The 112866-nt window shown below is 67.1% G+C and carries 97 protein-coding genes (1 of these 97 only partly in view); 54 read left to right on the top strand and 43 right to left on the bottom strand.

Translation table 11 applies throughout. From position 1 onward, the window contains the following. The first annotated feature begins 562 nt into the window (after nucleotides 1-562). The gene (locus AC5P99_RS08370; protein WP_005411682.1) at nucleotides 563-1750 is read left to right on the top strand and encodes a benzoate/H(+) symporter BenE family transporter; all 1188 of its coding nucleotides are present in this window, start codon (nucleotides 563-565) and stop codon (nucleotides 1748-1750) included. A 6-nt stretch (nucleotides 1751-1756) separates the two neighbouring features. On the opposite strand, the gene AC5P99_RS08375 is transcribed toward AC5P99_RS08370, so the two are convergent. The 5 genes from AC5P99_RS08375 to egtB all read right to left on the bottom strand — a co-directional run bounded on the left by AC5P99_RS08375 (nucleotide 1757) and on the right by egtB (nucleotide 7084). Continuing rightward, complete coding sequence (locus tag AC5P99_RS08375; protein WP_495213032.1) at nucleotides 1757-2530, bottom strand: DUF2628 domain-containing protein; 774 nt, start codon at nucleotides 2528-2530, stop codon at nucleotides 1757-1759. A gap of 51 nt (nucleotides 2531-2581) precedes the next feature. Continuing rightward, nucleotides 2582-3448 (bottom strand): D-hexose-6-phosphate mutarotase, encoded by an 867-nt coding sequence (locus AC5P99_RS08380; RefSeq protein WP_049450012.1) that lies wholly within the window; start codon nucleotides 3446-3448, stop codon nucleotides 2582-2584. Nucleotides 3449-3488: 40 nt separating this feature from the next. Further along, complete coding sequence (locus AC5P99_RS08385) at nucleotides 3489-4757, bottom strand: lytic murein transglycosylase (protein WP_495213033.1); 1269 nt, start codon at nucleotides 4755-4757, stop codon at nucleotides 3489-3491. A gap of 84 nt (nucleotides 4758-4841) precedes the next feature. After that, the gene (gene egtD, locus AC5P99_RS08390; protein WP_495213034.1) at nucleotides 4842-5816 is read right to left on the bottom strand and encodes an L-histidine N(alpha)-methyltransferase; all 975 of its coding nucleotides are present in this window, start codon (nucleotides 5814-5816) and stop codon (nucleotides 4842-4844) included. Then, nucleotides 5813-7084, bottom strand: coding sequence for an ergothioneine biosynthesis protein EgtB (egtB, locus tag AC5P99_RS08395; protein ID WP_495213035.1), 1272 nt, complete (start codon nucleotides 7082-7084; stop codon nucleotides 5813-5815). Before egtB ends, egtD begins: the two co-directional genes overlap by 4 nt. Nucleotides 7085-7234: 150 nt before the next feature. On the opposite strand from egtB, the gene AC5P99_RS08400 reads away from it, so the two are divergent. Next, the gene (locus AC5P99_RS08400; RefSeq protein WP_495213036.1) at nucleotides 7235-8515 is read left to right on the top strand and encodes a GGDEF domain-containing protein; all 1281 of its coding nucleotides are present in this window, start codon (nucleotides 7235-7237) and stop codon (nucleotides 8513-8515) included. 3 nt (nucleotides 8516-8518) lie between these two features. On the opposite strand, the gene AC5P99_RS08405 is transcribed toward AC5P99_RS08400, so the two are convergent. After that, complete coding sequence (locus tag AC5P99_RS08405) at nucleotides 8519-8911, bottom strand: YchJ family protein (RefSeq protein WP_005414942.1); 393 nt, start codon at nucleotides 8909-8911, stop codon at nucleotides 8519-8521. Nucleotides 8912-9013: 102 nt separating this feature from the next. Here AC5P99_RS08405 and AC5P99_RS08410 point away from each other — a divergent pair, with 102 nt between their 5' ends. Further along, nucleotides 9014-9793: a sulfite exporter TauE/SafE family protein gene (locus AC5P99_RS08410; protein WP_061480655.1), complete on the top strand. Its 780-nt coding sequence runs from the start codon at nucleotides 9014-9016 to the stop codon at nucleotides 9791-9793. A gap of 105 nt (nucleotides 9794-9898) precedes the next feature. On the opposite strand, the gene AC5P99_RS08415 is transcribed toward AC5P99_RS08410, so the two are convergent. From AC5P99_RS08415 to folE, 4 genes are all read right to left on the bottom strand, one after another. Further along, nucleotides 9899-13279: an ATP-binding protein gene (locus AC5P99_RS08415; protein ID WP_005414943.1), complete on the bottom strand. Its 3381-nt coding sequence runs from the start codon at nucleotides 13277-13279 to the stop codon at nucleotides 9899-9901. Nucleotides 13280-13295: 16 nt separating this feature from the next. After that, nucleotides 13296-13997 carry a DUF4194 domain-containing protein gene (locus AC5P99_RS08420; protein ID WP_005411692.1) on the bottom strand — a complete coding sequence of 234 codons (702 nt, stop codon included), beginning with the start codon at nucleotides 13995-13997 and terminating at the stop codon, nucleotides 13296-13298. After that, nucleotides 13984-15453, bottom strand: coding sequence for a DUF3375 domain-containing protein (locus tag AC5P99_RS08425; RefSeq protein ID WP_005411693.1), 1470 nt, complete (start codon nucleotides 15451-15453; stop codon nucleotides 13984-13986). Before AC5P99_RS08425 ends, AC5P99_RS08420 begins: the two co-directional genes overlap by 14 nt. 112 nt (nucleotides 15454-15565) lie before the next feature. Next, nucleotides 15566-16177 carry a GTP cyclohydrolase I FolE gene (folE, locus tag AC5P99_RS08430; protein WP_004141296.1) on the bottom strand — a complete coding sequence of 204 codons (612 nt, stop codon included), beginning with the start codon at nucleotides 16175-16177 and terminating at the stop codon, nucleotides 15566-15568. A 720-nt stretch (nucleotides 16178-16897) separates the two neighbouring features. Here folE and AC5P99_RS08435 point away from each other — a divergent pair. The 6 genes from AC5P99_RS08435 to AC5P99_RS08460 all read left to right on the top strand — a co-directional run bounded on the left by AC5P99_RS08435 (nucleotide 16898) and on the right by AC5P99_RS08460 (nucleotide 22587). Continuing rightward, complete coding sequence (locus AC5P99_RS08435; protein WP_012481667.1) at nucleotides 16898-17353, top strand: MarR family winged helix-turn-helix transcriptional regulator; 456 nt, start codon at nucleotides 16898-16900, stop codon at nucleotides 17351-17353. Between the two features lie 108 nt (nucleotides 17354-17461). Continuing rightward, the gene (locus AC5P99_RS08440) at nucleotides 17462-17671 is read left to right on the top strand and encodes a DUF1656 domain-containing protein (RefSeq protein WP_010487502.1); all 210 of its coding nucleotides are present in this window, start codon (nucleotides 17462-17464) and stop codon (nucleotides 17669-17671) included. After that, entirely contained in the window at nucleotides 17668-18585 is a 918-nt protein-coding gene (locus AC5P99_RS08445; RefSeq protein WP_199122711.1) for an efflux RND transporter periplasmic adaptor subunit, read from the top strand. Before AC5P99_RS08440 ends, AC5P99_RS08445 begins: the two co-directional genes overlap by 4 nt. Beyond that, complete coding sequence (locus AC5P99_RS08450; RefSeq protein ID WP_005414948.1) at nucleotides 18582-20051, top strand: efflux transporter outer membrane subunit; 1470 nt, start codon at nucleotides 18582-18584, stop codon at nucleotides 20049-20051. Before AC5P99_RS08445 ends, AC5P99_RS08450 begins: the two co-directional genes overlap by 4 nt. A gap of 3 nt (nucleotides 20052-20054) precedes the next feature. Then, nucleotides 20055-22094 carry an FUSC family protein gene (locus AC5P99_RS08455; protein WP_495213037.1) on the top strand — a complete coding sequence of 680 codons (2040 nt, stop codon included), beginning with the start codon at nucleotides 20055-20057 and terminating at the stop codon, nucleotides 22092-22094. 94 nt (nucleotides 22095-22188) lie between these two features. Then, nucleotides 22189-22587, top strand: a complete 399-nt coding sequence (locus AC5P99_RS08460; protein ID WP_476470934.1) for a hypothetical protein — start codon at nucleotides 22189-22191, stop codon at nucleotides 22585-22587. A 338-nt stretch (nucleotides 22588-22925) separates the two neighbouring features. Here AC5P99_RS08460 and AC5P99_RS08465 read toward each other — a convergent pair whose 3' ends face one another. The 4 genes from AC5P99_RS08465 to recC form a co-directional block, all read right to left on the bottom strand. Continuing rightward, nucleotides 22926-23444 carry a hypothetical protein gene (locus AC5P99_RS08465; protein WP_495213038.1) on the bottom strand — a complete coding sequence of 173 codons (519 nt, stop codon included), beginning with the start codon at nucleotides 23442-23444 and terminating at the stop codon, nucleotides 22926-22928. Nucleotides 23445-23574: 130 nt separating this feature from the next. Beyond that, nucleotides 23575-25455, bottom strand: coding sequence for an exodeoxyribonuclease V subunit alpha (gene recD, locus AC5P99_RS08470; RefSeq protein WP_495213039.1), 1881 nt, complete (start codon nucleotides 25453-25455; stop codon nucleotides 23575-23577). Continuing rightward, nucleotides 25452-29132 carry an exodeoxyribonuclease V subunit beta gene (gene recB, locus AC5P99_RS08475; RefSeq protein ID WP_495213040.1) on the bottom strand — a complete coding sequence of 1227 codons (3681 nt, stop codon included), beginning with the start codon at nucleotides 29130-29132 and terminating at the stop codon, nucleotides 25452-25454. Before recB ends, recD begins: the two co-directional genes overlap by 4 nt. Beyond that, entirely contained in the window at nucleotides 29129-32476 is a 3348-nt protein-coding gene (gene recC / locus AC5P99_RS08480; protein WP_495213041.1) for an exodeoxyribonuclease V subunit gamma, read from the bottom strand. Before recC ends, recB begins: the two co-directional genes overlap by 4 nt. 189 nt (nucleotides 32477-32665) lie before the next feature. Here recC and AC5P99_RS08485 point away from each other — a divergent pair, with 189 nt between their 5' ends. The 6 genes from AC5P99_RS08485 to AC5P99_RS08510 are packed head-to-tail and all read left to right on the top strand — an operon-like array spanning nucleotide 32666 to nucleotide 36765. Continuing rightward, complete coding sequence (locus tag AC5P99_RS08485; RefSeq protein WP_005411704.1) at nucleotides 32666-33454, top strand: ABC transporter ATP-binding protein; 789 nt, start codon at nucleotides 32666-32668, stop codon at nucleotides 33452-33454. Continuing rightward, the gene (locus AC5P99_RS08490) at nucleotides 33454-34203 is read left to right on the top strand and encodes an MlaE family lipid ABC transporter permease subunit (RefSeq protein WP_005414955.1); all 750 of its coding nucleotides are present in this window, start codon (nucleotides 33454-33456) and stop codon (nucleotides 34201-34203) included. The genes AC5P99_RS08485 and AC5P99_RS08490 overlap by 1 nt, the downstream gene beginning before the upstream one ends. A 59-nt stretch (nucleotides 34204-34262) precedes the next feature. Continuing rightward, nucleotides 34263-34787, top strand: coding sequence for an outer membrane lipid asymmetry maintenance protein MlaD (mlaD, locus tag AC5P99_RS08495; RefSeq protein WP_005411706.1), 525 nt, complete (start codon nucleotides 34263-34265; stop codon nucleotides 34785-34787). Next, entirely contained in the window at nucleotides 34784-35446 is a 663-nt protein-coding gene (locus AC5P99_RS08500) for an MlaC/ttg2D family ABC transporter substrate-binding protein (RefSeq protein WP_005411707.1), read from the top strand. The genes mlaD and AC5P99_RS08500 overlap by 4 nt, the downstream gene beginning before the upstream one ends. Then, entirely contained in the window at nucleotides 35436-35747 is a 312-nt protein-coding gene (locus AC5P99_RS08505; RefSeq protein ID WP_005414956.1) for an STAS domain-containing protein, read from the top strand. The genes AC5P99_RS08500 and AC5P99_RS08505 overlap by 11 nt, the downstream gene beginning before the upstream one ends. 1 nt (nucleotide 35748) lies before the next feature. Next, a complete protein-coding gene (locus tag AC5P99_RS08510; RefSeq protein WP_088435715.1) occupies nucleotides 35749-36765 on the top strand; it encodes an MlaA family lipoprotein in 1017 nt (338 codons plus the stop codon). A 106-nt stretch (nucleotides 36766-36871) separates the two neighbouring features. Here AC5P99_RS08510 and AC5P99_RS08515 read toward each other — a convergent pair whose 3' ends face one another. From AC5P99_RS08515 to AC5P99_RS08525, 3 genes are all read right to left on the bottom strand, one after another. Then, nucleotides 36872-37417, bottom strand: a complete 546-nt coding sequence (locus AC5P99_RS08515; RefSeq protein WP_495213042.1) for a glutathione peroxidase — start codon at nucleotides 37415-37417, stop codon at nucleotides 36872-36874. A gap of 137 nt (nucleotides 37418-37554) precedes the next feature. Beyond that, on the bottom strand, nucleotides 37555-37953 hold the full coding sequence (locus AC5P99_RS08520) for a hypothetical protein (RefSeq protein ID WP_099605179.1): 399 nt from the start codon (nucleotides 37951-37953) through the stop codon (nucleotides 37555-37557). Between the two features lie 71 nt (nucleotides 37954-38024). Next, entirely contained in the window at nucleotides 38025-39584 is a 1560-nt protein-coding gene (locus AC5P99_RS08525) for a DNA recombination protein RmuC (RefSeq protein ID WP_005411712.1), read from the bottom strand. Nucleotides 39585-39629: 45 nt separating this feature from the next. Here AC5P99_RS08525 and AC5P99_RS08530 point away from each other — a divergent pair, with 45 nt between their 5' ends. Continuing rightward, nucleotides 39630-40235, top strand: a complete 606-nt coding sequence (locus AC5P99_RS08530) for a glutathione S-transferase family protein (protein WP_049450038.1) — start codon at nucleotides 39630-39632, stop codon at nucleotides 40233-40235. 66 nt (nucleotides 40236-40301) lie between these two features. On the opposite strand, the gene AC5P99_RS08535 is transcribed toward AC5P99_RS08530, so the two are convergent. Further along, nucleotides 40302-41309: a zinc-binding alcohol dehydrogenase family protein gene (locus AC5P99_RS08535; RefSeq protein ID WP_099605180.1), complete on the bottom strand. Its 1008-nt coding sequence runs from the start codon at nucleotides 41307-41309 to the stop codon at nucleotides 40302-40304. A 91-nt stretch (nucleotides 41310-41400) separates the two neighbouring features. Here AC5P99_RS08535 and AC5P99_RS08540 point away from each other — a divergent pair, with 91 nt between their 5' ends. From AC5P99_RS08540 to AC5P99_RS08560, 5 genes are all read left to right on the top strand, one after another. Beyond that, on the top strand, nucleotides 41401-42372 hold the full coding sequence (locus AC5P99_RS08540; protein WP_329753896.1) for a LysR family transcriptional regulator: 972 nt from the start codon (nucleotides 41401-41403) through the stop codon (nucleotides 42370-42372). 14 nt (nucleotides 42373-42386) lie between these two features. Next, nucleotides 42387-43016: a leucine efflux protein LeuE gene (gene leuE, locus AC5P99_RS08545; protein ID WP_285310030.1), complete on the top strand. Its 630-nt coding sequence runs from the start codon at nucleotides 42387-42389 to the stop codon at nucleotides 43014-43016. Beyond that, on the top strand, nucleotides 43013-43435 hold the full coding sequence (locus AC5P99_RS08550; protein ID WP_005411717.1) for a hypothetical protein: 423 nt from the start codon (nucleotides 43013-43015) through the stop codon (nucleotides 43433-43435). Before leuE ends, AC5P99_RS08550 begins: the two co-directional genes overlap by 4 nt. After that, nucleotides 43432-44130, top strand: a complete 699-nt coding sequence (locus AC5P99_RS08555) for a suppressor of fused domain protein (protein WP_495213043.1) — start codon at nucleotides 43432-43434, stop codon at nucleotides 44128-44130. Before AC5P99_RS08550 ends, AC5P99_RS08555 begins: the two co-directional genes overlap by 4 nt. A 166-nt stretch (nucleotides 44131-44296) precedes the next feature. Then, nucleotides 44297-45724, top strand: a complete 1428-nt coding sequence (locus tag AC5P99_RS08560) for an amino acid permease (protein WP_476470943.1) — start codon at nucleotides 44297-44299, stop codon at nucleotides 45722-45724. Nucleotides 45725-45773: 49 nt separating this feature from the next. Here AC5P99_RS08560 and AC5P99_RS08565 read toward each other — a convergent pair whose 3' ends face one another. Both AC5P99_RS08565 and AC5P99_RS08570 read right to left on the bottom strand, forming a co-directional pair. Next, nucleotides 45774-47015 (bottom strand): dipeptidase, encoded by a 1242-nt coding sequence (locus AC5P99_RS08565; protein ID WP_088435819.1) that lies wholly within the window; start codon nucleotides 47013-47015, stop codon nucleotides 45774-45776. Nucleotides 47016-47225: 210 nt separating this feature from the next. Next, nucleotides 47226-48395 carry a class I SAM-dependent rRNA methyltransferase gene (locus AC5P99_RS08570; RefSeq protein ID WP_495213044.1) on the bottom strand — a complete coding sequence of 390 codons (1170 nt, stop codon included), beginning with the start codon at nucleotides 48393-48395 and terminating at the stop codon, nucleotides 47226-47228. Nucleotides 48396-48743: 348 nt separating this feature from the next. Between AC5P99_RS08570 and AC5P99_RS08575 the strand changes: the two genes are divergently transcribed. Then, nucleotides 48744-49706, top strand: coding sequence for a TerC family protein (locus AC5P99_RS08575; RefSeq protein WP_005411722.1), 963 nt, complete (start codon nucleotides 48744-48746; stop codon nucleotides 49704-49706). Between the two features lie 106 nt (nucleotides 49707-49812). Next, a complete protein-coding gene (locus AC5P99_RS08580) occupies nucleotides 49813-50583 on the top strand; it encodes a rhomboid family intramembrane serine protease (protein ID WP_088435818.1) in 771 nt (256 codons plus the stop codon). A 110-nt stretch (nucleotides 50584-50693) separates the two neighbouring features. Here the strand turns inward: AC5P99_RS08580 and AC5P99_RS08585 are convergent, their stop codons facing one another. From AC5P99_RS08585 to rpmH, 6 genes are all read right to left on the bottom strand, one after another. Further along, nucleotides 50694-51809, bottom strand: a complete 1116-nt coding sequence (locus AC5P99_RS08585; RefSeq protein WP_495213045.1) for a glycerophosphodiester phosphodiesterase — start codon at nucleotides 51807-51809, stop codon at nucleotides 50694-50696. Between the two features lie 159 nt (nucleotides 51810-51968). Next, nucleotides 51969-53318, bottom strand: a complete 1350-nt coding sequence (gene mnmE / locus AC5P99_RS08590) for a tRNA uridine-5-carboxymethylaminomethyl(34) synthesis GTPase MnmE (RefSeq protein WP_108270690.1) — start codon at nucleotides 53316-53318, stop codon at nucleotides 51969-51971. Between the two features lie 3 nt (nucleotides 53319-53321). After that, on the bottom strand, nucleotides 53322-55994 hold the full coding sequence (locus AC5P99_RS08595) for a polysaccharide deacetylase family protein (protein WP_495213046.1): 2673 nt from the start codon (nucleotides 55992-55994) through the stop codon (nucleotides 53322-53324). Between the two features lie 163 nt (nucleotides 55995-56157). Continuing rightward, entirely contained in the window at nucleotides 56158-57873 is a 1716-nt protein-coding gene (gene yidC, locus AC5P99_RS08600; RefSeq protein WP_049450051.1) for a membrane protein insertase YidC, read from the bottom strand. Beyond that, nucleotides 57873-58367, bottom strand: a complete 495-nt coding sequence (rnpA, locus tag AC5P99_RS08605) for a ribonuclease P protein component (protein WP_005411728.1) — start codon at nucleotides 58365-58367, stop codon at nucleotides 57873-57875. The genes yidC and rnpA overlap by 1 nt, the downstream gene beginning before the upstream one ends. Before the next feature lie 5 nt (nucleotides 58368-58372). Next, the gene (gene rpmH / locus AC5P99_RS08610) at nucleotides 58373-58513 is read right to left on the bottom strand and encodes a 50S ribosomal protein L34 (protein WP_005411729.1); all 141 of its coding nucleotides are present in this window, start codon (nucleotides 58511-58513) and stop codon (nucleotides 58373-58375) included. A gap of 255 nt (nucleotides 58514-58768) precedes the next feature. On the opposite strand from rpmH, the gene dnaA reads away from it, so the two are divergent. From dnaA to AC5P99_RS08685, 15 genes are all read left to right on the top strand, one after another. Next, nucleotides 58769-60100, top strand: coding sequence for a chromosomal replication initiator protein DnaA (gene dnaA / locus AC5P99_RS08615; RefSeq protein ID WP_005411730.1), 1332 nt, complete (start codon nucleotides 58769-58771; stop codon nucleotides 60098-60100). A 275-nt stretch (nucleotides 60101-60375) separates the two neighbouring features. Continuing rightward, entirely contained in the window at nucleotides 60376-61476 is a 1101-nt protein-coding gene (gene dnaN / locus AC5P99_RS08620) for a DNA polymerase III subunit beta (RefSeq protein ID WP_005411731.1), read from the top strand. 994 nt (nucleotides 61477-62470) lie between these two features. Further along, nucleotides 62471-63565, top strand: a complete 1095-nt coding sequence (gene recF / locus AC5P99_RS08625) for a DNA replication/repair protein RecF (protein WP_099605183.1) — start codon at nucleotides 62471-62473, stop codon at nucleotides 63563-63565. 112 nt (nucleotides 63566-63677) lie between these two features. After that, nucleotides 63678-66137 (top strand): DNA topoisomerase (ATP-hydrolyzing) subunit B, encoded by a 2460-nt coding sequence (gyrB, locus tag AC5P99_RS08630; RefSeq protein ID WP_005411733.1) that lies wholly within the window; start codon nucleotides 63678-63680, stop codon nucleotides 66135-66137. A gap of 67 nt (nucleotides 66138-66204) precedes the next feature. Further along, nucleotides 66205-67050 (top strand): CPBP family intramembrane glutamic endopeptidase, encoded by an 846-nt coding sequence (locus AC5P99_RS08635; protein WP_033833516.1) that lies wholly within the window; start codon nucleotides 66205-66207, stop codon nucleotides 67048-67050. Between the two features lie 71 nt (nucleotides 67051-67121). Further along, the gene (locus AC5P99_RS08640; RefSeq protein ID WP_005411735.1) at nucleotides 67122-67928 is read left to right on the top strand and encodes a M48 family metallopeptidase; all 807 of its coding nucleotides are present in this window, start codon (nucleotides 67122-67124) and stop codon (nucleotides 67926-67928) included. Between the two features lie 132 nt (nucleotides 67929-68060). Further along, a complete protein-coding gene (locus AC5P99_RS08645; protein ID WP_005411736.1) occupies nucleotides 68061-69248 on the top strand; it encodes a tetratricopeptide repeat protein in 1188 nt (395 codons plus the stop codon). Between the two features lie 143 nt (nucleotides 69249-69391). Further along, the gene (locus AC5P99_RS08650) at nucleotides 69392-70060 is read left to right on the top strand and encodes an energy transducer TonB (RefSeq protein WP_005411737.1); all 669 of its coding nucleotides are present in this window, start codon (nucleotides 69392-69394) and stop codon (nucleotides 70058-70060) included. Between the two features lie 94 nt (nucleotides 70061-70154). After that, the gene (gene exbB, locus AC5P99_RS08655; RefSeq protein WP_005411738.1) at nucleotides 70155-70916 is read left to right on the top strand and encodes a TonB-system energizer ExbB; all 762 of its coding nucleotides are present in this window, start codon (nucleotides 70155-70157) and stop codon (nucleotides 70914-70916) included. 62 nt (nucleotides 70917-70978) lie between these two features. After that, on the top strand, nucleotides 70979-71404 hold the full coding sequence (locus AC5P99_RS08660) for an ExbD/TolR family protein (protein WP_005411739.1): 426 nt from the start codon (nucleotides 70979-70981) through the stop codon (nucleotides 71402-71404). A gap of 3 nt (nucleotides 71405-71407) precedes the next feature. Next, nucleotides 71408-71821: an ExbD/TolR family protein gene (locus tag AC5P99_RS08665; RefSeq protein WP_005411740.1), complete on the top strand. Its 414-nt coding sequence runs from the start codon at nucleotides 71408-71410 to the stop codon at nucleotides 71819-71821. 102 nt (nucleotides 71822-71923) lie between these two features. Next, a complete protein-coding gene (gene cls, locus AC5P99_RS08670; RefSeq protein ID WP_495213047.1) occupies nucleotides 71924-73384 on the top strand; it encodes a cardiolipin synthase in 1461 nt (486 codons plus the stop codon). A gap of 40 nt (nucleotides 73385-73424) precedes the next feature. Next, the gene (locus AC5P99_RS08675) at nucleotides 73425-73694 is read left to right on the top strand and encodes a hypothetical protein (RefSeq protein WP_049450053.1); all 270 of its coding nucleotides are present in this window, start codon (nucleotides 73425-73427) and stop codon (nucleotides 73692-73694) included. A 9-nt stretch (nucleotides 73695-73703) separates the two neighbouring features. After that, nucleotides 73704-74447, top strand: coding sequence for a pyridoxine 5'-phosphate synthase (locus AC5P99_RS08680; protein ID WP_005414976.1), 744 nt, complete (start codon nucleotides 73704-73706; stop codon nucleotides 74445-74447). Between the two features lie 101 nt (nucleotides 74448-74548). Beyond that, the gene (locus tag AC5P99_RS08685) at nucleotides 74549-75640 is read left to right on the top strand and encodes a PA0069 family radical SAM protein (protein WP_495213048.1); all 1092 of its coding nucleotides are present in this window, start codon (nucleotides 74549-74551) and stop codon (nucleotides 75638-75640) included. A gap of 579 nt (nucleotides 75641-76219) precedes the next feature. On the opposite strand, the gene AC5P99_RS08690 is transcribed toward AC5P99_RS08685, so the two are convergent. From AC5P99_RS08690 to AC5P99_RS08700, 3 genes are all read right to left on the bottom strand, one after another. Then, nucleotides 76220-76930 (bottom strand): 2OG-Fe(II) oxygenase, encoded by a 711-nt coding sequence (locus AC5P99_RS08690; RefSeq protein WP_138970111.1) that lies wholly within the window; start codon nucleotides 76928-76930, stop codon nucleotides 76220-76222. Between the two features lie 108 nt (nucleotides 76931-77038). Beyond that, nucleotides 77039-78055 carry a class 1 fructose-bisphosphatase gene (locus AC5P99_RS08695; protein WP_012478654.1) on the bottom strand — a complete coding sequence of 339 codons (1017 nt, stop codon included), beginning with the start codon at nucleotides 78053-78055 and terminating at the stop codon, nucleotides 77039-77041. A 421-nt stretch (nucleotides 78056-78476) separates the two neighbouring features. Then, nucleotides 78477-79679, bottom strand: coding sequence for an amino acid aminotransferase (locus AC5P99_RS08700; protein ID WP_005411793.1), 1203 nt, complete (start codon nucleotides 79677-79679; stop codon nucleotides 78477-78479). Between the two features lie 171 nt (nucleotides 79680-79850). Between AC5P99_RS08700 and AC5P99_RS08705 the strand changes: the two genes are divergently transcribed. Beyond that, nucleotides 79851-81944: a TonB-dependent receptor family protein gene (locus AC5P99_RS08705; RefSeq protein WP_495213049.1), complete on the top strand. Its 2094-nt coding sequence runs from the start codon at nucleotides 79851-79853 to the stop codon at nucleotides 81942-81944. A gap of 79 nt (nucleotides 81945-82023) precedes the next feature. On the opposite strand, the gene AC5P99_RS08710 is transcribed toward AC5P99_RS08705, so the two are convergent. After that, a complete protein-coding gene (locus tag AC5P99_RS08710; protein WP_005411772.1) occupies nucleotides 82024-82362 on the bottom strand; it encodes a hypothetical protein in 339 nt (112 codons plus the stop codon). Between the two features lie 147 nt (nucleotides 82363-82509). Here AC5P99_RS08710 and AC5P99_RS08715 point away from each other — a divergent pair, with 147 nt between their 5' ends. From AC5P99_RS08715 to ligD, 3 genes are all read left to right on the top strand, one after another. Then, nucleotides 82510-82908, top strand: a complete 399-nt coding sequence (locus AC5P99_RS08715) for a hypothetical protein (RefSeq protein ID WP_088435810.1) — start codon at nucleotides 82510-82512, stop codon at nucleotides 82906-82908. Nucleotides 82909-83072: 164 nt separating this feature from the next. Continuing rightward, complete coding sequence (gene ku / locus AC5P99_RS08720; RefSeq protein ID WP_005411774.1) at nucleotides 83073-83993, top strand: non-homologous end joining protein Ku; 921 nt, start codon at nucleotides 83073-83075, stop codon at nucleotides 83991-83993. 3 nt (nucleotides 83994-83996) lie between these two features. Further along, nucleotides 83997-86483, top strand: coding sequence for a DNA ligase D (ligD, locus tag AC5P99_RS08725; protein ID WP_495213050.1), 2487 nt, complete (start codon nucleotides 83997-83999; stop codon nucleotides 86481-86483). A gap of 71 nt (nucleotides 86484-86554) precedes the next feature. On the opposite strand, the gene AC5P99_RS08730 is transcribed toward ligD, so the two are convergent. The 4 genes from AC5P99_RS08730 to AC5P99_RS08745 form a co-directional block, all read right to left on the bottom strand. Continuing rightward, nucleotides 86555-86947 (bottom strand): hypothetical protein, encoded by a 393-nt coding sequence (locus AC5P99_RS08730; protein WP_005411776.1) that lies wholly within the window; start codon nucleotides 86945-86947, stop codon nucleotides 86555-86557. Between the two features lie 205 nt (nucleotides 86948-87152). Beyond that, nucleotides 87153-88181 carry an alcohol dehydrogenase AdhP gene (gene adhP, locus AC5P99_RS08735; RefSeq protein ID WP_461292380.1) on the bottom strand — a complete coding sequence of 343 codons (1029 nt, stop codon included), beginning with the start codon at nucleotides 88179-88181 and terminating at the stop codon, nucleotides 87153-87155. 96 nt (nucleotides 88182-88277) lie between these two features. Beyond that, nucleotides 88278-88916, bottom strand: coding sequence for a bifunctional 4-hydroxy-2-oxoglutarate aldolase/2-dehydro-3-deoxy-phosphogluconate aldolase (gene eda, locus AC5P99_RS08740; RefSeq protein ID WP_049450082.1), 639 nt, complete (start codon nucleotides 88914-88916; stop codon nucleotides 88278-88280). Nucleotides 88917-89029: 113 nt separating this feature from the next. Next, nucleotides 89030-89620 (bottom strand): cysteine dioxygenase family protein, encoded by a 591-nt coding sequence (locus AC5P99_RS08745; protein ID WP_005411799.1) that lies wholly within the window; start codon nucleotides 89618-89620, stop codon nucleotides 89030-89032. 238 nt (nucleotides 89621-89858) lie between these two features. Here AC5P99_RS08745 and AC5P99_RS08750 point away from each other — a divergent pair, with 238 nt between their 5' ends. Beyond that, nucleotides 89859-90914 carry a LacI family DNA-binding transcriptional regulator gene (locus tag AC5P99_RS08750; protein ID WP_231336669.1) on the top strand — a complete coding sequence of 352 codons (1056 nt, stop codon included), beginning with the start codon at nucleotides 89859-89861 and terminating at the stop codon, nucleotides 90912-90914. A 110-nt stretch (nucleotides 90915-91024) separates the two neighbouring features. Here the strand turns inward: AC5P99_RS08750 and phhA are convergent, their stop codons facing one another. After that, on the bottom strand, nucleotides 91025-91918 hold the full coding sequence (gene phhA / locus AC5P99_RS08755; protein ID WP_033833531.1) for a phenylalanine 4-monooxygenase: 894 nt from the start codon (nucleotides 91916-91918) through the stop codon (nucleotides 91025-91027). A 125-nt stretch (nucleotides 91919-92043) separates the two neighbouring features. On the opposite strand from phhA, the gene AC5P99_RS08760 reads away from it, so the two are divergent. Continuing rightward, complete coding sequence (locus AC5P99_RS08760; RefSeq protein WP_005411782.1) at nucleotides 92044-92529, top strand: Lrp/AsnC family transcriptional regulator; 486 nt, start codon at nucleotides 92044-92046, stop codon at nucleotides 92527-92529. Between the two features lie 39 nt (nucleotides 92530-92568). Here AC5P99_RS08760 and AC5P99_RS08765 read toward each other — a convergent pair whose 3' ends face one another. Together AC5P99_RS08765 and AC5P99_RS08770 are read right to left on the bottom strand one after the other, a co-directional pair. Then, the gene (locus AC5P99_RS08765; protein WP_495213051.1) at nucleotides 92569-93561 is read right to left on the bottom strand and encodes a patatin-like phospholipase family protein; all 993 of its coding nucleotides are present in this window, start codon (nucleotides 93559-93561) and stop codon (nucleotides 92569-92571) included. Between the two features lie 234 nt (nucleotides 93562-93795). After that, nucleotides 93796-94812: a TIGR00266 family protein gene (locus AC5P99_RS08770; RefSeq protein WP_049449735.1), complete on the bottom strand. Its 1017-nt coding sequence runs from the start codon at nucleotides 94810-94812 to the stop codon at nucleotides 93796-93798. A gap of 158 nt (nucleotides 94813-94970) precedes the next feature. Between AC5P99_RS08770 and AC5P99_RS08775 the strand changes: the two genes are divergently transcribed. After that, the gene (locus tag AC5P99_RS08775; protein WP_495213052.1) at nucleotides 94971-97241 is read left to right on the top strand and encodes a TonB-dependent receptor; all 2271 of its coding nucleotides are present in this window, start codon (nucleotides 94971-94973) and stop codon (nucleotides 97239-97241) included. Nucleotides 97242-97353: 112 nt separating this feature from the next. Here the strand turns inward: AC5P99_RS08775 and AC5P99_RS08780 are convergent, their stop codons facing one another. Continuing rightward, on the bottom strand, nucleotides 97354-98193 hold the full coding sequence (locus AC5P99_RS08780) for an acid phosphatase (protein WP_005411807.1): 840 nt from the start codon (nucleotides 98191-98193) through the stop codon (nucleotides 97354-97356). A gap of 262 nt (nucleotides 98194-98455) precedes the next feature. Between AC5P99_RS08780 and AC5P99_RS08785 the strand changes: the two genes are divergently transcribed. Further along, nucleotides 98456-99334 carry a lipase family protein gene (locus AC5P99_RS08785; RefSeq protein WP_005411808.1) on the top strand — a complete coding sequence of 293 codons (879 nt, stop codon included), beginning with the start codon at nucleotides 98456-98458 and terminating at the stop codon, nucleotides 99332-99334. 11 nt (nucleotides 99335-99345) lie between these two features. Beyond that, entirely contained in the window at nucleotides 99346-100548 is a 1203-nt protein-coding gene (locus AC5P99_RS08790; protein ID WP_495213053.1) for a DUF4785 domain-containing protein, read from the top strand. A gap of 269 nt (nucleotides 100549-100817) precedes the next feature. On the opposite strand, the gene AC5P99_RS08795 is transcribed toward AC5P99_RS08790, so the two are convergent. Next, a complete protein-coding gene (locus tag AC5P99_RS08795) occupies nucleotides 100818-101639 on the bottom strand; it encodes an ABC transporter ATP-binding protein (RefSeq protein ID WP_495213054.1) in 822 nt (273 codons plus the stop codon). Nucleotides 101640-101790: 151 nt separating this feature from the next. Between AC5P99_RS08795 and AC5P99_RS08800 the strand changes: the two genes are divergently transcribed. The 4 genes from AC5P99_RS08800 to AC5P99_RS08815 all read left to right on the top strand — a co-directional run bounded on the left by AC5P99_RS08800 (nucleotide 101791) and on the right by AC5P99_RS08815 (nucleotide 105865). Further along, nucleotides 101791-102993, top strand: a complete 1203-nt coding sequence (locus AC5P99_RS08800) for a DesA family fatty acid desaturase (protein ID WP_495213055.1) — start codon at nucleotides 101791-101793, stop codon at nucleotides 102991-102993. Continuing rightward, a complete protein-coding gene (locus tag AC5P99_RS08805; RefSeq protein ID WP_043035298.1) occupies nucleotides 102990-103322 on the top strand; it encodes an EF-hand domain-containing protein in 333 nt (110 codons plus the stop codon). The genes AC5P99_RS08800 and AC5P99_RS08805 overlap by 4 nt, the downstream gene beginning before the upstream one ends. A 19-nt stretch (nucleotides 103323-103341) precedes the next feature. Then, nucleotides 103342-104154 carry a bifunctional DNA-formamidopyrimidine glycosylase/DNA-(apurinic or apyrimidinic site) lyase gene (gene mutM, locus AC5P99_RS08810; protein WP_005407488.1) on the top strand — a complete coding sequence of 271 codons (813 nt, stop codon included), beginning with the start codon at nucleotides 103342-103344 and terminating at the stop codon, nucleotides 104152-104154. Nucleotides 104155-104260: 106 nt separating this feature from the next. Beyond that, complete coding sequence (locus AC5P99_RS08815; protein ID WP_012478684.1) at nucleotides 104261-105865, top strand: OpgD/OpgG family glucan biosynthesis protein; 1605 nt, start codon at nucleotides 104261-104263, stop codon at nucleotides 105863-105865. A 547-nt stretch (nucleotides 105866-106412) separates the two neighbouring features. On the opposite strand, the gene AC5P99_RS08820 is transcribed toward AC5P99_RS08815, so the two are convergent. From AC5P99_RS08820 to AC5P99_RS08830, 3 genes are read right to left on the bottom strand one after another with little or no spacing between them, the layout of a single operon-like run. Further along, complete coding sequence (locus tag AC5P99_RS08820) at nucleotides 106413-107033, bottom strand: thymidine kinase (RefSeq protein ID WP_005407490.1); 621 nt, start codon at nucleotides 107031-107033, stop codon at nucleotides 106413-106415. A 9-nt stretch (nucleotides 107034-107042) separates the two neighbouring features. Continuing rightward, the gene (locus AC5P99_RS08825) at nucleotides 107043-107774 is read right to left on the bottom strand and encodes a sel1 repeat family protein (protein WP_495213056.1); all 732 of its coding nucleotides are present in this window, start codon (nucleotides 107772-107774) and stop codon (nucleotides 107043-107045) included. Between the two features lie 39 nt (nucleotides 107775-107813). After that, on the bottom strand, nucleotides 107814-108542 hold the full coding sequence (locus tag AC5P99_RS08830) for an SEL1-like repeat protein (RefSeq protein WP_005411816.1): 729 nt from the start codon (nucleotides 108540-108542) through the stop codon (nucleotides 107814-107816). A gap of 99 nt (nucleotides 108543-108641) precedes the next feature. On the opposite strand from AC5P99_RS08830, the gene AC5P99_RS08835 reads away from it, so the two are divergent. Both AC5P99_RS08835 and AC5P99_RS08840 read left to right on the top strand, forming a co-directional pair. After that, complete coding sequence (locus AC5P99_RS08835) at nucleotides 108642-110618, top strand: UvrD-helicase domain-containing protein (RefSeq protein WP_049402880.1); 1977 nt, start codon at nucleotides 108642-108644, stop codon at nucleotides 110616-110618. 260 nt (nucleotides 110619-110878) lie between these two features. Continuing rightward, the gene (locus AC5P99_RS08840) at nucleotides 110879-111403 is read left to right on the top strand and encodes a GNAT family N-acetyltransferase (RefSeq protein ID WP_495213057.1); all 525 of its coding nucleotides are present in this window, start codon (nucleotides 110879-110881) and stop codon (nucleotides 111401-111403) included. A 78-nt stretch (nucleotides 111404-111481) separates the two neighbouring features. Here AC5P99_RS08840 and AC5P99_RS08845 read toward each other — a convergent pair whose 3' ends face one another. Continuing rightward, nucleotides 111482-112135 carry a YceH family protein gene (locus AC5P99_RS08845; RefSeq protein WP_495213058.1) on the bottom strand — a complete coding sequence of 218 codons (654 nt, stop codon included), beginning with the start codon at nucleotides 112133-112135 and terminating at the stop codon, nucleotides 111482-111484. Nucleotides 112136-112236: 101 nt separating this feature from the next. Between AC5P99_RS08845 and AC5P99_RS08850 the strand changes: the two genes are divergently transcribed. Beyond that, a protein-coding gene (locus AC5P99_RS08850; RefSeq protein WP_021202272.1) for a 5'-nucleotidase, lipoprotein e(P4) family crosses the window boundary here: on the top strand, nucleotides 112237-112866 show its 5' portion. 294 nt of this gene lie beyond the right edge of the window; only the first 630 of its 924 coding nucleotides appear in the window; the start codon lies at nucleotides 112237-112239; the stop codon falls past the right edge of the window.

The following is a 112866-nucleotide window of genomic DNA, read 5'->3' on the forward strand; positions in this document are numbered from 1 at the left end:
ATTAATAGTTGCTTGATCAAACGTCTGCAAGATGGACAATCATCCTTCCTGCAGGCGCCTTCACAAGATACCTGCGCATACTTTCAAAGATCCGGGGAAGTGGCCTCAGCGCCGTTCCCGTGTGCTGCGAAGTTTCCTTCGTAGCGAGCCGCCCATTATAGCCGGCTTTTCCGCTTCGTCAACACCTTTTTTCAAGGCCGTCTCACCGGGTGGACGTTGTTGCCGATGCCGCTTCGTCGTTGGACCCGAAGGTCTTTCGTCGTTGCGAGCCGCCTATTATGCCGGACTTTTCGAGTCCGTCAACACCTTCGTTCGATCATCTCGTTCGTCGGTGGTGGCGTTGCTGTTTGCGTGCCGTTTCCGAAGAAGCGGTGCGCTGCAGCAAGGGAGCGAATTCTAGAGATCCTGCAGATTTCGTCAAGCATTTTTTTGCAGGGTGATGACAGAACCAAGGCGACGTCACGCATGGCATACGCTCGAGATCACTGTGGCGTTGACCGCGCGTTGCGCGGTCAACGCCACAAGGGCTATCAATGCACGGATGCACAGTGGAGAGACGGCAATGAACATGCAGGTGCGGCAAGCGTGGTGGCGCGACCTTTCAGTACCAGCCCTCGTTGCCGGCTTCATTACTGTGCTGGTCGGCTTCGCCAGTTCGGCCGTCATCGTGTTCCAGGCTGCACAAGCTGTCGGTGCCAATCAGGCGCAGATCGCCTCATGGATGTGGGCACTGGGACTGGGCATGGGTGTCACCTGCATCGGGCTGTCACTACGCTATCGGGTACCGGTGGTGACCGCATGGTCGACACCGGGCGCGGCGATGCTGGTGGTCGGTGCCGGCGGCGCATCTCTTTCCGAGGCCACCGGCGCATTCCTGCTCGCTGCGGTTCTGGGCATGCTGGCTGGCTTCTCCGGCATCTTCGCCCGGTTGATGCAACGGGTACCGATGGCGCTGGCCGCCGGCATGCTGGCCGGGGTGCTGCTGCGCTTCGGTCTGGACGTGTTCGTGGCCATGAACACCCAGCTGGTACTGGCGCTGGCCATGTTCGCCACGTGGCTGGCCGGACGCCGCCTGTTCCCGCGCTATGCGGTCATCGCCACCCTGCTGGTCGGCATCGCGATTGCGGCCAGCCGTGGCCTGCTGCACGCACAGCAGGTGCAGCTGCAACTGGCGGTACCGCAATGGGTGACCCCATCCCTGTCCTGGACCGCGGTGGCCGGCATCGCCCTGCCCCTGTTCGTGGTCACCATGGCCTCGCAGAACATTCCGGGCGTGGCGGTGATGCGGGCATCCGGCTACGACGCCCCGGTGTCGCCGCTGATCGGCTGGATCGGTGTGGTCAATACACTACTGGCGCCGTTCGGTGCGTACGCGCTGAACCTGGCGGCAATCACCGCCGCGATCTGCATGGGCCGTGATGCCCATGAGGACCCGGCACGACGCTATACCGCCGCCATGGCGGCAGGTGCCTTCTACATCGTCATCGGGCTGTTCGGTGCCACCGTAGCCGCACTGTTCGCTGCCTTCCCCAAGGAGCTGGTGGCCTGCGTGGCCGGTATCGCGCTGTTCGGCACCATCGCCAACAGCCTGGCCAGTGCGCTGGCGGTAGAGCGGGACCGCGAGGCGGCACTGGTCACCTTCCTGGTCACCGCCTCGGGCGTCTCACTGGCCGGCATCGGCTCGGCGTTCTGGGGCCTGGTGGCCGGTGCGCTGTGCCTGCTGGTGCTGCGGCCCCGTCAGGACCGCTGACCCACCCTACCCGGCCAATGCGGCGCCGACGATGCTCAGCGCCACCGCGATGACGATGGCGATCAGTGTGGCGACCACGCTGGTGCCGCCACGCGCGGTCAGCTCGCTGCGCAGCCGTGCATCATCGTCGCCGGTGACGGCACGGGCCTGGGCGATCAGGCGCTGGCAGTGCGCCAGATACCAGCTGTTGCCAAAGATGCCTGTGGTGATGCTCAGCGCGAAGGTGATGACCAGCGACAGGCCATCCGGCACATCCAGCAAGGTCTCCACCACGCTGATCAGCAGCAGCAGGCCAGCCCACATCGCCGCCAGGCGGTACATCCTGCGGTACATCATCCAGATCAGGCCGAGCAGGAAGGCCGGCCAATGCCAGGTGCCACTGCCCGTGGCAATGCCCTGATCCAGCCGCCAGCGCTGGCGATAGATCGGGAAGTTGCCGCCGACCACGCTGGCGTACAAGGCCATCTCGCCCTCCAGCCCGGCAGCCGCAGCCCTGTCCGGTGCAGCGACCGGTGCACGATAGGGATCGGACGGGTCGCCGACATCCGGCGCGATGCCCTCAACCGCAGGGGCTGCGTCGATATCCAGGGCCGGAACCACCTCGACGGGGATGGAAGCCTGCTCCAGTTCCGCCAACGGCCGCCATGAGGGCATGCCTTCGCACCAGAGCAGGGTGCGCGCCGTAACCGTCCCTTCCTGCTGCAGCTGGCGAAGACCGGCCAGATCCACCGGCCCACTGCTCTGCCTGCCATTGGCGTACCACCATTGTGCTTCCTGCATGTTTTTCCGTCCTTGCTACCTGCATCGACAAACTGAAATCGCTGCCCGCGCCTACAGCGCGGTACTGCCCAGGGTCTGCACCAGTTGATGGCGCGCACCCGGCGCAAGCGTAATCTGCTCCGAGCCTGCGTTGGCCACTTCCAGGCATACGTAATCGCGCCAGCCCTCGCCGACATCGGCCATCCTGGCTGCCGCCTCGGCGCCCGGATTCCAGACCACCAGCGTCTGGCTGCCTTCGCTGCGGATCTCGATCCGCCGCTGCAGTACGGGATCATGCAGCACGTAATGGCCGCCGGCACCGGTATAGATGCGATCGCTGCGACCGGGATCACGTGGATCGCGCAATGACCACGGTCCCTGTTGCAGGCGCAGCTGTGCATAGTCCTCGTACTTGTCCAGGTACTGCAGGCCGTCAAGGCCTTCGACCTCGACCCGCTTGACATCGCCCACCCGGAAATAGCTGTGCAGGGCCTGGGTGAAGGTCACCGGCGAGGTTCCGGTGTTCTCGGTGACCAGCTGCTGACGCAGCTGGCGGCCGATGCGCAGCTGCATCTGCAGACGCAGGCCGCGATCGGCGCTGCGCGCAGGCGCCAACTGCAGCTCGACCTCGCCATCATCGCGCTGGCTGGCCTGCAGAAGCTCCCAGCGCGCGGTACGTACCAGGCCATGCGCCGGTACATCGGCGCTCTGGCCTTGGCGACCGAACCACGGCCAGCACACCGGGACGCCACCGCGGATGGGCGTGGGCAGCTCGGCGCGCGTGGGCGAAAGCCACAGCAGATCGGGCTGCCCATCAGGAATGAACGACAGCAGCTGGCCGCCGAACACGCTGACGACCGCCGTGGCGTTGGTGGTTCGCACCTGCCAGGCCTCCAGGCCGTGATACAGGCCGGTGCTGATGTCCGGATTCGACTGCATGCGATGACGCTCCTTGAAGACCGCGGCGATGATGTCGCGGTCAACGTGCTGCCGGCAAGGCTTTCTGCCCAGCGGGTGCGATGACGGCCGCCTCTTCCTGCAGCGTGCGCAGGATGCGCTGGCCTGCGCGGCCGTCCACCTCGCTCCAGCCCAGGCGCTGCTGCTCGGCCTGGATCGCGCGGCGCGTGGCGGTACCGATCATGCCGTCGGCGGCAACGATATCGTGGCCGCGGGCCAGCAGCAGGGTCTGCAGCTGGCGGCGCTCATCGCGCCCCAGGCCCGGGTCATCGGTCGGCCACGCGGTGGCCAACCCGTTGCCGCCACGCAATTGGTCAGCCAGCGTCGCGATCGCCAGCGCATAGCTTTCGGCGGCGTTGTAGCTGTAGATCGCGTCGTAGTTGCGGAACACCAGCAATGCCGGGCCCTTGTTGCCGGCCGGCAGCAGCAGCGCGGCGCGCGCATCCGCCGGCAGGTTGGCCGGAGCCAACACGCTGCCATCCAGCGCAGTCACGCCCTGCGTACGCCAGTCGGCCAGGGCGCGACGCTGGGTGCGGCCGGCCTGGCTGGCGTTGAAGCCCGCAGGAACGCGGACTTCCATGCCCCACGGCTCGCCGCTGCGCCAGCCGGCGCGCTTGAGGTAGTTGGCGGTGGAGGCCAGTGCATCGGGAATGCTGCCGACCAGATCGCGGCGGCCATCGCCATCACCGTCCACGGCGATGCGTGCATAGGTGCTGGGCATGAACTGCGTATGCCCGAAGGCACCGGCCCAGGAGCCGGTGAGCCCCTGGGCCTGCAGGTCGCCGCGGTCGATCAGCTTGAGCAGCGCCAGCAGTTCACCGCGGAAGAAGGGTTGGCGACGGCCGGCGCAGGACAGCGTGGCCAATGACTGCAGCAGCGGGCGCTTGCCGAACACGCGGCCGTAGTCGCTCTCCACGCCCCAGACCGCGACGATGGTGGCCGGATCGACGCCGTACTGCGCCGACACGCGATCGAGCAGGTCGCGGTGCTGCTGCAGCAGGGCGCGGCCATCAGCCACGCGCTGGCGATCGACCAGCGCGGCCAGGTAGTCCCAGATCGGCGTGGTGAATTCGGGCTGTGCATCGAGCAGGCCGAGCACGCTGGGGTCCGGGGTGAGGCCGGCGGTGATCGCGTTGAAACGGTCGGCACTGATGCCTTGTGTCGCAGCGGTGGCCTGCAGGCCCGACAGGCAGCGGCTGAACGCCGGATCCATGTCGCCGGCAGGCGCGGCGGGCGCTGTCGGCGCCGAGGCAAGAGCGGCCGCCAGGCCGAGCGTGGTCAGAATGGGCATGGCGTCCTCCGTGTTGCCGTTGCACGGCCATCTTAGGGGTAGCGGTGCTGCTGAACCTGAAGCGGTACCGGCTGGCCGTCCGCCCTAGATGGCACGCAACAGGCGCAGGCCATAGGCCGGGCCTTCAGCATCCCAGCGCTGCATGACCTGCAGGCCAGCCGGCTGCAGCAGCGCTTCGAAGCTCTCGTCGGTGTACTTGTGGCTGTATTCGACGCGGATCGGTTCGTCGGCCTCGAAATGGAAGGTCCGGCCATCCAGATGGACGTCCTGTGCCCGCTGGCTGACCAGATCGGTCTCGATGCGCAGCCGCGCGACGCTGTAGCGGGCACGATGACGGAAGCCCTGCAGATCGAAGTCGCTGCCGACCTCGCGGTTGAGGCGGGCCAGCAGGTTCAGGGTGAATGCGGCGGTGACGCCCTGCGCATCGTTGTAGGCCGCCTCGATCAGCGCCGGGTCCTTGTGCAGGTCGATGCCGACCAGGGCCAGGCCATCACGCCCCATGGTCTGGCGCATCGCGCGCAGCAGCGCGACCGCGTCCTCGCCTTCAAAGTTGCCCAGCGTGGAACCGGGGAAGAACAGCAGCCGTCGCGCGGGTTCGCGTTCGGGCATGGGTACGGCGACGGGACGGGTAAAGTCGGCACAGACCGGCAGCATCTCCACCTCGGGCAGCGCCGGGGCCAGATGGTCGATGCTGGACAGCAGCGCAGCACGCGAGATTTCAATCGGCGTGTAGGCCACTGGGTCGTGCAGGGCGGCCAGCAGCAATGCGGTCTTGCGGCCACTGCCGCTGCCCAGTTCCACCACGTGCAGGTGCGGCCCGACGCTTCGGGCGATGTCCGGCAGTACCCGTGAAAGCAGGGCCAGCTCGGTGCGCGTGGGGTAGTACTCGGGGGTCTGCGTGATCTGCTCGAACAGGCGCGAGCCGCGCGCATCGTAGAAGTACTTGGACGGCAGCTGGCGCGGCGTGCGCGACAACCCGGCCACCACGTCGTTGAGGATCTGCTGGCGGCCGGGGGTGAGATCGGTCAGCGCCTGCAGTGCGTCGTGCACCGTACTCATGCGAGGTCCCTGGCCAGGCGCAGCCCGGAGAACTGCCAACGCGCCGGGGGCATGAAGAAGTTGCGGTAGCTGGCACGCACGTGGCCACGCGGCGTGGCGCAGCTGCCACCGCGCAGCACCCATTGCCCGCACATGAACTTGCCGTTGTATTCACCGAGGTTGCCGGCGAAAGGGCGGAAGCCCGGGTAGGCGCCATACGCACTGTGGGTCCATTCCCATACATCGCCGAACAGCTGACGCAGTCCGATGCCCCCTGCAGCCTGCGGGTGCAGCCGATCGTCATCGGCAAAATGACCGCGAGGCGGCAGCGTTGCGGCGGCAGCCTCCCACTCGAACTCGCTGGGCAGGCGCGCACCGGCCCAGCGGGCGCAGGCATCGGCCTCGTAGTAGCTGAGGTGGCAGACCGGCGCATGCGGATCCAGGTCGCGCCAACCGCCCAGGGTGTACTCGCGCTGCAGGGCGCCATCCCAGTACAGCGGGTGCTGCCAGCCCTCGGCTTCGCGCAGCGCCCAGCCTTCGCTGAGCCACCAGCGCGGTTCGCGGTAGCCGCCGGCGTCGATGAAGGCGCGGTACTCGGCATTGCTGACGGGACGCTCGGCCAGTGCGTGCGCGGGGAGCAGCACGCGATGCGCCGGCGATTCGTTGTCGTAGGCGAAGGCGGTGTGCTGCGGCCAGGCTGCGGCGCCGATGGTGACGATGCGCTCGGGCGACTCGATCCAGCCCTGCGCACTGGCAGCGCTGGTTGCAGGCTGCAGGTCCTCGCGGTAGGCCGGCTGCAACGGATTGCACCAGAACGCGTGCTTGATGTCGGTGAGCAGCAGTTCCTGGTGCTGCTGTTCGTGCTGCAGGCCCAACTGCAGGTGCTGCAGTGCCTGCTCATCAAGGTCGCCTGCCGCCAGCCGCGATTGCACCTGTGCATCGACCTGCTGGCGGTAGTCGCGCACCTGCTGCAGCGATGGCCGCGATAGCAACCCACGCTGCGGCCGGGCATGCGCCGGGCCGAGGCTCTTGTAGTAGCTGTTGAACAGGTAGTCCCAGGCAGGGTCATGCGCCGGTGCAGGTGGGAAGCCGGCCAGCACGAAGCGTTCGAAGAACCAGGTGGTGTGGGCCAAGTGCCATTTGCTCGGGCTGGCATCGGCCATGCTCTGCAGCATGGCATCTTCGGCGCTGAGGGGGGCTGCCAGGCGCATGCTGCGGTTCCGCACACATGCGTACTGGCGGGCGAGATCGCGCTGCGAGGCAGCGACGGCGGTGGCTACGCTGTCCATCCGGGCAGCATCTGCGCAACAGGGTGAGTGCGATGTCATCGTTCGACGTCAACGCGTTCACATGCGTGACCATCCCGCATTCAAGAAGCCGGTGCGAACGCCGCTAACGGCAATGCTGCGGCCGCGTCGTCACCGCGCTGGAATTCCTGCTTGCCCCTGCATCCGCTCCGCCAGCCTGCGCATTACCTGTTCGTGCTGCCCGCCGTGCTGGTTGCCGTGGTGCTGTGGGCAGCACTGGGCAACGAAGACGTTGCCAGTCCGGCCCAACGCATCCTGCCCTGGCTGCTGGCCTGCCTCGGCGCCGGCCTTGCCCTGCTCTACCACCAGGTGCGTACGCTCTGCCTGCTGCTGGTGGTGGCGGTCATGTTCGCGCTGCTGCACCAGGACGTGGGCGACTACCTGCACAGCGGCCATGTCACGGCGCTGACCCCGCTGCGCTTCCATGCCATTTCGGCCTGGTTGCCCTTGCTGTTCGCGGGCCTGGCATTGTGGCCCGAGCGCGGGCGGCGCCGCCACGACCTGCTGTTGCGCTCCGTCGCCAGCGGCACGGCACTGCTGATCTTCCTGCTGCTGGCCACGCAGCAGCCGCGCGGCATGCACGATCTGCTGTCGAACCGTCACTGGGAGTGGATCCCGGTCGACTGGAACGCGCTGGCGCAGCTGCCAGCGCTGCTGTTCCTTCTGGCAACCGCCGCGCTGGGCTGGCAGGCCTGGCGGTATCCGCGCCCGTTGCACACGGCGATGCTGCTGGCCCTGCTGTGCCTGTGGTGGATGCTGCCACGGGTGTTCCTGCAGCCGGTGCTGCTGCCGGCACTGGCCAGTGCGGCCCTGCTGCTGATGCTGGGCGCGATGATGCAGGAGTCCTTCCATATGGCCTTCCGCGATGAGCTGACCGGCCTGCCGGGGCGCCGCGCCTTCAATGAGACCCTGCAGCGGGCGCGCGGCACCTACAGCATCGCGATGGTGGACGTGGACCACTTCAAGTCGTTCAACGACACCCACGGCCACGACACCGGCGACGATGTGCTGCGCCTGGTGGCCTCGCGCCTGGGCCGGGTGGGCGATGGTGGCCGGGCGTTCCGCTATGGCGGCGAGGAGTTCGCGGTGGTCTTCCTGGATCGTCCCGCAGCGGCCTGCGTGGATGCAGTCGAGGCGCTGCGGCAGACCATCGAGGACACCCGCATGCAGCTGCGCGACCGGAGCACACGCAGCCACGACGATGAAACGGGGCGCCGGCAACGAGGACGCGGCGGAAGCGGGCAGACGGTGCAGGTGACGGTGAGCATCGGGCTGGCAGACAGCCGCGTGGATGAGCGGCCAGCGGCAGTGATCAAGGCCGCCGACCAGGCGCTGTACGCAGCCAAGGACGGTGGCCGCAACCAGGTCCGCGCGCATGCCGGCCAGCGCGTGCTGGCGGCACGCGGCGGCTGAGGCTCACACCGCGTCGAGGTAGTACCAGCGGCCGTCGACGCGCAGGAAGCGGCTGTGCTCGGCCATCTTCACCGCGCTGCCGCCGCCCACGCGGTAGCGGGCGGTGAAGCGCACTTCGGCGCTGTCGGCGCCGGTGACGGTGTGCTCGTGCACGGTCAGGCCCAACCAATGCGTACGCTGGCCGGGCGCATCATCCAGCGACAACTCGGCCGGACGGGTATCCGGATGCCAGCTCTGGCGCAGATAGTCCGCCAGCCCCCGCACATAGGCGCTGTAACGTGATCGCATCAGGCGCTCGGCATCGGGGGCGGCCTCACCGGCATGGAAACGGCCACAGCAGGCGGCGTACTCGGCGGGAAGGCCGCAGGGGCAGGGATCGGTGGGTTTTCGGCTCATGCGGACATTGTCGCCGGGTTGTGCGGATGGATCCACGCGGGGCACCGGTCAACCAGTGCAGGACAGGCGTATGCTGTCGCGCCCCCATATCGATTGATCGCCGTGCTGGAACTGGTTCCCCCTGAGTTGTGGTGGCTGGTGGTCATCGCCTTCATCGCCGGGCTGGTCGATGCCGCCGTCGGTGGTGGTGGGCTGGTGCAGCTGCCTGGCCTGTTCACGGTGCTGCCGCAGCAGACGCCGGCGATGCTGTTTGGTACCAACAAGTTCAGTTCGATGTTCGGTACCGGTGCGGCCGCCTGGCGCTATGCGCGCAACGTGCGCTTCCCGTGGAAGCCGGTGTTGTTCGCGGCCGGCACGGCCTTCATCTTCTCCTTCGCCGGCGCCACCGCGGTAAGCCTGCTGCCCAAGGACGCGGTGCGCCCACTGGTGCTGGTGCTGCTGGTCGCGATGCTGGCCTACACGCTGTGGAAGAAGGACTTCGGCGCGCTGCACCGTCCGCAGGAGATCGGTCGCCGCGAACTGGTGATCGCGCTGGCGATCGGTGCGGCGATCGGCTTCTACGACGGCTTCTTCGGGCCGGGCACCGGCAGCTTCCTGATCTTCCTGTTCGTGCGCTTCTTCGGGCTGGATTTCCTGCGCGCCTCGGCGGCGTCGAAGGTGGTGAACCTGGCGACGAATGTGGCGGCGATCTCGTTCTTCGTGCCGACCGGCAACATCCTGTGGCTGTTCGCGCTGCCGATGGCGGCGGCCAACATCATCGGCTCGGTGGTGGGCACGCGCCTGGCGCTGAAGGGCGGTACGCCGTTCATCCGCAAGCTGTTCGTGGGGCTGGTGGTGGTGCTGATCGCGCGGATGGCGTGGGATACGTTCCGCGGTTCGTGAGGGACGTTATGAAATGGTAGGTGCCAACCTTGGTTGGCACATTGTTTCAGGTCGCGAAGAGCAGCCGAGCATGGCTCGGCCCTACAGGTGGATTGCCCGAGGCGCTCAGGCCTCGGCTTCTTCCGGTTCGTTGGCCTGCTGGCGGCTGCGCTCGGGCAGCTTCAGGCGCTTGCCTTCCTCGTCATACTCGATCAGCAGCACGCCGGAGTCGTGGCGGCCGCTGATTTCGACGAAGCAGGCGCCGCCGATGAACGGTTCCAGTGTCATCACCGACTTCAGCGGGGTGGCAACCACCATCTGGAAGCCAAAGTTGTCGAAGATGTTCATCGCCAGCGCGGTGAACTCGTTGTCGGCCTTGTCGAAGGCCTCGTCGAGCACCACTGCGGCGTAGCTGGGAAGCTGGCTGTCGGCACCGCCGAGCTGGTAGCGCAGTGCCGCGGCCAGGCAGGTGGTAGCCAGTTTCTGGCGCTGGCCACCGGACTTGCCGGCGCCGCTGCGGTAGATCTCGACCTGCTGGCGCGTTTCCGCATCCAGCTCGACGCCGATGAACTCCACGTGCATGCGCACGTCCAGCACCAGCTCCCGCCAACGCTTGTCCTCGCCTTCCTGCGAGCCCAGGCGGTTGACCAGCTGGCGCAGCACGGTGAACTGCGATTCGGCCAGCTCGCGCTGCTCGGTCTGCTGCTGCGACAGCACTTCGCGCAGCTGCAGGTGGAACTCGCCCACTTCCGGCAGGCGGCGGTCGCTCAGTTCGATGGTCAGCAACGTACCGCGGTTGAACGGCACCTGTTCCAGGCTGGCGTTCACTTCGTCCAGGCGCTGGCCGATCGACTTGCGGGCCTCGGCGCTGTGGCGCTGCAGGGCCAGCAGGTTGTTCTTGCTCTGGTTCTGCAGCAGATCGAAGAAGCGCTCTTCGTGCTGCGGCAGGCCATCGCGCTCCAGTCGTTCGAGGCGTGCGAGGAAGTCCTCGGCCGAGGCCACCGACACGGTGAAGTCGCCCGATTCCTCCGGCCACTGCTGGATGAAGCGACGGAAGCAGCCGATCAGCTGGTTCTCGATGCGGTTGAGGTCCTGCTGCGAGGACGACAGCTGCTCGTTCAGCGCGTTGCTGACCTGGCGCATGTGCGCTTCCAGCGTTTCCAGGCTGAGCGGACCCTGCTCCTGCAGGCGCTCGGCAAGGCCGGCTTCCTGCTCCTGGGCCAGGCTCGGCAGCACCAGCGCACGGCTCTGCTGGCGCGCGCGGTCCAGGCGATCACGTTCCTTGACCAGCTGCCCGCGCTCGACGCGGACGTCTTCATAGGTGCGGCGGGCCTGCTCGATGTCGGCGCGCACGGCGTCGATCTGCTTGGCCAGCTTGGCGAGGTCGGCATTGCCTTCGCGCAGGTCGCGCAGCGTGGCCTCGATGTCGCTCAGGCGCTGCTGCGGGGCGGCGATGTCGATCTCGTTCCAGCTGATGCTGACCAGCTCGTGGCAGGCCAGGCGGCGTTCGTTGTCGCGGTCACGCTGCCCACGCAGGCGCGCGATGTCGGTCTCGCAGCTGGCGATGCGCTTGGCCAGTTCCTGAGCTTCGCGCTCGAAGGCGCCCACCTTGTCGTGGTTGTTGAAGCCGAGGATCCAGCGACGGCGGTCGCCCACCGCACTGCGGTCATCCTTCTCGAAACGGTCGCCCGGATGCTTGACCTGGCCTTCGCGGGTGATGCCGCGGTCGACGTTGCGCAGCTGCTTGGCATCCACGCACTCGTAGTCGAATCGCTTGCCGAGCTCGCGGCGCAGCCAGCTTTCGAACACGTGTTCGCGCAGTTCCAGCTTGTGCAGCAGCGACTTCGCCGACGGCTCACGGGCGAACGCATCATCGTTGCGGCGCACGCGGTAGTAGGTGAAGCGCATGCCCAGGTGGGTACGGTTCACCCACTCGGCGACGTCGTTGTAATGCTTGTCGTCGACCAGCAGCGACAGCGCGAAGCCACCCAGCACGCGCTCGATGGCACCCTGCCAGCCCTGCTCTTCCGAGCGGACCTGGATCAGTTCGCCGACGAACGGCAGCGCCGCTTCAGCGATGCCGGTTTCCTCGGCCAGGCGCGCGCGCAGCTTCTGCATCGGCGCCGGGATGTTGGAGGGCGTGCGCTGCATCGCTTCGAGTTCCGCACGGACTTCGCCGAAGCGGCGCTCGTCATCGCGCTTGCCACCCAGGCGATCGCTGATCGCATCGTCCAGCGCCGAAGAGGCGCGCTGGCGGTCCTGCAGCTCGTTCTGTGCGCGCTCGACCAGTTCGGCGAAGCCGTGTGCGTCGTCCGGCAGTTCGGCCCCCAGCTGCTGCGCGGCCAGGCTTGCCTGCTCGCGCTTGGCCTGGCGGCGGTCGCGCTCGGCTTCGGCGCGGCCCTGCTCGCGTTCCAGTTCTTCGATGCGCTCACCGCCCTGCTGGCGGCGCTGCAGTTCCAGTTCGGCCAGGCGCTCGGTGTGATTGTCCAGTGCGGCACGGCGCTGGGCTTCTTCGCCAAGCAGGCCACGGTCACGCACGTCCATCTCGCGCAGGCGCGCTTCGATCAGCGCCTGGCGGCGGCTTTCACGGAAGCTGTCGACGCCGAGCTTGAGGGCTTCGTCGTCGCCGCGCCGGCGGTGCATTTCCTTCAGGTCGTTGTAGTAGGCGCGTGCCGGCAGCAGGGTCTCCACCTGGCGACGGGCGGTGACCACCGCCTGGTGCGCGCCATCGAGCTCGGCGAAGTCGCTGACCAGACGCTCGGCGGCGTCGAAGGTCTTCGGCGTGTCGAGCATGAAGTCGCGCAGGAAGACGTTGAGGTCACCCAGGTTCTTCGCCGACTGCGTCTTGTGCAGCAGGCGCAGCGCCATCTCGTTGTCGATGCCGAGCAGGTCGCGGAAGCGCTCGGCGTAGCCGGAGAAGGTGTCGAAGTGGTGCAGGTCGGACAGCTTCTGCTTGAGCTTGCGCAGGTCCAGGTCGAACCCACCAAGATCCTTGGCGATGTCGAACGGGCGCTCGGCAATCATGTAGTGCTTGCGCACGTCACCGGCCGAGGTGCCGTTGCCGGAGATCCACAGCAGGCGCACCAGGCTGACCACGCGGCCATCGCCGGCGCGGTATTCCAGCACCAGTGCGGTCCAGGTGGCGCCCTTGCGCAGGTACTGGGTGGCGATTTCGCCGGTGCCGCTGTCCTGCTGGTCAGCCCATGCGCCACGCACGTAGGACACCAGGTTGCGGTCGCGGCCACTGCGCTCGGCTTCACGCGCGGCGGCGTTGAAGTCGACGATGGCCGGCGGCGTCAGCAGCGCGGACATGGCATCGAGCAGTGTCGACTTGCCCGAGCCGGAACGTCCGACGAACAGGAAACCGCGCTCGGCGATCGGCACTTCGGTCAGGCCGTTGAAGGTGCCCCAGTTGTGCACCTGCAGGCGGCGCATGCGGAACTGCTGCAGGCGCGGGTCCGGCAGGCCTTCGTTGAACAGGGCGGGAGTGTGCTTGGAGATAGCCATGCGATGGTCGGGTCTCTCAGGCCTCGGCGGCCGGGGTTTCGCGCAGCTGGCGGTAGACCGCCGAGAGCTGGGACACGTCTTCGGCGGAGAACAGCAGCTTCAGCGCCGGCGAGACTTCGTGGCGGTCTTCCTGGCCGCTGAGGCGGGTCAGGATGTGGTTGTCCTTCATCTTCTGCACCGCCGAGGCGACGCGGCGGTTGAAGCCGGCGCGGTCGGTGGACAGGTTCTTTTCGTAGATGGCCAGTGCTTCGGCCATTTCGGCATCGGCGACCACCGCGCGGTTGCCGCGCGCATCGGCTTCGGCCAGCTGCTGGCGCAGGTACAGCAGCAGCACCGAGTCGATGAAGGTGAGCGGCGAGGTGCGCAGCAGCACCGGCGCGTCGACGTCTTCGGTATCGGCCTGGCGGGTGAACGCCACGCCGCTGTCACGGTCGAGCACCAGTTCCAGGAACAGGTCCGCCAGCGACGAGCGGATGGCCGCCTCGCTGCGGATCAGTGCCGGCCACAGCTTGGCGTGGCGCAGCTGGTCGATGCTGGGGCCGATCAGCAGCTGGCACAGCGCGCGGCGCGCATCCAGCGGCAGGCGCCCGGTGTCGCCGAGGTAATAGACGTCGTTGCCACGGCGGGGCTGCGCCACGGCCGCCACCGGTTCGGCCTCGTAGGCGTCTTCCGCCACGTCGGCCTGCGCTGCGTCGATGGGATCTTCATGCCAGCTCATGGCGTCTCTCCTGGGTGAACCAAACCAGCGGGATGCGGGCGCGACGGACCTGGCCGTCGCCACCACGCCATTGCGCAAGCTCCTGCTCGCCGGCGACCACGTTGCCGAAGCGCGTGCCCAGCGACAGATAGCCGATGACGCTGCCAAGACCCTGCGGCGCCTCGCGCTGCGACAGGGCCTGGGCGATGCTGAGCCGCGGCTGTGCATCGAGCAGGTCGTGCAGGTCGCGGCGCAGGGTGCGGAAGTCGATTTCGGACGAAGCGACCAGGTCGCCGACGCTCTCCAGGCTGATCGCGGCCGCGTCGTTGTACTCGACATTGCCGTCGACCTGGGCGCTGCGCGGATCATGCAGCTTCCACTGCGACCAAGAGCGCAGTCGGCTGGTGGTCAGCTGCAGGTCGCGGCCGATGCCGCGTTGTGCGGGGAATTCGTCGCGCAGGGCCAGCGCTTCGGACTGCGCCTGCTTCAACAACTGGTTGAGGCGGCGCTGTTCCAGGTAGCCACGGCTCTGCACGAAGCCGCGCAGGCTGCGCGCGAAGTTCTGCAGGACGTCGTGTACCTGGCCACCGCGCTCGAGCATGGTGCTGGTGAAGCTGCGCAGGAAGTTGCGTTCGTTGCGGTCCAGGCGGCGGGCGAAGCCGCGCGCCAGCACCGCTTCCAGCGCGGCATCGAGCTGGGCACTCTGTTCGGCGTCGTTGAGCAGGCGCCAGAAGGCCTGGAAACTGCGCCCGGCGTCACTTTCGCCAATGACATCCACACCTTCGAACAGCTGCGACAGCACATCGCCGCGCTCGCCCTCGTCGTCGATGATGCGTTCGCGGAAATCGCGGTTGAGCTGCTCGAAGTCATCGCGCACGCGGCGGAAGTCCTCGGTCAGCTCGTCGGCCAGGCCGATGATCTGGCGGGTGCGTTCCAGCGCGCGCTTGCCGTCCAGCGCAACCACGCGGCCGGTGCCGACCCGGGCGATTTCGGCATCGATGCGGTCGCGCTCGTCGTGCAGCGCGGACAGGCGCGCATCGGGATCGGCTTCGGTCTGCGCAGCCAGCGCCGAGAGCTGCTCAATGACCAACGCCAGGCGGCTTTCGGTGGCGGCCACGCGGGCCTGCTCGAGGCCGTCGGCGAAGCGGATCGCCTGCAGTGCCGCGGTCGCCAGCTCGTACTGCTCCTGGTCGGCGCCTTCGGGCAGACGGCGTTCCAGCCAGCCCTGGGCCAGCCAGTGCGCGATGTAGGCCTGCGCGGTGCGCGGCAGCTCGCGCGAGAGTTCATCGCCGGCCAGCTGGTCCAGCGCGCGCTGCAGTCGCTCGTTCAGTACCGAGGACGGCAACGTGCGCTCGCCGTCCATCAGCAGGCCCTGCAGCAGGCCGATGATTTCCGGAGCGTGGTCGGCGGCAAGCAGCTTCCACTGGGGCTGTTCGCGCAGGTGGCGGTAACGGGCAATGCGTTCGCGATGCTTCATGCAGCGAAAGAAGTCTGTAGGGCTGACAGGGACAAACCGCCATGCACAGCTGCCGCGTGGACAGCCGTGGGCATGCCGGCCCGCAGGAGCCGGCGTGGTGCGGGCAAGCGGCTCAGCGCTTGCCGCCCACTTCGATGAAGCGCAGGAACTCGGCGCGGGTACGCGCGTCGTCGCGGAAGCTGCCCAGCATCTTGGAGGTGACCATGCTGACGCCGCGCTTGTGGATGCCGCGGGTGGTCATGCACTCGTGGGCGCCTTCGACGACCACGCCGACGCCGATCGGCTGCAGCACATCCTGGATGCACTGGGCGATCTGCGCGGTCATCTTCTCCTGCACCTGGAAACGGCGGGCGTAGGCTTCGACGACACGGGCCAGCTTGCTGATGCCCACCACCTTGCCGGCCGGCAGGTAGCCGACGTGCACGCGGCCGATGATCGGGGCCATGTGGTGCTCGCAGTGGCTTTCGTACTCGATGTCGCGCAGGACGATCAGCTCGTCGTAGCCGGCCACTTCCTCGAAGGTCCGCTCCATGTAGGCGCGCGGGTCGTCGCGGTAACCGCTGAACCAGTCGCCATAGGCTTCGGCGACACGGCGGGGGGTATCCAGCAGGCCTTCACGGGACGGGTCCTCACCGGCCCAGCGCAGCAGGGTGCGCACGGCATCCTCGGCCTGGTCCTGGGTCACGTCGCCCTGCGGGGCGGCCTTTTCGTTGTTCTTGCTCATTGCGTACAGCGTCCCGAACGGGGGGCGAGCATCGTACCCGACCGGGGGGTGGGTCGTCCTGTTGGGACGGTTCATCGGGGGTCGTTGTTGGCGCGTCGTTGCTATCGGTTTGGAGTGGGAGAGGGGGCAGCGCAGGACACGCCGTAAACCCCCCTCCGGGGTCCGGCCCAGCCGCTGGCGGCTGTGCGTTCGGGCGCTTGCGAGGCATGCCTCGCAAGCAAAGCGCCCTCACCCATGGGGGCTCGATGGCGCCATCCATGGCGCCAACGGTCCTGCGCAGCCCCCTCTCCCACTCCCTGGCGGTGTCCCGCGGGCGCGGCCTGCCCCCCGAAAGCGGGGTCAAAAGCGGGGGTTCATGGCTTCGGAAGCGGCGCGCCGCTGCTGTGGTGTTTTGTGCTTTGGTGGGTGCGGACCGTTGGTCCGCACTGCTTCTGCTCTTGCTTCCAAGAGCCAACCCACCGCGCTCGCGGGGGGATGGGAAGGCAGCGGGGGCCGGGCGGGTCAGGACCGTCCGCGGCATGGATGCCTCGCAAGCGCCCGAACGCACAGCCGCCAGCGGCTGGGCCGGACCCCGGAGGGGGGTTCACGGCGCGTCCTGCACCGTCCGGCGCCCGCTGCCCCACCCGACACCAGGCAGGCGCAACGCTTTCCTCACTACACCCACCCATTCAGAAAAGCCTATTGATAGGAATGAAATTAGTAGTATCCTATCTATCTCTTATGGACCGACCCCTCGACGAGCGCACCGTGCTGCAGATGCAGCTCAGCTCCGGCCTGCTGTACGCAGGGCGGCAGTGGCAGCGCCTGGCCGACAGCCGGCTCGGCAGCTACGGCATCTCCACCGCCTGCACCATGCCGCTGCTGATGATCGGCCGCTCCGGCGGTGGCATCCGTCAGGTGGCGCTGGCGCAGCAGCTGGGCATGGAAGGTCCCTCGCTGGTGCGCCTGCTGGACAAGTTGTGCGCCAGCGACCTGGTCCGCCGCGAGAGCGACGCCAGCGACCGCCGCGCCAACCTGCTGTGGCTGACTGACGCAGGCCATGCGCTGGTCAGCGAGCTGGAAGACCAGTTGATCGGCCTGCGCCAGGACGTGTTCGGCGAGCTTTCCATGGATGAACTGCACGCCGTGCTGAAGGCATGGCGCCTGCTGGCCGAGGCCGCCGACCGCATCACGTAAGACCGCTGCCCCCGAACACCGCCGCTGCCGTGCACACGCCAGCGGCTTTTGCCCGTTGCCGTTGTTCTGTTGTCCCTCCCCTCCCCCTCCTCGCCCCCGCCCCTACCGATGCCCGGTGAATTCAGTCTCCACGGAGTGTTCGTCCCGACCCTGCTCGGGTTGATGTTGTTGGCCTACCTGGTCAACAGCGGCCTGCACGCGCTGCTGCAGCGTGCCGGCGCCTATCGCCATGTCTGGCACCCGGCGCTGTTCAACCTGGCGCTGTACGGGATCGTGCTTGGCCTGCTGTTCCACCTCCTGCGTTGGATGCAATCGTGAACAAGATCGTGAAGAAGACCCTGCCAGTGCTGCTCACCAGCGCAGCCGTGATCGTCGCCCTGCTGGTGCTGCGCCAGCTGTGGGTCTACTACATGGATGAGCCGTGGACCCGCGATGCGCATGTCGGTGCCGACGTGGTGCAGGTGGCGCCGGACGTGTCCGGACTGGTGGAAACGGTGCAGGTAGCCGACAACCAGGCGGTGAAGAAGGGCGACCTGCTGTTCGTGGTCGATCGCGCCCGCTACCGCATCGCGCTGGAGCAGGCCCGCGCCAACCTGGCCGAGCGCCAGGCATCGGTGGCGCAGCTGCGCCGCGAGATCGGCCGTGACCGCAGCCTGCAGGACCTGGTCGCCGCCGAGGACGCCGAAGTGCGCCGCGCCAAGCTGCAGGCCGCACAGGCGGCGCTGGCCACCGCACAGGCGGCGGTCGACCTGGCCGAGCTCAACCTGGGCCGCACCGAGGTGCGCGCGCCGGCCGATGGCCGGGTCAACGACCGCACCCTGCGCGTGGGCGACTACGTGGTGGCCGGCAAGCCGGTGCTGGCACTGCTGGATACCGGCTCGTTCCGCGTCGATGGCTATTTCGAGGAAACCCGCCTGCGCGGCGTAGCTCCGGGGCAGAGCGTGGACATCCGCCTGATGGGCGAGTCGGCCCCGCTGCGTGGCCACGTGGAAAGCATCGCCGCCGGCATCGAGGACCGCTACCGCAGCAACGGCAGCACCCTGCTGCCGAACGTGACCCCGGCCTTCGACTGGGTGCGGCTGGCACAGCGCATTCCGGTGCGCATCGCCATCGACGAAGTACCCCAGGGCGTGGAACTGATCGCCGGCCGCACCGCCACGGTGACCGTGGACACCGGCCGCCATCCGCACAACGACAAGGCCGGCACTGCGCCGACACAGGCGGGCCTGTGAACGCCGCCCTGCCCCGTCTCGGTCTGATCGTCGCGCTGGCCAGCCTGGCCGCGTGCAAAACCGTCGGCCCGGACTATGCACTGCCGGAAGGGTCGGCCTTCAAGCGCCCGGAGGCCAATGCAGCCTTCATCGACACGCAGAACCCGCAGGTGGCCGCCAACCAGGCGCTGCCCGACCGCTGGTGGTCGCTGTACAACGACCCGGTACTGGACGGCCTGATCACCCAGGCGCTGCGTGACAACGTGGAACTGAAGGCCGCCGATGCACACCTGCGTCGTGCCGCGGCGGTGTACGAACAGGCGCTGGACGCCGGTGGCTTCGAGTACGAGGCCGAGGCCGGCGTCAGCCGCGCGCAGCTGTCGGCCGAATCGTTCCTGCAGGAGCACGAGCTGCCGGTGATCAACCTGGCCGATGGCAAGTTCGCGGTCAGCTACCAGTTCGACCTGTTCGGCAAGCTCAAGCGCGGCGCCGAGGCAGCGCGTGCCGACGAGCAGTCGGTTGCTGCGGCGCGCGACCTGGCCCAGGTCAGCGTGGTCGCGCAGGTCGCCGACAGCTACCTGGAAATCTGCCACGCCAACCACGAACTGCACGTGGCCGAGCATTCGCTGCAGCTGCAGCAGCGCAGCCGCACGGTCACCGAGCGCCTGATCGCGGCCGGCCGCGGCACGCCGCCGGAACTGGCCCGCGCCAATGCGCAGGTAGCGTTGCTGGAGGCGGCACTGCCGCCGCTACGCGCGCAGCGTTCGGCGGCCGCCTATTCGCTGGCCGCGCTGCTTGGGAAAACCCCGGGCCAGCTGCCAGCCGGCGTGATCGACTGTGCGCACGCCCCCGGCCTGGCGCAGCCGCTGCCGGTCGGTGATGGCCGGGCGCTGCTGCAGCGCCGCCCGGACGTGCGCCAGGCCGAGCGCAAGCTGGCCTCGGCCACGGCGCGGATTGGGGTCGCCACCGCCGAGCTGTACCCGGACATCCGCCTGGGTGCCTCGGTGGGTGCCGCCGGCCTGCTGGAAGACTTCGGCACGCCGATGACCCAGCAGTGGTCGATCGGCCCGCTGATCTCGTGGACGCTGCCGTCGTCCGGCACGCACGCACGCATCCACGCCGCCGAGGCGGGTGCCGATGCCGCGCTGGCCGAGTTCGACCACACCGTGCTGCAGGCGCTGCGCGAGACCCAGACCGCGCTGGACCGCTATGCGCAGGACCTGCGCCGGCTGCAGTCGCTGCGCATCGCGCAGGAGCAGGCCGCACTGGCCGCCGAGCAGAACCGCCGGCTGTACCAGGGTGGCCGTACGCCGTACCTGTCCAGCCTGGATGCCGACCGCAGCCTGGCCACCAGCGACGCCACCCTGGCCGCCGCCGAAGCGCAGGTCTCGCGCGACCAGATCCATCTGTTCCTGGTGCTGGGTGGCGGCTGGCAGGCATCGGTTGCCCCGCCCGCGCCGTCCACCGCACAGGCCTCGGCGAAGTAAGCCATGAACGCGCTGACCGATCGCCAGGCCTGGCTGTTCTCGATCAAGACCTACCTGGCCGCGGTGGCCGCGCTGTACATCGCCATGGCCGGCAACCTGTCGCGCCCGTACTGGGCGATGGGCACGGTGTACATCGTCAGCCAGCCGCTGCTGGGCCCAACCCGCGCCAAGGGCGTGTACCGCATCGTTGGCACCCTGGTGGCCGGCCTGGCCACCCTGCTGGTGCTGCCGGCGCTGGTGGAAACGCCGCTGGTGCTGAGCGCGGCGATGTCGATCTGGCTGGCCGGGTGCCTGTTCATGGCCCTGCTCAACCGCGGCCCGCGCGGTTACGCGTTCCTGCTGGCCGGCTACACCACCGCCTTCATCGGCTTCCCGGCCGTGACCTCGCCGGAGACCATCTTCGACACCGTGGTGGCGCGCAGCGAGGAGATCATCCTCGGCACCGTGGTGGCAGTGCTGTTTGCTTCGCTGCTGTTCCCGGCCTCGGTACGCCCGATGCTGCGCGCCCGCATCGGCAACTGGATGGAGGACGCGGCGCAGTGGTGCCGGCAGATCCTCGAACGCGGCCGCGCGCACGCGCCGCGCAACCGGCTCGCCGCCGACCTGGTGCAGTTCGAGGCGCTGATCGAGTTCCTGCGCCGCGACGACCCGCGCCATGCCGGTTCGGCCGTGTCGATGGAGCGGCTGCGCGAACGCATGCTGCTGCTGTTGCCGGTGCTGTCCTCGATTGCCGATCGCTTGAGCGCACTGCGCAGCGATGGCCAGGCCCTGCCGGATGGCCTGCCGGCACTGGTCGATGACATCCACGACTGGCTGGATGGCCCGACCAACGCCAGCGAATACGCGCGCCTGCGCGCGCGCATCAGTGCGTTGAAGCCACAGGTGGACCGCGACCTGCAGCACCTGCAGCTGGCCAGCCTGCTGCTGCGCCTGGAGGAACTGGTGGACCTGTGGCAGGACTGCCGCACCCTGCAGCACGCGATCGACCAGGGCACTGCGCCGCTGGACCGTGCGCACTACCGCATCCGCACCGAACGCGTGGCCGCCGACAAGCACGTCGACTACGGCATGGCGCTGTTCTCCGCGCTCAGTGCCGGCGCGGCGCTGATGAGCTACTGCGTGCTGTGGATCGCGCTGGGGTGGGAAGGCGGCGGCAACGGCGCGATGATGGCCGCGGTGACCGCCGCATTTTTCGCCGCGCAGGACGATCCGGCACCGAGCATGGTGTCGTTCCTGGTGTGGGCGATGGTCGCCTCGGTGGTGGCCGGCGTGTACCTGTTCGGCGTGTTCCCGGCAGTGCACGACTTCGGCCTGCTGGCGCTGGTGCTGGCGGTGGCGTTCCTGCCGCTGGGGCTGATGCTGCACCACCCCAAGAGCGCGCTGTTCGCGCTGCCGCTGACGGTGAACCTGGCCGCGCTGCTGAGCCTGCAGAACACCTACAGCGCCAACATCCAGACCTTCCTCAACTCGTCCATCGCGATGTTCATCGGCATTGGCTTTGCGGTGGTGATGACCCGCCTGTTCCGTTCGGTGGGCGCCGAGTGGACCGCGCGCCGGCTGGTGCGGCAGGGCTGGACCACGCTGGCCGAAGCCGCCGAAGGTCGTGGCCAGCAGGACCGCCAGCGCTTCGCCGCGCGCATGCTTGACCTGCTGGGCCTGCTCGCGCCGCGCCTGGCGGCGACGCCGGAAGGCAGCGACATCGCCTCGGTGGACATGCTCAATGAAGCACGCATCGGCCTGAACATCCTGCAGCTGCGCCGCGCCCGGCTGGAACTGCCCGAGCGCAGCCGCGAGGCGGTCGAGCACATTCTGGAAGAGGTCGCTGTGCACTACCGACGGCAGATCGCCGCGCGCAAGCCGATTGTGGCGGCCGACGCGTTGCGCGAGCGGCTGGATACTTCGCTGGCCCGGGTCGGTAGCGTGGCCGCCTGCAAGGCCCGCGATGAAGCCCTGATGGGCCTGATCGGCCTGCGCTTCGCGCTGTTCCCGGAGGCGAAGGCGCTGGCGCCGGGCTTGGCGATGAGTGCAGCCGAACAGCCGTAGCGCGATACCCTGTGCAGCCACAGGACCCATTGCCGGGGTCGGACCCTTCGCCGCGGGCGAAGGCTCTGACCCCCGCTCCGCACAGGAAGCTCCAATGAGTTACGACATGATGGTGTTCGAGGCCAGCGCCGCGCCACGCGAGGCGGCGGCCTTCATCGCCTGGTTCGAGAAGCAGACGCAGTGGAACGAGCGCCACGAGTACGATGACCCGGTGGTCAGCAGTCCCGAGTTGCAGGCGTGGTTCGCCGAGATGGCGGAGGAATTCCCGCCGATGGACGGACCACTGAGCAACGACGATGACGACCGTGCTGAGGTGACCGAGTACAGCATCGGCCGCGAGGTGATCTACGGCGCGTTTGCCTATTCGGTGGCCGAGCGCGCGCACGGTCGCGTGCAGGACCTGGCCGAGAAGCACGGCGTGGGCTTCTTCGACGTGAGTGCCGATGAAGCGGCAATCGTGTTCCCGGATGGGTTGGTACTGATCGCTGAATGACGGGGGCGGCAGGGCTGCGCCCTGCACCTGCCGAATCAACGGCAACGGCAACGTCAAATGCGTGCTATCCGTGGGTAGGCGGGGTGGGTCCGGTTGAGGGGGACGCTGCAAGTACGTCCATGTAAGCTCGGTCGCCGCATCCATGCGGCTCACGCCCCCTCAACCGGACCCACCCCGCCTTCGACAGTTTCCTGCGATCTGCCGGCACGGCGTTCTGCTCTGGTGGGTGTCGACCTTGGTCGACACGGTAGATCCACGCCATGCGTGGATGAACGTCGGAATGATCGAAGTACGCTGTTGTAGAGTCGAGCCATGCTCGACTGCTTCTGGCTAGCGATTCAGGAACAGATCAACGCTTCGTCAGCCTCGTAAGCGGTTATCTGCCCAAGCATCCGCGCGACACCTGTGTTCTCATGGGCCAGGGCAAGCGCTGTCAGCAACGCTGAACTCATACTCTTGTCATGTTTATCGAGGATTACGCTTGCGGCGAAGCATGCAAGGTTCTGGAGCGCTTCTGAGTACTGAGGCTCCACGGATTCAGGAATTGAGATTCCAGCCTCCCTCCGCTCGACTTCGATCTTGACCGGCAGCCCAACAAAGTCAAACATCAAGAGCTCTGGCTGCTGCAGAAGCACGTCAACAATATGCGGCACCGCTGCAAACGAAGCGCTGTAGACATCCCCTTGATGGCACAAGCTGCTCCACAATTCCTCCCAGGTGTCTTCAATCGAATCGTCTTCCGATCTTTCACCCTTCGGAATACTCAGATTGGCGAGCAGCTCCGGAATGTCATCGGCAGCCCCGTAGGCATGCTGTAGTTCGACCCAGCGTGGGTCATCCAAGGCGATAAGCGCCATGTGCCGGCTCCTGTGTCGTGGGGTAGCAACGCAGGATAGGTAGCGCCAGCGGCGTCATCAAAGGGCAAATGCGACATCGGGGTGAAGGGGTCAGAGCCCGTTCCCGATGGGAACGGGATCCGACCCCGATTCAGAACAACTGGCCCTGCACCGTGGGCTGTTCGATGCGCGCCGGTGCTTCGGCCACCGCTTCCGCACCCAGGCGCCAGGCCAGGCCACCCAATCGGCTGGCGTGGCGTTTCAACGCGGCCTGCAGCACATCAGCGCTGCCTGCCACATGCAGCACCTGGCGGGCGCGGGTCAGGCCGGTGTAGACCAGCTCGCGCGACAGCACGCGGCTGTCCTGGCGCGGCAGCTGCAACCACACTTCATCGAACTCCGAGCCCTGTGCCTTGTGCACGGTCATCGCAAAGGCGCTTTCGTGCGCGGGCAGTGCTGCGGGGTGGAAGGCGCGCGGCTGCTCGACGGTGTCGCCAGGGAACCAGGCGACCATCGCGCCGCTGCTGTCGCGCAGGCAGATGCCGATATCGCCGTTGAACAGGCGGTGCCGGTAGCTGTTCTCGGTCACCAGCAGCAGGCGACCCTGGAAGTAGCCCGGGGTGTTGCCAGCCAGCAGCTGTTCGATGCGGCTGTTGAGCCCGCGCGCACCCTGCGGGCCTTCGCGCAGCGCGGTCAGCACGCGCAGTCGCCCGGCCTGCTGCAGGGCAAGCACCGGATCGGCGGCGTCGGCCAACGCACGCCAATGGCCCAGCAGGTGCTCGCGCTGGCCGCGCAGTGGATCGGCTTCGCCTTCGTGGAAATGCACGCCGGCCAGTTCACCACTGCGCAGCAGCTGCAGCGCGGTACCGCTGTCGCCCTCGCGCACGGCATGCGCCAGCGGTGCCAGGTCCAGCGCATCGCTCTGCCGGTAACCACGTTGCAGCTGCACGCGGCGGCCGGCGAAGGCGCGCGGCGTGGCCTGCGGCTGCAACGTGGCCGGTGCCAACAGACCCTGCAGTGCCTGCGCATCATCGGCGTGGGTGCCGATGCCATCACCGCTGGCGCGCAGGATCGCGCTGAGCACATCACCGGCTTCGACCGAGGGCAACTGATCGGGGTCGCCAAGCAGGATCAGGCGGGTGCCGCTGGCGATCGCGTCGACCAGCTTGGCCATCATCGGCAGATCGATCATCGAGGCTTCGTCGACCACCACCACGTCCACCGGCAGCGGGTTGTCGGCGTGGTGGCGGAAGCGCGGCGAATCCGGGATCACGCCGAGCAGGCGATGCAGGGTGGTGCCGGTACTGGGCAATGCCGCGCACAGCGCCGGGTCCACGCCGTTCTCCTGCAGGCGCTGCACGGCCAGACGCAGGCTCTCGGCCATGCGCTCGGCGGCGCGTCCGGTAGGCGCGGCCAGCGCCACTTCGGGCAGCGGCTGGCCGGCGTGCCGGGCCTGCGCCGCCAGCAGCAGCAACAGGCGCGCGATGGTGGTGGTCTTGCCGGTGCCGGGGCCGCCAGTCACCAGCGCCAGCGGATGGCGCAGGGTCACGCCGGCGGCACGGGCCTGGTGATCCTCGCTGCCCGATGCCTGCGGGAACAGCTGCGCGAACAACGGTGCCAGCGCCGCCATGTCCGGTGCCGGCAGCGGATGCCGGCCGATGCGCTGCAGCCCGGCGGCCAACCGCCGTTCGTACTCGCGGTAGCGGCGCAGGTAGAGCAGGCCGTTCTCCAGCACCAGCGGCGCATCCTCGGCGATGGCGTCGGCCTGCTCGGGTATAGCCACCCAAGGCGATGCGCGCAGTTGTGCCAGCCAGTCCTGCGCGGCGGGCCACTCGGGCACCCCTTCCAGCAGGCGCTGCGGCTGCGCCGGATCGAAGCCGGCGTGGCCCTGCGCCACCGCCAGCGAGGCCAGCGCCGCCGCCAGCGCCACGCTCTCCGGCGTGTCGCCGCGCAGCCGCATCAGGCTGGTCGCCAACGCGTGGTCGAGGGTGCGCAGCAGGCCCTTCTGGTGCAGTTCCTTCAGCAGGCTCATGCGCTGGCCCCACGGGCACGTGCGGCCAGTTCGGCCTGGGCCTGTTCGCCACCGGCGAACAACGCATCCAGTGCATCCACCAGCGCCAGCGGGAAGCGGTCCACGTGCACGCCGTTGCCGGTGCCATCCAGGCCGCGGCAGAACAGGTAGCGGATGCCGCCCATGTCACGCTCGTAGTCGTAGGCCGCGCCCAGGCGGAAGCGCAGCCAGCGATGCAGGGCCACGGTATAGATCAGCGCCTGCAGGTCGTACTCGCTGTGGCGCATGGCGATGGCCAGCAGGTCCTGGCTGTAGCCGGGCAGACGATTGGATTTGTAGTCGAGCACGTACCAGCGCCCGTCGCGCACGTAGGTCAGGTCGATCATGCCGGTCATCAGCCCTTCCAGGCGGCGGCGCTGGCCGAAGCCTCGACGACCACTGGAAACACCGTGGGCATGCAGCACCTGCAGCAGCGCCGGCACCGTGGTCGGCTCGATGGCGAAATGGAAGTCGATTTCCGCGCGCCGCTCGCCTTCGCCCAGGCTGTAAAGGGCGCCGCCTTCGGGCAGCGGCACGGTGAGCGTGTGGCCGACCAGCGGCACCAGCACGGCCACGCCATCGTCCAGGTCGACGTCGGCATAGCCTTCGTCATGCAGCGCCTTGCGTAGCACCTCGGCCTGTCCCTCGGGCGCTTCCCGGCCCGGCTGCCAGTCACCCCAGGCAGCGAAGTCGACGTTCTCCATCGCCTCGTGCAGCACGTTGCCGAAGCGGCTGCCCATGAAGCGCGGGTCGATCGGCGCGCTGTCTTCGACGACGGCGGTGGGTTCGGGCAGCGCCGGTTCCAGCGGCAGTTCCGGGCCGGCCGGTTCATCGGCGGCCGGTGCCGGCAGCTCGGTCGCGGCGGCTTCAATATCACTGCCAGCGCCCGCATCGGCATGCGCCAGCTGGGTGAAGCTGTAGACCCACCAGTCATGCGGCACGCGCCGGGTCAGTGCACGTACCGCCGGCAGGTCACCTTCCACTTCGGCCGCCAGCTGCGGCAGCGCGGCCGGCGCCTCGCTGTCATCGATGTGCACATCGGCGAGCCCGCGCAGCGCCTGCAGGTCACCCAGCAGCGGCGCCAGCCGCGTCTTGCCGAGCCCGGCCAGATCACCCACGGCGATCCACAGCGCATGCTCGGCGCGGGTCAGTCCCACATACAGCAGGCGCGCATCCTCGGCACGCTGCTCGCGCTCACGCTGCGCGTTGGCCGCTTCCCAGGCCTCGTCCTTGTCCAGCTTCCAGTGCAGCTGGCGCTGGCCGCCAACGTGCACGGTGCAGTGCGAGGCGGTGTTCGGCGCGCCGCCGTCGATGCCGACGAAGGGCAGGAACACCAGCGGATACTCCAGGCCCTTGCTCTTGTGCAGGGTGATGATCTGCACGCGGCGCGCATCCGACTCCAGGCGCAGGAGCTGCTGCTCGTCATCCTGGTCGGCACTGGCCATCTGCCCCTGCAGCCAGTCCAGCAGGCCATGCATGCCCAGCGCCTGCGCCGAGGCCTCCTGCAGCAGTTCACCCAGCTGCAGGTAATTGGTCAGGCGGCGCTCGCCATCGATCAGCGCCAGCAGGCGTTCACCCTGTGCGGCACAGACATCGGCAATCACTGCGAACGGTCCGCCGCGCTGCCAGCGCTCGCGCCAATGCAGCAGCTGTGCCTGGAACCCGCGTTGCAGGTCACCTTCGCGTTCCATTGCCGCGATCGCGCTGGCCCGCTGGCCAAGCAGCACGGTGGCCAGCGCTGCACGCAGGCGGCCTTCGTCGGCCGGTTGCAGCAGTGCCAGCAGCAGCGCACGAAGATCGCGGGCTTCAGCAGTGGCGAACAGGCTCTGCTTGCCGGCCGCCACCGCGGGAATGCCGACCGCGGCCAGCGCACGCTGTACCAGGGTGGCCTCGCGATGCGAGCGCACCAGCACCGCGATATCACCGGGCTGCACCGGTCGCCCACGCAACACGGCATTGCCCGTGCGCGCATCGACCAGGATCTGGTGAATCGCGGCGACGCAGGCCTGGGTCGCCGCATCGCGCGAGGCATCGGCGCTCATCGCCTTGTCACCGCCACTGCGCAGCACGCGCAGGGTGAGTGCCTTGGCGGCCTGGCCGTCGCGCAGGTAGTCCGCATCGCTGCGCACGCCACCGGGCCGCACCGGCTCGAACCGGATGTCGCGTTCGAGGAAGGCGTCTTCGCCACCGTTGTCGTACAGCGCCTGCAATGCGCGCAACACAGACGGTCGCGAGCGGAAGTTCTGGTCCAGCACCGGCGCCTGCTGCGCCACCTGCTTGGCCTTCAGGTAGGTGTGGATGTCGCCACCGCGGAAACCGTAGATCGCCTGCTTGGGGTCGCCGATCAGGAACAGCGCCGGCGCCAGGTCGAGTTCGCGCACCTCCGGCGAATCGCCGAACACGGTGTGGAAGATGCCCCACTGGCGATCGTCGGTGTCCTGGAACTCATCGACCAGCGCGATGCGGTACTGCGCACGCAGTTGCCTGACCAGCGTCAGCCGCTGCGGGCCTTCCAGGGCGAGCGCTACGCCATCAATCAGATCGTCGTAGGTCTGTACCCGGCGCGTACGCTTCAGCGCCTGCAGGCGCTGCGTGGCTTCGGCGCGAAGCGTGTGCAGGAGATCCAGCGCGGTGCCACGCAGCCAGGCATCGCGTTCGGCCAGCAGCGCAACATAGCGCGCCAACGGCGCCTGCAATGGCGACGACGGCGTGCGATCAGGAAATTTCTTGTTGGTCTTGTCGGCCAGCACCTCCGGCAGCAGTGCCGGCAGGCGATCGCTGGCCAGCAGCTCGCGCGGGTCGGCGCGCTCGGCCCAGGCCAGCAGCTGCCGGCCCAGCGGGTGCAGCCAGCCCAGCTTGTATGACACGCCGTTGAGCCACTTGTTGTCGACGGCATCGCAGAGGTCGATGAAGAACTGCTCGCCATGCTCGCGCACGCTTGCGGACAGGGCTTCCGCCGCGCTCTGCAATGCCGGGCGTGGATCGGCCAGCGCCGCAGGCCGTGGCAGCGGATGCAGCGGCGGTGTGCCCAGCAGCGCGCGCAGATCGGCGGCCAGCGCGTCGGGGCTGGACCACAGCCAGGTCAGCGGCTCCAGCGTGGCCGGGTCGTTGGCATGCACGCGCCACAGATCGGCCGCGAGCTCCTCCAGCAGTTCACGGTCGCTGGCCAGCAGTTCCGGCGGATCAAAGGTGTGGCCGCTTTCCAGCGCATGCTCGCGCAGCACGCGGGTACAGAAACCATGAATGGTGAAGATGGACGCCAGGTCGATCTCGTCTGCGGCCACCTGCAGGCGGCGTTTCAGTGCGGCGGCGCTCTCGGTGCCGCCCTGCAGATGGCGCTGCAGCACGTCGCGCGTCAATCGTACCTCCGGTGCTTCACCGTCGGCCGCTTCCATGTCGACCAGGCGCGCGGCCAGCGCCAGGCGCTCGCGGATGCGCTTGCGCAGTTCCTGCGTGGCGGCATCGGTGAAGGTCACCGCCAGGATCTGGCCGATGCGCAGGCCCTGCTCCACCACCAGGCGGGTGAACAACGTGGCCAGGGTGAAGGTCTTGCCGGTGCCGGCGCTGGCTTCGATCAGCCGGATGCCCTCCAGCGACAGCGCCAGATAGGGATCGCGGCTGAGGGATTCGAGGCCGTCTTCGGCGATGGCGGTGTTCATGCGTCGCCCTCCTGGCGTGCTTCGGCGCCGAGAGCGCGGCCTTCGCGCACCGCGCTGAAGACCAGCTGGCTGTTGCGCAGCAGGTCAGCGTAGCTGGCCTCGGTAGCGAACGGGTCGGCACCCCGCAGCAGCAGCTGCCAGGCGTCGCTGCTGGATTCACCCCAGCTGCGGTCGCTGCCGTGCCACTGCTTCCAGCCTTCGCTGCGCTGCTTTTCTGCCGGCGCGTTGTACAGCACCCAGCCGGTGTACGGGGCAAAGCGCAGCGGCTCGCGCAGGCCACGCTGGCGCAGCTGCAGCAGCGCACGCAGCGCCGCACGTGCAGCGGGAACGCTCAGTGCCGGCAGTACATGCGGACCGGGACCGACGTCGCCACCATCATGGAACTGCACAAGCGGCAGCGCATCGCCCGCAGCGTTCGCCAGCAGCCAGTCCAGGCCATGGCGGATCACTGCATTGCCATTGAGCGTGCCGGCACGCAGGCGCACCAGCCCTTCCGGATGCCGATCGGCCACGCGGCCATGCAGGCGCACGCCATCGATGTCCACTTCGTAGCGACGGCTTTCCAGTGGTTCGCCCTGCATCCAGCCCAGCAGCGCACTGGCATACGGGCGTGTCTTCAACTGCTCCACCTCGAACTGACGCTCGCCCAATGGACCCGACGGCAGCAGGCCACGCGCGCGCAGGCGTGGGTACAACGGCTCGGTATCGCCGCTGAGCGTGGCGCGCACTACCGCCGCCTGCACGCTGCGCTTTTCCGGCCCGCGCGAGGACAGCACCAGCGGTTCCAGGTCATCCACCTCCTCGACCTCGTCGGCCAGGCGCAGGCCCAGCGACTGTGCGAGGAACTGCCCGGCCGGGTCGCACAGGAAGCGGCGCAGGGAATCGAGCGCGACCTCGTTTTCCACCGCATCGTCGGCCGGCGGCGGCAACGGTGCATCGAACCACGGCTGCAGGCCACCGCGCTGGCCGGTGAGGCGACCGGCGGCCGGATGCCACTGGCGGCGATAGCTGAAGCGACGCGGATCGCCATCGCCGAACGCCGCCGGTGAGAACGGCTGCAGGGCGTGGCGCACGGTGAAGTCGCGGACCGCCGCAGGCGGATCGAGGTGATACGCGGCGGCGGCATCGATCAGTTCGCTGACCAGCACCGACGGCTCGCGCACGCTGCCATCGCGCGGATCGGCGCCGAGATAGCTGAGATAGAACACCTCCTGCGCGGCGGCGAACAGCTGCAGGAACAGGAAGCGGTCATCCTCGCGGGTGGAGCGGTCGCCCGGACGGCGGCGCGGCGTATCCAGCTCGGCGGTGAGTTGGTTGAGACCGGCAGCGGGGTCACGGCGCGGGAAATCGCCATCATTGAGGCCGAGCACGCAGATCACCCGGAACGGCAGCAGGCGCATCGGCACCATGCGGCCGAAACTGATGCCACCGGTCAGCAGCGGTGCGCGCGTATCGGCCTCGCCCAGCGCGCCGGCGAAGTGCGCGCGCACCACCTCCGGCGGCACGCCTTCCTCGAAGCCGGCCTTGGCGGCATCTTCGGCGAACTGGTTGAGCAGCTTGCGCAGGCGCTCCAGCGCGCGCTGGCTGTTGGGGGAACTGGGCGCGGTGGGCAGCAGTGCATCCAGCAGCGACAGCAGGCGTTGCCGCCACTGCGCCGGGGTCAGCAGCTCGCCCAGTCGGCGCTGGTAGATCGCCAGCACGCGCAGCAGGCGCAGCAGCCGGTCCAGCGCGTCCAGCGCACCGCCTTCCAGTTCGATCCACGGCGCCACGCCGGCCACATCGGCCTCGCTGCCAGTGGCATGGCCCAGCACCAGCCGGTCCAGCGCGAACTGCCAGGTGTAGGCATCGTCGGCCGGCGCCTGGTGCTGATTGCGGTGCTTCGCATCCAGGCCCCAGCGTGCGCCGGCCTGCTGCAGCCAGCCATGCAGGCGGTCGAAGTCCACCGCTTCCAGGCCCGCCGCCTCGGCCAACGGGGCGCTGGCCAGCAGGTCCAGCACTTCGTTCAGGCCGAAGCGCGAGACCGGCAGGCCCAGCAGGTGCACGAACACGTCGGCCAGCGGCTCGCCGGCGAGCGGGCTGCTGTCGGCCAGTGCATAGGGAATGTGCTCGTCCTCGCCCCCACGGCCGCCGAACACCGCTTCCAGATACGGCACATAGGGGTCGATGTCCGGTGCAAGCACGGCGATCTCCCGCGCCTGCAGCGGCGGGTCGAAGCGCGGGTCCTGCAGCAGGCTGCGCAGCTGGTCGTGCAGCACCTGCAGCTCGCGCAGGCGGGTATGGCAGGCATGCACCTGCAGGCTGGGGTCGTCGCTGCGCAGGCCGTCGCGCAGCTCGCCCGAGGGCAGCGCGCGGCGGTGGAACAGGTCACGCTGCAGGCGATGCAGCAGGCTGTCGGACAGGCCGCCTTCGTCCAGGGTCGGGCGGGTGTCCTCCTCCGGATCGGAATAGGCAGCGATTTCGCCGGCCGGATGCACCACCTCGTAACTGCCCAGCACCGCCATGAAGTCGCGCCCGGCCGCACCCCAGGCTTCCAGCAGGCGGTTCTCGCCGGCCGCCTCGCCGAAGGGGTCCGGTGCGCCGCTGCGCAGGCGCTCGGCCAGCGTCTGCAGGTCGCCCCAGTACGACTGCACCGGGGTAGGCATATAGAAATGCAGCTCGCCCACCCGCGCCTGGGTAGCCATCACCCGCAGCACGTCGGGCGAGATGTTGAGCGTTGCGAACGCAGACATGCGCGGTGGCAAGCCCTTCGGCAGCGGTTGGCCGGCACCTTCGAAACGGTCCAGGTACTCCTGGATGCGGCGCGCGCGGTAGTCGTGGCCCTGGGTGATGGTGCGCCACAGGATCGCCTGCGGGTCGGCAGGATCGGCACCGGCTGCCCAGCGCAGCAGCCAGTCACGGCGCCACGCCTGATACTTCTCGAATACCGAGGCCAGCTCGCCGGCCAGCGCCCAGGGTTTCAATGCGTCACCGCCGGCAAGATAGGACTGCAGCGCACGCATCGGTGGCTGCGCCAGCAATGTCGGGTCGCGCAGGGCCTGGTACAGCTTCCAGTGCAGGCCGGCCGCGTCCAGATCGTCCTGCTCGCCGCTGACGTTGGCCTTCAGCGCGCGGGCCACGAACTCGCCCGGGGTGAGGAATTCGAGGTTGGCGGCGACACCGAATTCGGCGGCCAGTGTCGCTTGCAGCCAGCGGCGCATCGCCACCTGCGGGATCAACACCACTTCCGGCGCCAGCAACGGCTGGCCTGGCACCGGCGCACGCACGTTGCGCGCCAGCAGCGCGGCCAGCACGTCCAGCGAGTTGGAATGGTAGAGGCGGAAATCGCTGCCTGGGTCACTCATCATGCACAGTGTGCAGGACGGCAGGCAGTATTCAATGGTCGGCCCATCGACGGTACGGATTGTTCCGGGCTGCCGGCCGATTGTCCCGGCCTGCGCCACGCCCTGCCGTGCAACAATACTGCACCGTCCAGTCTGCTTATGTTCAGCCGGCTGGCCCGATCCTTCGATGTCTAAAAAACGTTAATGGTGCCCATGTCGGCTTCCACCTCCAGTCTGGTGCAGTTGTCCAACGTCCGCATCGACCGGAGCGGACGCACGATCCTGCGTGACGTGTCGCTGCAGGTGCCGCAGGGCAGCATCACCGCCGTGCTCGGCCCCTCCGGCAGCGGCAAGTCGACCCTGCTGGCGGCGCTGACCGGCGAACTGCGACCGGTGGCCGGCGACGTTACCCTGTTCGGCAAGCCGATCCCGCATGACAGCAGCGCGCTGCTGGAGATGCGCAAGAGCGTGGGCGTGCTGCTGCAGGGCAATGGTCTGCTGACCGACCTCACCGTGGCCGAGAACGTCGCCCTGCCGCTGCGTACGCATACCCGCCTGCCGGCCGCCGTGCTGCGCCGGCTGGTGGAGATGAAGCTGCATGCGGTGGGCCTGCTGGCCGCCGCCGACGCCTGGCCGCGCGAACTGTCCGGCGGCATGGCGCGCCGCGTGGCGCTGGCCCGCGCGCTGGCGCTGGACCCGCCGCTGATGATCTACGACGAGCCGCTGACCGGGCTGGACCCGATCGCCTCCGGGGTGATCATGAGCCTGATCCAGCGCCTCAACCACAGCCTGGGCCTGACCAGCATCATCGTCAGCCACCACGTGCACGAGACCCTGCCGATCTGCGACCAGGTGATCGCCATCGCCAATGGCGGCGTCGTGTTCCAGGGGACGCCCGAGGCACTGCAGTCCAGCCAGGATCCGCTGCTGCGGCAGTTCCTGCATGGCCAGCCGGATGGCCCGATTCCGTTCGATGCCGCGCCACGCGCGAGGGTTGCCTGATGCCGTTCGTCCAAGCCACCCGCTCGCTGGGCCGCGCCGGGCTGTTCTCGCTGACCGTGCTGCGCGGTTCCCTGCCGACCCGTGATTTCCTGGCCGAGCTGACCCGCGAGATCTACAAGATCGGCGCGCGCTCGCTGCCGATCATCGCCGTCGGTGGCGCCTTCGTCGGCCTGGTGCTGACCCTGCAGGGCTACCGCACGCTGACCACCTTCGGCGCGGCCGACGCGTTGTCGACCCTGCTTGGCCTGTCGCTGTACCGCGAACTGGCGCCGGTGCTGACCGCGCTGCTGTTCATCGGCCGCGCCGGCAGTTCGATCGCCGCCGAGCTGGGCCTGATGCGCGCCACCGACCAGATCAAGGCGCTGGAGCTGATGGCGATCGACCCGGTGGCCAAGGCCGTGGCGCCACGCTTCTGGGCGGCGGTGCTGACCGTGCCGCTGCTGACCGGCATCTTCTGCTCGCTGGCGATCAGTGCCAGCTACTTCGAGGCCGTGCACGTGCTGGGCCTGGACAATGGCGTGTTCTGGTCGGCGCTGCGCAACAGCGTCGATTTCTGGGATGACTTCGGCGTGGCGATGCTGAAGTCGGCGATCTTCGGCGGCACCGCCGCGCTGGTCGCCGCCTATGTTGGTTTCCATGCCGAGCCGACCATTGAAGGCACGTCGGTGGCGACCACCCGTGCAGTGGTCAACGCTTCGCTGCTGGTGCTGATGTTCAACTTCGTTCTGTCGGCAATGTTGTTCACCTAACCCCTCCACCGGCGGTGCGCAGGCGCGCGCGGCCACCACGACTCGATCAGGTAATCCACATGGCCATCCGCGGTCCCAGACTCGAATTCTCCGTCGGCGCTTTCCTGCTGCTGGCCCTGGCCTCGCTGATGGTGCTGGCGGTGGCCTCGACCAACCAGCGCTGGAGCTGGGGCAGCCAGGGCTACGAGCTGAAGGCGCGCTTCTCCCAGGTCGGCCAGCTGCGCAAGCAGGCGCCGGTGAAGATCGGCGGCGTCACCGTCGGCCAGGTCGCCTCCATCGACCTGGACCCGGTGAAGTTCGAATCGATCGTGACCCTGCGCATGGACAGCAAGGTCAAGGACCTGCCGGCGGACACCTCGGCCGGCATCTTCACCAGTGGTTTGCTCGGCGAGAGCTATATCGGACTGCAGCCGGGCGGTGATCCGGACGTGCTGAAGGCCGGCGACGAAATTGTCTTCACCCAGCCGGCGGTTGACCTGATCCAGCTGGTCGGCAAGTACATGTTCAGTGGCGGCGCCGGTGGCGGCGCTGCTCAGAAGCCCAACGATGGCGCGCAGGCGCCTGCAACGGAACCGCAACCATGAAGATGAAACTGATCCCGGCCCTGCTCGCCTCGGCGCTGCTGGCGGCCACTCCGTTCCTCGCCCAGGCCCAGGCCGCCGCCCCCGCCGCTGCCGCGGCGCAGGGCCAGGCCGGCAAGGTGGTGATCGATGCCAGCACGCGCATCCTCACCACCCTGCAGCAGCGCAGGAGCGAATTCGGCAGCAACCCGGCCAGCCTGCGCAACTACATCGACAGCGAACTGAACCGCACCTTCGACCGCGACTATGCCGCGCGCCTGGTGCTGGGCCCGCACGCCCGTGGTGCCTCGGATGCCGACATCAAGCTGTTCGCCGATGCCATGGCCGACAGCCTCATGCAGCGCTACGGTTCGACCCTGCTCAACATCCAGGGCAAGCCGAGCTTCCGCCTGAAGGGTGAAAGCCCGCTGCCGGGCAACCGCGGCGTGCGCGTGAGCACCGAGCTGGTGCGTGCCGGCAGCGAGCCGACCCCGGTCGAGTACTGGATGCGCAACGTGAACGGCCAGTGGAAGATCTTCGACGTCAACATCGAAGGCATCTCCTACGTGCAGACGTTCCGCAACCAGTTCGACACCCCGCTGCGCCAGAAGGGCATCAAGCAGGTGGCCAGCGAGCTGCACAGCGGCAGCATGCAGGCCGGGCCCGCGGGCAATGGCAAGTAACGCACTGGCACTGCTGGAAGGCGACACCCTGCGCCTGCGCGGGGTGCTCGACCGCGCTGCGGTGATCGCGCTATGGCCGCAGCTGCAGGCCCTGCCGGCAAAGCTGGCACGGCTGGATCTGGCTGAGGTCGAACGCGTGGACAGCGCCGGCCTGGCCCTGCTGGCCGAGCTGGCGGCACGTGCGCGCAAGGCCGGCCATCCGCTGGTGATCACCGGCGCGCCGGCTGGCTACAACGAACTGAGCGCGGCCTACCGGCTGTCGCCCAACCTGGATTTCAACGCTACTTCTGCTGCGAGCTGACATGAACGTCGTGCGCACTCTCCCCCTGATCGTCCTGGCCACCGCCCTCACCGCCTGTGCCGGCAAGCCCGCGCGCAGCGATGCACCGGCAGCCAGCACCGTGGTCCCGGCCAGTTCTTCCACCTCGCCCGCCGCCGCGGCCACCGATGCCGGCACAGCTGACGCTGCCCTGGTCGCGCCGGTGGCCAGTCCGCCGGCTGCTGCCGCATCGTCGCCGGCTGCGCCCACCGACAGCGGCGACGGCAGCGCGGCGAAGACCTCAGCCGCCACCGCGCCCGGTGGCGATGACGACTTCGATGCCCTCTATGGCGGTGCCGGCAACACCACCAACGCAGCGGCCTACGATCCGTGGGAACCGTTCAACCGCAAGGTGCACAAGTTCAACAATGCGGTCGACCGCGGCGTCGCACGTCCGCTGGCCACCGCCTACACCCACGTGGTGCCGCGCTTCGCCCGCACCGGCGTCAGCAACTTCTTCAGCAACCTGCGCGCGCCGGTGACCATCACCAACCAGCTGCTGCAGGGCCGCGGTGCCGATGCGTGGGACAGCCTCGGCCGCTTCCTGATGAACAGCACGCTGGGCATCGGTGGCCTGTTCGATCCGGCCAGCAAGGCGATGGTGCCGCGCCGCAATGAGGACTTCGGCCAGACCCTGGGTGCCTGGGGCTGGCGTCGTTCGCGCTACGTGGAACTGCCGTTCTTCGGCCCGCGTACCGTGCGCGACGTGTTCGGCCTGGCCGGCGACATTCCGTTGTCGCCGATCCGCCGTATCGAAGAGGACAAGGTCCGCATCGGCCTGCAGGGCCTGCAGCTGGTCGATACCCGCGCGCAGCTGCTGGCGATCGACGACCTGCGTGACACTGCCGTGGACGAGTACTCGCTGGTGCGCGATGCATGGATGCAGCGTCGCAACTACCAGATCGAGAACGATCTGCGCAGCAAGCGCGAGCGTGGCCACGACGACGCCAATTCGCCGATCCCGGTCGATGCGATGCCGATGCCGCAGTGGACGCACTGAGTCCTTTCAGCGACGCATGAAAAACCCCGCCTCGGCGGGGTTTTTCTTTGGCGCCGAGGGTGGGGTCGGAGCCCTTTCCCGTGAAAAGGGATCCGACCCCGGCCGATCAGGCAGCCAGCGCGGCTTCGATGGCTTCGCGCAGGCGCGCGTCGTCAGCCGCCACGTCCGGGGCGAAGCGGGCGATGACCTTGCCGTCGCGGCCGACCAGGAACTTCTCGAAGTTCCACAGCACCGCCGGCGCGGCGTGGATCGGAATCTCCTTGCTGGCCAGGCGCTCGCGCAGCGGGCCTTCGCCGATCGACTGCGGCTGCGCAGCGGTCAGCTGCTGGTACAGCGGGTGGGTGTCGTCACCGGCCACGCTGATCTTGGAGAACATCGGGAAACTGACATCGTAGGTGAGCTGGCAGAACTGCTGGATCTCCTCTTCGCTGCCCGGCTCCTGGCCGAGAAAGTTGTTGGCCGGGAAGCCCAGCACTTCCAGGCCCTGTGCGTGCTTTTCCGCATACAGCACCTGCAGGCCTTCGTACTGCGGGGTCAAGCCGCACTTGGAGGCGACGTTGACCAGCAGCAGTACCTTGCCCTGGTAGTCGGCAAGCGAGGACGGCTGGCCGTCGATGGTGGTGAGGGAAATGTCCTGGATCGAAGTGCTCACGCGGGGGCTCCGGCAACAGCGGGGAATGGCCCACCAGCATAGCGCCGCGCGATGTCGGTCGTGCCGGCCGCTGGCCGGCAATCGTGCGATCGTTCGCAAGGGTTCATGAGGCTGCCGGCCAGCGGCCGGCACTACGATCAGTCCACGCAGATCATGCCCTGCGCCTTGCCCTCATCAATGCGCTGGCGGCAGCCGAAGTTCTGGCGGGCATCGCGCTGGCAGGTGCCGGTGGCGGGGCTGCCAACGGCCACTTCGCCGCCGGCAAGGCACTGGCCCGTGCAGTCGCTCTTGCGGCTGCAGGCCTTGCCGGCATCGGCGTAGGGAATCACGCACTGTTCGCGCTGCAGCCGGCCCAGCCGCTGCAGGGTGCCGCCAGCGGCCTGGCAGTCCACATCGCGCGCTTCGCGGTAGGCCTCGGCCGCTTCGGGGCTGGTGGCTGCGGCAGGTGCCGCCGCCGGATTGGCAGCCGGCGGTGCGCTGCTGCAGGCGGCAAGCAGCGCGGTCAGGACAAGGCTGGTGAAGCGGCGCAGGCGCATGGCGTTACCTGATCCAGTAGGACAGGCCGCCAGCATACGCATCGACCATGCAGGCGGCGTGTCGACGTAGCTCAGGCTTCGTCGCCGTCGTCGCCTTCGTTGCCTTCGTCCTCGGCCGTGGCATCAGCATCGGCCAGGCCGCCCAGCAGGGATTGCGCCTGCTCTGACGCCAGCGACTCCACGCCGCGCAGGCGCCGTTCGATGGTGCGCGTCTTGCGGCTGGCTTCGCCGATGCTGCGGCCGACCGTGGTGATCTGCTTCTCGGCCTTCTCGAGAATGCCGGCGAACTTGCCGAACTCGCTCTTCACCGCACCCAGCAGGCTCCACACCTCGCTGGAACGCTGCTCGATGGCCAGCGTGCGGAAGCCCATCTGCAGGCTGTTGAGCAGCGCGGTGACCGTGGTCGGTCCAGCCACCACCACGCGGTGCTCGCGCTGCAACAGGTCGACCAGGCCCGGGCGCCGGATCACTTCGGCATACAGGCCTTCGGTTGGCAGGAACATCACCGCGAAGTCGGTGGTGTGCGGCGGCGCGATGTACTTGTCGCAGATCGACTTGGCCTGCACGCGCACCGCGCGTTCAAGCTGGATGCCCTGCAGGCGCACGCCCTCGGCGTCACCCTGTTCCTGCGCGTCGAGCAGGCGCTCGTAGTCCTCGCGCGGGAACTTGGAGTCGATCGGCAGCCACACCGGCGTGTCGTCGCTGCTGCGGCCCGGCAGGCGCACCGCGATATCGACCATCTCGCCACTGTCCGGGCGTACCTTCACTGCCCGCGCGTACTGTTCCTGGGTGAGCGTCTGTTCGAGGATGTTCTCCAGCTGCACTTCGCCCCAGCTGCCACGGTTCTTGACGTTGGTCAGCACACGCTTGAGATCGCCAACGCCGGTGGCCAGCTGCTGCATCTCGCCAAGACCGCGCTGCACCTGTTCCAGGCGCTCGGAAACCAGCTTGAAGGAGTTGCCCAGGCGTGTTTCCAGCGTCGACTGCAGCTTTTCGTCCACGGTGTGGCGCATCTGCTCCAGCTTCTGCGCATTGTCGTTCTGCAGCGCGCGCAGCTGCTCTTCCAGCGTGGCGCGCATCTCGGCGATGCGCTGTTCGTTGCGCTGGGTCAGTTCCTGCAGGCGCAGGCCAAGGCTTTCGGTCAGGCGCTGCTGCGACTGCGCACCTTCCTCACGACCCTTGCGCGCATCGTCCACCAGGGTCTGGCGCAGCGCGCCCAGCTGGGTGTCGGTACGCCCGGTGAGTTCCTGCAGCTGCTGGCCGAAGGCGTGGATGCGCGCTTCCTGCTGCTGGCCGAAGGTTTCCAGCTGGCCGCGCAGTTCCTGCAGGCGCTGCCCCATGAGTGCGGCGCCACGCTGCTGGCTCTCCGCCGCCTCGGCACGCGCCTTGCGGGCGTCCTCGCCCAGCGCCTCGCGCAGCAGGTCCAGGCGCTGGTCGGTGCGGGTGGACAGATCGGTCAGCGCGCGGGCAAAGCCATCGAGCTGTTCGCGCAGCTCGCTGCGCCCGGCGCGCGCCTCCTCACGCACCGCCTGTTCGAGGCGGTCGTGCGGCGGGCGGCGCAGCAGGGCGACAAGCTGCAGGATGAGCACGGCCAATAGAAGGCCGCCAATGAGCAGATATTCGGTTTGCATGGGGCAAGTGTAGGCTGGCGGAGTCTCAGCTGCTGCGCCAGGACCATGCTCGCTCTGTACGGAAAGCCCACCTCCATCAACGTGCGCAAGGTGCTGTGGCTGTGCGCGGGGCTGGATCTGCCCCTGCGCCACGAGCCTGCGCCACCCGCGGACCTGCTGGCCGCACTGAATCCGAACCGGCAGGTACCGGTCCTGCAAGATGGCGACTTCGTGCTGTGGGAATCCAACAGCATCTGCCGCTACCTGGCCGCCCGCGCCGGCCGTGACGACCTGCTGCCCGCAGCAGCGCAGGCCCGGGCCCGGGTGGAGCAGTGGATGGACTGGCAGTCCAGCGACCTCAACAGCGCCTGGCGCCATGTGTTCATGGCGCGCGTGCGCCAGCATCCGGACTACCCGGACGATGCCCGCGCCGAGGCCAGCCTGGCGCAGTGGAACCGGTTGATGGGGGTGCTTGATGCACAGCTGGCCGCTTCCGACGGCTATGTGGCGGGCGACACCTTTACCCTCGCCGATATCGTGCTGGGGCTGTCGACCCAGCGCTGGCGCAGCACGCCCGGCCACAAGCCCGCGCTGCCACACCTCGCGGCGTGGTTCGAACGCCTGCGCCAGCAGCCCGGTTTCGCCGAACACGTCGACAATAGCGTGGCCTGAGGCAGGGGTCAGATCCCTTTCACGGGGGAAAGGGATCTGACCCCGAGGGCGCGGGAACAACCAGCGTTACCAGCCTTCCAGCACGATCTTGCCCTTGGCGCGGTGACTCTCCAGCAGCGCATGCGCGCGCCGCAGATTGGCCGCGTCTATGCGCCCGAAATGCTCGCCCAGGGTGGTCTGCAGCACGCCGGCATCGATCAGCTCGGCCACCCGGTTCAGCAGGTCGTGCTGGCGCTGCATGTCCGCGGTCTTGTACAGCGGGCGGGTGAACATCGACTCCCAGTGCAGTGACAGTGCCTTGCGCTTGAGCGCCATCACGTCCACCTGGCCCGGATCGTCGATCAGGCCGAACTGGCCCTGCGGCGCCAGCAGCTCCACGATCTGCGCGTAGTGCTGGTCGGAGTGGGTCAGGCTGGCCACGTGCTGCACCTCGCTGATGCCCAGCCGTGCCAGTCCCTCGGCCAGCGGCAGGCTGTGGTCGATCACGTGGTGCGCGCCCATCGCATACACCCAGTCCTGGGTGTCCGGGCGCGATGCGGTGCCGATCACCGTCAGTTTCGTCAGCTTCCGCGCCAGCTGCACCAGGATCGAACCGACACCGCCGGCCGCACCGATCACCAGCAAGGTCTGGCCTTCACCGCCGTCCTCGGGAATGCGCAGGCGGTCGAACAGCAGCTCCCAGGCCGTGATCGCGGTCAGCGGCAGCGCGGCGGCGGCCGCATCGCCGAGACTGGCCGGCTTGCGGCCGACGCTGCGCTCGTCCACCAGCTGGTACTCGGCATTGCTGCCCGGGCGGTCGATCACGCCGGCGTAGTAGACCGCGTCGCCAGGCTGGAACAGGGTGACTTCGCTGCCCACCGCGTCGACGATGCCGACCGCATCCCAGCCCAGCACGCGCGGGCCGTCGGTGGCCACGCCGCGGCGGACCTTGGTGTCGACCGGGTTCACCGCCACCGCGCGCACCGCCACCCGCAGGTCGCGTGGGCCGGGCTGCGGCAGTTCCAGTTCGATATCGATCAGGGCCCGGATGTCGTCGATCGGCAGGCCGGCGTGGGTGTAGGCAATGGCGCGCATGGCAGCGGTCCAGTGGGGAAGGAGTGCACAGGTTGCGCCGCGCACGGTCGCTCAGAAAGGCGCAGAATCGGGCAGCACTTTCACTCCGGCAATGAAGATGATCCGCTTCGACGACCTGCAGTTGTTCGTCCGCACGGCCGCACTGGGCAGCTTCTCGCAGGCGGCCCGCGAGGCCGATCTGTTACCCGGCCAGGTCGCTGCTGCCGTGGCGCGGCTGGAACGCGAACTGGACCTGCGCCTGTTCGTGCGTACCACCCGCAGCCTGCGCCTGACCGGCGAGGGCGCGCTGTACCTGCCGTATGCGCAGGAGGTACTGGCTACCCTGCGCGAAGGGCGGGCCCGCGTACAGGGCGAGGACGCCGAACTGCACGGCACGCTGCAGCTGTCGGCACCGTCGGACTTTGGTCGCAACCTGCTGCTGCCGTGGCTGACCGCATTCCGAGCCGCACATCCACGGCTGCGCCTGCACCTTCGGCTGTCCGATGAAGTGGCCGACGTGTTCCGCGATCCGGTTGATGTGGCGATCCGCATCGGCCACTTCGATGACGCCAACTACGTGGCCCTGCCCCTGCTCGAAGGCAACCGTCGTGTGCTCGCGGCGTCGCCCGATTACCTGCAGCGACGGGGCACGCCGGTGCGTCTGGACGAACTGCGTGAGCACGATTGCCTGGTCTACCAGCTCAGTGGCCGCGCCTACGATCGCTGGTCGTTCGAGGTCGACGGGCGCCGCACCGTGATCCCGGTGCGCGGCCCGCTGGTCTGCGACGACGCCGACGTGGTGCGGCGCTGGGCGGTGGCCGGCGAAGGCATCACCTACAAATCCTGGCTGGACCTGCGCGAAGACGTGCTGGCCGGACGCCTGCAGCTGCTGCTCGACGGCGTCGGCAGCCACATTCCGCTGCAGCTGGTGTGCCCACACCGCAAGCAGTTCTCGCCGGCGGTGCGGCAGCTGCATGCGCAGCTGCGCCAGCACCTGCAACCGCTGCTGTCTGGCATGCCCGATGGACTCCCCCAACCCCTGTCGCCCACCCCGGTGCTGGCCGACAATGGCAGCCCCCCGTAAGAGAGAACACCGCCATGCCGTGGATGGGCATCCAGGACCTGTGGACGTTTCTGGTCGCTGTGCTGGTGTTTCTCGCCCTGCCCGGCCCCGGCACCTTCACCCTGCTGACCGCCACCGGTCGGGGCGGCGTGCGCGGCGGCTACACCGCACTGGCCGGCCTGCTGGTCGGTGACCAGATCCTGATGTGGCTGGCGCTGGCCGGTGTCGCCGCACTGCTGAAGGCCAACCCCTTGGTCTTCCACGCTGTGCAGTACCTGGGTGCGGCCTACCTGGTATGGGTGGGCATCAGCCTGCTGCGCACGCCGAAGCACGAGGGCGGTGATGCTGGTCCGATCCGCATGCAGCCGGGCCGCTACTTCCAGCAGGCGATCCTGATCAGCCTGCTCAACCCGAAGGCGATCCTGTTCTACATGGCCTTCCTACCGCTGTTCATCGATCCGAAGGCGCACCAGGGCATCGCCACCTTCGCGGCCCTGGCCGGCATCATCCTGGTGGTCAGCATCGCCTACTGCTCGATGCTGATCGGCGTGGGCAACCTGGCCCGTCGCCGCCTGATCCAGCATCCGCGCATCAGCGATGCGCTGCGCCGCGTGGCCGGCCTGTTCCTTGTCGGGTTCGGCATCCGATTGGGGTTGAACGGATGAAGGCCTGGCTGGCAACCGCGGTCGCACTACTGCTCGCCGGCACCGCCTCTGGCACCACCGTGCAGGACCATCGCTGCCTGAGCGGCGGTCGCAATGACAGCATCCACCTGGAATGGCGCTGGCTGAAAGACGGCCGGGCCGATGTGCGCTACGCCGGGCAGCGCGAGCGCCTGCCCCTGCACCGGATCTCGATGGAGACCACGGTGCTGGCCGAAGATCGCCCGTACCAGTTCGACAGCGTCTGGGAAGAACGCATCGACGGACGCCTCAACGGCCGCTACCTGCTGAGCACGCAGGGTGCCCTGGTGCTGGATCTGCGTTACGAACGCGCCCGCGATGGCCGCAGCACCACCTTCCACGACGACCCCGAAGCCTGGCAGGAAGACGGCTGCCGCTGGCCCGGCAGGGTGGCTGAGTGAGCACCATCGACGACGACACCCTGCTGGAGCGCAGCTGGGAGTATCGGGAGGAGACGCTGTACCGGCGGTTGTTCGGCGATACCGGACCGGGGATCTACCCCCTCGACATGGATCTGCTGCGCAACGTCTTCAAGCAGGAGCAGATCGGCCCGCGCTGGCTGCATGTCGGCGTCAATGCGTGCCCTCCGCACGGTGATCGACGGCACTGGATCTATGTCAGCACCGGCCTGTCCAACCCCTGGGAAGGGCGGCACGAAGATGGAGATTCGGGGTGGGGCATCGAACTGATGCTTGAGACGCAGGATGAAGCGACGTGGGCGCTGACCACCTTGCGCTGGTTCACCGCGTACCACCTGCTGCTGTGCCACTCACGCATGCCCGGCAATCCGTTGGCGCCATGGGACCGGCTGAAGCTGGGGGGGCCGGTGGATCACGCAGGGAGCATGCTGCAGGCGGCCGTCTTCGTGCCGTCATTGCACTTTCCGGGACCCCAGCAACTGCCATCGGGACGATTCGACTTCCTGCAGCTGCTGCCGTTGACCCTGGACGAGCACGCGTTCGGCCGCGCGCATGGCTTCGAAGTGCTGGTGGCCCAGTTGAGAACCCAAGGTGCGGCGCCGGTGATCGATCCGCAGCGGGTCAGCATCGATCTGGCCCCTGCTCTCGCACTTCAATCGCCTCCGGGCTCGCGTTGAGGGATCGAATCATTTCGAACCCTGCCAGCATTTGTGCCGATTCCGGCAGCGTGGCCGGGGTGCAGCGCGCGCCCCGCCATGCATGACCCCCGTCAGTGGTAATGCTGCGCTGCGTTCGGTCACACTCGGGAACTTGTCGTTCTTAGTCACCCCTTCCGAGGCCTGCATGTCCCTGTTCCGGCGCAAGTCCCTAGATTCCGTCACCGTCCACGAAGCCGGCAGGCGTCTGATCCCGACGCTCAGCTGGCCGCACCTGATCGCGCTGGGTATTGGCGCCATCGTCGGTACCGGCATCTACACGCTGATCGGCGTCGGTGCCAACCTGGCCGGCCCGGCCGTGCTGATCTCCTTCGCCATCGCCGGTGCGGTCTGCGCCTGCGCGGCGCTGTCCTACGCCGAGCTGTCGACGATGATGCCGGCCGCCGGCAGTGCCTACACCTACAGCTACAGTGCGCTGGGCGAGGTGTTCGCCTGGGTGGTGGGCTGGAGTCTGATCCTGGAGTACTCGCTGGTGGTGAGTACGGTGGCGGTGGGCTGGTCCGGCTACTTCGTCGGCTTCCTCGAATGGGTCCACACCCAGTTCGGCTGGAACGTGCACCTGCCGGCCTGGCTGGCGGCCGGCCCGCACGTGGAAGGCGGCATGATCAACCTGCCGGCGATCATCATCACCTGGCTGGTGGCCGGCATGCTGATGGCCGGCACCAAGGAAAGCGCCACCCTCAACGCCGTCCTGGTGGTGTTCAAGCTGATCGCGCTGGCCATCTTCGTGGCCGTGGCCCTGCCCGCCTTCGACAGCGCCAACCTGCAGCCGTTCATGCCGTATGGCTTCGCCAAGTCGATGGGCCCCGATGGCGTCGAGCACGGCGTAATGGCAGCGGCGGCGATCATCTTCTTCGCCTTCTACGGCTTCGATGCGATCTCCACCGCCGCCGAGGAAACCAAGAACCCGGGCCGCGACCTGTCGATCGGCATCATCGGTTCGATGATCGGCTGCACCATCGTCTACGTGCTGGTGGCGCTGGCCGCCGTGGGTGCGATGAGCTACGCCGTGTTTGGCCACAGCGCCGAGCCGCTGGCGCTGATCATGCGCCAGCTGGGCCATCCGACCGCGGCGATGGTGATCGGCGTGATCGCGATCATCGCCCTGCCGACCGTGCTGCTGGCCTTCCTGTACGGCCAGAGCCGCATCTTCTTCGTGATGAGCCGTGATGGCCTGCTGCCGCGTGGCCTGTCCAAGGTCAACGCGCGCACCGGCACGCCGGTGGCGACCACGCTGTTCACCGCAGTGGTGGTGTCGGCGCTGGCCGGTGTGGCGCGCCTGGACGAGATTGCCGCGCTGGCCAACGCCGGTACCCTGGCCGCGTTCACCGCCGTCGGCATCTGCCTGGTGGTGCTGCGCCTGCGCGAGCCGAACCGCGAGCGCACGTTCCGCACGCCGCTGGCCTTCGTGGTCGGCCCGCTGGCCGCGCTGGGCTGCATCTACCTGTTCCTCAGCCTGCCGCACACCACCCAGCTGTATTTCCTGCTGTGGAACGTGGTCGGCCTCGTGCTGTACTTCCTGTACAGCCGCCGCCACGCACTGATCGCGAAGTAAACGGATCACCGGTCGTGCCGGCCAGCGGCCGGCACGACCGCAGGGCGTTTCAACCGCCCTGCTTTGCCGCGTAGTCCTGCGCCTGGCGCATCACCCGCAGCAGGTTGCCGCCCCAGATGCCGGCAATCTGCTGCTCGGTGTAACCCTTGCGCAGCAGCCACGCGGTGATCTTCGGCAGCTGGCTGACATCGGGCAGGTCGCTCAGGCCACCGCCGCCATCCCAGTCCAGGCCGATGCCCACGTGCTCGGGGCCGACCACCTTGAGGATGTGCTCGAAGTGGGCGAAGAAGTCGTCGAGGCTGGCATGGCGCACCGGGTGCTCGTGGTCCAGCGCCTGTTCGGCCTTCAGCAGGGCAACACCCTGCTCGATGCCCATGCCTTCCCAGCCACCCAGCTGCTTGCTCAGCGCTTCCTCGGCCTGCTTGCGCTCGGGCGTCTTCGCCGTGTCGATCAGGTAGCCGCCATAGGCGTTCACCTGGATCACGCCGCCGGCCTTGGCCAGCTTGCGCAGGCGCGCATCATCAAGATTGCGCGGGTGGTCGTAGACCGCCTTGGCTGAGCTGTGCGACAGCACGAACGGCACCGGCATCATTGCCAGCAGGTCATCGAACACCGCGTCGGACGCATGCGACTGGTCGATCACGATGCCCAGCTTCACCGCCTGCTGCACCAGGTCCTTGCCGGCCGGGCTCAGGCCTTTCCATTCCGCTCCCTTGGGGTCGGTGGCCGAATCGGCGAACTCGTTGTTGGCGAAGTGCACGGTACTGAGCAGGCGCAGGCCGGCGCGGTGGTAGAACGAGAGCAGGCTGGGGTCTTCCACCAGCGGGCTGGCGTTTTCCATGCTGATGTAGACCACGCGCTTGCCGGCGGCCTTGATCCGCGCAGCGTCATCGGCGGTCAATGCCAGCGCGAAACGCTCGGGATTGGCGGCCAGCATTTCGCGGATCTCCAGCAGCCGCTGCAGGCCATGGTCACGCTCGGCGAGGTGCGCGGCTGGGCTGCGGTCGCCCTGATCGGTGTAGATGGCCCAGAAGCCACCGTCCAGCGCGCCCTCGACCATGCGCGGGTAGTCCACCTGCGAGAGTGCGTTGCGGTCGTGGCGCTGCTCGATGTCGAAGCCGGTCCGGCCGAAATTGGCCGGCGTATCCAGATGGCTGTCGAGTGTGATCAGGCGCTGCTGCAGGGCCTTGGCGCGGGCCAGTTCCTGTGCGCTGAACTCGATGGCATGAGCCGACAGCGGCGCACACAGCGCCAGGGCAAGCACGACGGACAGGTGGCGCAACGATGGCATGGGCTCTCACCGGCAATGGGAAGAGCCCGACCATAGCGCTGCAGCCAGCAGATTTGTAGAGTCGGGCTCACGCTCGGCTGCCAGGCACCGCGAGTCGAGCATGAATCGTATTCACGGCCCAGCGGCCAGCTTCCCGCGCATTGCGATGCGTTCGAAACAATGGCGCCCCCAGGATCAGGTGGCGCGGCTCGCCTCTACATCGTCCTGCGGTCAGTCGACCACGCGGCAGAACACGGCCTTCAGGTAACGCGATTCCTGCACGTGGGCCATGAACGGATGGTCCGGACCCGCACCAGCGACCTTCAGGATCTGGATCGTGCGGCCGGAGAAATAGGCCGCGCGGCGCAGCATGTCGAGGAACTGGTCCTCGGCCACCAGGCCGGTGCAGGAGAACGTGGCGAACAGGCCGCCCGGCTTGACCACGCCCAGCGCCAGCTTGTTCATGTCCAGGTACTTCTTCAGCGCAGTGATGACCTGGTCGCGGTCGCGGGTCATCTTCGCCGGATCCAGGATCACCACGTCGTACTGCTCGCCGCGGTTGGCGGCGTCGCGCAGCCACGGGAAGATGTCGGACTGGATGAACTTCGGGCGCACGTTGTTCAGGCGCGAATTGCCCTTGGCGATCTGGATGACGTCCTCATCGATGTCGATGCCGACCACTTCCGAAGCGCCACGCGCAGCGGCATACACGGCGAAACCGCCGGTGTTGCAGCACAGGTCCAGCACGCTCTTGCCTTCCACCTGCTGGCTCAGCCACTCGCGGTTCTCGCGCTGGTCGGCGAAGAAACCGGTCTTGTGCGCGCCGGCCGGGTCGGCGCGGAACTTGATGCCGTACTCGGTGATCACCGACGCTTCGGTGGTGGTGTTGCCGTGGAAGTCGAAGCTCTCCTGCTTCTGCACGTGTTCGTCGGCACAGCTGTGGAAACGGCAGCCCGGGAACTGCTCGCGCAGGGCGTCGTAGATCCATTCGCGGTGGCGGAACATGCCGGCGGCGAAGAACTCGACCACCACCAGGTCGCCGTAGCGATCCACCACCAGGCCGGACAGGCCGTCGCCTTCGCTGTGCACCACGCGCCAGGCGTCGGAGACCGCGTCGAGCTTCAGCACCTCACGGCGCAGCGACACCGCCTGGGCGATCTTGCGCGAGAACCAGCCGGCATCGACCGGCACGTTCTGGTCGGTTTCGAGGATGCGCACGGCGATGCGCGAGTGCCCGTTGTAGAACCCGCGGCCAATGAACTCGCCATCGATGCCGACCACGTCGACGATGGAACCGGGCTTGGGCCGGACGGTCGGTTTCTCGACCAGTTTCTGGAAGATCCACGGGTGGCTGGAACGCCACGCATTCTTGAGGCGGACAATCGGAAGGGGGGTATTCATCCACCCATTGTAAACCGGGCGCCGGGGGTCGGATCCCCGCAGGGGCTCTGACCCCAGTGTGGCGACAATGGGGTCGGAGCCCCTTTGAGGATCCGACCCCTGGCCTCCCCATTTGACGGCGGCGGGGCCAGACGGCAGAATCGGCGCCAGAAGGGGAGTAGCTCCCAGACGTTGTCGCCGTCATTTCGAGCCCGCAGGCTCCGGTGCAACGGCAGTTCCAGCCGACTGGAACTGCGAGCGAGACCTTCGCCGTACTGGCGAAGCTCTGTCCCTGGATCCCCCTCCCGATCCTCCGTTGCAGATCCTCGCCGTCCGGCCTGGCATTCATCTTTCCAACGGACATTCCCAATGCAGACGATCGGTAACGTGTGGTTGTGGGGCGGCTTCGCAGCGGTGGTGGTCATCGCCCTGCTGGTCGACCTCGTGTTGATGCGCCATGGTGGACCGCACAAGGTCACCTTCAAGGAGGCCCTGTGGTGGTCCATCGGCTGGGTAGCGCTGGCCCTGCTGTTCAATGCGGGCCTCTGGTACTACCTGAATGAAACCGCCGGCCAGGTGGTGGCCAACAAGGTCGGCCTCGAATTCCTGACCGGCTACCTGGTCGAGAAGGCGCTGGCGGTCGACAACATCTTTGTGTTCCTGATGATCATGAGCTACTTCGCGGTGCCGGAGGAGCAGCGCCAGAAGGTGCTGATCATCGGCATCCTGGGCGCGATCGTGCTGCGTACGATCATGATCTTCGCCGGCAGCGTGCTGATCAGCCAGTTCCATTGGCTGCTCTACGTGTTCGGTGCCTTCCTGCTGTTCACCGGCTGGAAGATGTGGTTCGCCGCCGGCCAGGAGCCGGACCTGGAGACCAATCCCGCCCTGCGCTGGATGCGCAAGCACCTGCGCCTGCTGCCGGACTATGCCGGCAACGCACTGAGCGTGAAGCGCGACGGCGTGCGCTGGTTCACCCCGCTGTTCGCGGTGCTGATCCTGATCGCGGTCACCGACGTGATCTTCGCCGTGGACAGCATTCCGGCGATCTTCGCGATCACCACCGACCCGTTCATCGTGCTCACCTCCAACGTGTTCGCGGTGCTGGGCCTGCGCGCGATGTTCTTCCTGCTGGCCGGCATGGCCGACCGCTTCCACCTGCTGCCGTATGGCCTGGCGCTGGTGCTGGGCTTTATCGGCATCAAGATGATGATCATCGACCTGTTCAAGATCCCGACCCCGGTGTCGCTGGGCGTGGTCGCGGTGATCATCGCCGCCACCGTGGTGCTGAGCCTGAAGTACCCGCCGAAGGAAGGCTCGGGCCACGCCTGAGCCTGAGCGGTGGGAAGACGCGGCCGGCGGGATTGTCCCGCCGGCCGCACCCACTCTCCCGCAACAGTGGCCTTGGTTTCGCGCCAGTCACCGCCATTGCTGAGGTATGGACAACAACGCGCCCCTGCCCGCTGGCGACCTGCCGGCCCCCCGCAATGACCGCTCGCGCATCCTGCGGGCGTTCAATCTCAGCCTGGCCGCCGTGCTGGTGCTGGTGGCCGTGTTCGCCCTGCAGGGCACCTTCGACTGGCGGCCCTGGGCGGTCGCGCCGCTGGAAGCCAAGGGCCTGCTTGGCCTGATCGGCGGCCCGATGCTGCATGCCTCGGTCGAGCACATCGCCGCCAACAGCATCGCGATCCTGATCCTGGGCACGCTGGCCGGCAGCGTCTACCCGAAAGCCACCGTGCGCGCCCTGCCCCTGCTGTGGCTGGGCTCGGGCATCGGTGCGTGGATGCTGGGCAATCCGGGCAGCGTGCACCTGGGCGCCAGCGGCGTCACCCATGGCCTGATGTTCCTGCTGGCCAGCCTGGGCCTGCTGCGCCGCGACCGTGCAGCGATTGCCACCGGCCTGATCGGCATGCTGTTCTACGGCGGCATGCTGATGACCATCCTGCCGCACGCCGACGGCGTGTCCTGGCAGTCGCACATGGGCGGCGCCTTCGCCGGCATCATCGCCGCGCTGCTGTTCCGCAACGCCGACCCGCTGCCGCCGCGCCCACGCTACAGCTGGGAAGACGAAGAAGAAGACGTCGAACCTTTACCCGACGACGAGCTGGAACCGCCGTCACCGCAGCGCGTGCCGGTGCTGTGGCAGCCGCGCGAAGGCCAGGACTACGTGGTGATTCCGTTCCGCCGGCCGGACGAGCCGCGCGGCTGAAAATGCCCCGGTAGTGCCGGCCGCTGGCCGGCACCCTCATGATCCGGTAGTGGCCGACCTTGGTCGGCGGTTGTTGTGTGCCAACCAAGGTTGGCATCTACCAGAGTCCGTCAGTTCGCCGCATTCCCCGCTGCGCCCATGCCATCCACCGCCTGTCGGCCCAGTGCCGGGTCATCGGTGAAGAAGGCATCGATGCCGGTGGCCAGATAGGCACGCATCTCGGCAATCGAACCCTCGGCATTGCGCGCATTGTCGGCGCCCTTGCGCAGGTTGCTGGCCTGGAAGTGGTTCTCCGGACGGAAGGTGTACGGAATCACCATCAGGCCCACTGCATGTGCGTCCTGTACCAGCGTGGTCGGAGTGCTCAGCGTGCCCTTGGCATCCAGCGGAATGATCGAGCGCAGTTCCGGGCCGATGCTGTCGGCGTAGCTGGCGATGTCCTTCAGTCCTGCCGGCGTCATCATCTGCGCGTAGGTCAGCTTGCCACCGGCCTTGGCGATGTCGGCCGGCTGGGTGTCGCCCTTCCACAGCAGTTGCAGCAGGCGGATGTTGCTGCCGCGCGGGATCTTGCCGCGCAGGTAGCGCAGGTTGGCGGTCTCGAACGACTGGATAGTGACCGGGCCGACGTTGGTATAGGCATTGCCACGCAGCGCGGTCAGGAGCTTGTCTTCCATCGGCAGGCCGATCGACTGGAAGTAGGTCGGATGCTTGATCTCCGGCACCAGGCCGATGCCACGGTTGGCACGCCCGGCCTGCTGGACAAGGAACGCGAGGATCTCGTCCAGGCTGGCGATGCGGAACTGGCCGTCATAGGCGGTGCTGCGCAGTTCCGGCAGGCGCTCGCGCGCGTACAGGGTCTTCAGCTCGGCCAGGGTGAAGTCTTCAGTGAACCAGCCGTCCACCTTCTGGCCGTCGATGACCTTGCTGGTGCGGCGGCTGGCGAATTCCGGATGCGAGGCCACATCAGTGGTGCCGCTGATCTCGTTCTCGTGGCGGGCCACCATCACTCCGTCCCTGGTCATCACCAGGTCCGGCTCGATGTAGTCGGCGCCATCGGCGATCGCCTGCGCATAGGCGGCCAAGGTGTGCTCGGGCAGCAACGCGCTCGCCCCGCGATGACCATAGACCGACACCTTGTGCGCGGCCGGGGTGGAGGATTCAGCACTCATGGCCACCGATGGTGCCACGGCCAGCGACAACAGCAACGCACAACCCCACGACTTCACTGCGACTTCCCCAAGCGGTATGTGATGGGCGTCAGTATGCGGCGGCAATGTGACAGGTGGGGGACCTGGGGTCGGATCCCCGCAGGGGATCCGACCCCGTAGCGATCCCGAGGAGCTCGTTCGGCTGGGTTGCCGGCCAGCGGCCGGCACTACCATGGCTTACTTGCCGATGCAGAAACTGGAGAAGATCCTGCCCAGCAGGTCATCGGCACTCATCTGCCCGGTGATCTCGCCCAGCGCGTCATGCGCCAGCCGCAGTTCCTCGGCGGCCAGCTCCAGGTGCTCGTGCGCCAGCTCGCCATCGGCGCGCTGCGCATGTTCCTGCGCACGTTCGATTGCATCCACATGGCGCGTGCGCGCGGAGAACTCGCCATCCACCTGCTCCCCTGCCCCGGCCGAAGCAATCGAACGCAGACGCGCATGCAGATCGTCCAGCCCGGCGCCGGTGGCGGCCGAAACGAACACGCGGTCCGGATCGTCCAGCGACGGCAACGCCTCCAGCAGGTCCGACTTGTTGTGGATGTAGACCTTGTGCGGCACCGCCGCCACGGCCTCGCCCAGCGCCGCTTCGCCGGCCGCCGGATCGCGCGCATCCAGCACGATCAGCGCCAGGTCGGTGCGCTCGATTTCCACGTGGGCGCGGCGCATGCCTTCGCGTTCGATGGCGTCACCGCCGTCGCGCAGGCCGGCGGTGTCGACCAGGGTCAGCTCCAGGCCGTCCAGGCGGATGGTCTCGCGCAGGGTGTCGCGGGTGGTACCGGCGATGTCGGTGACGATGGCGCGTTCGCTGCCGGCCAGCGCGTTGAGCAGTGAACTCTTGCCGGCGTTCGGCGGACCGATCAGCACCGCATGCAGGCCATCGCGCAGGCGACGGCCGCGTTCGGCATCGCGGCGCAGCAGGGCCAGATCGCTGCGCGCCTGTTCCAGCCCACACCGCACCTGCGCGCCACCGAGCGTATCCAGCGGTTCGTCAGCGAAGTCGATGGCCGCTTCCACGTGGATGCGCAGCAGCACCAGCTGCTCGACCACGGCGTCGATGCGGCGCGAGAACACGCCATCCAGCGAGCGACGTGCCGCGCGCGCGGCGCGGTTGTCGCCTGCGGCGATCAGGTCGGCGATGGCCTCGGCCTGGGCCAGGTCGAGCTTGCGGTTGAGGAATGCCCGTTCACTGAACTCACCCGGCCGCGCCTGGCGCGCGCCGAGCGCGATGCAGCGCGCGACCAGCTGCTGCAGCAGCACCGGGCTGCCGTGGCCCTGCAGTTCCACCACTTCCTCGCCGGTGAAGCTGTTCGGTGCCGGGAACCACAGCACGATGCCATCGTCGATGACCTCGCCTTCGGCATCACGCAGGCGCGCGTAGTGCGCGTGGCGCGGACGCAGTGCAGGTGCACCCAGTGCATTGGCGATGGCCGCAGCACGCGGGCCGGACAGGCGCAGCAGGCCGACACCGCCGGCGCCAGGGGCACTGGCGATGGCGACGATGGTGTCGGTGCGGATCGCGTCGTTCATGGCTCAGAGCTTCTCCAGCTGTGCGCGCGCCTGTGCCGCGCCACTGCCCTGCGGCTGCAAGGCCAGGTAGGTGGTGTAGGCCTGCTTGGCCTTGGCCTTGTCGCCGGCGTTGAAGTAGGCATCACCCAGGTTGAGATAGGCCACTGCACGCGAGGGGTCGATCTTCAGCGTGTTCTCCAGCCAGCGCGCCGCTTCGGCATAGCGCTGCTGGCGGTAGTAGACGAAGCCGAGGTTGTTGGCGGCCTGGGCGAAGTCCGGACGCAGCTTCAGTGCCTCGGTGAACTGCGCCACCGCCTCGTCGTACTGCTTCTCGCGGTACAGCTGCAGGCCGCGGTCATTGGCCTGCTGCGCGCGCTGGCGATCCGACGCCGGGCCCGCAGTGGGCACCACCAGCTTGGCCTTGCCGCCCTGCAGGTCGGCCACCGTCACCGGCGCCTGGCTGCCCTTGGCTTCGCTGGCGGCTTCAACCTTGTTGTTCAGTGCGATCGCATCGGCGGTCAACTGGCGCGTATCGGCATTGAGGAACTCCTGGCTGTCCGGCACCTGGAACACGAACTCGCCGCCCTGCGAACCGGGCAGGCTGCCGAAGGCCGGGGTCTGGTGTGAAACGGCTGAGACGGCCGGCGCAACGTAGGCGGCCAGTTCGGTACCGGTGATCAGCCCATCGCCGTTGAGGTCGCCCTTGCCGGCCAATGCCTGCAGCAGCACCCAGGTGAACACCGAGTGGCCGTTCGGACCGGCGTCGGCCACCTGCTGGTCGGCACCGCCGGCGGTCAGCATCTGCCGCGCGCTGCGCCGCGCGTTCTCGCGCAGGAACGACGACGACGATGGACCGCCACGGGTGAGGCCCAGGCCGCTGTAGCAGGCATCCATCACGAACATCACGTGCTTGGCCTGCATGCTCTCGGCGATGTTCTGGATGTCGGTCATCGCGATGGCGTCGGTAGCGAATTCCTTCGGGTCCGAATCGACCGGGATGATGTAGCCGAGGTCGCGCCCGGAGGCGAGCTGGCGGGTCGCGCCATGGCCGGCGAAGAACACGAACACGCGATCGTTCTTGCCAGTGCGGTCATCGGCCAGGCGGTCGTGGAAGGCAGCCAGGATGTTGTTGCGCGTGGCCTGCTCGTTCTTCAGCACGATCACCTGCGAGGACGGGAAGCCGAACTGCCCGGTCAGGGTATCGGCCACCGCCTGCGCATCGTGGCTGGCGTACTCCAGCTTCGGCCACTTGGCGTAGTTGTCGATGCCGACCACGATCGCCCAGGACTTCTCGTAGCCGGTGGTGACGGTGGCGGCACCGGTATCGCCCTTGCGCGCCCGGGCGACCGTGAAGTCGCGGCCGTTCCAGCCAGCGAACTGGTAGCCATCGGCGATCAGCCGGTCGAGGATCTGCGGCAGCGCCTTCACCGCACGATCGTGAATGTCGTGGAACAGGACGATGCCGCGCTGTTCCTTGTTCACCTGGTCGAGCACGCGCTGGACGATCGATTCCGGCACCGGGTCGGCCCAGTCCATCGAGTCGATGTTCCACATGATCGACTTCAGCCCGGCTTCGTTGAGCAGCTGCAGGCCTTCGGCATTGCGTGCGCCATAGGGGAAGCGGAACAGCGGCGCGCGCTTGCTGTTGACATCCTTCAGCAGCGTGTCGGTGTCCAGCACCTGCTGGCGCAGCGCGTCACCGGTGGTGCGCGACAGCTGGGCGTGGGTCAGGCTGTGGTTGCCGACCGCATAGCCCTCTTCCATCAGGTTGCGGCTGATCCTGGCCATCGGGCCGAGGCTGACCTTGCCGTCGGCCTCGACCTTGCCCAGGTTGCGGCCCACTTCGAAGAACACGCCCGGCACGTCGTAGCGCTTGAGGATGGCCACCACTTCATCGGTGTAGGCCTTGTGCGGGCCATCGTCGAAGGTGAGCACAACGGTCTTGGCCGGCAGGTCGCGGCCGAAGATCTCGCGGTCGCTGTCCTTCATCGACATCGGGTACGGCTCGATCACGCCATAGTCGCGCAGGATCGCTTCGCGGCTGTAGTCCTTGTGCAGGTGGGCGATGTAGTCGTCCCACTTCTCACGCTTCAGTTCGATGGCGCGGGTGCGCTCGAAACGGCTGAAGATGCGGGTCAGTTCCTGGTTGTAGTTGCGCTCGATCTCATCAAGCGCCTCCAGGTCTTCACCGATGCGCTGGTGCAGCTTCACTGCCGGCAGCGACGAATCGGTGCCGACCCGTTCATGCAGGTCACGCAGCACTTCGCGGAAGGCCAGGCGGTCGGCGTCGAACAGTTCCGGCGCCGACTCGATGTAGTCCAGCACGGTGCCGAGGGTGGCGAAGCGCTGCGGACTGGAGCCGCGCAGCAGCGTGTCGAACTGCGCGGCGATGGCCGTGCGCTGTTCCAGGCCATCGTGGAACAGCTGCTGGCCCACGCGCGTGGAGGTACCGCGGTCGGCAGCCGACTGCTGTTCCTCGTCGGCCAGCAGCACGATGATGCGGCGGTAGCCGTCGAGCTGCTTCTGCAGCGCGGCCAGCAACGGTGCAGCGGCGGGATCGGCGGCGGCCGCGGCCTGCGCGCTGGGCTGGGTGACCGTGGTCGCCGGCGCCTTCGCGTCCTTGTCGCCACAGCCGGCAACGACCAGGGTCAACAACAGCGACGGCAGGAACAGGCGGAACGACGACGCACGCTGCATGGTGGACTCGAAGGTGGGAGGAACGGTGTGCCGGCGATTCTAACGCCGCATGCGAAAAGCCCGCCTTGCGGCGGGCTTCTCATCGACCGGGGCGGTAGTAGAGTCGACTGTTAGTCGACTGCTCTACTGCCAGTCGACTAACAGTCGACTCTACAGGTCGGGATTACTTCTTTTTGACCGGGGCCGGCGAGGTGGTGGCCGGGACCGGCTCACCGCCATGGCGCTTGGTCATCCACCACTGCTGCAGCAGGCCCAGGCCGCCATTGACCACCCAGTACAGGACCAGGCCGGACGGCATGAAGGCCATCATGACGCCGAACACCAGCGGCATGAACTGCATCATCTTCTGCTGCATCGGGTCCATGCCCGGTGCCGGGGTCAGCTTCTGGGTGAACCACATCACTGCCACGTTGATGACCGGCAGGATGAAGTACGGGTCGCGTGCGGTCAGGTCCTGGATCCAGCCGAACCAGGGCGCCTGGCGCAGTTCGACCGATTCGACCAGCACCCAGTACAGGGCGAAGAAGATCGGCATCTGGATGAGGATCGGCAGGCAGCCCCCCATCGGATTGATCTTTTCCTTCTTGTACAGCTCCATCATCGCGGTCTGGAACTTCTGGCGGTCGTCGCCATAGCGTTCCTTCAACTGCGCGATGCGCGGCTGGAAGCGGCGCATCTTGGCGCCGCTCTTGTATTGGGTTGCCGACAGCGGGTACAGCACCAGCTTCAGCAGCACCACCAGGCCGACGATCGCCCAGCCCCAGTTGCCGACCAGCTTGTGCACCTGGTTCAGCACCCAGAACAGGCCCTGGCCGATCACCGCCATCATCGAGAAGCGGCTGTAGTCGACCACGCGGTCCAGGCCCGGCACGTCTTCCTTGGCGATCAGGTTGACCAGCTTCGGGCCGACCCACAGGCGGGCTTCGGTGCTGGTGGACTGGCCCGGGGCCACGGTGAAGGCCGGGCCACGCGCTTCGATCAGGTCACGACCAGCCACCTGCGACAGCACGTAGTGTGCGGTCTGGTCCTTCTGCGGGATCCAGGCGGTGAAGAAGTGGTGCTGCAGCATCGCCAGCCAGCCGCCGGTGATGTTCTGGTTCAGCGTGCCGTCTTCCAGGTAGTCCTTGAACGCACGACGCTGGTACTTCTTGTCGTTGTCGTACCAGGTGGCACCGTTGAAGCTGAAGGAATCGGGGTTGGTCATGCTCCGCGACAGGATGGTCGGGGTGCGGTCCAGGGTGCGGTAGACGTAGCCGTTCCACGGCGCGGCGCCAGCGTTGCTGACTTCGTCCTTGAAGCGCACGGCGTACTCGTTGCGCGAGACGGTCAGGGTGCGCTTGATGGTCACGCCGTTGTCGGCGGTCCACACGAACGGGATCTGCAGCTCGTTCTGGCCCTTGGCCAGCACGAAGTCCTTGGTGTCACCCACCAGCTTGAAGCCGTCGGCGCCCGGGACCGGGGTGTTCTTGTCTTCGCTGGCCCAGCCACTGATCGCGCTGTACGGGTGCGCGGGGTCTTCGGTCAGCAGGCGGACCGGCGGGCTGCCTTCGTCCTTGGTCTGCGGGAACTGCAGCAGCTCGGCGTCGAGCACGCGGCCGCCGTCGAGCACCAGGCGCAGCACGTCGGTGGTGACGGTCACGCGCTGGCTGGCCGGGGTAGCGCTGGCCTGGGCCTGTGCGGCGGCCTGGCCGGTGGCGCCCGGCACCTGGGCGCTGGGGATGGCGCCGGGGTTCGCGCCCGGAACACTCTGTGCGGCGGCCGGGGCCGACGTGGTGGTTGGTGCCGGGGTCGGAGCAGCCTTTTCACGGCTCCACTCCATCCACAGCAGCACGGCCACCATCAGCCAGGCAAAAATGAGGAATACGCGGGTCTGGTTCATCAGCGGACAGGCTCGGCGGGGCCGGGACGCGATGCCGGCTCGGTCAAAGAAGGAGTTGCGATGCCATCAGGCGGCGGCATTGTGCCGTCCACGCCCGGCGTGGGCAATGCACGCAGGCGACGCAGCAGGCGCAGGAAGGCCTGGCGGATCTCGTCGTTGCTGGCGGAACGCGCAGCACTACGAGCCACGACGACAAAGTCGCCTGGCTGGATGTCGGTACGTGTCTGACGCAGGATGTCGCGCAGGACGCGCTTGATCCGGTTACGCCCGACGGCGTTCGGATCAACCTTGCGGGAAACCGCCAGACCCAGCCTGGCCGGCCGGTCAGCCGGCAGCCAGTGCAGGGTCATCAGCGGATCGGACACACGGCGGGCGCCGTTGAAGACCGTTGAGTATTCGGCACGCGTGCGAACCCGCGCAGAGCGAGGGAATCGCTTGCGCGGGTCTGCAGTATTCACTGTCGAAGGGATTGCGTCTGCCGCGGGGTGCGGCATGGCAATCAGGCGCTCAGGACTTTGCGGCCCTTGGCGCGGCGACGCGACAGGATCTTGCGGCCGTCAGCGGTCTTCATACGGGCACGGAAGCCGTGGTCGCGCTTACGCTTGAGGTTGCTGGGCTGGTAGGTGCGCTTCGTGGCCATTGGGGGCCTCTCGTATGAATGGGACGGAAAGAACCGGAAATTCTAGAGAGGTACCCTGCCCCAAGTCAACCCCTGGCAGCTACGCGAATTCACCGGGCTGTGCAATAGCTGTGGATGTTTTTGTGAATAAGTAGGGGACAAGCATTCCGAAGGCGGGCGCTCGGTGGTAGTCTGAGCCATCCATTTCCCCCCTTTCAGGCCTGTGTTTGGGCGCCTTGTCGCGTCCATGCCCCGGCCACCGGACGATTATTGCTGATGGATGCTTGGTCCCGTAGTCTCGAGCGCCTCGAAGCGGAGTTCCCGCCGGAAGACGTTCATACCTGGCTGAAGCCACTGCAGGCCGATCTGCGCGTGGACAGCCTGGTGCTGTATGCACCGAATGCCTTCATCGTCGACCAGGTCCGCGAGCTGTACCTGGCCCGGATCCGCGAACTGCTGGCGCACTTCGCCGGTTTCAGCGACGTTTTTCTTGAAATCGGCTCGCGCCCGCGCCCTGTGGAGGCGCAGAACGCGCCGGTTTCCACGCCGTCGGCGCATGTGTCCAGCGAACCGCAGGTGCCGTTCGCCGGCAACCTGGACAACCACTACACGTTCGCCAACTTCGTCGAAGGCCGCAGCAACCAGCTGGGCCTGGCCGCCGCCTTCCAGGCGGCGCAGAAGCCGGGCGACCGCGCGCACAACCCGCTGCTGCTGTACGGGGGCACCGGCCTGGGCAAGACCCACCTGATGTTCGCCGCCGGCAACGCCATGCGCCAGGCCAATCCGGGCGCGAAGGTGCTGTACCTGCGTTCGGAACAGTTCTTCAGCGCGATGATCCGGGCCCTGCAGGAAAAGACCATGGATCAGTTCAAGCGCCAGTTCCAGCAGGTGGATGCGCTGCTGATCGATGACATCCAGTTCTTCGCCGGCAAGGACCGCACCCAGGAAGAGTTCTTCCACACCTTCAACGCGTTGTTCGATGGCAAGCAGCAGATCATCCTGACCTGCGACCGCTATCCGCGCGAAGTCGAGGGCCTGGAAGCGCGCCTGAAGTCGCGGCTTGCCTGGGGCCTGTCGGTCGCGATCGAACCGCCGGACTTCGAGACCCGCGCCGCGATCGTGCTGGCCAAGGCACGCGAACGCGGTGCCGAGATTCCCGATGATGTTGCGTTCCTGATCGCCAAGAAGATGCGCTCCAACGTGCGCGACCTCGAAGGCGCGCTCAATACCCTGACCGCCCGCGCCAATTTCACCGGCCGCGCGATCACCACCGAATTCGCCCAGGAAACCCTTCGCGACCTGCTGCGCGCCCAGCAGCAGGCGATCAGCATTCCCAACATCCAGAAAACCGTTGCCGACTACTACGGCCTGCAGATCAAGGATCTGCTGTCGAAGCGTCGGACCCGCTCGCTGGCACGCCCGCGCCAGGTCGCCATGGCCCTGACCAAGGAACTGACCGAGCACAGCCTGCCCGAGATCGGCGATGCCTTTGCCGGTCGCGATCACACCACGGTGCTGCATGCCTGCCGCCAGATCCGGACCCTGATGGAAACCGACGGCAAGCTCCGCGAGGACTGGGACAAGCTGATCCGGAAGCTGAGCGAATGATGCACGGATGCCGATGAGGCGTCATCGCACAAAACGGTGCAGAATCCGGTAGCAAGCGCGGGACACGTTGTGGATAAAAATGGCGTTTGAAATCGCGTCGGTTTTATCCACAGCTTTCCCCACCCCCTGGGGGTCGGTAATACAGAGGGTTTCGATGCCTGAAATCCTTTTATTTACAAAGACTTAGCGTTGTTTTCCAGCGATTCTGTCTCTACCAGCACCACCAAGCTTTTGATTTATTCCACATTTTTTAAAGCATAGGGGCACGGAACCACATGCGTTTCACACTGCAGCGCGAAGCCTTTCTCAAGCCGTTGGCACAGGTCGTCAACGTGGTCGAACGCCGCCAGACCCTTCCGGTTCTGGCCAATTTCCTGGTCCAGGTGCAGAACGGCCAGCTGTCGCTGACCGGTACCGACCTGGAAGTGGAGATGGTGTCGCGGATCGCGGTTGAAGACGCCCAGGACGGCGAAACCACCATTCCCGCCCGCAAGCTGTTCGAGATCATCCGCGCCCTGCCCGACGGCAGCCGGATTACCGTCTCGCAGACCGGTGACAAGATCACCGTGCAGGCCGGCCGCAGCCGCTTCACCCTGGCCACCCTGCCCTCCAACGACTTCCCGTCGGTGGACGAAGTGGAAGCCACCGAGCGCGTGGCCATCGGCGAAGCAACCCTGAAGGAACTGATCGAGCGCACTGCGTTCGCTATGGCCCAGCAGGACGTGCGCTACTACCTCAACGGCCTGCTGTTCGACCTGCGCGGCGATGCGCTGCGCACGGTCGCCACCGACGGCCATCGCCTGGCCCTGTGTGAAACCGATCTGGCCAAGCCCAGCGGTTCCAAGCGCCAGATCATCGTGCCGCGCAAGGGCGTGACCGAACTGCAGCGCCTGCTGGAGAGCGGCGATCGCGAGATCGAACTGGAAGTCGGCCGCAGCCACGTGCGCGTCAAGCGCGACGATGTCACCTTCACCTCGAAGCTGATCGACGGTCGTTTCCCGGATTACGAAGCGGTGATTCCGATCGGTGCCGACCGCGAAGTGAAGGTTGATCGTGAAGCACTGCGTGCCTCGCTGCAGCGCGCCGCGATCCTGTCCAACGAGAAGTACCGCGGCATCCGCGTGGAAGTCTCGCCGGGCAACCTGAAGATCAGCGCGCACAATCCGGAACAGGAAGAAGCCCAGGAAGAGATCGAAGCCGACACCACGGTCAGTGATCTGGCCATTGGCTTCAACGTGAACTACCTGCTGGACGCCCTCTCCGCGCTGCGCGATGAGGAGGTCATCATCCAGCTGCGCGATTCCAACTCTTCTGCGCTGGTTCGTGAATCCAGCAGCGAGAAGTCGCGTCACGTGGTGATGCCGCTGCGTCTCTGACAGCAGCCTGTTCCACGTGGAACCGAAGGACGCCCGGGATCTCCCCGGGCGTTTTTTTTGCAGGTTCCACGTGGAGCATCGGAGTTCGCGGAATCTCCAGGTCTGGACGAATGTCTTGCTCGAGATTGCTGCTTGCCGATTGTTCTTGGTTGCCCCTCCGATGCAATCGGCCCTGCGCGGTAGGAATCCAGGTTGCTGACCTGGGCGCTGCCCAGCCAACTTCGATCGAGTACGCAGTTCCGGGTCTTCAGCCTGATTGCAGGTGACCCAATCTGGTCGGATGGATGAAGCGGATCGCATCCGCTGTCGCAGTGGTTGCTTCATCTGCAGACGTCACTGTCCACAGGCGTGGTTGGGGCCGGATCAGAGCTGGCCTAGCTTCTAAATCTGGGTATAAATCTAAAGCCTGGTGGTGATGGTAGGCCCAGATTTCGTGGAAAAATGCATTATCCAATTGATTTTTAAGATATTTATGCAGCTGAAACCCCCTGTATAGAGGCCCCTCAGGCTGGGGGGGAACCTGTGGATAGTTTCGCAGGTCGGGCAAAAGGGCTTTTTTATCCACAGTTTGCCCATACCTTGTGTATAAGTCATACAGTCCCGCTGTGGACAGCGTGAAACGAACGGGCTGAATTCTTTGAAATCTGTGGAACCCTCCACGGCATCGCATCGTAGATTTCAAGAAATCCGCGCGGTGTTCGCGCAACCCACCGTCGGGGGCACCTGGCGATGCTCGCGGAATGAGGCTGAAATCGCTGAAATCTGCAGGCCTGTACCCTGCGCCGCCGCTCAGAATTCAAGGATTCCCGGGCATATCCAGACCCAGGCGAGCCCAGATGAGGGAGCGCCACCACGTGGAACACGCGTAGGGTTGCCAGGCGGAGGCTTCAGCACAGTGGCGATGTCTGGCGCGCCACGGCTGGCTTGACCGATGCAGTAAGCTGATGGATTCCCTGCCCCACTACCGCCTCGTGCGGATGGTCTTTCGCGCCCCATGCTTATCCGCCGCCTCGCCCTGCACCAACTGCGTCGCTTCAGCGCGGTGGACCTGTCGCCCAAGCCTGGATTGAACCTGCTGACCGGCGACAACGGTGCCGGCAAGACCAGCGTGCTCGAAGCCCTGCACCTGATGGCCTACGGGCGCAGCTTCCGTGGCCGGGTCCGCGACGGTCTGGTGCGCCAGGGCCAGGAAGCGCTGGAAATCTTCGTGGAATGGGACGAACAGCGTGCCGATCACCCGCCGCACCGCCGAAAGGCCGGGCTGCGCCACAGTGGCCAGGACTGGAAGGGGCGATTGGACGGCGAAGATGTCGCGCAGCTGGGCAATCTCTGCGCAGCGCTGGCCGTGGTGACGTTCGAGCCGGGGAGCCATGCACTGGTCAGTGGGGGGGGCGAACCTCGCCGTCGCTTCCTCGATTGGGGCTTGTTCCACGTGGAACCGGATTTTCTCTCCCTGTGGCGCCGCTATTCCCGGGCGCTGAAGCAGCGCAATGCTCTGCTCAAGCAGGGCGGGCCGTCGCGGATGCTCGATACCTGGGATCACGAGCTGGCCGAGGCCGGGGAACCGCTGACCAGCCGCCGTCAGCACTACCTGGAGCGTCTGCAGCAGCGCACGGTGGCCTTGGCCGCCAGCCTGGCTCCGCAACTCGGCATCCAGGGTCTGGAACTGAGCCCCGGTTGGCGGCGGCATGAGCTTCCCTTGGCCGATGCCCTGCTTCTGGCCCGGGAACGCGACCGGCAGGCCGGCTATACCTCGGTCGGCCCACACCGGGCAGACTGGAGTGTGGATTTCCACAACATTCCGGGCCGTGATGCGTTGTCCCGTGGTCAGGCCAAGCTGACGGCATTGGCCTGCCTGCTGGCGCAGGCCGAGGACTATGCGGAACAGCGCGGCGAATGGCCGGTGATCGCTCTGGACGATCTGGCCTCGGAGCTGGATCGCACCCATCAGGCGCGGGTGCTGGAGCGCCTGCTCAATGGGCCGGCACAGATCTTCATCACCGCTACCGAAACCCCGGCGGCGCTGCTGGACCTGACCCACATCGCCCGGTTCCACGTGGAACATGCACAGATCGTGGCTGTGCCATAGTGGGCACACCAGGGCCGCTCGACCCCGGCTGGTATAATTCGGGTTGGAATCCTTTCATTCTCGGCACATCGCTCCAAGCGGTGGCCGACCTGCGGAGCCTACGGCAAGCGCAATGAGCGACGAACAGAACACCCCGGCAAACAACGGCAATTACGACGCCAACAGCATTACCGCCCTGGAAGGCCTGGAGGCTGTCCGCAAGCGTCCCGGCATGTACATCGGTGACGTGCATGACGGCACCGGTCTGCACCACATGGTGTTCGAGGTCGTCGACAACTCGATCGACGAAGCGCTGGCCGGCCACGCCGACCACGTTGCGGTGACGATCCACGCTGACGGTTCGGTCTCGGTGTCCGACAACGGCCGTGGTATCCCGACTGGCAAGCACGAGCAGATGAGTGCCAAGCTCGGTCGCGAAGTGTCTGCAGCCGAAGTCGTCATGACCGTCCTGCACGCAGGCGGCAAGTTCGACGACAACAGCTACAAGGTTTCGGGCGGCCTGCACGGCGTCGGCGTCAGCGTGGTCAACGCGCTGTCGCAGAAGCTGCTGGTGGACGTGTTCCAGAACGGCTTCCACTACCAGCAGGAATTCAGCAACGGCGCCGCAGTGACCGCGCTGGCCAAGCTGGAAACCACCACCAAGCGCGGCACTACCGTGCGCTTCTGGCCGTCCACCGTCGCCTTCCACGACAACGTGGAGTTCCACTACGACATCCTGGCCCGCCGCCTGCGCGAACTGTCGTTCCTGAACTCCGGCGTCAAGATCGTCCTTGCCGACGAGCGTGGCGACGGCCGTCGCGATGACTTCCACTACGAGGGTGGCATCCGCAGCTTCGTGGAGCATCTGGCCCAGCTGAAGACGCCGCTGCACCCGAACGTCATTTCAGTCACCGGCGAGCACAACGGCATCGTCGTGGATGTGGCGCTGCAGTGGACCGACTCCTATCAGGAGACGATGTACTGCTTCACCAACAACATTCCGCAGAAGGACGGCGGTACCCACCTGGCCGGTTTCCGCGGTGCGCTGACCCGTGTGCTCAACAACTACATCGAGCAGAACGGCATCGCCAAGCAGGCCAAGATCAACCTGACCGGCGACGACATGCGAGAAGGCATGATCGCGGTGCTGTCGGTGAAGGTGCCGGACCCGAGCTTCTCCAGCCAGACCAAGGAAAAGCTGGTCAGCTCCGACGTGCGTCCGGCGGTGGAAAACGCCTTCGGTGCGCGCCTGGAAGAGTTCCTGCAGGAGAACCCGAACGAAGCCAAGGCGATCGCCGGCAAGATCGTCGACGCCGCGCGCGCACGTGAAGCGGCGCGAAAGGCCCGCGACCTGACCCGCCGCAAGGGCGCGCTGGATATCGCCGGCCTGCCGGGCAAGCTGGCCGACTGCCAGGAAAAGGATCCGGCGCTGTCCGAACTGTTCATCGTCGAGGGTGACTCGGCAGGTGGCTCGGCCAAGCAGGGCCGCAACCGCAAGAACCAGGCGGTGCTGCCGCTGCGCGGCAAGATCCTCAACGTGGAACGCGCGCGCTTCGACCGCATGCTGTCCTCCGACCAGGTCGGCACGCTGATCACCGCGCTGGGCACCGGCATCGGCCGAGACGAGTACAACCCGGACAAGCTGCGTTACCACAAGATCATCATCATGACCGACGCCGACGTCGACGGCGCCCACATCCGCACCCTGCTGCTGACGTTCTTCTACCGTCAGATGCCGGAGCTGATCGAGCGCGGTTACGTCTACATCGGCCTGCCGCCGCTGTACAAGATCAAGCAGGGCAAGCAGGAGCTGTACCTGAAGGACGACCCGGCGCTGGACAGCTACCTGGCCAGCAGCGCGGTGGAAAACGCTGCGCTGGTGCCGGCCACCGGCGAGCCCGGCATCGAAGGCCTTGCGCTGGAAAAGCTGCTGCTGGCCTACGCGGCCGCGCTGGATTCGATCGAGCGCAACGCACATCGCTACGACCGCAACCTGCTTGAAGCGCTGGTCGATTTCGTACCGATGGACCTGGAAAGCCTGCGCGCTGCCGGCGAAGGCGAGGGCCTGGATGCACTGGCCAAGCGCCTCAACCAGGGCAGCCTGGGCAGCCCGCGTTTCACGCTGGAACTGCAGGAAGCCAACGACGAGCGCCCGGCCGCTGTGCTGGTGACCCGTCGCCACATGGGCGAACAGCACATCCAGGTGCTGCCGATGTCGGCCTTCGAAAGCGGCGAACTGCGCGCGATCCACCAGGCATCGAAGCTGCTGCACGGTCTGGTCCGCGAAGGCGCGACCATTTCCCGCGGCGCCAAGTCGATCGAAGTCGACAGCTTTGCCAAGGCACAGAACTGGCTGCTCGAGGAGGCCAAGCGCGGCCGCCAGATCCAGCGATTCAAGGGTCTGGGTGAAATGAATCCGGAGCAGCTGTGGGACACCACGGTGAATCCGGAAACCCGCCGACTGCTGCAGGTGCGTATCGAGGACGCTGTCGCAGCCGACCAGATCTTCAGCACCCTGATGGGCGATGTCGTCGAACCGCGTCGCGATTTCATCGAAGACAACGCGCTGAAGGTCGCAAACCTGGATATCTGACACAATCGGGACACGGCCGGCGCGCGGGGAGGCGCGCCGGCCTTCGACTCTTGAACACAGGTACCTGATGTCAGCATCCGCCCCGGTCTCCGCTCCGCCCCCGGTTCCGCCGGCTTCTGCCGCGCCGCGTGCCGTTTCGCCGTTGGCGGGGTTCTTCATCGACCTGGGCATCGCCGCTGTCACCCTGTTCGGCCTGAGCCTGGTCAGCGGCCTGCTGTGGGGCCTGTACCGTGGCGTGGTGGTTGGTTACGCGAACGCGCAGGCTGGCGCTGGCGCACCCGACGCCAGTTCGGTCGCGGCGTCACTGGGCCAGCCCGGCGCGCTTGCGCAGATTCTCATGGCACTGTTCGCCACCGGTGGCGCCGCGTTGCTGCTGTACTTCTGGCGACGGCCGGCCAACGCCGCCGAGCGCCACGCCTCGCGCCAGGCGCTGCGCCGCCCCTCCACCTGGGGCTGGACCCTGCTGGTGGCGACCCTGATCGTGCTCGGCAGCAACGGCATCGCCTTCCTGGCCAAGCAGGTCGGCGTCGAGCCGGTCCCCACCAATCTGGCGCTGATGCAGAGCGCGATCGCACGTTTCCCGTTGTTCCTGGTGCTGTTCGCGGTGGTCCTGGCGCCGGCCTACGAGGAACTGCTGTTCCGCCGCGTGCTGTTTGGCCGCCTGTGGCAGGCCGGGCGGCCTGGGTTGGGCGTGGTACTGAGCAGCCTCGCATTTGCCCTGATCCATGAGATCCCTGGCACGAGTGCCAATGGCCCGGCCGAAATCGCACAGCTGTGGCTGGTCTATGGTGGCATGGGGGCCGCGTTCTGCTGGCTCTACCGGCGCACCGGCACGTTGTGGGCGGCGATCACCGCCCATGCGCTGAACAATGCGGTCGCCCTTGCGGCGATGGTGTTCCTGGGGTCAACGTAACGCCGCGTCCGCTTGACGAAAGATTAAGCCGCTACGCTACACACTCCGCATATGAACACGGGGGAGTTTCCATGAAACAACTGCTGCTGGCCCTTGTCATCACCACCCTGGTCAGCGCCTGCGCGACCACCACCTCCCCTACCGGTCGCCGGCAGATGGTGGGCGGCGTCTCGCAGGCGCAGCTGGACCAGCTCGGCGCACAGGCGTTCGCCGAAACCAAGCAGAAGGAAAAGATCAGCACCGACGGCCGCCAGAACGGTTACGTGCAGTGCGTGGTCAACGCCCTGGTCGCGCAGCTGCCAGCTCAATACCGTGGCGTACGGTGGGAGACGGCGGTATTCGTCGACAAGGAGCCCAACGCCTTCGCCCTGCCCGGCGGCAAGGTCGGCGTGAACACCGGCATCTTCACCGTGGCCAAGAACCAGGATCAGCTGGCTGCCGTGATCGGCCATGAAATCGGCCATGTCATCGCCCGCCACCACGAAGAGCGCATCACCCGCCAGATGGGTGCGCAGACCGGGCTGGCCGTGCTCGGCGCGCTGGCTGGTGCAGCCTACGGCGAAGGTGCTGCCAGCACCGTCAACCAGCTCGGCGGCATGGGCGCGCAGACTGCCTTCCTGCTGCCGGGCTCGCGGACGCAGGAAAGCGAGGCTGACGTGATCGGCCAGCGGCTGATGGCCCAGGCCGGATTCAATCCGGCGCAGGCGGTCGACTTGTGGCAGAACATGATGGCCGCCAGCGGCGGTCGCAGCCCGCAATGGCTGTCCACCCACCCGGATCCGGCCAACCGGATCCAGGAACTGCGACGTGATGCCCCGGGCCTGACGCCGGTCTATCAGCAGGCGCAGGCGGCCGGGCTACGGCCAAAGTGCGGATGAGTGCGCAGTTCTATGCTGTATTGCAGCACATAAAACGATTTCTCACGCCATCTGTTTCTGATACGTTTGGCGGCTCAGATTTTTCTGACAGTCCGACTTTGCCGCTAACCGGCGGTTCGATCGAGGTGAACGATGATTTTCCGTAACCACAAAGCTGTGCTTTCCGTCCTCGTCGCGACCGCCCTGACCGGCGCCGTGGTCACCGATGCCTTCGCGCAGTCCTCGCGTTCCTCCGAGCGCGGCAACCGTGGCGGCAAGCAGGCCAAGGCCGAGGCGCTGTACCCGAACGCGACCCGCCAGGAGCCGACGGTCAAGGCTTCGGCCAAGATGGGCAGCAAGCTGCAGAAAATGATCGACAGCTACAACAAGGAAAAGTTCCCGGAAACCCGCACCCAGGCCGACGCCATCCTGGCTGACAGCGCCGCGAACGAGTACGACAAGTCGCTGGCCGCGCAGCTGGCCTCGCAGGCTGCCTACCAGACCGATGACGCCCCGGCTGCCATCGCCTACCTGAAGCAGGTCCTGCAGTTCAACGGCCTGGACAACAACGGCCACTTCCAGTCGATGCTGATGCTGGGCCAGTTGCAGCTGCAGGAAGACCAGACAGCCGAAGGCCTGGCAACCCTCGACAAGTACTTCGCCGAGAGCAAGTCGACCAAGCCGGAAGAACTGATCGCCAAGGGCCAGGCGCTGTACCAGCTGGAGCGCTACCAGGAAGCGATTCCGGTGCTGAAGCAGGCCATCGCCGGCTCCGCCGAACCGAAGGACAACTGGAACCAGCTGCTGATGGCGGCGCTGTCCGAAGCAGGCCAGTCCGGCGAAGCGGTCAAGGAAGCCGAGGCGCTGGCCGCCAAGAACCCGAACGACAAGAAGGCCCAGCTGAACCTGGCCAGCATGTACATGCAGGCCGACCAGATGGACAAGGCGGCCGCGGTGATGGACAAGCTGCGCAGCAGCGGCCAGCTCACCGAAGAGCGCGAGTACAAGCAGCTGTACTCCATCTATGCCAACACCGACAAAAAGGAAAAGGACGTCATCGCGGTCATCAACGAAGGGTTGCAGAAGGGCATCCTGAAGCCGGACTACCAGGTTTACCTGGCGCTGGCCCAGTCCTACTACTACTCCGACCAGGTGCCGCAGGCGATCGATGCGTGGCAGAAGGCTGCCCCGCTGTCCAAGGACGGTGAGACCTACCTGAACCTGGCACGCGTCCTGCATGCCGAAGGTCGCATCCCGGAGGCCAAGCAGGCCGCCCAGCAGGCGCTGGCGAAGGGTGTGAAGAACCAGGCTGATGCCAAGAAAATCATCAACCTGAAGTAAGTAGGAATAACGCCTGAATGCCTGCCCAGTTGATGCGCAGGCGCTCAGGATTGGTATAAGCTTGGAGGTTCCTGCGGTGTCATGCACCGCTGATCAGGGATTCCGCCCCCGGCATCCCGGCCCCACTATTGAGCTCTTGGCGCATGACGGAACAACTAGTCGTTCACCGGTACGAACAACCCGATGACAAGGGGCTGAGCTGGCCTCGCATCGTCGGCATCGCGTTTGTAATTGCCCTGCATCTGGCCGCCTTCATGATGCTCCTCATTCCCGCCGTGGCTCCCAAGGCCGTGGCTGAGAAGGAGCGCAACGTCATGGTGACCATCGTCGATGCGCCGCCGCCGCCGCCGCCGCCGCCGCCGCCGCCGCCGCCGACCGATACTCCGCCGCCGCCGGTGAAGAATCTGTCGCCGCCGAAGCCGTCGCCGGTCCCGCCGCCGCCGCAGGCGCCGGTCGTGGACGTGCCGGAGCCGCGCCCGAGCGATATCGTCACCCCGCCGTCGCCCCCCGCGCCGCCGGCACCTGCGACCTCGATCGAGGCCAGCGTGGACATCTCGTCGAAGGCCATGAATCCGCCGCGCTACCCGCCGGCCGCCTTCCGCGCGGGTATCCAGGGCGAAGTGATCCTGATCATTGATGTCGATGCCAACGGCAATGTCACCAATGTCACGGTGGAAAAGTCCAGCCGTAACCGCGACCTGGACCGTGCCGCGATGGAAGCGGCTCGCAAGTGGCGCTTCAACGCCGCTGAATCTGGCGGTAAGAAGGCGGCAGGTCGCGTTCGCGTCCCGGTCAACTTTGCGCTGAACTGATGCGCCCGGGTGGCCGCATGGCCACCCCCGCTCCCGGTTCGATTGTTTAGCTTAGCTACACCCTTTATCACCACACACAACAAAGGTAAGCGTCATGCTGCAGGAAATTTTCATCGCCGCTGCTGCCGGGGGCAATCCGTCCAACGCCCTGTCGCAGATGGGCTTCGAGCACCTGATCCACGAAATGACCACCAAGCCGGGTGATTTCGCGGTTTCCTGGGTCGTGCTGCTGACCCTGATCGCCATGTCGGCCATGTCCTGGTACTGGACCGTCATCAACATCTTCCGTGCGACCCGCCTGAAGAGCGCTGCTGATCGCGTCGTCAGCCTGTTCTGGGATACCCCGAACGCGCAGGACGCCATCCGTGCCATGGAAGAGCAGCCGGCTTCGGAGCCGTTCTCGAAGATCGCTCTGGACGCTGCCCAAGCTGCTGCGCACCACCAGCGCGCTGAAGGCGGCGCTACCGGCGGCGTGGGTGAGAACCTGAGCCGTTCGGAGTTCGTCGACCGCGCCCTGCGTCAGGCCGTCACCCGCGAAAGCAACAAGCTGCAGTCGGGCATGACCCTGCTGGCCACCGTCGGCGCGACCGCTCCGTTCGTCGGTCTGCTGGGTACCGTGTGGGGCATCTACGGCGCCCTGATCAAGATCGGTGCCACCGGCTCCGCTTCGATCGACGCCGTTGCCGGCCCGGTGGGTGAAGCGCTGATCATGACCGCGATCGGTCTGTTCGTCGCGATCCCGGCCGTGTTCGCCTTCAACTTCTTCAGCAAGATCAACAGCGCGACCATCAGCAAGTTCGATACCTTCGCGCACGACCTGCACGACTTCTTCGCCACCGGCTCGCGCGTCCGCTAATTGCGGCGCGCGTCACCCAGCGACGAACGTAAGTAGTCACCAAGATCTAGACGGAGCCCGTTATGGCTTTCAGTAGTGGTAACAGCGGCGGCCCCATGGCCGACATCAACGTTACGCCCCTCGTGGACGTGATGTTGGTGCTGCTGATCATCTTCATCATCACGGCGCCCCTGATGTCCCACAAGGTCAAGGTGGATCTGCCGGAAGCCAACCTGATCCAGAAGCCGGAAGACGCTGAAAAACGTTCCGGACCGATCACCCTGGCAGTCAAGGAAGACGGCTCGATCTACTGGAACGACGAAGAAATCAACAAGCAGACTCTTGAGTCGCGCTTGGCGACCGCCGCCCAGCAGACCCCGCAGCCGCCGCTGAACCTGCGTGGTGACCGCACCACCAAGATGCGCGTCATCAACGACCTGACCAAGGTCGCGCAGGAACAGGGCATGCTGGACGTCGGCTTCGTCGCGACCAAAGAAAAGGGGCAATAAGCCATGGCATTCAGTAGTGGTGGTGGCAAGGGCCCCATGGCAGACATCAACGTCACGCCCCTCGTGGACGTGATGCTGGTTCTGCTGATCATCTTCATCGTGACCGCGCCGATCATGACGTACCCGATCGCCGTCGACCTGCCGCAGCGCGTGCTCAACCCACCGCCGCAGCTGGTCGAACCGCCGCCGCCGATCGAACTGAAGATCGACGCCAGCAACCAGGTCTCGTGGAACAACAGCCCGATCAATACCAGCGAGCTGCAGCAGCGGATGGAGCAGGAGGTCCAGCGTGACCCGACCAACCAGCCGGAACTGCGCATCGACGCCAGCCCGGATTCCGAGTACGACGTGATGGCCAAGGTTCTGGCCGCCGCGAAGAATGCTCAGATGAAGAAGATCGGTTTTGTGCAGCAGTAATCGCTACACCGCAACACAACAGTCATGACGCGACTGCAGACGCCCCTGGAGACAGGGGCGTTTTTTTTTATGCCTGCCGGCCTGGACCGCTATGATCGGCGGATGCTCGCCCTCTTCGACTCCCTGCGTCATTGGCTCGACGGCATCGCCCACCTTGGCTCGATCCTGGCGGCGGCCTACCTGCTGTATCTGTTCGCGCTGGCGGGCTGGATCATGCTGCAGAAGCGTGAGCCGGTCGCCACGCTGAGCTGGATCCTGTCGTTGGCGCTGCTGCCCTACCTCGGCTTGTTCATCTACTACCTGCTGGGCCCGCAGAAGGTGAAGCGGCAACGGCTGCGCCGCGGACGCGCACGTTCGGGCATGGAGCACTACAGCGATGTCTGCCCACCGGATGCCGACTGCACCGAGCTGGCCAAGATCGCGCAGGCCACCACGGGCCTGGCGCCGAGCAGCGCGACCGAAGTGAACTGGCTGGTGGATGGTGCCGCTACCTACGCCGCTCTGTTGGAAGCGGTGGCGCAGGCTCGCGATCACGTGCACTTGGAGTACTACATCTTCAATCCGGACCATGCCGGCACCGCCCTGCGCGACGCCCTGGTCGAGCGCGCCCGTGCCGGCGTGCAGGTGCGCCTGCTGCTGGATGCAGTGGGTTCTTCCGCCCTGCCTCGCCGCTTCCTGCAGCCGCTGATCGATGCCGGTGGCGAGGCGGTCTGGTTCCATCCGCGGCAGCTGCTGAAGCCGTTCAAGCGGCCGTGGTTGAACCTGCGTACGCACCGCAAGCTGGTGATCGTCGATGGCCGGCTGGCCTTCACCGGTGGCATCAATATCACCGACGATGAAGACGAGAGCCGCAAGCCGAACGCCTACCGCGACCTGCACATGCGCATCCGCGGCCACGTCGTGCGCAGCCTGCAGCTGGTGTTCGCCGAGGACTGGCTCTACGCCAGTGGCCAGGATCCCTCGCGCATGGACATTGCCCGTCTGTGGCCGGCCGACATGCCGCTGCGCGGCGATGGTGCGATCAACGCCCAGGTGCTGGTCTCCGGCCCGGACTCGGGCTGGGAAACGATCCACCGCCTGCACGTGGCGGCCATCCAGGAAGCACACGAGCGCGTGTGGCTGGTAACGCCCTACTTCGTGCCGGGCGAAGCGGCGCGGATGGCGCTGACTTCGGCGGCACTGGGTGGACTGGACGTGCGCCTGCTGGTGCCGAAGATGAGCGACTCCTGGTTTGTCACCCAGGCCGCGCGCTCCTATTTCGACGAACTGCTGCACGCCGGGGTGAAGATCTACGAGTACGGCCCGCGCATGCTGCATACCAAGGCTTTCATCGCCGACGACGATGTCTGCATCGTTGGCAGCGCCAACTTCGACCACCGCAGCTTCCGCCTGAACTTCGAGCTGTCGATGATGATCAGCGACCGTGACCGCGTCGCCGCTCTGGCCGGGCTGCTGCAGGGCGAGTTCGACCGCGCCACCCGCGTGCACGACCAGGCTGGCCGTTCGCTGTGGCTGCACCGCCTGCCCGAGGCCTTCGCCCGGCTGGCCTCGCCGCTGCTCTGACGCAGCGCTACACTGCGGCGATCATCCGGGGAGCCCGACTATGTACTGGTTGTACCTGCTGCTGGCGCTGGGCTGTTTCGCCTTCGCCCTGAAGACCCCCAGCGCCGCATTGATGACCCTGTGCCTGCTGGCCGCCCTCGCCTTCCTGCTGGCCTGGGTGCGCGGTCGCTATGTGGCCCGCTTCGGCGACCTTCAGCGCGACCCTGCCACCTTTGTCGATGCCGAGGAGCTGCGCCGCCTGCGCGAGCAGGCCCAGGCCCGCCGCAATGCCGACGCCAACGACCACGATCCGTCCCCTCTTTCCAAGTAGTTCCGTTCCATGACCCAGCTCAGCGTCAACGTCAACAAGATCGCCGTCCTGCGCAATTCGCGCGGCGGCGCCGAACCGGACGTGGTGCGCGCCGCCCAGGCCTGCCTGGATGCCGGTGCACATGGCATCACCGTGCACCCGCGGCCGGACCGCCGCCATATCACCGCCGAGGACGTGCTGGCGCTGTCCACGCTGACCCGCGCGCGTGGCGTGGAATTCAACATCGAAGGCAATCCATTCGCGCCGCCGCGCGAGGGCTACCCAGGCCTGCTGCCGCTGTGCGCGCAGACCCGCCCGGCGCAGGCGACGCTGGTGCCGGATGGCGATGGACAGATCACCTCCGACCATGGCTTCGACTTCGAGCGGGATGCCGAGCGGCTGCGACCACTGATCGCCGAACTGAAGGCGATGGGCTGCCGGGTCAGCCTGTTCGTCGATGCTGGCAACCCACTGCTGGAGCAGGCGGCCGACGTTGGTGCAGATCGTGTCGAGCTGTATACCGGCCCCTACGCCGAAGCACACGCGGCCGGAGACGCTGCGGCGATGCTGGAACTGTTCGCCACTGCGGCGCGGCGGGCGCAGGCGGTGGGCCTGGGCGTCAACGCCGGGCACGACCTGTCACAGGACAACCTGCGCGATTTCCTGGCCCACGTGCCGGACGTGCTGGAGGTGTCGATCGGTCACGCGCTGATCGGTGAGGCGCTGTACGACGGCCTGGACGCCACGGTGCGCGGGTACCTGGCGTTGCTCTGACCGCTCCCCTGTAGCGTTGAGCCATGCTCGACGCAGCACCGCGCTGAACCCTTCAGGCAGCCGTCGCAGCCATTGAGACGGCTGCGGCGTAACCTGCCGCAATGGGTATCGCGATCAAGGGCCGAGGTTCCACGTCCCACCTTGCCGGGCGCTTTGAAAGCACCGTCAGCGAGGCGGTGGACGACGGCTGGGCAGTCGATGAGAGCGAGGAATTCCTCGCCCCACGTCTGCGCACTGAAGTACGTGCCGAGACCGCACGCAGCATCATCAGCCGCAACACCTCACCGGACGTCGGCTTCAGCCAATCGGTGAATCCGTACCGCGGTTGTGAGCATGGCTGCTCCTACTGCTTAGCGCGCCCCTCGCACGCCTATCTGAACCTGTCGCCAGGCCTGGACTTCGAGACCAAGCTGTTCGCCAAGACCAATGCGCCGCAGGTGCTGCGCAAGGAGTTGTCGAAGCCGGGCTACGTTCCGCAACCGATCGCGCTGGGCATCAACACCGATGCGTACCAGCCGATCGAACGCAAGTTCAAGCTCACCCGCCAGCTGATCGAAGTGATGCTGGAAACCAAGCATCCGTTCTCGCTGATCACCAAGAACGCACTGGTCGAACGTGACATCGATCTGCTCGCACCGCTGGCGGCGGAGAACCTGGTCAGCGTGCATTTCTCGGTGACCTCGCTGGACCCGCATCTCTCCGCAAAGCTGGAGCCACGCGCGTCGGCGCCGCATGCACGGCTGCGTGCGATGAAGCGCCTGCATGAAGCGGGCATTCCGGTGGGTGTGATGGTGGCGCCGGTGATCCCGTGGATCAACGACAGCGAACTGGAAGCCGTGCTGGAGGCCGCGCACGATGCTGGCGCCAGCACCGCAGGCTACGTGCTGCTGCGCCTGCCGCTGGAAGTGGCCCCGCTGTTCCGCGATTGGTTGGACACCCATCATCCCGATCGCGCTGCGCACGTGATGAGCACCATCCAGCAGCTGCGCGGCGGCAAGGATTACGACAGCCAGTTCGGCACCCGCATGCGTGGCCAGGGCGTGTATGCCGATCTGTTGAACAACCGCTTCAAGCTGGCGCGAAAGCGTCTCGGCTTCAATGCGCAGAACAGCCATTGGCCGAAGCTGGATTGCAGCCGGTTCGTGAAGCCGTTGCCGCCGCGCAAAGAATCGCCGCAGAGGTCGTTGTTCTAAGGTGCTTTCGGCGCGGTTACAAAGCATGTCGTTGGAAGAGCTAATATTACCGACTTGCTTGGCAGAGTAGGTAAGGGCGTGCTTTCAACCAGAGTTGGCGATACATTTCTTTGGGCATTGAGCGACATTTACCCGATAGAAAAGCGACAGTGCTATTCAAATAGCGGAGTTGCGACGATTCTCTCTGAATGTGAGAACGATTTTTCAAGAGCGATGGGTGACATCAAACGCATAAGATATGCGCTTGGATTCTTACTTGCAGATCGAGGTGAGCGAGTTCCACATGCGTGGTTGATCTGCGATCTCGAACACAGATCCTTCTTTTGCGATCCAACACTACAGGTCCATTCACGGGAATGGAGGGAACGCAATGGGTCTTTTGTGTATGAGTTGAAGCACGTCCTTCATGCGGACGAGCTGAATTCATGGCTTAGATCTAGATATTCTAATAGGACGTTCAACGAGCATGGAATTCCTCAGGGACATATGAGATTTCCAATTCTCAGTTTAGAGGGTCACGTCGACTGAGGTGAGAACGCGATTTTTTTCATGTAGGAACGCGCATACCTCAAGGGCCTCTCACCGTCCCCCAAATAACTTCTGCGCGCTCTGGAACAGGATCCAACTCGTCGCGATGAACTTGTCGCCGCCCTGCGGTCGGTTGCCACGATGGGTATGGGTGAACGCCGTCGGCGCAATCAGCAGACTGCCGGTGCGTGGTGCGATCTTCCGCCCCTGGAACAGGAACTCGGTTTCCCCCTCTTCGAACTCGTCGTTGAGGTACAGCGTCCACAGCACGTGCCGATGCAGGGTCTCGGCCTGCGCATCCTTGGGGTACAGCTCGCAGTGCCAGTAAGGGTAACCACCCTCGCCCGCCGCATACCACTGCAGGTTGATGGCGCCGGGACGCAGGCAGGTCCGCGCAAGATCCGCCAGTTGTTGTGGTGGCATGTCGGGGAAGTCCTCGGCAGACAGGCGACGCGGTTGGCCATTGCTGTCCTGGATCTGCAACATCAGTGGTGCAATCAATGCCTGTGGATAACGGCGTAGATAAGTCAGCAGGCCATTGAACACCGCATGCTGCAGCTGATGGTCCACATCCTGCCAGCCATCAAGGCCGCTGATGCGCAGATCCTTGCTGTGCTTGAGTTCCGGGAACACACCACTGCCTACCGCGCCTGGCCGCAGACCCTGTGCAGCACGCATGCGCTCGACGATCGCCGCGCAGACCTCGCTGGGGACCGCGTTGTGGATGACCTCGATGAAATCGACCGGGCCCTGCTCGTGCATGCGTGCATTCCTTAGGCGGCAACGGCTTGATGGTGCCGTTTGCCGCCCTCGGTGTCACCCCACGGTCATGTCATCGTTCTGCCATGACCGCTGTCAGGCGATAGGCCGTCAGCCCTGTGCGTTGTCGTGTGCGTGGTGGTAGCGCACGGCTTCGGCCACTTCCTCGCGCGAACCCAGGAACACCGGCACGCGCTGGTGCAGCTGGTCGGGCTGGATGTCGAGGATGCGCTCGCGGCCGGTCCAGGCGGCGCCGCCGGCCTGTTCGACCAGCAGGCCCATCGGGTTGGCCTCGTACATCAGGCGCAGCTTGCCGGCCTTGGACGGATCCTTCTTGTCCCACGGGTAGATGAAGATGCCGCCGCGGGTCAGGATGCGGTGCACGTCGGCGACCATGCTGGCGATCCAGCGCATGTTGAAGTTCTTGCCGCGCGTGCCTTCCTTGCCCGCCAGCAGATCGCCGACATAGGCCTGCATCGGTGCTTCCCAGTGGCGCTGGTTGGACATGTTGATCGCGAACTCCTGGGTAGCCGCCGGAATCTGCATGTTCTCGGTGGTCAGCACGAACTCGCCCTTCTCACGGTCCAGGGTGAAGGCGTGGGTGCCATGGCCGACGGTCAGCACCAGCTGGGTGCTGGGCCCGTAGATGCAGTAGCCGGCGGCGATCTGCTTGCTGCCCGGCTGCAGGAAGGCGTCGTCGCCCGGCAGTTCGACATTGGTCGGGCAGCGCAGCACCGAGAAGATGGTGCCGACGGAGACGTTGACGTCGATGTTGGAGCTGCCGTCGAGGGGATCGAACAGCAGCAGGAAATCACCGCGCGGGTAGATGTCCGGCACCGGCTGGCTGTGGTCCATTTCCTCCGAGGCGCACGCGGCGAGGTGGCCACCCCAGGCGTTCGCTTCAAGCAGGATCTCGTTGCTGATGACGTCCAGCTTCTTCTGCGCCTCGCCCTGCACGTTACCGGTACCGGCATCGCCCAGCACGCCACCGAGGGCGCCCTTGCTGACGGCGATGGAGATGCTGGTGCAGGCGCGGGCGACGACCGCGATCAGCTGGCGCAGGTCGGCGTTGATGCGGCCGGCGTGCTGTTCCTGGATCAGGAAGCGGGTCAACGAAGTACGGGACATGAGCGGGCAGGTCTCGGCAGCGGGAAAACGCCTATTGTCGCCCGTATGGCGGGGGCGTGCGTGAGCGCGGGAAGGCGTAATCGTTTCCAGATGCGTTGCGCTCGTGGCGCCTTCCCTTTGTCGAGGCTCGTGGGAGGGGGAGGCGATGCAGGACACGCTGCAAGTACGTCCATGTAAGCTCGATGGCGCCTTGCTCGTGTGCGCTGTCCTGCGCACACGGCAAGACCGGGGTGGGGGCGTCCTGCCCAACCCGCCTGAGGCATGCCTCGGGCCCATGGCGCCAACGGTCCTGCAGCGCCTCCCCCCCCCACGCGCTTCAGGGTTCGCCGCGAGCGCGGTGGGGATGGCAAAGGCAAGAGCAAAAGCAAAAAAACAAAGGCGCCTTTCGGCGCCTTTGTCTTCAAGCTACTGGAGCGTTGTTTCAGCCCTTGGCGACGGTGGCCACGGCCTTGGCGACGTATTCCAGGTTGTTCTGGTTCAGCGCGGCCACGCAGATGCGGCCGGTGCCGACGGCGTAGATGCCGAACTCGTCGCGCAGGCGTTCGACCTGCTCGCGGCTCAGGCCGGAGTAGGAGAACATGCCGGCCTGTTCGTTGATGAAACCGAACTGCGGTGCGCCAGCGGCAGCCAGCTTCTCGACCAGGCCCTGGCGCAGGGCGTGGATGCGCTCGCGCATCTCGGTCAGCTCCTGCTCCCACATCGCACGCAGTTCCGGGTTGGTCAGCACGCCGGCCACCAGCGCAGCACCGTGCGTGGACGGGCTGGAGTAGATGGTGCGGATCACGCGCTTGACCTGCGACTGCACGGCCTTGGCGTCAGCGGCGGTCGGCGCCACCATCGACAGCGCACCCACGCGCTCGCCGTACAGCGAGAACGACTTGGAGTACGAGTTGGCGACGATGAAGCTGTCGATGCCTGCTTCGGCGATGATGCGCACCGCGGCGCCGTCCTGTTCGATGCCCTTGTCGAAGCCCTGGTAGGCCATGTCGATGAAGGGGAACAGCTGGCGGTCCTTCAGCAGCTGCGCGACCTGCTTCCACTGGCTGACCGTGAGGTCGGCACCGGTGGGGTTGTGGCAGCAGGCATGCAGCAGCACCACGGTGCCGGCTTCCAGCTTGCCCAGGTCGGCCAGCATGCCGTCGAAATCAACCCCATGGGTGGTCGGGTCGAAGTAGGTGTAGTCCAGCACCTCGAAACCGGCCGCGCTGAACACGGCGCGGTGGTTTTCCCAGCTCGGGTTGCTCAGCGCAACGGTGGCGTGCGGCAGCAGCTTCTTCAGCACGTCGGCGCCGACGCGCAGCGCACCGCTGCCACCAACGGTCTGTGCGGTGGTGACGCGGCCGGCGGCCAGCAGCGGCGAGTCCTTGCCGAACACCAGCTCACGCGTGGCCTGCGTGTACGCCGGCAGGCCATCGATCGGCAGATAGCCGCGCGGTTTGGCCTCGGCGGCGAGCTGCTGCTCGATCTGCTTGACGGCGCGCAGCAGCGGAATGCGGCCGCTCTCGTCGTAGTAGATGCCCACACCCAGGTTGACCTTGGTCGGGCGGCTGTCGGCGTTGTACGCCTCGGTCAGGCCCAGGATCGGGTCGCCTGGGACCAGTTCCACGTTTGCAAAGAAGGACACGGCGGTACTCGTTCGGTAGACGGAAAGGGGGAGGAATTGCGCCACGCGGTTCGCGGCTTTTCGGCCGGAAACAGCCCATCGTAACAAAGCCTGCCGGGGCTGGCCGCCGCCATCGTCATCCGCGGCCCCGTACCATGGCGTGCGTTGCCGCCCGATCCATCAACCTGAATCATGAATCCCGCCGCACGACGCTGTTGCCTGCCGCTGTCTGCCCTGCTGCTGTCGCCCTGGACAGCGGTGGCCGAGCCTGCGCCCACCGCCCTGCCTGCGGTGCAGGTACAGGCCGCACGGGTGCCGGGCATCGCCCCGTTCGCGCTGCCGGCCAGCCAGGACACGGTCTGGATCGATGCCAGCCGCGCTGGCAGCGGCGCGCAGCTGTCCGAGGCGCTGGCCGGGGTACCGGGGCTGCTGGCGCGCGACCGGCAGAACTTCGCGCAGGACACGCAGCTGTCGATCCGTGGCTTCGGCGCGCGCTCGACCTTCGGTGTGCGCGGGGTGCGGGTGTTGATCGACGGCGTGCCGGCCACCATGCCCGATGGCCAGGGCCAGCTGTCACACGCCAGCCTGCTGGGCGCCGAGCGCATCGACGTGCTGCGCGGGCCGTTCTCGGCGTTGTACGGCAATTCCTCCGGCGGCGTGCTGCAGGTCTGGAGCGCGCAGGGCCAGGCCGGCGACCCGTGGCGGTTGCGCGTGAATGCCGGCGCCGACAACACGCTCAGTGTCGGTGCGCAGCTGAAGGGTGCCGGTCAAGTGCTGGACTACAACATCGCCGCCAATCACTTCCGCACCGATGGCTGGCGGGACCACAGCCGTGCGCGCCGTGAATCGCTCAACGCACGCATCGGTGGTGCGCTGGGCGGTGGGCGGCTGGAGCTGTTGCTCAATGCGCTCGATGCCCCCGATGCACAGGATCCGCTGGGCCTGACCCGTGCCCAGGTGGCGGCTGATCCGCGCCAGGCCACGGCAGTCGCGCACCAGTACAACACCCGCAAAACGGTGCGCCAGCAGCAGGCCGGCCTGCGCTGGACCCGTGAAACGGGAGCGCAGCGCTGGCAATTGACGGGCTATGCCGGCCAGCGCGCGGTACGCCAGTACCTGCCGATTCCGCCGGCACCCCAGACCAACAGCCCGCTGCATGCCGGCGGCGTGATCGATCTGCAGGGCGGCTATGGCGGGCTGGACGCGCGCTGGGGCTGGCACGGTGATCTGGCCGGGCGACCGCTGGACCTGGTAGCCGGGCTCAGCGCCGACCGCCAGCGTCAGCACCGCACCGGCTTCGAGAACTTCATCGGCAGCGCCCTGGGCGTGCGTGGGCGGCTGCGTCGTGACCAGATCGACGTCGTGCAGAACGTGGATCAGTTCGCCCAGGCGTGGTGGCAGTGGAGCCCGCGTTGGTCGCTGCTGGCCGGGCTGCGCCACAGCGCCGTGCGATTCGAATCGAATGACCGCTACATCGTCGGCGCCAACCCCGACGACAGTGGCCACCGCCGCTACCAGGCGATCACGCCGGTGGCAGGCGTCAGCTTCGAGGCCAGCCCGCAGTGGCGGCTGCACGCGGCCGTGGGGCGTGGTTTCGAGACCCCCACCTTCAACGAACTGGGCTATCGCGCCGACGGCCAAGCCGGGCTGGCACTGGATCTGGCCGCCGCGCGCAGCCGCTCCATCGAGGTTGGCAGCAAGTGGCACGCACAGGAAGGCAACCAACTCGATATCAGCTTGTTCCGTGCAGATACCGACGACGAGCTGGCCGTTGCCAGCAATATCGGCGGACGCAGCACCTACCGCAACATTGGCCGCACCCGCCGCCAGGGGCTGGAGCTGCAGTACCGACAGCCGCTGGCCGAGCACCTGGAACTGCAGCTGGCGTGGACCTGGCTGCAGGCGCAGGTGCGCTCGCCGTACCTGACCTCGAACACCCTGGTCGCTGCAGGCAGCCGTCTGCCCGGCGTGCCGCGCCAGCAGGCCTTCGCCCGGCTGCAGTGGAGCCCTGCCGGTTGGCAGTGGGCGCTGGAGGCAACGGCCAGCAGCGATACCGTGGTCAATGACGTGGCCACCGAGCGCGCACCGGGCTACGCCCTGCTGCACCTGGAAGCCGGCCGTCGCTGGACGCTGCCGGGCGGCGAGTTGCGCGCCTTCGCCCGGCTGGAGAACGTGCTGGACCGGGCCTACATCGGCTCGGTGATCGTCAATGACGGCAATGGTCGCTTCTACGAGCCGGGACCGGGACGGCGAGCCAACGTCGGCCTGCAATGGTCGTGGCGCTGAAGTGGTAGTGCCGGCCGCTGGCCGGCATCGCGCCGTGCAGGACGTCAGGAGGTTGCCGGCCAGCGGCCGGCACTACCGGTCAGTCGGGGGCCTTGGCTGGCACGAACGGCGAGGTCGGGTCGCTGGCCGGGAAGGTCTCCTCCAGCGCCTCGTCCTGGTTGTCGCTGGCGCGCTGCTTGCGTTCACGGCGCTTGAGCGGGCTCTCCTGGCCACCGCGATGGCGGTCGCCGCCATCCTTGCGGTCCTGGGCCGCCTGTTCAGCCTCGTGCTTCACCGGCAGGTGGTCGTGCTCGGCATCGAAGAACGGCGCGCCGGTGCCGCGGTAGTCGGCGTTGTCGGCATCGCGCTTGCCGCGCTGCTCGCCGGGAATGGGCGGGTGGTTCTCCCGCAGCGGGTCTCGCGAGGTCTCTCGGCTCATGGTCTGGTACCTGCCCTTGGGGGGATTCCACTACACCGCCCCGCAGGTAAAGCCGTTGCGAACCTGGCGTCATGAACATCTCGCTCACCCCCCGGTAACGGCACCGCGCGTATTCCTGCCCACCCGCCCCCGCTGCAGGAGCCGGCCATGCCCCGTCTTGAACGACCCGCACCGTCCGTGTTCAACGCCCTGCTCGATCCGCTCGGTCAGCGCAGCGCGCAGCGCCGTACGCGTCGCCATGAAGACCCCCAGGCGGTGGCGCAGGACTACCTGCAGTACATGCTCAACGACTACGAGGAGCGCCGCGGGCAGAGCCACCGGAACTGGCGCGACCTATGCCCGGTGTATGCCTTCGCGTTGACCACGCATGCTGCGGATTGGCCACGCGGTGATGCCGCCGATACCTGCGAGGAACTGGCCGAGCACTGGGAACAGATGCGCGGGCAGTCACGGTTGGGCTGGTCGCAGGCGCGGCCGGTGGTGGAAGACGCCTGGCGCGCGCTGGACCATATTCCGGCGGCGGCGGTGAGGCCGTTGCTGCAGTAGTGCCGGCCGCTGGCCGGCAACCCCAGGAAACTTCAGGCCGCGAGCTCTGCCGGCCAGCGGCCGGCACTACCGCATCTGCGTAGAACCCACGTGCACGGTATCGACACGGGTGGTTTACACCGCCCATCCGAAGCTGGATGCCCTGCCCCGCCAAAGGTACGCCCATGGCCCGCCCGATCTGGACCGGCACGCTGTCGTTTGGCCTGCTCAACGTGCCGGTGTCGCTGATGTCCGGCGAACGCAAGGTCGACCTGCAGTTCCGCATGCTCGATTCCCGCGACCGCAAGCCGATCCGTTTCGAACGGGTCAACGCCGACACCGGCGAGGAGGTGCCCTGGAAGGACATCGTCAAAGCCTATGAGTACGACAAGGGCAGTTATGTCGTGCTGGAGGAAGGTGATATCCGCTCGGCCGCGCCTGAAAGCCACGAAGCGGTGGAGGTGGAATCATTCGTGGATGCGGCGCAGATCGACCCGCGCTATTACGAGAAACCGTATCTGCTGGTGCCCGGCAAGAAGGCCGAGAAGGGCTATGTGCTGCTGCGCGAAACGTTGCGCAGCACCGGCAAGGTGGGCATCGCGCGGGTGGTGGTGCGTACGCGCGAATACCTGTGCGCGGTGATGCCGCATGAGGACGCGCTGGTGCTGATGATCCTGCGCTATCCGCAGGAACTGGTGGATCCCGAGGACTACAAGCTGCCCACCGGCAAACTGTCCGACTATCGCATCACCAGCAAGGAAACGGCGATGGCCGAGCAGTTGATCGAGTCGATGGCCGGCGACTGGGATCCGTCGCAGTACCACGATGAATTCCGCGAGCGCCTGCAGCAGGTATTGAACAAGCGCATCAAATCCAAGGGCGGCACCACGCGGGTGGACGATGAGCCGGCACCGCGCGAGGACGCCAGCACCAATGTGGTCGACTTCATGGCGCTGCTGCAGAAGAGCCTGGATGCGAACAAGCGAACGCCAGCGAAGAAGGCCGCAACGCGCAAAGCAGCCGCCAAGTCGCCAGTGAAGAAGGCCGCAAAGAAGACAACGAAGAAGGCTGCAAAGAAGACCGCACCCCGACGCAAGGCGGGGTGAGCCATGTCGTTGCACCAGTATCGGCGCAAACGCCGGCTTGGCGGTGGCGCCGGGCAGACAACGGAGCCCGACGACACGCCCGCACCGGGCGACCCGAAGCAGCGGCCGACCTTTGTCATCCAGCTGCACCATGCCAGCTCGCGTCACTATGACTTCCGCCTGGAAATGGACGGCGTACTGAAGAGCTGGGCGGTGCCCAAGGGGCCTTCCCTGCGCGTCGGTGAAAAGCGGCTGGCCGTGGAAGTGGAAGACCATCCGCTGTCCTACGCCGGTTTCGAGGGAGACATTCCTGAAGGCCACTATGGTGCGGGCCACGTGGAAGTCTTCGATCACGGCACCTGGGCCTGTGAAGGCGATCCACTGCAGGCACTGGCGGCGGGCAGGATCGACTTCGTGCTGCATGGACAACGCCTGGCCGGTGGCTGGAAGCTGGTGCGGACCGCGATGAAAGGACGCCAGGTGCAGTGGCTGTTGATCAAGCGCGGTGACGGGGAAGCGCGCGACGCGGAGGCGGATGACCTGCTGACGGCACCGATGCCGAAACGAACACCTGCGGCGAAGAAGCGTTCCGCGGACAAGACGGCGCGAGCTGCACCCGTCGCACGCACGGCCACACGCAAGGCCGATGTGCGCTGGCATGCACGCGCGCTGCAACTGCACGGCGCACGTGACGCACCCTACCCGCATGCATTCAGACCGCAGTTGACCGATCATCGCGACAGTGCGCCGGACGGCGACCGCTGGCTTCACGAAATCAAGTGGGATGGCTATCGCCTGCTGGCTGATCTGCACGATGGCGAGGTCAAGCTGGGCTCCCGCAATGGTCTGGATTGGACCGATGATTTTCCCGAAGTGGTGCAGGCCGTGCAGGCGCTGCCGGTGCGCGATGCACGCCTGGACGGCGAACTGGTGGTGCTGGACAAGGAAGGACGCAGTGACTTCGCAGCGTTGCAGCGGGTGATCGACGGCGGTTCGAAGCAACCGCTGCGCTACATCGTGTTCGATCTTCCGGGCGTGGCTGGAGCGGATATCAGTCGTGCGCCGTTGCTGGAGCGCAAAGCACTCCTGAAAGAGCTCATTGGGCCGGCGCCTGGCACCCTGGCCTTCAGCGAGCACGTGATCGACCATGGCCCGCAGGTGTTCGATGCCAGTGGCAAGGCCGGATTCGAAGGCATCGTCAGCAAGCAGGTGGATGCCCCGTACGTGAATACCCGCGCACGCAGCTGGGTGAAGGTGAAGCACGAAGACACCGATGAGTTCCTGATTGTCGGCTACACGGCACCCAAGGGGTCCCGGGTGGGGTTCGGCTCGCTGCTGCTGGCGACGCCGGACAAGGGCGGCTTGCGCTATGTGGGCCGCGTTGGCACCGGTTTCGACGACCAAAGCCTGCGCGCGCTCCTCAAGGCACTGCAGCCCTTGGCGGTGAAGACGCCCGTGCTGCAGCTGCCGGCGCATGTGCCGTTCCGCGCTGCCAGCGTACGCTGGGTGAAGCCGGTGGCGGTTGCCGAGGTGGCCTTTCGTGGCTGGGGCAAGGAAGGCCTGCTGCGCCAGGCCAGTTTCAAGCGACTGCGCAGCGACAAGCAGAAGGAGGACTTGGGAATGAGCACCGCAGATACCGAAACCGGAGGCGAGGTCGAGATCACTCATCCGGAGCGGGTGGTGTTTCCAAGGCAGAAACTGCGCAAGGGTGACGTGGCCGATTACTACCAGCGCATGGCGCGCTGGATCCTGCCCGAGATTGCCGGACGTCCGCTGTCACTGCTGCGCTGCCCGGACGGCGTGGGCAAGGCCTGCTTCTTCCAGAAGCACCATGGCCCCGGCCTGGGGGACGCGGTACATGCGGTACCCCTGCAGCAGAAGAGCGGCCGCGAGGATTACGTCTACGTCGACGATGCGCGGGGCCTGCTGCAGCTGGTGCAGATGAACACCCTGGAGCTGCATCCGTGGGGCGCGACCGTGGCCGATCCCGAGCACCCGGATCGTCTGGTGTTCGATCTTGACCCCGGCGAAGGGGTGAGCTGGGCACAGGTGAAGGCCGCTGCGCGCGATGTCCGTGACCGCCTGCAGGAGGTGGGTCTGCAGAGCTTCGTGCGGCTGTCCGGTGGCAAGGGCGTGCACGTGGTGGTGCCGCTGCAGCCCAAGGCTGGCTGGGACGAGGCCAAGGCGTTCTGCGAGGCGTTCGCGCAGGCAATGGCGCTGGAGCAGCCTGATCGCTACGTGGCGACGATGAGCAAGGCCAAGCGCGGCGGCGTGATCTTCATCGATTGGCTGCGCAACACACGCGGTGCCACGAGCGTGTGTTCGTGGTCGCTGCGCGCGCGCGATGCTGCCGGCGTGGCGGTGCCGCTGCGCTGGGAAGAACTGGCCCGGGTGAGTGCGGCCGACGCGTTTCCGATGGCCAAGGCGCTGGCGCGCGCCAAGCGGCTGAAGGGTGACCCATGGCAGGGCATCGCGCGGCTGAAGCAGACGCTGCCGTCGCTGAAGCGGTAGTGCCGGCCGCTGGCCGGCAACTGCAGGATGGCTGAGGTTGCCGGCCCGCGGCCGGCACGACCTGCATGCGCTCAGCGCAGATCGCGCGAGGGGCGGCGGCCGAACCACCAGCCCACCAGCAGCTGCAACGGCAGCGATGCCAACAGCGAAATGACGAACCAGAACGGGAAGTCCGCACCCGCCGTCCACATCGCGTAGCCACAGCCCAGCGCGATCAGCGACCAGATCGAGAAGCCATGTGAACGCGGCCAGCACGGTGCGTAATAGGTGGCGAAGGAAATGCCGGCGACGCCACCGAGTACGCTGAAGGCCAGGTCCCACCCCAGCTGCACGCTGTTGCTGTCCGGCGACAGGCCCAGCAACGGCGGCAGCCAGCCGGCGACGCTGCTGACCAGCGCAAGCGACAGCACGCCGCCGATCAGGGCGACGATGGACAGGAACAGGGTCTTGAGCAGGCCAGGCATGCGCGTATTGTACGGCTGCCACAGAGTGCCCGCGTTGCCGGCCAGCGGCCGGTACTACCGAACCGACTGGGGTTTGCCGGCCAGCGGCCGGCACTACCAAACCGACTGGGGTTTGCCGGCCAGCGGCCGGCACTACCGATGGATCGGCATGGCCGCCGTGCCCGTGGGAGAGGGGTACGGAGCAGCGGCGGCCATGCACAGGCAGTCAGGCGGCGAAGTCGAGCACCACGCGGCCTTCGATGGTGCCCGCGTGCATGCGCGCGAACACGTCGTTGATGTTTTCCAGGCGGTCGGTGCTGACCGTGGCTGCGACCTTGCCTTCGGCGGCGAACTGCAGTGACTCCTGCAGATCCAGCCGGGTGCCGACGATCGAGCCGCGCACGGTGATGCCGTTGAGCACCATGCCGAAGATGTCCAGCGGGAAGTTGCCGGGCGGCAGGCCGTTGAGCGAAACGGTACCGCCACGGCGGACCATGCCCAGAGCCTGTTCGAACGCCTTGGGCGACACTGCGGTGACCAGAGCGCCGTGCGCGCCGCCGATCTCCTTCCTGAGGAATGCGGCCGGATCGGTGGTACGCGCGTTCACGGTGATCTGCGCGCCGAGCTGCCGGGCCAATCCCAGCTTGTTGTCGTCCACGTCCACCGCAGCCACATTCAGGCCCATCGCACGGGCGTACTGCACCGCCATGTGGCCCAGGCCACCGATGCCGGAAACCGCCACCCAGTCCCCGGGCTTGGTGTCGGTCACCTTCAGGCCCTTGTAGACGGTCACGCCGGCGCACAGCACCGGCGCGATCTCGACGAAGCCCACTTCCTTCGGAAGCAGGCCGACATAGTTGGCATCGGCCAGTGCGTACTCGGCGAAGCCGCCGTTGACCGAGTAGCCGGTGTTGCGCTGCGTCTCGCACAGCGTTTCCCAGCCACCCAGGCAGTGTTCGCAATGGCCACACGCCGAGTACAACCAGGGGATGCCGACCCTGTCGCCTTCCTTGACGTGCCCTACCCCGCCTCCCACGGCCACGACGTGCCCCACGCCCTCGTGGCCGGGGATGAATGGCGGGTTCGGTTTCACCGGCCAGTCGCCCTCGGCGGCGTGCAGGTCGGTGTGGCAGACGCCACAGGCCTCGATCCTGACCAGCACCTCGCCCGCCCCCGGGCGCGGTACCGAGACTTCCTCGATGACCAGCGGCTTGCCGAACTCGCGCACGACGGCGGCCTTCATGGTGGATTGCATGTTCGGATCTCCGCAGTGCGCTTGCCCACAGAATGACGCCGGCTCGAGGCCGGCGCTTTGATCACGATCAAACCTTTGAAGATCCGTGCAGCAGGTTCAGCTGGCCAGCACCGATGCTTCGCGCGCCAGTCGTTCGATGGCGTCCCAGTCACGGGTCTGCAGCAGCGCCGGGGTGGTCAGCCACGAGCCGCCCACGCACAGCACGTTGGGCAGGTGCAGGAACTGCGGCGCGGTCTGCGCGCTGATGCCACCGGTCGGGCAGAAGCGCACGTCGGCAAACGGGCCGTGCCAGGCCGCCAGCAACGCAGCGCCACCGGCCTGCACCGCCGGGAAGAATTTGAAGGTGTCCGTGCCCTGCTCCAGGCCCAGGATCAGGTCCGAGGCGGTGGCGGCACCGGGCAGGTACGGCAGGTCGGCATCGCGTGCGGCGGCATACAGCGCCGGCGTTGCACCCGGCGACACCGCGAAGCGCGCGCCGGCCTGCTTCGCCGCCTGCATCTGCGTGACGTTGAGCACGGTGCCGGCGCCGATGACAGCATCGGGCACGGCTTCGACCATGGCCTTGATCGCATCCAGCGCCTGCGGCGTGCGCAGCGTCACTTCGATCACCGGCAGGCCGCCGCGGAACAGCGCCTGGGCCACTTCGACCGCCTCATTCACATCTTCGGGGGTGTACACCGGAATCACCGGTGCCAGCTTCAACAGCGCGCGCAGGCGCGGATCAGCGCTGGACATGGTCTTGCTCCTTGCCCGATGGGGCATCGCGGATCGCCGCCGGGTCCGGCAGCGCAGCGGCGCATGATGCCATGCGCGCTGCGAAGGTGCTGGTACCCTGCCCTGCGGCGGATTCAGACTGCGTCGGCCTGCAGTGCCTGGATGCGGCGCTGGTACCAGTCACCCCCAAGCGGGTCGAACACCGCGGAACGCTCCATCGGCGCTTCGTATACATGCACCGAAATGGCCAGGGCTTCATCGCTGGCATTGCGCAGGGTGTGGTATTCGTGAGGTGGAATGAGGCTGCCGGCGCTGCCGCAGCCGCCGCGCAGCGCGGCGTGGCGTCGGAAGCGCCAGCGTTCGCCGGCGCACTCCAGCAGCTCGTAACGGGTGATCTCCAGTTCCCCCAACCACACGCCCTCCACACACCACATGGCATCGTGGTCGTGCAGCGGCGTGCCCTGCCCTGGGCCCCAGCTCATGGCAATCACGCTGTAGCCGTGTTCCTGGCTGTGGTACAGCGGGCGTCGCGCGTAATGATCACTGACCGGACGGTGCACGCATTCGGGTAGCTCGATGCGGCTGTCCGCGATGGCTTCCTGCAGCGCCAGCTGCAGGTCGGCGGTGATGCGCCCGGCATCACCGGAGGTCATCGCCGCGTCGACTGCGGCGATCAACCGGTCGCGGCCACGGAACGCCGGAAACGGAGAAGTCTGCAGGTCCATGCCCCGACTGTAGCGGAGCATGGTTAAGGGAATGTTGGTGTTCGCGCGCGTGGCACCCGCATTCATGGCAAGCACGCGTGAAAAACGGTTCAGATGCAAACGCAGTAGAGCGATCACAATGGAACCTCACGCGGTGGAACGTGTCGAACGCGGTCTGTGCCGCTCCAGCTGCGACATTCCGCAACTTCGCGCCCAACGGGCGCAAGGCTAGAATTCTCCGACTTACCTGGTTCTATACATGTCAGTGCGAAATATGAGCGATGCCGCGTTGCCGGCATCGAAAGGCAAGGCTGCCACGATCAACGACATCGCACGACTGTCGGGAGTTTCCAAGAAAACGGTTTCAAGAATCATCAACAACTCGCCGCTGGTGCGCAAAGACACCCGCGACAAGGTCGAGGCGTTGATGCGCGAGGTCGGTTACGTGCCCGACCCCCTGGCGCGCGGACTCGCGTTCCGCCGTTCCTTCCTGATCGGGCTGGTGTACGACGACCCCGGCGCCCAATGCATTGTCGACCTGCAGCACGGCGCGCTGGAAGCGCTGCGCGGCACCGGCTATGAGCTGGTGGTGCATCCCTGCGACAGCCAGGACCCGGAGTGCGCGCAGGGCGTGCGCCGCTTCGTGCAGCAGCAGAAGCTGCATGGGGTGATCCTCGGCCCGCGTGCATCCGAATCGGTTGCACTCGCGCAGATGCTGGACGACATCGACTGCCGCTACGTGCGGATCAACGCGCATGCGTCGGAAGAAGACGTGCAGGCGGTGGTCACCCACGATCGCGATGGCGCGGCAGCAGCAGCGGGCTACCTGCTCTCGCTCGGCCACCGCGACATCGCGGTGATCGCCGGACCGGGTGACCGGCGCGCGGCGCGTGAGCGTACCCATGGCTTCCTTGACCGGTTGGCCCAGGTGGGGCTGACCTTGCCGGGCGAGCGCGTGCTGGAAGCGGGCGACACCTTCGAATCCGGCGTGCATGCCGCCGAACGGTTGCTGCTGGGGGAACGCCGCCCCAGTGCGATCTTCGCCGGCAATGACGAGATGGCGGCTGGTGTCTACCAGGTCGCGCTGCGTGCGGGTATTGCCGTGCCACAGCAGCTGTCGATCGTCAGCTACGACGACAGCCCGCTGGCCTCGCGGCTGTGGCCGCCGCTGACCTCGGTGCGTCGCCATGTGTCCGATATCGGCCGCGTGGCCGCGTCGATGCTGGTGCAGGCCGACGTGCCGGATGCGCCGACCGCAGCCAGCGTGCATCCGCAGTTGATGGTGCGCGGTTCCTGCCGCGCCGTGGACGCCTGAGTGCCCTGCCCTCGCCTGCGCCGCTGCAATGGCGCAGGCAGGCAACAACGAAAACGGCGCATCCAGGTGCGCCGTTCTCCTTTCAATGCGAAGCGCTGTACGCCGTGTGCTTACACGTCGCCGCCGTCGGCCCAGCCTTCGCCGGTGCCCTTCTGGAACACGCGGTCATCGCCCTGCACGTCACCGGCCGGCAGATGCGCCTGGCTGGCCAGTGCCGCGTAGATCGGGGTGAAGTCCGGCGACGTCGCCTGCATCAGCTGTTCGAAGCTGTCGATGACGAAGTAGGTCTTCTGGAAAGTGTCGATGCGGTACTTCGTGCGCATGATCCGCTGCAGGTCGAAACCGATGCGGTTGGGCGCGGCCGATTCCAGCGAGTACAGCGACTCGCCCTTCGACGACACGATGCCGGCGCCGTAGATGCGCAGGCCTTCGGGCGTATCGATCAGGCCGAACTCCACCGTGTACCAGTACAGGCGGGTCAGGTTCTGCAGTGCATCCGGGCCGATCGCGTGGGCTTTGACGCCGCCACGGCCGTACGCCTCCATGTAGTCGGCGAACACCGGGTTCATCAGCAGCGGCACGTGGCCGAACAGATCGTGGAACAGGTCCGGCTCGGCGATGTAATCAATCTGGTCCGGGCGACGGATCCACCAGGTCACCGGAAAACGGCGATTGGCCAGGTGGTCGAAGAAATCCAGTTCCGGCAGCAGGCCTTCAACGCCGACCAGGGTCCAGCCGGTGGCGGCGCCGAGTACTTCATTGAGCTGGTCGAAGCGCGGAATCATGTGCGCGCTCATGCCCATCTCGTCCTGTGCATCCAGGAACTCCTGGCAGGCGCGGCCGACCAGCAGCTCGCGCTGGCGCTGGTACAGCGTGCTCCAGGTGGCGTGGTCGTCGGCGGTATAGGTGTCCCACGGCTGCTCGACGAGCGCGGTGGTGTACACCGGCACGTAGCCCTTGTCGGTCTGCTGGTGTTCGACGCGGCGGGGCTGGGCGAGGTCCATGGGGCACTCCTTGACGGGATGCCTACGATGCTAGGGCAGAGCACGCGCAACAGGGTTGCAAAAGTTGCGCCCGTTGGCCCTGTTGGCGCAATATCCTTGCGTACTCACCATGTTGCGGGGCAACAATGGCCGGAGAAGTCCAGTTTGATCGCACGGATATACGCCTGCTGGCTGAAATCCAGCGGGATGGGCGCGCCACCAACGCCGAACTGGCGGCGCGGGTGAATCTTTCGCCTTCGGCCTGCCTGCGGCGGTTGCAGCGGCTGGAAAGCGAGGGTGTGATCGTCGGCTATGGCGCGCGGCTGGAGCCGCGGCAGCTGCGGCTGGGCCTGCAGGCCTTCGTGCGCGTGCAGCTGGAAAAGCACGACCAGGCCGCCATCGGCCACTTCGTGGACAGCGTGCAAGCGTGGGACGAGGTGGTGGCCTGCCATGCGCTGACCGGCGACATGGACTACCTGCTGCACGTCTACGTGCGCGACCTGGAGCACTTCTCGCGCTTCCTGCTGGACCGGTTGCTCAACGCCGGTGGCGTGGCCGATGCCAATTCCAGCTTCGTGCTGCGCACGGTGAAGGGCTTCCAGGCACTGCCGCTTTCGCAGCTGGAGTCCTGAGCGGCCACCGGGCATGCCCGGTGGCCAGGCATCAAGGGATCAGCACTTGTCCTTGCGGCCCATCAGCTTGCCCAGGCGCGAGGCTTCCTCGCACTTCGGTGCGGCTACCGGTGCCGGTGCCGCTGCGGCGGCGCGTGCGCGCTGCAGCTGCTGGATCCTGGCGCGGATCTGCGGCATCGCGGCCATCGCGGCCTTTTCGCCTTCCAGGATCGCCGTGCCGCGCTGGCTGAAATCGGCAGCGCCGATGTCCAGCACCTTCGGCCGGATGACGATGTCGGCGCGTGCCAGTTCCTGTTCGCCCAGGCGCTGGCCCATGATCGAGATGGACTGGTTGACGATGCCCAGCATGTCGGTCGGCGCCTTGCCGCTGGCCTTGCTGGAGATGTCCACGGCGATCACGAAGTCGGCGCCGAGCTGGCGCGCGGCATCCACCGGCACCGGGCTGACCACACCGCCATCGATGTAGTTGCGACCACCGATCTTCACCGGTTCGAACACGCCGGGAATGCTGCTCGACGCACGCACCGCCTGGCCGACGTTGCCGCGCACGAAGATCGCCCGCTCGCCGGTTTCCAGCTGGGTGGCGACGGCGGCGAACGGCTTCTTCAGGCGTTCGGCCGGACGGTTGGCAACCTGTTCGTTGACGTAGTCCTGCAGCTTCTGGCCCTGCACCAGGCCACCGGAGAACAGCCGCACGTCGCGGATGCTGGCTTCATCCAGCGCCACCGCCTTGCTCTGCATCTGGAACGCGTCCATGCCGCTGGCGTACAGCGCGCCGACCACGCTGCCGGCACTGGTGCCGGACACCACCGCCGGTTCGAAGCCATTGGCCTCCAGCATCTTGATCACGCCGATGTGGGCAAAGCCCTTGGCCGCGCCACCGCCGAGTGCGATGCCGATCTTCACCGGCTTGGCCTGGGGCACCACGGTCGGCGCCGGCGGCGGCGTAGGGCGGACCGGATCGCCACCGCAGCCGGCCAGCAGGCCGATCAGGGCGACGGACAGCAGCATGCGGGTGCGGAACAGGCTCATCGGCAGTGCGCTCGCGGCGCCGGATTCAGGAAAGGGCGCCAGCATACCGAAGCCGTGGCGGGGCGGGCAGGGTGGGAAATATCGCCCATTCATAAAGGTAGTGCCGGCCGCTGGCCGGCAACCATAGGGAAACTGGCAACGGTCCATGGGGTTGCCGGCCAGCGGCCGGCACTACCGGGATGCGCGCCAAGGTCCATGGGGCTGCCGGCCAGCGGCCGGCACGACCGGAGGCGGTCAGAAGCGGTTGTCGCCGTCCAGCATCCGGCCCAGGCCGCCCAGTACCGAACCCTCGCCGCGGTTCTGGCCACCGCCCTGCGGCGCGGCCATCCACATGCGGCCGGCCAGGCGCGAGAACGGCAGCGACTGCAGCCAGACCTTGCCTGGGCCGGTCAGCGTGGCCAGGAACACGCCCTCGCCGCCGAACAGCATGCTCTTGATGCCCGCAACACGGCGCACGTCCATGTCCACGGTCGGGTGGTAGGCCACCACGCAGCCGGTATCCACGTCCAGGCGCTCGCCGGCAGCCAGCTCGCGTTCCACCACGCAGCCGCCGGCGTGGATGAACACCCAGCCGTCGCCTTCCAGCTTCTGCATGATGAAACCCTCACCACCGAACAGGCCGGTCATGATCTTGCGCTGGAACTGCACGCCGATCTGCACGCCGCGCGCACCGGCCAGGAAGCTGTCCTTCTGGCAGATCAGGCGGCCGCCGTGCTGGTCCAGTTTCATCGCCAGCACCGTGCCCGGGTAGGGCGCAGCGAAGGCGACCTTGCCCTTGCCGTGCCCGCTCTGCGTGTAGACGGTGGCGAACAGGCTCTCGCCGGTCAGCACGCGCTTGCCGGCGGCCATCACCTTGCCCATGAAGCCGCCGCCCTGGTCGCCGTTGGCGGCGCCGAACACCGTGTCCATCTGTACCGTGGCGTCCTTGAACATCAATGCGCCGGCCTCGGCGATGGCGCTCTCGCCGGGGTCGAGCTCGATCTCCACGAACTGCATTTCATGGCCGACGATGCGGAACTCGATGTCGTCGGCGCGGCTGCTGGCGCCGGCGGGGACCGGCGGTGGGGTGTTGGGCATGCCCGGGGCCGCCGCCTGCAGCTCGGCCACCTCGGCGATCGGTGTCCACCCGCTCATGCCCTGGCACCAGGCCAGCGCGCGCGGATTGGCCTGCGCGTAGCGGCGCGCGGCCTCGTCATCAAGCGGGCCGATGCGCTCGGCCTGGGCGGAGGCATGGAAGTACCACTGGGTCATGGCGGCGGGTCCGTCGCGTTGGAAACCCCGAGTCTAGCGAGCGCCCGGGGGCGCCGGCGACGGGGCCATGAACGGCGGGCATTTGCGGCGTAGGTGCTGTATTGCAACAATTATCTGGTAGCGCCGTTTTACCACCCCTCCAAACACAGCCTACCGCCATGTCCCCGACCCGTACTTCCCGTGGCCGCCTTCCGGTCGCGCGCCCCCTCGTTGCCGCTCTTTCCGCCCTGCTGCCGCTGGTAGCAGCCGCTCAGGAAACCCCCGCCGCCAAGGATCCGGTTGCCCTCGATGCCCTGCAGGTGACCGCGCAGCGCCGCGTCGAGAACGCCAAGGACGTACCGGTCGCACTGAGCGCGATCCAGGGCGAGAAGCTGGATGTGCTCGGCTCGGCCGGCGATGACATCCGCTTCCTGGCCGCGCGCGTGCCCAGCCTCAACATCGAGTCGTCCTACGGCCGTGCCTTCCCGCGCTTCTACATCCGCGGCCTGGGCAACACCGATTTCGACCTCAATGCTTCGCAGCCGGTGTCGCTGGTGTATGACGACGTGGTGCAGGAAAGCCCGCTGCTGAAGGGCTTCCCGCTGTTCGACCTGGCCAACGTGGAAGTGCTGCGTGGCCCGCAGGGCACGCTGTTCGGCCGCAATACCCCGGCCGGCGTGGTCAAGTTCGATTCGGCGCGACCGTCGCAGGATGCCGACGGCTACGTGCGCGTGGGCTACGGCAGCTACAACAGCTGGAACGTGCAGGGCGCCTACGGCGGCCCGCTGACCGACCGCTGGTCGGCACGTGTCTCGGCGATCTACCAGCGCCGCGATGACTGGGTCGACAACACCCGCGCCGGTGCCCCCAACAGTGGTTTCGAAGGCTATGACGAAGCCGCCGGCCGCGTGCAGTTCCTGTACGAAGGCGACGACTTCGAAGCGCTGTTCAACCTGCACAAGCGCAAGCTCAACGGCACCGCCCGCCTGTTCCGCGCCAACATCATCCAGAAGGGTGGCAATTCGCTGGTCGAGAACTTCGACCGCGACAAGGTGGCCAACGACGGCGTCAACTTCTCCGACCTGGAAACCTGGGGCGGCAGCGCGCGCCTGCAGTGGAACCTCGACTCGGTGACGTTGCATTCGATCACCGGCTACGAGACCGCCGAATCGCTCAACCGTGGCGACATCGACGGCGGCTACGGTGCGGCCTTCCTCGGTGCCGGCAACTACGGCCCGGGCCTGATTCCATTCTCGTCGGAGTCGGCCGACGGCCTGCCGCACCACCGCCAGTGGACGCAGGAAGTGCGGATCGAGTCCAACGAGTGGGGCCGCTTCGACTGGCAGGCCGGCGTCTTCTACTTCGATGAAGACGTGACCATCAACAACTTCAACTACGACTCGCTGACCCCGGGCAATCCACAGACCGGCCACGTGGTGCAGAACCAGCGCAACAAGGCGTGGGCGGTGTTCGCTTCGGGCGACTTCGATGTCACCGATCGCTTCAAGCTGCGCGCCGGCGTGCGCTACACCCAGGACAAGAAGGACTTCAGCGCCAGCGTGCTGCAGGCCGTTCCGTTCGGCACCCCGGTCAGCGGCCCGTACCTGGCCAACACCGACGTCAACGACGTCAGCTGGGATGTCAGCGGCGTCTACAAGCTGACCGACGACATCAACGCCTACGCCCGCGTGGCCAAGGGTTTCCGCGCACCGTCGATCCAGGGCCGCCTGGCCTTCGCGCCGGGCCTGTCGCAGGCCGATTCGGAGAAGGTCATCTCGTATGAAGCCGGCATCAAGGCCGACCTGTTCGAGCGCCGCGCGCGCCTGGGCCTGAGCGTGTTCCGCTACAACGTCGATGGCCAGCAGCTGATCGCGGTGGGTGGCAGCAACAACACCGCCACCCTGCTCAACGCCGACAAGACCATCGGCCAGGGCGTGGAACTGGACCTGGAAGCCTACCTGGCCGACAACGTCCTGCTGACCTTCGGCAGCAGCTACAACGACACCGAGATCAAGGACAAGGATCTGGCGGTGGCGATCTGCGGCGGTGGCTGCACCATCAACGACCCGACCACGGTGATCAACGGCCAGACCTATGCGCTGGTGAACGGCAACCCGCTGCCGCAGGCGCCGAAGTGGATCCACAACGCGACCCTGCGCGTGGGCTTCCCGCTCAGCGATGGCAGCGAGCTGTACGCCTACACGGACTGGGCCTACCGCAGCGCGGTGAACTTCTTCATCTACGAGTCGCCGGAATTCCGCGGCCGTAGTTCGCTCGAAGGCGGCCTGCGCCTGGGCTACAACTGGGATTACGGCCAGTACGACGTAGCCGTGTTCGGCCGCAACCTGACCAACCAGACCCGCGTGGTCGGTGCGATCGACTTCAACAACCTGACCGGCTTCCTCAACGAGCCGCGTACCTGGGGCGTGGAGTTCACCGCGAAGTTCTGATGCGGTGGCTGCGTTGATGCAATGAAGAAGGGCCGGCGCAATGCCGGCCCTTCTTCCTTACGCCCATTGGTAGTGCCGGCCGCTGGCCGGCAACGAGTGATCCGGCGCGCGCTTACAGCGCGCTCTGCGGGCGCACCTTCAGCACCGCATTCTCGGTAGTGCAATCGCGGCTGGAGTGCAGGCCGGCCTTGCGTGCGGCGGCGATTTCCTTGCGTGCGGCCAGCAGGTCCTTGTTGAATGCAGCGTTGTCGTGCAGGCGGGCCACCGCGGCGGCGCCCATGAAGCGGCCTTCGAGGATGTCGCTCTGCCAGTGCACGTTGCAGACCAGGCGGCTCTCGCCGTAGTTGCGGCCACGGGCCTGGATGGCATCGGCGCGGTCCGGCGCGATCTCGGACAGGATCAGTGCCCAGGCCCAACCGATCGAGGTGTGGCCGGACGGGTAGGAACCGTTCTTGCGCAGACCTTCCTCGTCCTTCGGCGAGCAGGTCGGTTCACCGTTGACCATGAACGGGCGCGGGCGCTGGTAGTGGTTCTTGGCTGCCTTGGTCGCCGCACTGGCGTCGATCCGGCTGCGCTCCAGCAGGCGATACAGCGCCGGGGTCTTCACCGCATCGACGTCGATGTCGGCGGCGCAGGAGAAGTGGTTGGCGCCCTCGGGGAAACCGAGTTCCGCATCGACACCGGCCTGGGCGAAGCGCGGGCTGCCACGCAGCGCGCGGGCTTCACGGCTGACCTGCTCGTCCAGGGCGAGCGCGGCCGAACCGGCCACCGGTGGAGCCGGTACCAGGTCGAGGCTGGCTGGAACCGCGCTCTTGTCCAGATAACCCACCGCCTTGGTGGTGATGTTGGCTTCGACGGCGGTCGGCTTGGTGGCGGTGGCGGCACAGCCGGCCAGGGCCGCGACGACGGCAAGGCCGAGCAGCGGGCGGGCAGGGTGGGAAATCAGCGACATGGACAGGCTCCGGGAGGGAAAACAACGCGCCATGATCGCAGCCCCCATACGACACTGCAGTGGCCATCGGTCATACGGCCAGACCCGGCATGGTCATTGTCGCGATATGAAAAGCGTCATCGTTTGACGTCAGTCTCCTGATTCCGGGCGCAGCGCACGGACTTTCACGCCGCTGCACCGCGAGCATCGGCACAACGGCAAGCGCCAGGGCCGTCCAGTTCCAGCCGGGTCGGGGGGATCCGAAGACAGAGGGAGAGAAGCGATGCGCAGCACCGCAACAGGAAGTACCGTCCTGGCCCTGCTCCTCGGGCTTGCAACAGCGCAGGCGCAGGCCGCCGACGTGGTCGGCGTGGCCTTCGTGCATGGCACCGGCGCGCAGACCAACGCCACCCAGGACTACTGGCAGCCGGCGATCATCGACACCGTGCGCCAGGGCCTGCCGAACAGCAGCAACTACGTGGTCATCAACTGTGACTTCACCCAGTACATGTGGAAGCCCGAAGCTGCCGGTTGCCTGGCCAACCAGCTGACCAGCTTCATCGACAGCCGTGGCATCACCCAGCTGGTGGTGATCACCCATTCCAACGGCGGCAACGTGGTGCGCTGGATCCTGTCCAACCCGACCTACGACAGCCGCTATCCGAAGATCATCCGCACGGTGCGCAAGGTCACCGCGCTGGCACCTTCCTCGGCGGGTACGCCGTTGGCCGATGCGGTACTCAACGGCAACACCTTTGAAACCTCGCTGGGCTGGCTGCTGGGCTACAAGAACGACGCGGTGCGCCAGCAGCAGGTGGCGAGCATGGCCACCTACAACGCGCAGAACCTGTATGGCACGGCCGGTCGCCCGGCGCTGCCCAAGCCGTTCCGCGCGGTGGTCGGCAGCGACGTGGAATCGGCGGTGTGGGACAGCAACAGTTACTGCGGCGGCTATGCCGCCAACGTCGGCCTGGAGTTCACCCAGAACTGGCTGTCGTCCTGCTCCGATGGCTTCCTGGAGTGCAGCAGCCAGAAGGCCGCCGGCACCACCTGGTTCACTGACAAGGCGCGTACCCAGGGCGCAGAACCGCTCAGCCACAACCAGAGCCGCCGCGAGTGCTTCGGCCTCGGCACCCTGCTGCGCAACGACCTGACCCAGTGAGGGAGACGACCATGACGATTCAATCCACCCTGCTGGCCGGCGCCGTGCTGGCAGTACTGTCCCTTTCCGCAGCGCAGGCCGCGCAGCCACTGCAGGCCGTCCGCGCAGGCGATCAGGTGCCCGCGGCGCTGGTTGCCGCGCCGATGCCGGCCGATGACAGCGAACGCGCGCCGCTGTCCTTTGCCTGGGCCTTGGACCCGGCGCAATCGCTGCAGGCGGCTACGCCGTATGCCTCGGTCAGCCGCAGCTACTGGCAGCAGGTCGATGGCGCCCAGCTGCAACGCGGCCTGGAGTTGCCGCTGACGGCGCCCGACGCGGTGATCCAGCTGAGCCCGGCCGAAGGCGCGCGGGCAGTGCCGGCGAATGCGTTGCAAGTGCGCGACCCGGCGGGCCGCAGCAGCGTGGCCCGCAGTGTCGACGCGCGCGCGCTGCAGCAGGCCGGCATGCCGGTGAGGGATGGCAGCAGCATGCTGCGCACCGGCGCGACCGGTGCCGCCGGTGCGTACACGCTGCAGAGCGCGCAGGCACAGGGTCGCTACGTGGTGCAGGTGCTGGAGCCGAACAGCCCGCTGCGGCTGGAAGTGCAGGCCAACCAGGCGCAGGTGCTGGCCGGTGGCAACGTGCAGTTGCAGGCACGCCTGCTGGAAGACGGCGCCAACACCGCGCAGCTGGCCTCGCGTCGTGGCGGCCTGGGCGGTGAAGCCCTGCTGGTCGCGCCCGATGGCCGCAGCTGGCCGCAGCGGTTGCTGCGCACCACCGATGGTGCCCTGCGTGCGCAGGTGCGGATTCCGGCTGATGTCGGCAACGTGCAGGGGCTGTGGGAACTGCAGGTGTTCGCCCAGGCCGATGGTGTGCTGCGCGATGGCAAGGTGGCCTTCGCGGTGGCGCGGCCCACTGCGCGCTTCAGTGGCCAGGCGGCACCGGACCCGGCCAGCCGCCAGGTAGCGCTGCCGCTGCAGGTGGCCGCCGCCGGTCGTTACGAGGCGCGTGGCACGTTGTATGCCACCGGCCGCGATGGCCAGCTGAAGCCGGTGGCGCAGGCGCACGCGGCCGCGTGGTTCGATGGACCGGGCGCGGGCCAGCTGGTGCTGCCGTTCGACCAGGCCGCGTTGCCGGTTGGGTTCGGTGCGCCGTACGAGTTGCGCGACCTGCAGCTGCAGGATCAGAGCCGGATGGCACCGATCGAGTCACGCGCGCTGGCGTTGAGGTTCTGAGCAAGGCGGTGGCGGGCCGGAACATCCGGCCCGCTGCACCGGCATGGCGACGGAATGGCATCGCGACGGGAATGGCGTGACGGCGGGAATGACACCACGACGGGAATGACACCACGACGGGGTAGAGTCGACTGTTAGTCGACTGCCTTTCGCCTGGATCGCAAAGATCCCGCGCTGCGCGCGATAGTCGACCAACAGTCGACTCTACCGCCGTCGGTCTCCCAGGCCCGCCGGTTTCCAGGCTCCTTGTTTCCTCCGAGGGCTCCGCCTCACCCCGCGTACGCGGTCAGCCGGCCTTCCTGCTCGCACACGGTGATCGCGCCACCGAACACCGCCGACAGCGGCGCGCTGCGCAGCAGTTCGGCGCGGGTGCCATCAGCCAGCACACGGCCGTCGCGCAGCAGCACCACGCGTTCGATCTCGGGAATGATCTCTTCGATGTGGTGGGTCACCAGCACCAGGGTGATGCCCTGCTGCGCCAGCACCCGCATGGTCGCCACCAGCTGCTCGCGGGCGACCAGGTCCAGCCCGGTGGAGGGTTCGTCCAGCAGCAGTGCCTGCGGCCGGTTGACCAGCGCGCGGGCGATCAGCACGCGGCGGGTCTCGCCGGCCGACAGCTCGGCATAGGCGCGTTCGCGCAGGGACAGGGCGCCGGTCATCGCCAGTGTCTCGCCGACGCGCGTGCGCATGTTGGCGGTCACTTCGCGGAAGGCCGGCACCACGTAGCTGGCGAAGAAGCCGGACAGCACCGCCTGTTCCACGGTCAGCCCGGGCATGTCGGCCAGGTTGCTGCTGAGGTCGCCGGTGACGATGCCCAGCTGCGAACGCAGCCGGTCCACCTGCCAGCGGTTCTGGCCCAGCACCTTCACCGCCACCGAGCCGTCTCCCTGTGCAAGGGGATACAGTTCGCGGGTGATCAGCTTGATGAAGGTCGACTTGCCGCAGCCGTTGGGGCCGAGCAGGGCGGTGTGCTGGCCCTGCGCAATGCGCAGGCTGAGCCCGTGCAGCACCTTCACCTGGCCGCGCACCACGGTGGCGCGGTCCAGTTCGATCAAGGGGGGCAGCTCCGCCAGGGGCGGGGCGGCGGTCATGGTGCTGGCGCGTGGATCAAGGCTCGACAACTCAGGTCCCCAACTGTGAACGGTGCCACGGATGACGGTGGCAATCACCGCCGCAGGGATGCAGTTTGCAACGCAAGCGCCCATGATGTCTGCCATCCCCGCGTCGATACGGAGAGCCGCCATGCCCGATGCCCTGATGTCCCTGTTGACCGGTGGTGTGCTCGGCCTCGGCTGGTGGGCCATGCTGGGCGTGCTGCTGGTCTTCACCCAGATCACCATCTTCTCGGTGACCCTGTACCTGCACCGCAGCCAGGCCCATCGCGGCGTCGATTTCCACCCGGCGCTGGCCCACGTGTTCCGTTTCTGGCTGTGGCTGACCACCTCGATGATCACCCGCGAGTGGGTGGCCATCCACCGCAAGCACCACGCCAAGGTGGAGACCGAGGACGACCCGCACAGCCCGGTCACCCGCGGCATCGACAAGGTGTTCTGGCACGGCGTGGAGCTGTACCGGGAGGCACGCGGCATGCGCGCGGACATCGATCAGTACGGGCGCGGTACCCCGGATGATGCGATCGAGCGCCATTTGTATACCCCGCACGCCACGCTGGGCCCGGTGCTGCTGCTGGCGATCAACAGCGTGCTGTTCGGCCTGCCCGGCGTGGCCCTGTGGGCGATCCAGATGGCGTGGATCCCGTTCTGGGCGGCCGGCGTGGTCAATGGCCTGGGCCACTGGTGGGGCTACCGCAACTACGAATCGGCCGATACCTCCACGAACCTGACGCCGTGGGGGTTCTGGATCGGTGGTGAGGAGCTGCACAACAACCATCATGCCTTCCCCAGCTCGGCGCGCTTCGCGATGCGGCGCTGGGAGTTCGACATCGGCTGGAGTGCGATCCGCCTGCTGCAGGCGCTGCGTCTGGCCAAGGTGCTTCGCGTTGCACCGGCCATGGACGTACGCCCGAACATCGCCGTGCCCGATGCCGAGACCCTGAAGGCGCTGCTCTCGCACCGCTTCCAGGCGATGACCGACTACCAGCGCAACGTGTTCATGCCGGCCCTGCGCGAGGAAGCCGCCCACGCTGGGGCCAAGCTGCGGCGCCTGCTGCCGCGCCGGCTGCGCCGTGGCCTGGTCAACGATGGCCGCTGGCTGAAGCCGGACAGTCGTGCCCAGCTCAGCGAATGGGTGGCACAGCGCCCGCGCATCCGCACCCTGGTCGAGTACCGCGCGCGGTTGGCGGCGCTGCTCGAGGCCCGCGGCCACGATGCCGCCGAGCGCCTGCACCAGCTGCAGGCCTGGTGCCGCGAGGCCGAGGAAAGCGGAATCGCGGCGCTGCAGGCCTACGCTGCGCGATTGAAGGGCTACAGCCTGGTGGGCGCGTGAGGGCAGGGTACGGCGTTCTGCTGGCGGTGCTGCTGCCGGGTGCGGCGCTGGCCCAGGTCACCGATACCGCCAGCTACCTGCAGCGGATGGACAGCGATGGCGACGGCAAGGTCAGCGAGGCCGAGTACGTGCAGTGGATGCTGTATGCCTTCGACCGCATGGACCGCAATGGCGATGGCGTGCTGAGCGCCGACGAGCTACCCGGTGGCAAGGGCAGGGCGATCCGCCGCGAGCAGCAGCGGCAGGTGATCGTGCAGCGCTTCCATAAGCAGGATGCCAACGGTGATGGTGTCCTGGATGCCCGTGAACTGGCGGCGCCGCCACGCTGAGCGGGCGTAGAATCGGTTCATGCCTGAACTGCCCGAAGTCGAAACCACCCGCCGCGGCCTGGCGCCGCACCTGCAGGGCCGCCGCGTGCACGGCGTGATCCTGCGCCGCGCCGACCTGCGCTGGCCGATTCCGCCGGAAGTGGCCGAGCTGCTGCCGGGGCAGCGCATCGAGGACATCCGCCGTCGCGCCAAGTACCTGCTGCTGGACACCGCCATCGGCAGCGCCGTGCTGCACCTGGGCATGTCCGGCAGCCTGCGTGTGCTGCCCGGCGATACCCCGCTGCGCGCGCACGACCATGTGGATATCAGCCTGGACAACGGCCGCCTGTTGCGCTTCAACGACCCGCGCCGCTTCGGCAGCCTGCTGTGGCAGCCGGCCGGCGAAGTCCACCCGCTGCTGCAGGGGCTGGGCCCGGAGCCGCTGGACGATGCCTTCGACGGGGACTACCTGTTCGCCCGCAGCCGTGGCCGCAGCGCGCCGGTGAAGACCTTCCTGATGGACCAGGCGGTGGTGGTGGGCGTGGGCAACATCTACGCCGCCGAGAGCCTGTTCAAGGCCGGCATCAGTCCGCTGCGCGAGGCTGGGAAAATCTCGCGCGAGCGCTACCAGCGGCTGGCCGATGCGGTGAAGGAGATCCTCGGCTACGCCATCACCCGTGGTGGCACCACCCTGCGTGACTTCATCAGCCCCGATGGCGCGCCGGGTTACTTCGAGCAGGAACTGCTGGTGTACGGCCGTGACGGGCTGCCGTGCCCGAACTGTGGCCGCGCGCTGAAGCACGCCACCATCGGCCAGCGCGCCAGCGTCTGGTGCAGCCACTGCCAGCGCTGAGGCGGGCGGCCAGCGGCAGCTGAACGGGCAGGGCACGTCTCCGCTGCCCGTTAACGTTTGTCTGCCTATGATGGCCGACCTTCCCCTCTGTGCCTGACGCGCCTGCATGCAACGACGCGACTTCATCCGCAATGCCTCCCTCGCCCTGGCTGCATTCGGCCTGCCGTCCCTGCCCGCGTGCGCGGCCAGCAGGAGCGGCCAGATGGGCCTGCGCCGCCTCGGCCAACCGCAGCCGTTCGACTTCGCCACCCTGAAGGGCCAGGCCCGCGCGCTGGCACAGGCGCCCTACAAGAGCCACAAGCGGGTGCTGCCGGGCCGCCTGGAAGGGCTGGACTGGGACCAGTACCAGTCGATCGGTTACCGCCAGGACCATGCGCTGTGGGCCGACCAGCCGGGCAAGTTCCAGGCCAAGTTCTTCCACCTGGGCCTGTACTTCCATTCGCCGGTGCGCATGTTCGACGTGGTCGACGGCAAGGCGCAGGAGCTGGCCTATGACGGCGCGGCCTTCAACTACGGCAAGAGCGGCATCAAGGACGGCGAGCTGCCGGCCGATCTCGGCTTCGCCGGTTTCCGCCTGAACACCCGCAAGGACACCGATCGCGATTTCGCCGCCTTCCTCGGCGCCAGCTACTTCCGCGCGGTCGGCAAGGAAGGCCAGTACGGCCAGTCCGCGCGTGGCCTGGCAATCGATACCGGCATGGGCAAGCCGGAGGAATTCCCGGACTTCATCGCCTATTACCTGGAACAACCCTCGGCTGATTCGGACACGATCGTGGTCTACGGCCTGCTGGATTCGCCCAGCGTGGCCGGCGCCTATCGCTTCGCGATCACCAATGGCGACGTGCTGCTGATGGACATCGACAGCGCGCTGTACCCGCGCAAGGCGATCGAGCGGTTGGGCATCGCCCCGTGCACCAGCATGTACCAGGTGGGCGAGAACGACCGCCGCATGGCCTGGGACTGGCGCCCGGAGATCCACGACACCGACGGCCTGTCGCTGTGGACCGGTGCCGGCGAATGGATCTGGAGGCCGCTGCTGAACCCGCGCAACCTGCGCTTCAACATGTTCGTGGACCGCAACCCGCGCGGCTTCGGCCTGCTGCAGCGGGACCGCAACTTCGACCACTACCAGGATGACGGCGTGTTCTACGAGAAGCGCCCGTGCCTGTGGGTGGAGCCGAAGGGCGAATGGGGCGAGGGCTCGGTGCAGCTGGTGGAGATCCCCACCGTGGACGAGACCTTCGACAACATCGTGGCGTTCTGGAACCCGAAGGAAAAACCGCAGCCGGGCCAGGAACTGCTGGTCGGCTACCGCCTGTACTGGGGTGCCGAACCGCCGGCACGGCCGCCGCTGGCGCACTGCGTGGCCAGCCGCACCGGCCTGGGCGGCGTGGTCGGCAAGAAGCGCGAGTACTTCAGCTGGCGCTTCGCGGTGGACTTCGAAGGTGGCGAGCTGGCCAGGCTGATCGACAAGGGCGAGGTCGAGGCGGTGGTGGAAGCCAGCCGCGGCCGGGTCGAGATCGTGTCGGCGCGTCCGCTGCGCGAGATCAACGGCTACCGCGCGATGTTCGACCTGGTGCCGCCGGAGGGCAGTACCGAGCAGATCGACATCCGCCTGTTCCTGCGCAGTGGCGGCAAGACCCTGACCGAGACCTGGCTGTACCAATACACCCCGCCGCCGGCGGGTGCGCCGGAGCGCACGCTGTACTGAGTGGTTTGGGATTGCAGGGCTTGCAGCCCTGCACCTGCCGAGGCCAAAGCAACAGCAACAGCCGAAGCAGAAGCTGGTTTCCTGAGGGTAGGCGGGGCGGGTCCGGTGGCGGGAGACGCCGTAAACCCGTCCATGGGGGCTTGGCCGCGGCATCCATGCCGCGGACACTCCCGCCACCGGACCCACCCCGCCTTCGACAGACCTCCGCGATCTGTCGGAGCACGGGGTCGGATCCCGTTGCTGCGCAACGGGCTCTGACCCCAGATGAATTTCGATAGATGAATTTCGATATCTGACAGATGTGCCGACCAACGGTCGGCACCCACCAACAGCCGCGTGAAACTGTCAGAGGTGGGGCGGTGTCGGAGTGCGGGGTGTCAGCCGCATGGATGCGGCTGCCAAGCTTACAGGGACGTACTTGCAGCGTCCCCGCAGTCCGACACCGCCCCGCCATCACACGCAATGTCAGCTCTTGCTGTTGCTGTTGCCGGCCAGCGGCCGGCACTACCGCGGGTGCAGGGCTGCAAGCCCTGCAAAAGAACACCCTTTACAGCGGCAGGGGCGCCTGCGCCGGATCGATCCGCCCTTCACCGCGGGTGATCTTCTTGAACTCGGCACGGCTGACCGACACGTAGCGGTCGTTGCCACCGATCTCCACCTGCGGGCCATCCTTCACCGCATGGCCATGTTCGTCCACGCGTACCGTCATCGTTGCCTTCTTGCCGCTGTGGCAGATGGTCTTGATCTCCTGCATCTCGTCGGCCCAGGCCAGCAGGTACTGGCTGCCCTCGAACAGCTCGCCGCGGAAATCGGTGCGCAGGCCGTAGCACAGCACCGGAATGCGCAGCTGGTCGACCACCTCGCTGAGCTGCCAGACCTGTGCGCGCGTGAGGAACTGCGCTTCATCCACCAGCACGCAGCCCATCGGGCCGTTGGCGGCCAGGTCCTGTTCGACCCAGTGCTGCAGGTCCGTGTCACGGTCGAAGGCCATGCCGTCCGCACGCAGGCCGATACGCGAGGCCACCACGCCGGCGCCGGCACGATCATCCAGGCGCGGGGTCAGGATCGCCACCCGCATGCCGCGTTCGCGGTAGTTGTGCGCGCTCTGCAGCAGGGTCGTGGTCTTGCCGGCGTTCATCGCCGAATAGTAGAAATAGAGCTTGGCCATCGCCCAATTCTAGTCGTCCACCGCCTTGTCGTCGCGGACCGCGTCCGGCCGTCCTATCTCGACGCTGGGGGTCAGCGCGGGGCGCCAGTAGTTGTCCTGCAGGCACCAGTAGTCGGCGGCGCGCCAGTAGTCGTTGTCGTAGACGATGCTGCCCGGCGTCACGATGCCCTGCTCGTTGCCGCGGCGCTGGACGACGATCAGGCCGGAGCTCACGTAACCGAGGCGGCTGCCGGTGATCTGCTGGCGGCCGTCCCTGAGGGCGCGCTCCATGCGAGGCTTGGCCACGCGGTCGCCATAGTCGGCATAGACCTGCTGGCCGCGCTCGATCGCCTGTGCCTGCTGCAGTGCGTCCAGGCGTGCCCAGTAGTGCTCCCGCAGCACCAGGAAGTCGTGATACATGCGCTCGGCGGCCAGGTCCATCCAGATGTAGGCCATCACCGGATCGGCCCGGGTACCGACGCCCTCCTGGTACAGCCGCGCCACCATGGCCTGGGAGAACTTGTCGGCGTAGCGCGCCGAACGCTTGTAGTAGTCCAGCGCCCTGGCGGGCTGTCTGTCCCGTTCGGCCCGCTGGGCCATGCTGCGCCAGAACAGGTCCGGATGGGCATCGAAGAAGCCTCCGGTCAGGACGGTTGGCGGGATCTGCCGCGGGGCCTCCACCGGGCATTCCCTGGCGGTCACGGCAGCGGCCATCGACAGGCCCAGCAGCAGGCAGAAGAGTGGAGCTTGCTTCGCTTTCATATGATTCGCCCTCCTGGCAATGACCATGGAATACGAACGTCAGCGCCCCGCGCCTTCCACGGGGCTGAGTGGGCCGACCTCGACGCTGCGGCCGCGGAATTCCTGTTCCCAGATGCGGTCCTGCATGCACCAGTACGCCGCAGGGTCCCAGTAGGCATCGCGATAGTAGTCATCGCCACGGGTGGGCCAGCCGGCTTCCGGACCGTCGGACAGTTCCACCTGCAGCATCGAGCTGACCCAGCCGGTACGGCTGCCGGTCATGCGGCTGCGGTCCACGCGCATGGCAGCCTCCATGCGCGGCTTGGCCGTGGCATCGCCGTAGGCCGCATACAGCGCCGGTCCTTCGGCGAGCACCCGTTGCCGCTGCGCGGCATCCAGGCGGTTCCAGTAGCGCTCGCGCTCCAGCAGCAGGTCGCGGTAGCCGCGTTCGGCGGCGAGGTCCATCCAGATGTAGGCCAGCACCGGATCAGGGGCGGTACCCGTGCCTTCCTGGTACATGCGCGCGACCAGCGACTGCGACAGCTTGTCGGCGTGCGCGGCCGCCCGCTTGAAACGCACCAGCGCATGATCGGGCCGGCCCTGGCGCCACGACTGCAGGCCCAGCTCGCGCCAGTGCAGGTCAGGATGAGCCTGCAGGAAGCCCGGGGTCATCAGCGCCGACCGCAACGATGCGCCAGCATCGGGCGCGCAGTCCGCACTGCGGGCAGCCAACGGCGCCAGCAGCAACAGCAGGGTGCCCAGCAGGGCGGCAGGGGCGGTCGGGCGCATGCACCTGGCTCCAGTGCTCCGGTGGCGAATCAATAGCTTAGGAACGGCGTGCATGCAAGTCAGGTCCGCCCGCTGCGGCCCCGCTACAATCCCATTCCCATGCACGGTCTCAATCCCCCTCAAGCCGCCGCCGTCCTGCATATCGAAGGTCCGTTGCTGGTGCTCGCCGGCGCGGGCAGCGGCAAGACGCGCGTGATCGTGGAAAAGATCGCCCACCTGATCGGCAGCGGCCGCTATCCGGCACGCCGCATCGCAGCGATCACCTTCACCAACAAGTCGGCCAAGGAAATGCGCGAGCGTGTGGCCAAGCGCCTGCGCGAGCAGGACGCCGACGAGGTGACCATCTGCACCTTCCATGCGCTGGGCCTGAAGTTCCTGCAGATCGAACACGCGGCCGTGGGCCTGAAGCGTGGCTTCTCGATCTTCGATGCCGATGATGCCGCTGCGCAGATCAAGGACCTGATGTACGGGGCCAAGCCCGACGACATCGAGGACATGAAGAACCTGGTGTCGCGCGCCAAGAACGCCGGCCTGTCGCCCGAGCAGGCGATGGCCGCCGCGCGCAGCAACCGCGAGAAGGAAGCGGCCAGCGTCTATGAGCGCTACCAGTTGCGCCTGACGGCGTTCAACGCGGTCGACTTCGATGACCTGATCCGTTTGCCGGTGCAGATCCTGGAGGAAAATCCGGAGATCGCGCTGGCTTGGCGCGAGCGCATCGGCTACCTGCTGGTGGACGAATGCCAGGATACCAACGACGCGCAGTACCGGCTGCTCAAGCAGCTGGCCGGCGATAAGGGCAACTTCACCTGCGTGGGTGACGATGACCAGTCGATCTACGCCTGGCGCGGCGCCAATCCGGAAAACCTGCAGCAGATGGGGCGCGACTATCCCACGCTGGAGATCATCAAGCTGGAGCAGAACTACCGCTGCTCCAACCGCGTGCTGCGCGCGGCCAACGCGCTGATCGCCAACAACCCGCATGAGCACCTGAAGAAGCTGTGGAGCGATCAGGCGGACGGTGAACGCATCCGCGTATGGGAATGCCGCAACAGCGAGCACGAAGCGGAAAAGGTCGCGGCCGAGATCGCCTTCGTGGCGCAGTCGCGCAACGTGCCGTGGAGTGATTTCTGCATCCTGTTCCGCGGCAACTTCCAGTCACGGCCGCTGGAAAAGGCGATGCAGCTGCTGCGCATCCCTTACCACCTGACCGGCGGCACCATGTTCCTGGAGCGTCAGGAAGTGAAGGACACGCTGGCCTGGTTGCGGCTGCTGGTGAATCCGGACGACGACACCGCGTTCATGCGTGCGGTGCAGTCGCCCAAGCGCGACGTCGGTGCCGGCACGCTGGCCAGGCTGGCCGAACTGGCGCAGGAAAAGGACATGCCAATGGCGCAGGCCGCCGAGGCGATCGGTGCCCTGCAGCAACTGCCGCCGCGCGCAGCCAACAGCCTGGCGCGCTTCACCGACATCCTGCGCGACCTGCGCGCGCAGATGCGTCAGGTCACCTCGGGCGACATGATCCGCAAGGTCGCCAAGGAATCGGGCCTGCTCAGCGAACTGCGCCAGCAGGCCAAGGAAGAAGCCAGCTACCAGCGCCGTGCCAACAACATCGAGGAGCTGGCGCAGTGGTTCGAGGGCGGCCCGCGCGGTGCCACCGCCGCCGACCTGGCCGGCCAGCTGGCGCTGCTGTCACGCAGCGACAAGGACGAGGGCGGCAACCAGGTGCGCATGATGACCATGCACGCCTCCAAGGGCCTGGAATTCCCGTACGTGTTCATCGTTGGCTGCGAGGATGGCGTGCTGCCCCACCAGGTCAGCCTGGACGAGGGCAACCTGCAGGAAGAGCGGCGGCTGCTGTACGTGGGCATCACCCGCGCCAAGATCCAGCTGTGGATGAGTTACAGCAAGCTGACGCGCAAGTTCGGTGAGCATGTGCGGCTGAAGCCGAGCCGGTTCTTCGATGAGATCCCGGCCGAGGAGATCCAGCGTGATGGCGCTGATCCGGTGGCCGATGCGGCGCGTAAGAAGGAACGGGCGAGTGCGGGGTTGGCGGCGATCGAGGCATTGTTCGACTAGGGCGCTCCAACGGCGCCGCCCCTCCGTGGTGGGGCACGCGTTGGTTCCGCAGTGTGCCCGATCGGGGTGGGTTCGCGGGGGACGCCGTGAACCCGTCCCTGGGGGCTTAGCCGCGCCATCCATGGCGCGGATACCCCCGCGAACCCACCCCGATCGGCCTCTGACAGATGCCGGGCGCTTCCTTCCACGGCAATGCAAAGAAAATCAAAAGCAGCAGCCGGGGTTGAGGCAGAATCGGGGTTTCGGCTGGAGGTCCACCTGTGCAACCGATCGAGAGTGAACGCCTGCGCCTGCGTGCGATCGAGCCTGATCGCGATGCGGCGCCGATGCTGGCGCTGTTGAATGATCCGGGCTTCGTGCGCTTCATTGGCGACCGCAATGTGCGCAGTGAGGAGCAGGCGCGGGACTACATCGCGCTGCGTGTGCTGCACAGCTATGCGTTGAACGGGTTCGGCATGTACGCCATCGAGCGGCTGTCCGATGGCGCCTGGCTGGGCAATGCCGGCCTGGTGCGGCGTGATGGCCTGCCGGGACCGGATATTGGCTATGCGGTGCTGTCGGAATTCGCGGGGCAGGGCTATGCCGGTGAGGCAGCGCGGGCGGTGTTCACGCATGCGCGCGCTGGGCTGGGCCTGCACGATCTGTATGGCATCACCGATCTGGACAACGTGGTGTCCGGGAAGATCCTGCTGGGGTTGGGCATGCAGGAGCGCGGGGTGATCCAGCTGCCAGGCGTGGACAGCCCGAGCCGGTTGTATGCCACGCCGGGTGCGGCGCAGGTCTGACCCCTGATGTTGGTAGGTGCCGACCGTTGGTCGGCACGATTCAGATGCAGTGTCGACCAACGGTCGGCACCCACCCCCTCAGCCGCGCAGTTCGGCCAGCTGCGCCCGCAGCTCGGCCACGGCCGCTTCCAGCTGGGCCACGCGCTCGGCCAGGCCCGGGTCGGCTGCATCGCTGCTGCCACCGCCGCTGCTGGCGTACCTGGCCGCCAGCGCCGCACCGTCCACTTCACCGCACAGCAGGTGCATGTAGCGGTCTTCGCGCTGCCCACTGGCGCGCGGCAGCACCACCAGCAGCGCGCGCTGCTGCAGGCGTTCGATGGCGTGGCGGGCTTCATCGGCGTCGGCGAAGCGGTGCAGGCGCTCGCTGCGCGTGATCAGTTCGCCCAGCGTCTGCGGCCCACGCAGCAACAGCAGCGCCAGCAGCACGGTCTGCTGCCGGGTCAGGTCCAGCGCGGCCTGCAGGCGGTGCTCGTAGCGGTCCGCGCGCGAGGAAAAGTGCTGGCGGGCCAGGCCCAACGCCTCCAGCTGCCGCAGCGCGTGCTGCACGCTGCCGGCGTCGATGTTCATCACCGGCTCGCGGGCAGTCTTCTGGTTGGCAGCCGACTGGGCGGCATTGACCGTCAGTGGATAGGTGTCCGGCGTGGTCGCCTCCTTTTCCACCAGGCAGCCCAGCAGGCGGGTCTGCACGGCGTCGAGCAGGGGGACGTCGGGGGTCTGGACGGAATCGGTCATGGCGGCCTCCGGAAGGGCAACGGGTCAACCGCCAAGCATAGCCGTCCCGGGGCCGCCTTTGCCGGTAAAATGCGCCGGTATATCTGATTGCCGGTGAATCCATGCGTCGTCCCGTTTCCCTGTCCCTGACCCTGCTCGCCACTGCGGCGCTGGGCCTGTCCGCCTGCAAGCGCGTGGATGCGCCTGCTGCCGAAGCCGCTGCCCCGGAGGCCCCGGCCGCCGCTGCCAAGGCTGATGGCGCGCTTGATGCGACCGCCAACGACAATCTCAACGCCGTGCTGTGGATGCAGCGCGCGCAGGAGTACAAGGCAATCACCGAGCAGACCTACCGTGCCGCCGCCGACCACCTGGACGCCGCGCTGAAGGAAGCGCACTGGGATGCGCTGGTGCCGGAGGAACGCGGCAACGAGGCCAAGGGCCTGAAGCCGGCCGTGGTGCTGGACGTGGATGAGACCGTGCTGGACAACTCGCCCTACCAGGCGCGCCTGGTACGCGACGGCAAGGAATACGACGAGCTGAGCTGGGACCAGTGGGTGGCCGAAAAGAAGGCCAAGGCCATTCCGGGCGTGGTCGATTTCGCCAAGGCCGCCAACGCCAAGGGCGTAACCCTGCTGTACATCTCCAACCGCGCCGTGCACCTGAAGGACGCGACCCTGGCCAACCTGCGCGAGCAGGGGCTGCCGGTGGCCGATGACAGCGTGTTCCTGGGCCTGGGCACCGTGGTCGAAGGC

It is taken from the genome of Stenotrophomonas sp. YJH_SMC_80 (assembly GCF_059372495.1).

What these genes read in the sequence shown, in the direction of transcription:
- cls (WP_495213047.1), top strand. Translation starts at nt 71,924, where the DNA reads ATGCTCGCCCTCTTCGACTCCCTGCGTCATTGGCTCGACGGCATCGCC.
- AC5P99_RS08460 (WP_476470934.1), top strand. Translation starts at nt 22,189, where the DNA reads ATGAGTTACGACATGATGGTGTTCGAGGCCAGCGCCGCGCCACGCGAG.
- AC5P99_RS08640 (WP_005411735.1), top strand. Translation starts at nt 67,122, where the DNA reads ATGAAACAACTGCTGCTGGCCCTTGTCATCACCACCCTGGTCAGCGCC.
- adhP (WP_461292380.1), bottom strand. Translation starts at nt 88,181, where the DNA reads ATGCAATCCACCATGAAGGCCGCCGTCGTGCGCGAGTTCGGCAAGCCG.
- AC5P99_RS08795 (WP_495213054.1), bottom strand. Translation starts at nt 101,639, where the DNA reads ATGACCGCCGCCCCGCCCCTGGCGGAGCTGCCCCCCTTGATCGAACTG.
- AC5P99_RS08455 (WP_495213037.1), top strand. Translation starts at nt 20,055, where the DNA reads ATGAACGCGCTGACCGATCGCCAGGCCTGGCTGTTCTCGATCAAGACC.
- rnpA (WP_005411728.1), bottom strand. Translation starts at nt 58,367, where the DNA reads ATGCCGCACCCCGCGGCAGACGCAATCCCTTCGACAGTGAATACTGCA.
- AC5P99_RS08405 (WP_005414942.1), bottom strand. Translation starts at nt 8,911, where the DNA reads ATGAGCCGAAAACCCACCGATCCCTGCCCCTGCGGCCTTCCCGCCGAG.
- AC5P99_RS08635 (WP_033833516.1), top strand. Translation starts at nt 66,205, where the DNA reads ATGTCAGCATCCGCCCCGGTCTCCGCTCCGCCCCCGGTTCCGCCGGCT.
- recD (WP_495213039.1), bottom strand. Translation starts at nt 25,455, where the DNA reads ATGAGCCTGCTGAAGGAACTGCACCAGAAGGGCCTGCTGCGCACCCTC.
- AC5P99_RS08665 (WP_005411740.1), top strand. Translation starts at nt 71,408, where the DNA reads ATGGCATTCAGTAGTGGTGGTGGCAAGGGCCCCATGGCAGACATCAAC.
- AC5P99_RS08560 (WP_476470943.1), top strand. Translation starts at nt 44,297, where the DNA reads ATGTCCCTGTTCCGGCGCAAGTCCCTAGATTCCGTCACCGTCCACGAA.
- yidC (WP_049450051.1), bottom strand. Translation starts at nt 57,873, where the DNA reads ATGAACCAGACCCGCGTATTCCTCATTTTTGCCTGGCTGATGGTGGCC.
- AC5P99_RS08530 (WP_049450038.1), top strand. Translation starts at nt 39,630, where the DNA reads ATGCTCGCTCTGTACGGAAAGCCCACCTCCATCAACGTGCGCAAGGTG.
- AC5P99_RS08645 (WP_005411736.1), top strand. Translation starts at nt 68,061, where the DNA reads ATGATTTTCCGTAACCACAAAGCTGTGCTTTCCGTCCTCGTCGCGACC.
- AC5P99_RS08800 (WP_495213055.1), top strand. Translation starts at nt 101,791, where the DNA reads ATGCCCGATGCCCTGATGTCCCTGTTGACCGGTGGTGTGCTCGGCCTC.
- AC5P99_RS08695 (WP_012478654.1), bottom strand. Translation starts at nt 78,055, where the DNA reads ATGTCCCGTACTTCGTTGACCCGCTTCCTGATCCAGGAACAGCACGCC.
- AC5P99_RS08440 (WP_010487502.1), top strand. Translation starts at nt 17,462, where the DNA reads ATGCCCGGTGAATTCAGTCTCCACGGAGTGTTCGTCCCGACCCTGCTC.
- mnmE (WP_108270690.1), bottom strand. Translation starts at nt 53,318, where the DNA reads ATGAACGACGCGATCCGCACCGACACCATCGTCGCCATCGCCAGTGCC.
- AC5P99_RS08425 (WP_005411693.1), bottom strand. Translation starts at nt 15,453, where the DNA reads ATGAAGCATCGCGAACGCATTGCCCGTTACCGCCACCTGCGCGAACAG.
- AC5P99_RS08715 (WP_088435810.1), top strand. Translation starts at nt 82,510, where the DNA reads ATGCCCCGTCTTGAACGACCCGCACCGTCCGTGTTCAACGCCCTGCTC.
- AC5P99_RS08705 (WP_495213049.1), top strand. Translation starts at nt 79,851, where the DNA reads ATGAATCCCGCCGCACGACGCTGTTGCCTGCCGCTGTCTGCCCTGCTG.
- AC5P99_RS08420 (WP_005411692.1), bottom strand. Translation starts at nt 13,997, where the DNA reads ATGAGCTGGCATGAAGATCCCATCGACGCAGCGCAGGCCGACGTGGCG.
- recB (WP_495213040.1), bottom strand. Translation starts at nt 29,132, where the DNA reads ATGAACACCGCCATCGCCGAAGACGGCCTCGAATCCCTCAGCCGCGAT.
- AC5P99_RS08745 (WP_005411799.1), bottom strand. Translation starts at nt 89,620, where the DNA reads ATGGACCTGCAGACTTCTCCGTTTCCGGCGTTCCGTGGCCGCGACCGG.
- AC5P99_RS08375 (WP_495213032.1), bottom strand. Translation starts at nt 2,530, where the DNA reads ATGCAGGAAGCACAATGGTGGTACGCCAATGGCAGGCAGAGCAGTGGG.
- ku (WP_005411774.1), top strand. Translation starts at nt 83,073, where the DNA reads ATGGCCCGCCCGATCTGGACCGGCACGCTGTCGTTTGGCCTGCTCAAC.
- AC5P99_RS08710 (WP_005411772.1), bottom strand. Translation starts at nt 82,362, where the DNA reads ATGAGCCGAGAGACCTCGCGAGACCCGCTGCGGGAGAACCACCCGCCC.
- AC5P99_RS08520 (WP_099605179.1), bottom strand. Translation starts at nt 37,953, where the DNA reads ATGCGCCTGCGCCGCTTCACCAGCCTTGTCCTGACCGCGCTGCTTGCC.
- AC5P99_RS08435 (WP_012481667.1), top strand. Translation starts at nt 16,898, where the DNA reads ATGGACCGACCCCTCGACGAGCGCACCGTGCTGCAGATGCAGCTCAGC.
- AC5P99_RS08815 (WP_012478684.1), top strand. Translation starts at nt 104,261, where the DNA reads ATGCAACGACGCGACTTCATCCGCAATGCCTCCCTCGCCCTGGCTGCA.
- AC5P99_RS08750 (WP_231336669.1), top strand. Translation starts at nt 89,859, where the DNA reads ATGTCAGTGCGAAATATGAGCGATGCCGCGTTGCCGGCATCGAAAGGC.
- AC5P99_RS08790 (WP_495213053.1), top strand. Translation starts at nt 99,346, where the DNA reads ATGACGATTCAATCCACCCTGCTGGCCGGCGCCGTGCTGGCAGTACTG.
- AC5P99_RS08415 (WP_005414943.1), bottom strand. Translation starts at nt 13,279, where the DNA reads ATGGCTATCTCCAAGCACACTCCCGCCCTGTTCAACGAAGGCCTGCCG.
- AC5P99_RS08485 (WP_005411704.1), top strand. Translation starts at nt 32,666, where the DNA reads ATGTCGGCTTCCACCTCCAGTCTGGTGCAGTTGTCCAACGTCCGCATC.
- AC5P99_RS08370 (WP_005411682.1), top strand. Translation starts at nt 563, where the DNA reads ATGAACATGCAGGTGCGGCAAGCGTGGTGGCGCGACCTTTCAGTACCA.
- AC5P99_RS08820 (WP_005407490.1), bottom strand. Translation starts at nt 107,033, where the DNA reads ATGGCCAAGCTCTATTTCTACTATTCGGCGATGAACGCCGGCAAGACC.
- mlaD (WP_005411706.1), top strand. Translation starts at nt 34,263, where the DNA reads ATGGCCATCCGCGGTCCCAGACTCGAATTCTCCGTCGGCGCTTTCCTG.
- AC5P99_RS08505 (WP_005414956.1), top strand. Translation starts at nt 35,436, where the DNA reads ATGGCAAGTAACGCACTGGCACTGCTGGAAGGCGACACCCTGCGCCTG.
- AC5P99_RS08830 (WP_005411816.1), bottom strand. Translation starts at nt 108,542, where the DNA reads ATGCGCCCGACCGCCCCTGCCGCCCTGCTGGGCACCCTGCTGTTGCTG.
- AC5P99_RS08500 (WP_005411707.1), top strand. Translation starts at nt 34,784, where the DNA reads ATGAAGATGAAACTGATCCCGGCCCTGCTCGCCTCGGCGCTGCTGGCG.
- AC5P99_RS08385 (WP_495213033.1), bottom strand. Translation starts at nt 4,757, where the DNA reads ATGCCCATTCTGACCACGCTCGGCCTGGCGGCCGCTCTTGCCTCGGCG.
- AC5P99_RS08510 (WP_088435715.1), top strand. Translation starts at nt 35,749, where the DNA reads ATGAACGTCGTGCGCACTCTCCCCCTGATCGTCCTGGCCACCGCCCTC.
- AC5P99_RS08570 (WP_495213044.1), bottom strand. Translation starts at nt 48,395, where the DNA reads ATGAATACCCCCCTTCCGATTGTCCGCCTCAAGAATGCGTGGCGTTCC.
- AC5P99_RS08835 (WP_049402880.1), top strand. Translation starts at nt 108,642, where the DNA reads ATGCACGGTCTCAATCCCCCTCAAGCCGCCGCCGTCCTGCATATCGAA.
- AC5P99_RS08380 (WP_049450012.1), bottom strand. Translation starts at nt 3,448, where the DNA reads ATGCAGTCGAATCCGGACATCAGCACCGGCCTGTATCACGGCCTGGAG.
- folE (WP_004141296.1), bottom strand. Translation starts at nt 16,177, where the DNA reads ATGAGCAAGAACAACGAAAAGGCCGCCCCGCAGGGCGACGTGACCCAG.
- exbB (WP_005411738.1), top strand. Translation starts at nt 70,155, where the DNA reads ATGCTGCAGGAAATTTTCATCGCCGCTGCTGCCGGGGGCAATCCGTCC.
- AC5P99_RS08760 (WP_005411782.1), top strand. Translation starts at nt 92,044, where the DNA reads ATGGCCGGAGAAGTCCAGTTTGATCGCACGGATATACGCCTGCTGGCT.
- phhA (WP_033833531.1), bottom strand. Translation starts at nt 91,918, where the DNA reads ATGGACCTCGCCCAGCCCCGCCGCGTCGAACACCAGCAGACCGACAAG.
- AC5P99_RS08535 (WP_099605180.1), bottom strand. Translation starts at nt 41,309, where the DNA reads ATGCGCGCCATTGCCTACACCCACGCCGGCCTGCCGATCGACGACATC.
- egtB (WP_495213035.1), bottom strand. Translation starts at nt 7,084, where the DNA reads ATGGACAGCGTAGCCACCGCCGTCGCTGCCTCGCAGCGCGATCTCGCC.
- AC5P99_RS08685 (WP_495213048.1), top strand. Translation starts at nt 74,549, where the DNA reads ATGGGTATCGCGATCAAGGGCCGAGGTTCCACGTCCCACCTTGCCGGG.
- leuE (WP_285310030.1), top strand. Translation starts at nt 42,387, where the DNA reads ATGCCGTGGATGGGCATCCAGGACCTGTGGACGTTTCTGGTCGCTGTG.
- AC5P99_RS08490 (WP_005414955.1), top strand. Translation starts at nt 33,454, where the DNA reads ATGCCGTTCGTCCAAGCCACCCGCTCGCTGGGCCGCGCCGGGCTGTTC.
- AC5P99_RS08730 (WP_005411776.1), bottom strand. Translation starts at nt 86,947, where the DNA reads ATGCCTGGCCTGCTCAAGACCCTGTTCCTGTCCATCGTCGCCCTGATC.
- AC5P99_RS08575 (WP_005411722.1), top strand. Translation starts at nt 48,744, where the DNA reads ATGCAGACGATCGGTAACGTGTGGTTGTGGGGCGGCTTCGCAGCGGTG.
- AC5P99_RS08785 (WP_005411808.1), top strand. Translation starts at nt 98,456, where the DNA reads ATGCGCAGCACCGCAACAGGAAGTACCGTCCTGGCCCTGCTCCTCGGG.
- AC5P99_RS08650 (WP_005411737.1), top strand. Translation starts at nt 69,392, where the DNA reads ATGACGGAACAACTAGTCGTTCACCGGTACGAACAACCCGATGACAAG.
- rpmH (WP_005411729.1), bottom strand. Translation starts at nt 58,513, where the DNA reads ATGGCCACGAAGCGCACCTACCAGCCCAGCAACCTCAAGCGTAAGCGC.
- AC5P99_RS08525 (WP_005411712.1), bottom strand. Translation starts at nt 39,584, where the DNA reads ATGCAAACCGAATATCTGCTCATTGGCGGCCTTCTATTGGCCGTGCTC.
- AC5P99_RS08765 (WP_495213051.1), bottom strand. Translation starts at nt 93,561, where the DNA reads ATGAGCCTGTTCCGCACCCGCATGCTGCTGTCCGTCGCCCTGATCGGC.
- AC5P99_RS08565 (WP_088435819.1), bottom strand. Translation starts at nt 47,015, where the DNA reads ATGCCATCGTTGCGCCACCTGTCCGTCGTGCTTGCCCTGGCGCTGTGT.
- AC5P99_RS08540 (WP_329753896.1), top strand. Translation starts at nt 41,401, where the DNA reads ATGAAGATGATCCGCTTCGACGACCTGCAGTTGTTCGTCCGCACGGCC.
- gyrB (WP_005411733.1), top strand. Translation starts at nt 63,678, where the DNA reads ATGAGCGACGAACAGAACACCCCGGCAAACAACGGCAATTACGACGCC.
- eda (WP_049450082.1), bottom strand. Translation starts at nt 88,916, where the DNA reads ATGTCCAGCGCTGATCCGCGCCTGCGCGCGCTGTTGAAGCTGGCACCG.
- AC5P99_RS08770 (WP_049449735.1), bottom strand. Translation starts at nt 94,812, where the DNA reads ATGACCCAGTGGTACTTCCATGCCTCCGCCCAGGCCGAGCGCATCGGC.
- AC5P99_RS08465 (WP_495213038.1), bottom strand. Translation starts at nt 23,444, where the DNA reads ATGGCGCTTATCGCCTTGGATGACCCACGCTGGGTCGAACTACAGCAT.
- mutM (WP_005407488.1), top strand. Translation starts at nt 103,342, where the DNA reads ATGCCTGAACTGCCCGAAGTCGAAACCACCCGCCGCGGCCTGGCGCCG.
- AC5P99_RS08780 (WP_005411807.1), bottom strand. Translation starts at nt 98,193, where the DNA reads ATGTCGCTGATTTCCCACCCTGCCCGCCCGCTGCTCGGCCTTGCCGTC.
- ligD (WP_495213050.1), top strand. Translation starts at nt 83,997, where the DNA reads ATGTCGTTGCACCAGTATCGGCGCAAACGCCGGCTTGGCGGTGGCGCC.
- AC5P99_RS08775 (WP_495213052.1), top strand. Translation starts at nt 94,971, where the DNA reads ATGTCCCCGACCCGTACTTCCCGTGGCCGCCTTCCGGTCGCGCGCCCC.
- dnaA (WP_005411730.1), top strand. Translation starts at nt 58,769, where the DNA reads ATGGATGCTTGGTCCCGTAGTCTCGAGCGCCTCGAAGCGGAGTTCCCG.
- AC5P99_RS08690 (WP_138970111.1), bottom strand. Translation starts at nt 76,930, where the DNA reads ATGCACGAGCAGGGCCCGGTCGATTTCATCGAGGTCATCCACAACGCG.
- AC5P99_RS08825 (WP_495213056.1), bottom strand. Translation starts at nt 107,774, where the DNA reads ATGAAAGCGAAGCAAGCTCCACTCTTCTGCCTGCTGCTGGGCCTGTCG.
- recC (WP_495213041.1), bottom strand. Translation starts at nt 32,476, where the DNA reads ATGATGAGTGACCCAGGCAGCGATTTCCGCCTCTACCATTCCAACTCG.
- AC5P99_RS08660 (WP_005411739.1), top strand. Translation starts at nt 70,979, where the DNA reads ATGGCTTTCAGTAGTGGTAACAGCGGCGGCCCCATGGCCGACATCAAC.
- AC5P99_RS08580 (WP_088435818.1), top strand. Translation starts at nt 49,813, where the DNA reads ATGGACAACAACGCGCCCCTGCCCGCTGGCGACCTGCCGGCCCCCCGC.
- AC5P99_RS08680 (WP_005414976.1), top strand. Translation starts at nt 73,704, where the DNA reads ATGACCCAGCTCAGCGTCAACGTCAACAAGATCGCCGTCCTGCGCAAT.
- AC5P99_RS08595 (WP_495213046.1), bottom strand. Translation starts at nt 55,994, where the DNA reads ATGCAGCGTGCGTCGTCGTTCCGCCTGTTCCTGCCGTCGCTGTTGTTG.
- AC5P99_RS08550 (WP_005411717.1), top strand. Translation starts at nt 43,013, where the DNA reads ATGAAGGCCTGGCTGGCAACCGCGGTCGCACTACTGCTCGCCGGCACC.
- egtD (WP_495213034.1), bottom strand. Translation starts at nt 5,816, where the DNA reads ATGAGTACGGTGCACGACGCACTGCAGGCGCTGACCGATCTCACCCCC.
- AC5P99_RS08675 (WP_049450053.1), top strand. Translation starts at nt 73,425, where the DNA reads ATGTACTGGTTGTACCTGCTGCTGGCGCTGGGCTGTTTCGCCTTCGCC.
- AC5P99_RS08845 (WP_495213058.1), bottom strand. Translation starts at nt 112,135, where the DNA reads ATGACCGATTCCGTCCAGACCCCCGACGTCCCCCTGCTCGACGCCGTG.
- dnaN (WP_005411731.1), top strand. Translation starts at nt 60,376, where the DNA reads ATGCGTTTCACACTGCAGCGCGAAGCCTTTCTCAAGCCGTTGGCACAG.
- recF (WP_099605183.1), top strand. Translation starts at nt 62,471, where the DNA reads ATGCTTATCCGCCGCCTCGCCCTGCACCAACTGCGTCGCTTCAGCGCG.